General features: G+C 70.8%; 97 protein-coding genes, 2 tRNA genes, 1 pseudogene and 1 riboswitch (2 of these 101 only partly in view). Of the genes and pseudogenes, 40 read left to right on the plus strand and 60 right to left on the minus strand.

Annotation, left to right across the window (positions count from 1 at the left end; translation table 11 throughout):
* On the minus strand, positions 1–71 hold the 5' end (the start) of the coding sequence (locus J3P30_RS03705) for a GerW family sporulation protein (protein WP_210479582.1). The gene continues 298 nt to the left of window position 1, outside the view; the window shows 71 of its 369 coding nt (coding positions 1–71); the start codon lies at positions 69–71; its stop codon lies beyond the left edge, outside the window.
* Between the two features lie 16 nt (positions 72–87).
* Entirely contained in the window at positions 88–990 is a 903-nt protein-coding gene (locus J3P30_RS03710; protein ID WP_210479583.1) for a CPBP family intramembrane glutamic endopeptidase, read from the minus strand.
* Between the two features lie 102 nt (positions 991–1092).
* Between J3P30_RS03710 and J3P30_RS03715 the strand changes: the two genes are divergently transcribed.
* Positions 1093–1752 carry a TetR/AcrR family transcriptional regulator gene (locus tag J3P30_RS03715; RefSeq protein WP_210479584.1) on the plus strand — a complete coding sequence of 220 codons (660 nt, stop codon included), beginning with the start codon at positions 1093–1095 and terminating at the stop codon, positions 1750–1752.
* An 84-nt stretch (positions 1753–1836) separates the two neighbouring features.
* Here J3P30_RS03715 and J3P30_RS03720 read toward each other — a convergent pair whose 3' ends face one another.
* From J3P30_RS03720 to J3P30_RS03730, 3 genes are all read right to left on the minus strand, one after another.
* Positions 1837–2712 (minus strand): SDR family oxidoreductase, encoded by an 876-nt coding sequence (locus tag J3P30_RS03720; protein WP_210479585.1) that lies wholly within the window; start codon positions 2710–2712, stop codon positions 1837–1839.
* A gap of 159 nt (positions 2713–2871) precedes the next feature.
* The gene (locus tag J3P30_RS03725) at positions 2872–3321 is read right to left on the minus strand and encodes a hypothetical protein (protein WP_210479586.1); all 450 of its coding nucleotides are present in this window, start codon (positions 3319–3321) and stop codon (positions 2872–2874) included.
* The gene (locus J3P30_RS03730) at positions 3318–3707 is read right to left on the minus strand and encodes a hypothetical protein (RefSeq protein ID WP_210479587.1); all 390 of its coding nucleotides are present in this window, start codon (positions 3705–3707) and stop codon (positions 3318–3320) included. Before J3P30_RS03730 ends, J3P30_RS03725 begins: the two co-directional genes overlap by 4 nt.
* Positions 3708–4130: 423 nt before the next feature.
* Between J3P30_RS03730 and J3P30_RS03735 the strand changes: the two genes are divergently transcribed.
* The gene (locus J3P30_RS03735; protein ID WP_210479588.1) at positions 4131–4934 is read left to right on the plus strand and encodes a substrate-binding domain-containing protein; all 804 of its coding nucleotides are present in this window, start codon (positions 4131–4133) and stop codon (positions 4932–4934) included.
* A gap of 377 nt (positions 4935–5311) precedes the next feature.
* Here the strand turns inward: J3P30_RS03735 and J3P30_RS03740 are convergent, their stop codons facing one another.
* The 4 genes from J3P30_RS03740 to J3P30_RS03755 all read right to left on the minus strand — a co-directional run bounded on the left by J3P30_RS03740 (position 5312) and on the right by J3P30_RS03755 (position 12963).
* Positions 5312–6754 carry an NAD(P)-dependent oxidoreductase gene (locus tag J3P30_RS03740; RefSeq protein WP_210479589.1) on the minus strand — a complete coding sequence of 481 codons (1443 nt, stop codon included), beginning with the start codon at positions 6752–6754 and terminating at the stop codon, positions 5312–5314.
* A gap of 18 nt (positions 6755–6772) precedes the next feature.
* Positions 6773–9016: a glycoside hydrolase family 3 C-terminal domain-containing protein gene (locus tag J3P30_RS03745; RefSeq protein WP_210479590.1), complete on the minus strand. Its 2244-nt coding sequence runs from the start codon at positions 9014–9016 to the stop codon at positions 6773–6775.
* Entirely contained in the window at positions 9016–11496 is a 2481-nt protein-coding gene (locus J3P30_RS03750; protein WP_210479591.1) for a glycoside hydrolase family 78 protein, read from the minus strand. Before J3P30_RS03750 ends, J3P30_RS03745 begins: the two co-directional genes overlap by 1 nt.
* Before the next feature lie 111 nt (positions 11497–11607).
* The gene (locus J3P30_RS03755) at positions 11608–12963 is read right to left on the minus strand and encodes an MFS transporter (RefSeq protein ID WP_210479592.1); all 1356 of its coding nucleotides are present in this window, start codon (positions 12961–12963) and stop codon (positions 11608–11610) included.
* Positions 12964–13060: 97 nt separating this feature from the next.
* On the opposite strand from J3P30_RS03755, the gene J3P30_RS15510 reads away from it, so the two are divergent.
* Positions 13061–14059 (plus strand): LacI family DNA-binding transcriptional regulator, encoded by a 999-nt coding sequence (locus J3P30_RS15510; RefSeq protein WP_210479593.1) that lies wholly within the window; start codon positions 13061–13063, stop codon positions 14057–14059.
* 377 nt (positions 14060–14436) lie between these two features.
* On the opposite strand, the pseudogene J3P30_RS15685 reads toward J3P30_RS15510, so the two are convergent.
* Positions 14437–15044: pseudogene (locus tag J3P30_RS15685) on the minus strand (recombinase family protein).
* Positions 15045–15132: 88 nt separating this feature from the next.
* Here J3P30_RS15685 and J3P30_RS03770 point away from each other — a divergent pair.
* Positions 15133–15708 (plus strand): hypothetical protein, encoded by a 576-nt coding sequence (locus J3P30_RS03770; protein WP_210479595.1) that lies wholly within the window; start codon positions 15133–15135, stop codon positions 15706–15708.
* 674 nt (positions 15709–16382) lie between these two features.
* On the plus strand, positions 16383–16853 hold the full coding sequence (locus tag J3P30_RS03775) for a hypothetical protein (protein WP_210479596.1): 471 nt from the start codon (positions 16383–16385) through the stop codon (positions 16851–16853).
* A 174-nt stretch (positions 16854–17027) separates the two neighbouring features.
* On the opposite strand, the gene J3P30_RS03780 is transcribed toward J3P30_RS03775, so the two are convergent.
* Positions 17028–17330 carry a hypothetical protein gene (locus J3P30_RS03780; protein WP_210479597.1) on the minus strand — a complete coding sequence of 101 codons (303 nt, stop codon included), beginning with the start codon at positions 17328–17330 and terminating at the stop codon, positions 17028–17030.
* Between the two features lie 102 nt (positions 17331–17432).
* A complete protein-coding gene (locus J3P30_RS03785; protein ID WP_210479598.1) occupies positions 17433–18281 on the minus strand; it encodes a hypothetical protein in 849 nt (282 codons plus the stop codon).
* A gap of 2318 nt (positions 18282–20599) precedes the next feature.
* On the opposite strand from J3P30_RS03785, the gene J3P30_RS03790 reads away from it, so the two are divergent.
* From J3P30_RS03790 to J3P30_RS03800, 3 genes are all read left to right on the plus strand, one after another.
* Positions 20600–21043 (plus strand): GIY-YIG nuclease family protein, encoded by a 444-nt coding sequence (locus J3P30_RS03790; RefSeq protein ID WP_210479599.1) that lies wholly within the window; start codon positions 20600–20602, stop codon positions 21041–21043.
* Positions 21044–21410: 367 nt separating this feature from the next.
* On the plus strand, positions 21411–22154 hold the full coding sequence (locus J3P30_RS03795) for a hypothetical protein (RefSeq protein ID WP_210479600.1): 744 nt from the start codon (positions 21411–21413) through the stop codon (positions 22152–22154).
* A gap of 81 nt (positions 22155–22235) precedes the next feature.
* Positions 22236–23210: a reverse transcriptase family protein gene (locus J3P30_RS03800; RefSeq protein WP_210479601.1), complete on the plus strand. Its 975-nt coding sequence runs from the start codon at positions 22236–22238 to the stop codon at positions 23208–23210.
* Between the two features lie 389 nt (positions 23211–23599).
* Here the strand turns inward: J3P30_RS03800 and J3P30_RS03805 are convergent, their stop codons facing one another.
* The 7 genes from J3P30_RS03805 to J3P30_RS03835 form a co-directional block, all read right to left on the minus strand.
* The gene (locus tag J3P30_RS03805; protein WP_210479602.1) at positions 23600–24832 is read right to left on the minus strand and encodes a hypothetical protein; all 1233 of its coding nucleotides are present in this window, start codon (positions 24830–24832) and stop codon (positions 23600–23602) included.
* Between the two features lie 453 nt (positions 24833–25285).
* The gene (gene mobF, locus J3P30_RS03810; protein ID WP_210481856.1) at positions 25286–28825 is read right to left on the minus strand and encodes a MobF family relaxase; all 3540 of its coding nucleotides are present in this window, start codon (positions 28823–28825) and stop codon (positions 25286–25288) included.
* Between the two features lie 723 nt (positions 28826–29548).
* Positions 29549–30751 carry a site-specific integrase gene (locus J3P30_RS03815; protein WP_210479603.1) on the minus strand — a complete coding sequence of 401 codons (1203 nt, stop codon included), beginning with the start codon at positions 30749–30751 and terminating at the stop codon, positions 29549–29551.
* Positions 30741–31091: an AlpA family transcriptional regulator gene (locus J3P30_RS03820; RefSeq protein WP_210479604.1), complete on the minus strand. Its 351-nt coding sequence runs from the start codon at positions 31089–31091 to the stop codon at positions 30741–30743. The genes J3P30_RS03815 and J3P30_RS03820 overlap by 11 nt, the downstream gene beginning before the upstream one ends.
* Positions 31092–31144: 53 nt before the next feature.
* Positions 31145–31217, minus strand: a tRNA-Thr gene (locus J3P30_RS03825).
* Between the two features lie 168 nt (positions 31218–31385).
* Complete coding sequence (locus J3P30_RS03830) at positions 31386–36083, minus strand: OmpL47-type beta-barrel domain-containing protein (RefSeq protein WP_210479605.1); 4698 nt, start codon at positions 36081–36083, stop codon at positions 31386–31388.
* A 271-nt stretch (positions 36084–36354) separates the two neighbouring features.
* On the minus strand, positions 36355–37272 hold the full coding sequence (locus tag J3P30_RS03835; protein ID WP_307807390.1) for a thioredoxin domain-containing protein: 918 nt from the start codon (positions 37270–37272) through the stop codon (positions 36355–36357).
* A 241-nt stretch (positions 37273–37513) separates the two neighbouring features.
* On the opposite strand from J3P30_RS03835, the gene J3P30_RS03840 reads away from it, so the two are divergent.
* On the plus strand, positions 37514–38614 hold the full coding sequence (locus J3P30_RS03840) for an ABC transporter ATP-binding protein (protein ID WP_210479606.1): 1101 nt from the start codon (positions 37514–37516) through the stop codon (positions 38612–38614).
* 94 nt (positions 38615–38708) lie between these two features.
* Positions 38709–40001: a DUF4032 domain-containing protein gene (locus tag J3P30_RS03845; RefSeq protein WP_210479607.1), complete on the plus strand. Its 1293-nt coding sequence runs from the start codon at positions 38709–38711 to the stop codon at positions 39999–40001.
* A gap of 90 nt (positions 40002–40091) precedes the next feature.
* Here the strand turns inward: J3P30_RS03845 and rlmB are convergent, their stop codons facing one another.
* Genes rlmB through J3P30_RS03865 form a run of 4 tightly spaced genes read right to left on the minus strand, consistent with a single transcriptional unit; the run spans position 40092 to position 44170 of the window.
* Entirely contained in the window at positions 40092–41087 is a 996-nt protein-coding gene (rlmB, locus tag J3P30_RS03850; protein WP_210479608.1) for a 23S rRNA (guanosine(2251)-2'-O)-methyltransferase RlmB, read from the minus strand.
* Positions 41077–42510: a cysteine--tRNA ligase gene (gene cysS / locus J3P30_RS03855; RefSeq protein WP_210479609.1), complete on the minus strand. Its 1434-nt coding sequence runs from the start codon at positions 42508–42510 to the stop codon at positions 41077–41079. Before cysS ends, rlmB begins: the two co-directional genes overlap by 11 nt.
* A 9-nt stretch (positions 42511–42519) precedes the next feature.
* Complete coding sequence (ispD, locus tag J3P30_RS03860) at positions 42520–43677, minus strand: 2-C-methyl-D-erythritol 4-phosphate cytidylyltransferase (RefSeq protein ID WP_210479610.1); 1158 nt, start codon at positions 43675–43677, stop codon at positions 42520–42522.
* Between the two features lie 10 nt (positions 43678–43687).
* Positions 43688–44170: a CarD family transcriptional regulator gene (locus tag J3P30_RS03865; protein WP_210479611.1), complete on the minus strand. Its 483-nt coding sequence runs from the start codon at positions 44168–44170 to the stop codon at positions 43688–43690.
* Positions 44171–44338: 168 nt separating this feature from the next.
* On the opposite strand from J3P30_RS03865, the gene J3P30_RS03870 reads away from it, so the two are divergent.
* Positions 44339–44953: a hypothetical protein gene (locus J3P30_RS03870; RefSeq protein WP_210479612.1), complete on the plus strand. Its 615-nt coding sequence runs from the start codon at positions 44339–44341 to the stop codon at positions 44951–44953.
* A gap of 105 nt (positions 44954–45058) precedes the next feature.
* Here the strand turns inward: J3P30_RS03870 and J3P30_RS03875 are convergent, their stop codons facing one another.
* A complete protein-coding gene (locus J3P30_RS03875) occupies positions 45059–45748 on the minus strand; it encodes a response regulator transcription factor (RefSeq protein ID WP_210479613.1) in 690 nt (229 codons plus the stop codon).
* Positions 45745–46902, minus strand: coding sequence for a cell wall metabolism sensor histidine kinase WalK (locus tag J3P30_RS03880; RefSeq protein WP_210479614.1), 1158 nt, complete (start codon positions 46900–46902; stop codon positions 45745–45747). Before J3P30_RS03880 ends, J3P30_RS03875 begins: the two co-directional genes overlap by 4 nt.
* 155 nt (positions 46903–47057) lie before the next feature.
* Between J3P30_RS03880 and phoU the strand changes: the two genes are divergently transcribed.
* A complete protein-coding gene (phoU, locus tag J3P30_RS03885) occupies positions 47058–47711 on the plus strand; it encodes a phosphate signaling complex protein PhoU (protein ID WP_210479615.1) in 654 nt (217 codons plus the stop codon).
* Between the two features lie 341 nt (positions 47712–48052).
* Here the strand turns inward: phoU and J3P30_RS03890 are convergent, their stop codons facing one another.
* On the minus strand, positions 48053–48808 hold the full coding sequence (locus J3P30_RS03890; RefSeq protein ID WP_210479616.1) for a phosphoglyceromutase: 756 nt from the start codon (positions 48806–48808) through the stop codon (positions 48053–48055).
* Positions 48809–48827: 19 nt separating this feature from the next.
* Here J3P30_RS03890 and J3P30_RS03895 point away from each other — a divergent pair, with 19 nt between their 5' ends.
* Positions 48828–49613: a methyltransferase domain-containing protein gene (locus J3P30_RS03895; RefSeq protein ID WP_210479617.1), complete on the plus strand. Its 786-nt coding sequence runs from the start codon at positions 48828–48830 to the stop codon at positions 49611–49613.
* A 62-nt stretch (positions 49614–49675) separates the two neighbouring features.
* On the opposite strand, the gene J3P30_RS03900 is transcribed toward J3P30_RS03895, so the two are convergent.
* Positions 49676–50791 carry a glycine cleavage T C-terminal barrel domain-containing protein gene (locus J3P30_RS03900; RefSeq protein WP_307807391.1) on the minus strand — a complete coding sequence of 372 codons (1116 nt, stop codon included), beginning with the start codon at positions 50789–50791 and terminating at the stop codon, positions 49676–49678.
* Between the two features lie 59 nt (positions 50792–50850).
* Entirely contained in the window at positions 50851–50988 is a 138-nt protein-coding gene (locus tag J3P30_RS15030; RefSeq protein ID WP_246853476.1) for a hypothetical protein, read from the minus strand.
* A gap of 120 nt (positions 50989–51108) precedes the next feature.
* On the opposite strand from J3P30_RS15030, the gene J3P30_RS03905 reads away from it, so the two are divergent.
* Positions 51109–52554 (plus strand): PLP-dependent aminotransferase family protein, encoded by a 1446-nt coding sequence (locus J3P30_RS03905; protein WP_210479619.1) that lies wholly within the window; start codon positions 51109–51111, stop codon positions 52552–52554.
* A 64-nt stretch (positions 52555–52618) separates the two neighbouring features.
* Here J3P30_RS03905 and J3P30_RS03910 read toward each other — a convergent pair whose 3' ends face one another.
* On the minus strand, positions 52619–53236 hold the full coding sequence (locus tag J3P30_RS03910; RefSeq protein WP_210479620.1) for an FABP family protein: 618 nt from the start codon (positions 53234–53236) through the stop codon (positions 52619–52621).
* Positions 53237–53433: 197 nt separating this feature from the next.
* Positions 53434–53691, minus strand: a complete 258-nt coding sequence (locus J3P30_RS03915; protein ID WP_210479621.1) for a hypothetical protein — start codon at positions 53689–53691, stop codon at positions 53434–53436.
* Between the two features lie 84 nt (positions 53692–53775).
* On the opposite strand from J3P30_RS03915, the gene J3P30_RS03920 reads away from it, so the two are divergent.
* The 7 genes from J3P30_RS03920 (at position 53776) to pstB (ending at position 61925) form a co-directional block, all read left to right on the plus strand.
* On the plus strand, positions 53776–54471 hold the full coding sequence (locus J3P30_RS03920; RefSeq protein ID WP_210479622.1) for a winged helix-turn-helix domain-containing protein: 696 nt from the start codon (positions 53776–53778) through the stop codon (positions 54469–54471).
* Positions 54472–54590: 119 nt separating this feature from the next.
* Positions 54591–56714 (plus strand): RNA degradosome polyphosphate kinase, encoded by a 2124-nt coding sequence (locus tag J3P30_RS03925; protein WP_210481858.1) that lies wholly within the window; start codon positions 54591–54593, stop codon positions 56712–56714.
* Positions 56711–57667 carry an NUDIX hydrolase gene (locus tag J3P30_RS03930; RefSeq protein WP_210479623.1) on the plus strand — a complete coding sequence of 319 codons (957 nt, stop codon included), beginning with the start codon at positions 56711–56713 and terminating at the stop codon, positions 57665–57667. The genes J3P30_RS03925 and J3P30_RS03930 overlap by 4 nt, the downstream gene beginning before the upstream one ends.
* 196 nt (positions 57668–57863) lie before the next feature.
* Positions 57864–58979: a phosphate ABC transporter substrate-binding protein PstS gene (locus J3P30_RS03935; RefSeq protein ID WP_210481859.1), complete on the plus strand. Its 1116-nt coding sequence runs from the start codon at positions 57864–57866 to the stop codon at positions 58977–58979.
* Between the two features lie 131 nt (positions 58980–59110).
* Positions 59111–60052, plus strand: coding sequence for a phosphate ABC transporter permease subunit PstC (gene pstC / locus J3P30_RS03940; protein ID WP_210479624.1), 942 nt, complete (start codon positions 59111–59113; stop codon positions 60050–60052).
* Entirely contained in the window at positions 60052–61125 is a 1074-nt protein-coding gene (gene pstA, locus J3P30_RS03945) for a phosphate ABC transporter permease PstA (protein ID WP_210479625.1), read from the plus strand. The genes pstC and pstA overlap by 1 nt, the downstream gene beginning before the upstream one ends.
* 20 nt (positions 61126–61145) lie before the next feature.
* Entirely contained in the window at positions 61146–61925 is a 780-nt protein-coding gene (pstB, locus tag J3P30_RS03950) for a phosphate ABC transporter ATP-binding protein PstB (protein ID WP_210479626.1), read from the plus strand.
* Between the two features lie 42 nt (positions 61926–61967).
* Here the strand turns inward: pstB and J3P30_RS03955 are convergent, their stop codons facing one another.
* From J3P30_RS03955 to J3P30_RS03965, 3 genes are all read right to left on the minus strand, one after another.
* The gene (locus J3P30_RS03955; RefSeq protein ID WP_210479627.1) at positions 61968–62855 is read right to left on the minus strand and encodes an anti-sigma factor domain-containing protein; all 888 of its coding nucleotides are present in this window, start codon (positions 62853–62855) and stop codon (positions 61968–61970) included.
* Positions 62852–63409, minus strand: coding sequence for an ECF RNA polymerase sigma factor SigK (sigK, locus tag J3P30_RS03960; RefSeq protein WP_307807392.1), 558 nt, complete (start codon positions 63407–63409; stop codon positions 62852–62854). Before sigK ends, J3P30_RS03955 begins: the two co-directional genes overlap by 4 nt.
* A gap of 157 nt (positions 63410–63566) precedes the next feature.
* Positions 63567–64196 (minus strand): DNA-directed RNA polymerase subunit beta, encoded by a 630-nt coding sequence (locus J3P30_RS03965; RefSeq protein ID WP_210479629.1) that lies wholly within the window; start codon positions 64194–64196, stop codon positions 63567–63569.
* Between the two features lie 66 nt (positions 64197–64262).
* Between J3P30_RS03965 and J3P30_RS03970 the strand changes: the two genes are divergently transcribed.
* The 5 genes from J3P30_RS03970 to J3P30_RS03990 all read left to right on the plus strand — a co-directional run bounded on the left by J3P30_RS03970 (position 64263) and on the right by J3P30_RS03990 (position 66879).
* Complete coding sequence (locus J3P30_RS03970) at positions 64263–64430, plus strand: hypothetical protein (RefSeq protein ID WP_210479630.1); 168 nt, start codon at positions 64263–64265, stop codon at positions 64428–64430.
* 30 nt (positions 64431–64460) lie between these two features.
* Positions 64461–64622: a hypothetical protein gene (locus J3P30_RS03975; RefSeq protein WP_210479631.1), complete on the plus strand. Its 162-nt coding sequence runs from the start codon at positions 64461–64463 to the stop codon at positions 64620–64622.
* A gap of 182 nt (positions 64623–64804) precedes the next feature.
* Positions 64805–64880, plus strand: a tRNA-Lys gene (locus tag J3P30_RS03980).
* A gap of 85 nt (positions 64881–64965) precedes the next feature.
* Positions 64966–65457 (plus strand): bifunctional nuclease family protein, encoded by a 492-nt coding sequence (locus tag J3P30_RS03985; protein WP_210479632.1) that lies wholly within the window; start codon positions 64966–64968, stop codon positions 65455–65457.
* A gap of 138 nt (positions 65458–65595) precedes the next feature.
* Positions 65596–66879, plus strand: a complete 1284-nt coding sequence (locus J3P30_RS03990) for an endo-1,4-beta-xylanase (protein WP_210481860.1) — start codon at positions 65596–65598, stop codon at positions 66877–66879.
* Between the two features lie 210 nt (positions 66880–67089).
* On the opposite strand, the gene J3P30_RS03995 is transcribed toward J3P30_RS03990, so the two are convergent.
* Complete coding sequence (locus J3P30_RS03995; protein ID WP_210479633.1) at positions 67090–71604, minus strand: endo-1,4-beta-xylanase; 4515 nt, start codon at positions 71602–71604, stop codon at positions 67090–67092.
* A 219-nt stretch (positions 71605–71823) separates the two neighbouring features.
* Between J3P30_RS03995 and J3P30_RS04000 the strand changes: the two genes are divergently transcribed.
* The 6 genes from J3P30_RS04000 (at position 71824) to J3P30_RS04025 (ending at position 79278) form a co-directional block, all read left to right on the plus strand.
* On the plus strand, positions 71824–73107 hold the full coding sequence (locus tag J3P30_RS04000; protein ID WP_246852700.1) for an ABC transporter substrate-binding protein: 1284 nt from the start codon (positions 71824–71826) through the stop codon (positions 73105–73107).
* A 119-nt stretch (positions 73108–73226) separates the two neighbouring features.
* Complete coding sequence (locus J3P30_RS04005) at positions 73227–74156, plus strand: carbohydrate ABC transporter permease (RefSeq protein ID WP_246852701.1); 930 nt, start codon at positions 73227–73229, stop codon at positions 74154–74156.
* 1 nt (position 74157) lies between these two features.
* On the plus strand, positions 74158–75042 hold the full coding sequence (locus J3P30_RS04010) for a carbohydrate ABC transporter permease (protein ID WP_210479636.1): 885 nt from the start codon (positions 74158–74160) through the stop codon (positions 75040–75042).
* A 10-nt stretch (positions 75043–75052) separates the two neighbouring features.
* Positions 75053–77413 carry a glycoside hydrolase family 3 N-terminal domain-containing protein gene (locus tag J3P30_RS04015; RefSeq protein ID WP_210479637.1) on the plus strand — a complete coding sequence of 787 codons (2361 nt, stop codon included), beginning with the start codon at positions 75053–75055 and terminating at the stop codon, positions 77411–77413.
* 5 nt (positions 77414–77418) lie between these two features.
* Entirely contained in the window at positions 77419–78498 is a 1080-nt protein-coding gene (locus tag J3P30_RS04020; RefSeq protein WP_210479638.1) for a LacI family DNA-binding transcriptional regulator, read from the plus strand.
* Between the two features lie 489 nt (positions 78499–78987).
* Positions 78988–79278 (plus strand): hypothetical protein, encoded by a 291-nt coding sequence (locus tag J3P30_RS04025; protein WP_210479639.1) that lies wholly within the window; start codon positions 78988–78990, stop codon positions 79276–79278.
* 22 nt (positions 79279–79300) lie between these two features.
* Here the strand turns inward: J3P30_RS04025 and J3P30_RS04030 are convergent, their stop codons facing one another.
* Positions 79301–79516, minus strand: coding sequence for a hypothetical protein (locus J3P30_RS04030; protein ID WP_210479640.1), 216 nt, complete (start codon positions 79514–79516; stop codon positions 79301–79303).
* A 186-nt stretch (positions 79517–79702) separates the two neighbouring features.
* Here J3P30_RS04030 and J3P30_RS15345 point away from each other — a divergent pair, with 186 nt between their 5' ends.
* Entirely contained in the window at positions 79703–80206 is a 504-nt protein-coding gene (locus J3P30_RS15345) for a MarR family winged helix-turn-helix transcriptional regulator (RefSeq protein WP_210479641.1), read from the plus strand.
* Here the strand turns inward: J3P30_RS15345 and J3P30_RS04040 are convergent.
* From J3P30_RS04040 to J3P30_RS04055, 4 genes are all read right to left on the minus strand, one after another.
* On the minus strand, positions 80164–80991 hold the full coding sequence (locus J3P30_RS04040) for a hypothetical protein (protein WP_210479642.1): 828 nt from the start codon (positions 80989–80991) through the stop codon (positions 80164–80166). The genes J3P30_RS15345 and J3P30_RS04040 overlap by 43 nt on opposite strands.
* A 153-nt stretch (positions 80992–81144) precedes the next feature.
* A complete protein-coding gene (locus J3P30_RS04045; RefSeq protein WP_210479643.1) occupies positions 81145–82593 on the minus strand; it encodes an NAD-dependent succinate-semialdehyde dehydrogenase in 1449 nt (482 codons plus the stop codon).
* A 108-nt stretch (positions 82594–82701) separates the two neighbouring features.
* Entirely contained in the window at positions 82702–83001 is a 300-nt protein-coding gene (locus tag J3P30_RS04050) for a Dabb family protein (RefSeq protein WP_210479644.1), read from the minus strand.
* Positions 83002–83014: 13 nt separating this feature from the next.
* Complete coding sequence (locus J3P30_RS04055; protein WP_210479645.1) at positions 83015–84466, minus strand: MDR family MFS transporter; 1452 nt, start codon at positions 84464–84466, stop codon at positions 83015–83017.
* 92 nt (positions 84467–84558) lie between these two features.
* Between J3P30_RS04055 and J3P30_RS04060 the strand changes: the two genes are divergently transcribed.
* Positions 84559–85725, plus strand: coding sequence for a MalY/PatB family protein (locus tag J3P30_RS04060; protein ID WP_210479646.1), 1167 nt, complete (start codon positions 84559–84561; stop codon positions 85723–85725).
* A gap of 2 nt (positions 85726–85727) precedes the next feature.
* Here J3P30_RS04060 and J3P30_RS04065 read toward each other — a convergent pair whose 3' ends face one another.
* Both J3P30_RS04065 and J3P30_RS04070 read right to left on the minus strand, forming a co-directional pair.
* Positions 85728–85964: a hypothetical protein gene (locus J3P30_RS04065; RefSeq protein WP_210479647.1), complete on the minus strand. Its 237-nt coding sequence runs from the start codon at positions 85962–85964 to the stop codon at positions 85728–85730.
* 107 nt (positions 85965–86071) lie between these two features.
* A complete protein-coding gene (locus J3P30_RS04070) occupies positions 86072–87001 on the minus strand; it encodes an aldose 1-epimerase family protein (protein WP_210479648.1) in 930 nt (309 codons plus the stop codon).
* A 91-nt stretch (positions 87002–87092) separates the two neighbouring features.
* Here J3P30_RS04070 and galT point away from each other — a divergent pair, with 91 nt between their 5' ends.
* A complete protein-coding gene (gene galT, locus J3P30_RS04075; RefSeq protein WP_210479649.1) occupies positions 87093–88223 on the plus strand; it encodes a galactose-1-phosphate uridylyltransferase in 1131 nt (376 codons plus the stop codon).
* Positions 88220–89380, plus strand: a complete 1161-nt coding sequence (gene galK / locus J3P30_RS04080; RefSeq protein ID WP_210479650.1) for a galactokinase — start codon at positions 88220–88222, stop codon at positions 89378–89380. The genes galT and galK overlap by 4 nt, the downstream gene beginning before the upstream one ends.
* A gap of 49 nt (positions 89381–89429) precedes the next feature.
* On the opposite strand, the gene J3P30_RS04085 is transcribed toward galK, so the two are convergent.
* From J3P30_RS04085 to J3P30_RS04115, 7 genes are all read right to left on the minus strand, one after another.
* Positions 89430–90329, minus strand: a complete 900-nt coding sequence (locus J3P30_RS04085) for a bifunctional methylenetetrahydrofolate dehydrogenase/methenyltetrahydrofolate cyclohydrolase (RefSeq protein ID WP_210479651.1) — start codon at positions 90327–90329, stop codon at positions 89430–89432.
* Entirely contained in the window at positions 90326–91654 is a 1329-nt protein-coding gene (gene glyA, locus J3P30_RS04090) for a serine hydroxymethyltransferase (protein WP_210479652.1), read from the minus strand. Before glyA ends, J3P30_RS04085 begins: the two co-directional genes overlap by 4 nt.
* 27 nt (positions 91655–91681) lie before the next feature.
* A riboswitch (ZMP/ZTP riboswitch) is annotated at positions 91682–91782 on the minus strand.
* A gap of 14 nt (positions 91783–91796) precedes the next feature.
* Complete coding sequence (locus J3P30_RS04095; RefSeq protein ID WP_210479653.1) at positions 91797–94025, minus strand: DUF3488 and transglutaminase-like domain-containing protein; 2229 nt, start codon at positions 94023–94025, stop codon at positions 91797–91799.
* On the minus strand, positions 94022–95287 hold the full coding sequence (locus J3P30_RS04100) for a DUF58 domain-containing protein (protein ID WP_210479654.1): 1266 nt from the start codon (positions 95285–95287) through the stop codon (positions 94022–94024). Before J3P30_RS04100 ends, J3P30_RS04095 begins: the two co-directional genes overlap by 4 nt.
* Positions 95288–95294: 7 nt before the next feature.
* Positions 95295–96260 (minus strand): MoxR family ATPase, encoded by a 966-nt coding sequence (locus J3P30_RS04105; RefSeq protein ID WP_210479655.1) that lies wholly within the window; start codon positions 96258–96260, stop codon positions 95295–95297.
* Complete coding sequence (locus tag J3P30_RS04110) at positions 96257–96763, minus strand: hypothetical protein (RefSeq protein WP_210479656.1); 507 nt, start codon at positions 96761–96763, stop codon at positions 96257–96259. The genes J3P30_RS04105 and J3P30_RS04110 overlap by 4 nt, the downstream gene beginning before the upstream one ends.
* A gap of 23 nt (positions 96764–96786) precedes the next feature.
* Positions 96787–97992, minus strand: coding sequence for an MFS transporter (locus J3P30_RS04115; RefSeq protein ID WP_210479657.1), 1206 nt, complete (start codon positions 97990–97992; stop codon positions 96787–96789).
* Between the two features lie 61 nt (positions 97993–98053).
* Here J3P30_RS04115 and purU point away from each other — a divergent pair, with 61 nt between their 5' ends.
* Positions 98054–98941 (plus strand): formyltetrahydrofolate deformylase, encoded by an 888-nt coding sequence (gene purU / locus J3P30_RS04120; RefSeq protein ID WP_307807393.1) that lies wholly within the window; start codon positions 98054–98056, stop codon positions 98939–98941.
* On the opposite strand, the gene nagA is transcribed toward purU, so the two are convergent.
* Genes nagA through J3P30_RS04135 form a run of 3 tightly spaced genes read right to left on the minus strand, consistent with a single transcriptional unit; the run spans position 98928 to position 101748 of the window.
* A complete protein-coding gene (nagA, locus tag J3P30_RS04125; protein ID WP_210479659.1) occupies positions 98928–100049 on the minus strand; it encodes an N-acetylglucosamine-6-phosphate deacetylase in 1122 nt (373 codons plus the stop codon). The genes purU and nagA overlap by 14 nt on opposite strands.
* Complete coding sequence (locus J3P30_RS04130) at positions 100046–100813, minus strand: glucosamine-6-phosphate deaminase (RefSeq protein WP_210479660.1); 768 nt, start codon at positions 100811–100813, stop codon at positions 100046–100048. Before J3P30_RS04130 ends, nagA begins: the two co-directional genes overlap by 4 nt.
* Positions 100813–101748 carry an ROK family protein gene (locus tag J3P30_RS04135; protein WP_246852702.1) on the minus strand — a complete coding sequence of 312 codons (936 nt, stop codon included), beginning with the start codon at positions 101746–101748 and terminating at the stop codon, positions 100813–100815. Before J3P30_RS04135 ends, J3P30_RS04130 begins: the two co-directional genes overlap by 1 nt.
* A 199-nt stretch (positions 101749–101947) precedes the next feature.
* On the opposite strand from J3P30_RS04135, the gene J3P30_RS04140 reads away from it, so the two are divergent.
* A complete protein-coding gene (locus J3P30_RS04140) occupies positions 101948–102409 on the plus strand; it encodes an Hsp20/alpha crystallin family protein (protein ID WP_210479661.1) in 462 nt (153 codons plus the stop codon).
* Between the two features lie 185 nt (positions 102410–102594).
* Here the strand turns inward: J3P30_RS04140 and J3P30_RS04145 are convergent, their stop codons facing one another.
* Positions 102595–103821: an NADP-dependent isocitrate dehydrogenase gene (locus J3P30_RS04145; protein ID WP_210479662.1), complete on the minus strand. Its 1227-nt coding sequence runs from the start codon at positions 103819–103821 to the stop codon at positions 102595–102597.
* 129 nt (positions 103822–103950) lie between these two features.
* Here J3P30_RS04145 and J3P30_RS04150 point away from each other — a divergent pair, with 129 nt between their 5' ends.
* Together J3P30_RS04150 and J3P30_RS04155 are read left to right on the plus strand one after the other, a co-directional pair.
* Positions 103951–104403: a GNAT family N-acetyltransferase gene (locus tag J3P30_RS04150; protein ID WP_210479663.1), complete on the plus strand. Its 453-nt coding sequence runs from the start codon at positions 103951–103953 to the stop codon at positions 104401–104403.
* On the plus strand, positions 104403–104729 hold the full coding sequence (locus tag J3P30_RS04155; RefSeq protein WP_210479664.1) for an MGMT family protein: 327 nt from the start codon (positions 104403–104405) through the stop codon (positions 104727–104729). The genes J3P30_RS04150 and J3P30_RS04155 overlap by 1 nt, the downstream gene beginning before the upstream one ends.
* A gap of 105 nt (positions 104730–104834) precedes the next feature.
* Here the strand turns inward: J3P30_RS04155 and J3P30_RS04160 are convergent, their stop codons facing one another.
* The 8 genes from J3P30_RS04160 to sucC form a co-directional block, all read right to left on the minus strand.
* Complete coding sequence (locus J3P30_RS04160; protein ID WP_210479666.1) at positions 104835–106643, minus strand: ABC transporter ATP-binding protein; 1809 nt, start codon at positions 106641–106643, stop codon at positions 104835–104837.
* Positions 106640–108487, minus strand: coding sequence for an ABC transporter ATP-binding protein (locus J3P30_RS04165; protein ID WP_210479668.1), 1848 nt, complete (start codon positions 108485–108487; stop codon positions 106640–106642). Before J3P30_RS04165 ends, J3P30_RS04160 begins: the two co-directional genes overlap by 4 nt.
* A gap of 173 nt (positions 108488–108660) precedes the next feature.
* Positions 108661–109899, minus strand: coding sequence for a dimethylargininase (gene ddaH / locus J3P30_RS15515; protein ID WP_307807394.1), 1239 nt, complete (start codon positions 109897–109899; stop codon positions 108661–108663).
* A 35-nt stretch (positions 109900–109934) separates the two neighbouring features.
* Positions 109935–111539: a bifunctional phosphoribosylaminoimidazolecarboxamide formyltransferase/IMP cyclohydrolase gene (gene purH / locus J3P30_RS04175; RefSeq protein WP_210479669.1), complete on the minus strand. Its 1605-nt coding sequence runs from the start codon at positions 111537–111539 to the stop codon at positions 109935–109937.
* The gene (gene purN / locus J3P30_RS04180; RefSeq protein WP_210479670.1) at positions 111536–112126 is read right to left on the minus strand and encodes a phosphoribosylglycinamide formyltransferase; all 591 of its coding nucleotides are present in this window, start codon (positions 112124–112126) and stop codon (positions 111536–111538) included. Before purN ends, purH begins: the two co-directional genes overlap by 4 nt.
* Positions 112127–112135: 9 nt before the next feature.
* Positions 112136–113374 (minus strand): DUF6350 family protein, encoded by a 1239-nt coding sequence (locus J3P30_RS04185; protein ID WP_210479673.1) that lies wholly within the window; start codon positions 113372–113374, stop codon positions 112136–112138.
* A 50-nt stretch (positions 113375–113424) separates the two neighbouring features.
* Entirely contained in the window at positions 113425–114312 is an 888-nt protein-coding gene (sucD, locus tag J3P30_RS04190) for a succinate--CoA ligase subunit alpha (protein WP_210479677.1), read from the minus strand.
* Between the two features lie 20 nt (positions 114313–114332).
* Positions 114333–114657 carry the end of an ADP-forming succinate--CoA ligase subunit beta gene (gene sucC, locus J3P30_RS04195; RefSeq protein WP_210479679.1) on the minus strand. The gene runs 839 nt beyond the window's last position, so only the last 325 of its 1164 coding nucleotides appear in the window; its start codon lies beyond the right edge, outside the window — the gene reads right to left on this strand; its stop codon occupies positions 114333–114335.

The raw sequence follows: 114657 nt of genomic DNA on the forward strand, positions 1-114657 counted from the left end.
GAGAGGTGGAGCTTCTCGGCCAGGGCCTGCAGGAAGGCGGGGTAGTTCGCGGTGGTGCTGTCGGTGCTCATCGGTGGTCCTTTCTGGTCAGTTCCAGCTCATGGCGAGGAAGGAGAAGATGATGACGTCCTGGAGCCAGTGGATGAGCCAGACCCAGCGGGAGCTGTTCGTTTCGACGACGCTCTTGGCCATGACGTAGCCGAGGAACGCGGCCAGGACGACGCCGGAGGCGCCAGGCGGGTTGCCGTAGAAGTGCTCCAGCCCGAACACGGCGGCGGTCATGAGCAGCGCGGGCATCCTGGAGTACAGCCCCGGCAGGAAGGCCAGCGGCACGTTGCGGAACTGGAACTCCTCGTTGAACGTGTTCGTCGCGGCGAGGATCATCACCATCGGCAGTGCCGGAAGCAGGGTGGCGAGCGCGTCGGGGCCGGGCGGCAGCGCGATCAGCATCGCCGTCAGCGTTCCGATGGAGATCAGCACCGCCCAGACCGGACCGAGGACGGACCATCGTGTGCGGCGTCCCAGGGAGATCAGGTCGGGCGCGGCGGGAGCGGCTCCGCCGTGCCAGGTGAGGCGCAGGTCCGAGCGGCTGCGCCTGCCCACGCCGAGGCCGATCAGCAGGAGTGTCGGGATGAACACCAACGCCTGTACCACAGTGCCGCGAGCGACCCAGGGGACGCTGTGCTGCCAGGCGTCCCAGGCGGGAAGACCATGCAGCACGGCAAAGACGAGGTGCCAGCCGGCGGCGATCGCGAGCATCCAGGCCAGGACCGGCGCGAGTGGGCGCAGCCTCGGCACACGCGGCGCCGCGAGCGTCCCTGCACCGAGGACGAGCACCTGGACCAGGGCCGGCCAAAACGTTTCGCCGCCGGTCCATTCGCGCCAGAGGATCAGCGGCAGTGCACTCCCCGAGAGGATCAGCGTCCAGGCGAGGACGCGACCGCGGCGCGTGCCCGTGCTCGCCGGCGGGGTGGCTGTGAGGGTCGCCATAGCTCCTCCTTCTGACGAGGGATGGCGTACACCGTAGCGCCGTAGCTTTCCACCGTAAAGGGCCGGATGTACACTGTACGGGCATCGGCGCGAGGAGGCACTATGCCCGAGCGGGAGAAGCTCACGGAACGACGGATCGCCGAGGAAGCGCTGGGCCTCATCGACGAAGACGGCATCGACGGACTGAGCATGCGCAAGCTCGGCCAGCGCCTCGGCACGACCAGCATGTCCATCTACACCTACTTCACGGACAAGGAAGCGGTGCTCGCCGGGGTCGCCCAGCTCATCCTGTCCGAGGTCGATGCCCCCAGCGACGAAGGTCTGGACTGGCGAGAGGTGGTCCGCAGGATCATGTGGTCCTACCGCGAGGTCTGCCATCGGCACATCAACGCCGCCCCGCTCGCGATCAAGTATCCGCCCACCACGCCGGACGCTCTCGCCTTCGTCGAGGCCGGCTTCCGAGCGCTGCGTCGCGCCGGCTTCGACGACCAGAGCATCGCCCGCTCCTATCGAGCACTCGCCGCCTACTCGTTCGGCACCCTGGCGATCGAGATGAACGGCTACTACGCGACCGCCTCGGCTGCTGCCGCCCCGGGAGCTCGGCGGGAGACCCTCCATGCCGCGACGCTCGACAAGCACCTGCCGACCGTCGCGGAGATCAGACCCAGCCTCGCCGAGCAGCACGACGCCGAGGAGTTCGAGTACGGCCTCGAACTGATCCTGACCGGCTTCGCCGACATCACAGCCGCAGGCGGCAGCTGAACGCCTCGGCGCCTTGCCGGCGGCGTGTTCGCGCGGACCGGGACGCCGAAAGGATTGGTGACTGCTCGAGCATGGCGGTCGCGGCTACTGCTTCTCCGTGGGTGCAGGCGTCAGCATCGCCCGAAGGAAGTCCCGCAGGTGCGTGCGCTCGACGCCGAACTCGCGCGCCACCTCGCTGGTGTCGAGCACCGTCTCGTAGGTCTCCAGCGCGGCGGCCAGAGCAGTCACTACGGGGGGCAGTCCCGGCAGAGGCGTCCCTGGCGCGACGTACTCGACCTCGATCGTCGTCCCGAGGATCCGGCTCGCCTCCGCGACAACCTCCGTCCAGGTCAGTGCCTCCGGCCCGCACAGCGCGAGGGTGCGTCCGGACGCGGCCGCCTCGCCGACGCAGGCGATCGCGAGCGACGCCACATCGGCCGACGCGACGAAGCTGTGCCGGTGATCGCCGCGACCGACCAGCAGGACCGGGCGGCCCTGCTGCAGCGGCAGCCCGACGAGCATCGGCACCCATACGTCCATGAAGAAGTTCGGCTGGATGATCGTGTACGCCATTCCGCTCTCGCGGATCCGACGCTCCGTGAGCGCTTTGGCTCGGACGAACTCCGCCGGGCTGTCCTCGGTTGCGCCGAGCACGGACACGAACACGAAGTGTGCGACACCGGCAGTGCGTGCGGCATCGACCAGCGCGGCGTTGCCGCGGAGGTCAACCGTCTCGGTCGTGTCCTCGCCCCCGCGACCGGCCGAGTTCGCGGTCGTCACGACCGTTCGTGCGTCGTCGCACGCTCGCCGCAACGACGCCGGGTCCTTGAGATCCCCGACGATCGGGCGGGCACCGGCGTCCACCAGCGCGCCGTAGTCGCTGCCCTCGCGCACCAGAATGCCCACCTCTTCGCCGCGCTCCAGCAGGCCGCGGCAGACCCGCCCGCCCAAGGACCCCGTCGCTCCGACTACGAGAATCATCGGTCCCTCCGCTGCTCCCCGCCGCCTTCGCGGCTCCCGTCGATCCCGTCACGGTAGGGCGACGCCGCGCGAGGTCAGGAGAGCAGAAGGTCCCGGCGCAGACCCCCTGCACGACGTCGGCCGTCGCACGACGCAGCAGTCATCGCGTGCGGGGGCGAATCAGGAGCGCGGCCCGTCGGAACCCCGAACCAGGCCGTCGCCGCAGCGCAGGGTGCGGGTGGAGAGCGCCGTGACGACGGCGTCGGCGGAGGCCCAATACCGCGCGTAGTGATCCTCGTCGGAGTTGCGCTGGACACGATGAGCCGCCACGGTCGGCTCGAGGGACTGCCAGTCCGGCAGCCTGAGGAGGGCCCGGTAGAAGTTCTCGGCGCTCGTCGTGGGATCCATCCGATCCTCGAGCGTGCCCCATGCGCCGTTGTCGCGCTGCTGGAAGAGGCCCCGGCTGTCCGGGCCGGCAGCGTCACCGTGGTCGAGCACCCGGAGCCCGGACTCTCCCATGGCCGTCATCACGGCGATGACCCGCGCCTCGCGCGGCGCCCCGAGCGCGATGCCGGCATCGATGATCGCATCGGCATTGTCGAGCTGCTCGCCCGAGTATCCGCCGATCACCGCTCCAGGGTCGACCGGGCGTCCCGCTTCATCCACGCACAGGAGTCCGCCGGACGCCTGCCCCGTGCCGATGCCGACGAGGATCGCCACGAGGACGGCGATACCGGCGGCGAGCGGCGCCCATCGGGGTGGCCGGATGACACCGCTGCGACGGCGACGCGTCCGGCGTGGTCGCCTTCGGGGCGAGCGTCCCGCCCCTCGTGGGCGACCCCGGGTGCCAGGACGCCGGGCGGGAGAGCGAGCGGGCATCGGCGGTCGACGTCCTCCTGCAGTCCTCCGGCGAGGACGCTGCCGCTCGCCCAGTTCATGATCCTTGGCCGGTTCACGAGGAGCTGCACGACGGCATCCGCCGCCCACCTGATGGCGATGGCGTCGCTGCTGCTCATCTACCTCGTCGCCCGGCGCTGGGTCATCTCCGGCCCGATGCGACCACGCGGTGAACACCGACGAGGCCGCGGCAGCCGCGATCGAGGAGGAGCGGCACGATCGGTGTCGCTCCTGCTCGATCCTACGGCGGCGTCATGCGCTCGACCTGCGCCGCCGGCCTCGCCGGCGCGGCAACACCTGAACGGTCAGGCCCAGCGGGCATTGGACTTCCTTTCGAGGGGCGGTTCAGCCCTTGACTGCGCCGGCGGTGAGACCGGACACGATGTGGCGCTGGAGCAGTGCGTACGCGTCAGGATCGGAAGGATCCCGATGAGGATCGCCGCCGCCAGACCGTTGTAGTTGGTCGTGAATCGGCCGGAGAAGTTCAGGATGCCCAGCGGGAGGGTAAGTCCAACCGGGCCGATTCCATCGAAATCATCGCGATGGGTCACCCGAACTTCGGAGTCTGGTCGATCCTCGAGGGGATGACGGCGGCCGTGCGCCGGGCCGGGTTCACGCTGGTGATCGGTCAGCTCGACATCCTCGTGAACGACCCCGATTTCCCGTCGGAGGTCGAGGCCGCCGTCGACCACCTGCTCCGCGCAGGTGTGGACGGCCTGGTCGTGGGAACGCCCTATGCCGGCGGGGAGAAGCTGCTCAGCGACCTCGTCACCGAGGTTCCGGTCGTCGTCATCTCCGAGCATCCCGACACGACCGACAGCTCCGTCCGCGGGAACTCGTACGGCGCCGGCACGCTGGCCATGGAGCATCTCATCGGCCTCGGTCATCGACGGATCCTGCACGTCTCCGGCGACCCGACAACCATCGAACCGGCGCAGCGCGAGGCGAGCTACCGCGACTCGCTGGCCCGGCACGGTCTCTCTCCTCTGCCCGTGAGCGGTCGCGATTGGACCGCGGACGCCGGATTCGAGATCGGCACCTCCGCGGACCCGCGGGACTTCACGGCGGTCTTCGCGGCGAACGATGCGATCGCATCCGGGTTCATGAGTGCGATGCGCGCCCGTGGCCTCGAAGCTCCCCGCAACTACTCCATCGTTGGCATCGACAACATGCCGGAGACCCGTTTCTACGCCCCTCCGCTCACGACCGTCACGTTGGATTTCGTGCAGCTCGGCGAGGTGGCCGTCGACATGGTGCTGCAGCGGATCCGAGAAGGCGGTTCCGTCCCGCAGCGCACCATCACTCCTCACCTCGAGGTGCGAGAGTCGACCGCCCCCGCCGTCTGACGCCCGCCGGGCCTGCGCGCGGGTCTCCGCCGCACGATCGGATGGCAGAACGGCATCCCTGGGGTTCCTGAGCCGACTACGGGACTTGAACCCGTAACCGCCCGGAGGGGATTTGGGCTTTTTGCGGACTAATCCGCGGGCGCTTACGTTTGGGAAAGACCAGGCTGACCTGGTGTTCTCCAGAACCGGTTCCTGCTTGATGTTCGCCAAGCCTAGTCCGCTTCGGGGCACTCTTGGCAGGTCTCGGCCGAGTAAATGGCCAATGAATGGCCATCAAGGAGTCGCGCCTTCCCATTTCTGAGGATGCCTCTCGAGGCGATGGAGCGCCGTCAGCCGACGGCGGTCGATGGGCGACCGCTCGGACCCCGTTGGCCGCCTCAGGCCGGCTCCACCACCTCCAACAGCTCCAGTTGAGCGAGGAAGGGATTGCGCCGGGCCTGCTCGCCGTAGTGCTCGGTGTCCCACACACATGTAGGGCACCAGTGTCCCGCGGTGAGGACGAGTCGCGGGCTGCCGGCGAAGGCGTGGCCAAACACGCACTCCCACTGAAGGGGTGTCGCGACGTCGCCGGGCGTCATGGCGTCCGAGAGGAGCCGTCCCCCACGGAAGGTCGCGGCCTCGATCATGTCGAGCACCGTCCACTCGGACGGGTCCTTGTCCTCGTCGTAGCCGTGGTCGAGGTAGGACGGAGTCCTGTCAGGTCGGGGCGGCCAGAAGGTGGACCAGTCGCCGATCGCTTCCCATTCGGCGCGGGAGCCGAAGTACGCCGCGATCTTCTCCTCGTTCCCGTCCCGGATGAAGCTCATGGTCCCGCGGGGCTTAAGGGTGAGCGGCTTTAGCACCAGGTTCTTGACGACCCAGGCAGGGACCTTGCCGGCGATCTTCAGCCTCGGATTCGCGTCGACCGCGCGCTGCAGCGCCCCCTCGAAGGTGTCCTTTCGGAAGGGAACGAGCTGCTGGAGCCGGTCCGAGTCGGTGTACCACTGGCCGTGGAAGTTGCGGGTCGCGAACCAGTTGCGGTCGTACCACTTCTTCACGTCACGAACGCCGAGCGCGGCGGTCATCCGGGTCTGCAGCTCCCAGTTCGTGAGCCGCCAGTCCTCGCCGCCGCCGATGTTGTAGATCCCGCCCCAGAACTCGGCGGGAACCTCGTCCTCGCACGCGTTCACCAACAGCCGGGCGGCATCCTCGACGGAGACCCATTCCATGACTCCGCCGAACGGCGAGTGCGTCATGATCGGGTCGCGGATTTCAAGGACGCCAGGGTGGAAGATGCCGGTCTGACGGAGCCAGGCCCATCTGGGGAGGCCGGAGTCGACGAGCTCCTTCTCGGCCACAATCTTGCTCTGCCCGTACTCGTCGTATCGGGCGACGCGGAGCGGGTCGCCGACCCGGCCCCAGTGGTGCGGCGGGTTGCGGTCGCCGGTCTCGGCGATCGTGCCGATGCCGATCACCCCGACCGCGGACGGGTCGGGCTGCGACCGTACGGCTCGGATGATGTTCCGCACGCTTCCGACATTCACCCGGTGAGCGAGCTCGGGGTGATCGTCGGCAAAGGGCGACACGACGGCGCCGACATGCAGCACGTAGTCGGCGTCGCGGACGCAGGCCTCGACCGCCGCGTAGTCGGTGAGGTCGCCGAAGCGCACGTCGAGGGTCTCCATCTCCTCGAACTCGCGGATGGCCGCGGTGTCCTTCTTCGAGGGCAGGACGAGGGCGACGACATCGAATCGTTCGGACCGCTCAGCGAGCTCGCGGAGGATGTAGCGGCCCCAGTTGCCCGCGGCCCCGGTGAGGAAGATCTTCTTCTTGCGCCGCATGCTCGCTGTTCCCGTCCGTCAGGCCGTCTGCGCGGCCTTGCTCGCCTCGATGAGCTGCTCGAGCGCCTCGACCGGGATCGCCCCGCCGAGGAAGCCCATGAACTGCTTCATCGGCATGGACTCGACCATGCGCAGCTGTTCCTGCTGCTCCGCGGCCTGCTCCTTCTGCTCCTCCGTCATCGCGGCGGTCATGCCCTGCATGAGGGCGGGACCGGCGATCGGGTGAGCGAACCACTCGCCCACCGTGGAGGCGAAGGAGAGCACGGGCACGATCACGTCGCCGGTCAGGGTCACGGACTGCTCGGCGAGGACGGTTGCGGCGTCCTTCGCGACCTGGATGCGGTACTCGCCGGGTGCGACGATCCAGCCGCCGAGCTCGACGTCCCAGTACGCGAAGCCGCGACGATCCAGCTGGAGAGTCGCCGTGCAGCTCTCGCCCGGCTCGAGCTCGAGCTTGCGGAAGGCGCGGAGCTCCCGTGCGGGTCGCCGCACCGGTCCCGCCTGGGAGGCCACGTAGACCTGGATGACGTGCTTGCCGGCCCGCGTCCCGGTGTTCGTCACGGTCACGGTCACTGTCGCGGTGTCGTCTCCGGTCACCTCGACGGAAAGGTCGCTCGTGACGAACGACGTGTAGCTGAGGCCGTGCCCGAATGGGTAGCGCACCCGGGCATCGACGGTCTCGTAGTGCCGGTAGCCGACCATGACACCCTCGCCGTACCGGACGTGCCCCTGCTCGCCCGGGAAGTTGAGGTAGCTCGGGGTGTCCTGCAGACGCAGCGGGATCGTCTCGGCGAGGTGTCCGGACGGGTTCGCAACGCCGAAGAGGAGGTCGGCGATCGCGCTGCCTCCCGCCTGGCCGAGGAGGAAGCCCTCGAGGATCGCGTCGACCTCGTCGTGCCAGCCCTCGAGCGAGACGACGCCGCCGTTGCTGAGCACGACGACGGTCTTCGGTGCGACCGCCGCGACCGCGCGGATGAGCTCGACCTGCGCGGCCGGGAGATCGAGGGTCACTCGGTCGAAGCCCTCCGACTCCTCCTTCTCCCCCAGCCCCGCGAAGATGACCGTCACATCGGCCGAGCCGGCCACCTGCACCCCGGCGGCGCGCAGCTGGTCGGCGTCGCCGGATCCGTCGATGGCGAAGCCGGGCGCGTACTCGATGCGTTGTCCCCGCTCCTCGGCGAGGGCGCGCATCGCGTCGAGAGCGGCGTCGGTGCGGGTGGCGTTGATGTGCGAGCTTCCGCCGCCCTGGATGCGCGGATTCTCCGCGAACTCGCCGATCACGGCGATGGTCTGCACGCCGTCGAGCGGGAGTACGGCACCGTCGTTCTTCAGCAGCACGGCGCTCTCGGTCGCCAGCGTGCGGGCGAGCTCGTGATGCGCATCGACGTCGGAGGCACCGGCTTCCGCCGGCACGTGGTCGGCGAGCGCGACGACGCGACGGACGGCGTCGTCGACCACGGACTCGGGGAGCTGCCCGGATCGGACGGCCTCGACGATCTCCTGGTCGGTGCGGCCGCCGGTGCCCGGCATCTCGAGGTCGAGACCGGCGGCGAGCGCGGCGACCCGGTCGCTCACGGCTCCCCAGTCGGAGACGACGGCCCCCTCGAACCCCCACTCGCCGCGCAGCAGGTCGGTGAGCAGCCACCGGTTCTCCGACGAGTAGACGTCGTTGATCTTGTTGTAGGAGCACATCACCGTGGCGGGCCGAGCCTCGGTGACCACGCGCTCGAAGGCCGGGAGGTAGATCTCACGCAGCGTCCGCTCGTCGACGTCCGCGCTGACGCGCATCCGATCGCTCTCCTGGTTGTTCGCCGCGAAGTGCTTCACCGACGCGCCGACGCCAGCGCCCTGCTGGCCGCGCACGTGGGCGGCGCCCAGCACGCCGGAGAGCAGCGGGTCCTCCGAGTAGTACTCGAAGTTGCGGCCGCACAGCGGCGAGCGCTTGATGTTGATGCCGGGGCCGAGGAGCACCGTCACGCCGAGGGCGCGGGCCTCGGCGCCCACCGCGGCGCCGACCTTCTCCGCCACCTCGGGGTCCCAGGAGGAGCCGACGGCCACCGCCGGTGGGAAGCAGGTGGCCGGGACACTCGCGTGGATGCCGAGGTGGTCGGCGTCTCCGCTCTGGAGGCGCACGCCATGCGGTCCGTCGGTGAGGGTCATCGCGGGGATGCCGGCCTCGTCGATCGGCTTGGTGACCCAGAAGCTGGCTCCCGACAGGAGCGAGGCCTTCTCCTCGAGGGTGAGCGCGGTCAGGTCGGGCATCAGCGGGCTCCTTCGAGGGCGAGGCGGAACTCGTCCGCGAGGGTCGGGGGCGCCCCCGGGATGTACTGGAGCACGACATTGAGGGACATCGCGGCCGCCTCGGGCGCCTTGCCGTCGAGCGGGATGCCCGGGAAGTGGGACTGGAACACATCGGTGATGGCTCGCCAGACCTGCGGGTCGTCGGCCAGCGTCTTCAACGGGGTGTCCATCGAGTACTCGGGCCGGTCGGGCACCTCGGGCAGCGCGTATCGCCAGGAGTGCGAGCCCGGCGTGGCCTCCTCCACCGCGGCGTCCGGGTGCAGCGGGAGCACGACCTCCGCGGAGGCGCCCTCGGGGATCATGACGTCGAGGAGCATCTCGCCGTCCTCGATCCGCCAGCTGACCTCTGCCCGGCCGTGCACCGTGTCGTGGGCGACGTGCGCGGAGGTGAGGCCGCCGCCGGGCTGCGGTGCGATCCGGATCCGCCGGTAGCCGGGCTCGATCCGCTGCAGTCCACCCACCACGCGGTGCAGCCAGTCGGCGACAGCTCCGAGCGCGTAGTGGTTGAGGGAGGTCATGCCCGTGACGTTGAGGGTGCCGTCGGGCAGGACGGAGTCCCAGCGCTCCCAGATCGTCGTCGCGCCCATGGTCACCGGGTAGAGGAAGGAGGGGCACTCCTTCTCCATCAGCAGCAGGTAGGCCTCGTCGAGGTGTCCCGTGCTGCTGAGCGCGTCGGTCACGAGCGGCGTGCCCGCGAACCCGGTCGAGATCTTGTAGCCCGCCTTGGCGACGAGCTCGGCGAGACGGTCGCCGGCCTTCCTCTTCTGGTCCTCGTCGAGGATGCCGAAGGCGATCGCGAGGGCGTAGGCGGTCGCCGACTCGTTCACGACGCGGCCGGACTCGGTGATGTACTCGCGGCGGAAGGCGCGGCGGACGCGGTCGGCGAGCGCAGCGAAGTGCGCGGCGTCCTCGGTCTTGCCGAGCAGGGCGGCGGTCTCCGCCATCTCCCGCGTCGTCTTGCAGAGGTAGGCAGAGGCGACGAGGTGCCGGTCGGTCTTGCCGCCCGCCGGGTTGTCCGCCGGCGCATCCGGGTCGAGCCAGTCGCCGTACTGGAAGCCGCTGCTCCACAGACCCGTCTCGTCGAGAAGGCCCTCGACCTGGCGGATGAACGCCGCCATCGAGTCGTAGCTGCGGCGGAGGATGTCCAGGTCGCCGTACTCCTGGTACATCACCCAGGGCAGGCTGACGGCCACGTCGCTCCACAGTGCGGTGGGCGAGGACGGCGTCGACAGGATGTCGGGGACCACCCAGGGCACGTATCCCTTCTCCGTCTGCTCGACCGCCAGGTCCTCGAGCCACGAGCCGAGGACGCCGCGGACGTCGTAGAGGAAGGTCGCCGTGGGCGCGAAGGCGTTGATGTCGCCGGTCCAGCCCATGCGCTCGTCGCGCTGCGGGCAGTCGGTCGGGACGCCGACGAAGTTGTCCCGCATCGACCAGACAGCATTCGAGTGCAGCTTCGTGACGAGCGGGTCCGAAGTCTCGAACCAGCCCGTGCGGGTCATCTCGCTGTGCACGACGACCGCGCGGATGCCGTCCGCTGTGAGCTCGCCCGGCCACCCGTCGACCTCGACGTAGCGGAATCCGTGGAAGGTGAAGCGCGGCTCCCAGGTCTCCTCTCCCCCGCCCCGCAGCGTGTACCGGTCCGTCGCCTCGGCCCGCCGGTTGCTCTCGGGCTCGAGCTCTCCCTCGGGAGTGAGTGCCTCCGCGTGCCGGAGGGTGATCGTCTGTCCTGCCTCGCCCGACACCGTGATCCGGAGCCAGCCCGAGATGTTCTGGCCGATGTCGACGATCGTCTTCCCGCTCGGGCTGCTCAGGATCGCGACGGGGGCGAGCTCCTCGATGCGCCGGATCGGCGGAGTGATCCCGACCTGCAGGGCGTCGAGGTTCCACGCGAAGGGCTGGGCGGGCGCCCAGTCGCTGTCGTCGAAGCCGGCGCTGCTCCAGCCCTCGGGCTCGAGGGGCGCGTCGTAGGTCTCGCCGTCGTAGATCCCGTTCGCCTGCACCGCCCCGGTCCTGACCCGGAACTGCGGGTCGGTGCCGATCACCTCGGTCCGGTCGCCGTAGTCGAGCTCGAGCTGGACGAACAGCGCCGGCCGGTCGGTGTAGTGGTTCCGCCGGTCCTCCCAGCTCAGCCGCCCGACGGCCCAGCCCTCGCCGACGATCGCGCCGACCGCGTTCTCGCCGGTGGTGAGCAGGTCGGTCACGTCGTAGGTGCTGACGTTGAGGCGGTGCCGGTAGGAGGTCCAGCCCGGAGCGAGCACCTCGTCGCCGACGCGGACGCCATTGAGGTAGGGCTCGACGATGCCGAGCGCGGTGACGAGGAGGGTCGCACGTCGAAGCCCGTCGGCGACTGCGAAGTCGCGCCGGAAGTACGAGGCAGGGTCACCGGGACCGGCGGGAGAGCCGGCGCTGACGAATGAGGCGTGCCAGGAGGAGGCCATGGCGCAGGTTCCTTTCGTGACGAGCGAGCAGGAATTGGCGGGACGCGCGACTGCTCGCGCCGGGGAGGGGAGGCGGGATCCGGGGGCGCCGGCGAGCGGCGCCCCCAGAGGTCACCGCACCGACTTGATGCGCAGGACGACCAGTCCACCGAGGACGGTGCACCCCGCGGCGACGACGTAGAGCAGGGTGTAGTTCTTCTCCGCGCCCGAGGCGCCGATCGCGAGGAACAGCGGGGCGATGAACGGCCCGAACGCCTGAGGAATGGAGGTGGCGAATCCGGTGATCCCCATGAAGCGTCCTGCGTCGGTGGTCCGCTCCGGAAGCACATCGAGGAGGAGCGCCTGGTCGACCGCCGCAAAGGCGCCGATGCCGACCGAGCAGATCAGGGAGCCGGCGAACAGCAGCGGCACGTCCGGCGCGAGTGCCATCAGCACCGCTCCAGCGCCGAAGATGATGCCGGAGGCGAGGACGAAGGAGCGACGGCGGCGCAGCTTGTCGGAGAGGAATCCGCCTCCGATAGCGCCCGCCGTGGTGGCGAGCACGCCCATGCCGCCGAGGATCGCGATGAGGCCCGCGACCTCCTCGACCTTGATGCCCAGGCGCTGGGCGAAGAAGAACGCGGTGAAGGTCGTGTTCAGGGTGAGGCCGAAGTAGAAGAGGAATCGGCCGAGCCAGTTCCAGGAGAAGTCCGGGTAGCGACGCGGGTTGTAGAGGTACTTCGTCACCAGGGCCTTCGCGGTGAGGGCCTGGTCGAACACGCGGCTGCGGCTGTCGTCCTCGTGCACGAGCAGCACGAACAGGGCGACGAGGATGACGCCGACGACACCCGGCACGAGGAACAGCAGAAGGTTCGACGACGTGAACGAGCCGGCGATGATCACGCCGAACACTGGCGCGATCTGGGTGGCGAAGCCGGTGAGGCCGGCGACCTTGCCGCGCTGCGACTCGGGCAGCCGGTCAGCTGTCGAGATCTGCAGGTTGCTGAGGACCTGGCCCCAGCCGAGCTGAGCCAGGATCCAGCCGAGTCCGACGAGGGCGATGTTCGGGGCGAGGGCCATCACGAACAGCGAGATCACGCCGAGGACCGTGCCGCCGATCATCCACGGGCGGCGACGCCCCAGGCGGGTCCGCGTGCGGTCGCTGAGAGTGCCGAGGAACGGGGACGTCAGCATCACCACGAGCGCCCCGGCGCCGGTGATGTAGCCGAGGTACTCATCGTGCCCGGGCTCGAGCTGCCGGACCCGGATGGCCAGCGAGATCGCGAGCGGCGTGATGAAGGCGACGAACACGCCGAACTGGGCGAGCACCATCAGCCAGATGTAGCGAGCACCCACCTTGGGCAGGTCCGCGCCGCCGAGATGCGCGGCGGCCTCCAGCTCTTCCTCCTGCACCTCCGTCGACGAGCTCGCGATGGGGAAGGCAGTGGGAGGTGGCGTGATCTCGTGGCGCTCGTTGCGCGAACTCATCGGGACTCCGTTGTCGGGGGAATGGACTAGCGCGTGCTAGCAATGTCGGCGATGCTAGCGTGAGGAACTAGCACGCGCAAGCAAGAGGGGGTGCGGAGTGGCGAGCGGCACCTTTTCGCGTCGCGTCACCGCGGCGGACATCGCCAAGTCGCTCGGCGTCTCGCGCGCGACCGTGGGCTTCGTCCTCAACAACACCCCGGGCCAGACGATCTCGGAGGGCACCCGGTCCCGAGTCCTCGCTGAGGCGGAGCGTCTGGGGTACCGGCCTCATACCGCGGCGCAGGCGCTCGCTCGCGGACGCAGCCGGGTCGTCCTCCTCGTTCTGCCGGACTGGCCGATCGAGTACAGCATGGGCCGCAACATCGAGGAGGCGTCCCTCGCCCTCGAGGAAGCCGGCTATTCGCTCGTCACGTACACGCGTCACGACTCCTCTCGGACCCGCCCGCTGTGGGAGACGCTCAACCCCGACGTCGTGATGGGGATGCTTCCCTTCGCCGCGGCGGACGTCGAATCCATGCGCGCGAGCGGTGTGCCCCACATCCTGCCGTCCCCAGACGTGCCGCCCAGCTGGGAGCAAGGCGCGAGCGTCACCGTCGGCCCGTCGCTCCAGGTGCAGCATCTGGTCGAGCTGGGGCACCGCAGGCTGGGCTTCGCGGCGTCTTCTGACCCGCGCCTCTCCAAGCTCGTCGAGGCCCGATCGGCCGCCGTCCGGGCGGAGGCGGCACGAAAGGGGCTTCCCGAGGTCGCCGAATTGGCGGTCGGTATCGGAGATACGTCCGCCGCCGCAGGGGCAGTGGCGACGTGGCGTGCGGACGAGGTCACCGCCGTCGTCGCCTACAACGACGACGTCGCCGCCATGGTCGCCGGCGCCGCCATCCGTTCAGGAGTGTCCGTGCCGTCGGAGCTGGCGATCATCGGCCACGACGACAGCCCGCTCGCAGGCATGTTCGTCCCGAGCCTCACGAGCGTGCACCTCGACGACGCCGGTTTCGGGCGTCAGCTCGCCGCCATCGCGCTGCACGCCGCCGAAGGCCTCCCCCTTCCGGACGCGGATCCGGCTTTCGCCGCACGGGTCGTGCGGCGGGAGAGCACCTGACCGAACGAGACCACAGCGCCTTCGTTTTTCGCCGGCCGGGAGTTTCTGAGCGACTACAGGACTTGAACCCGTAACCGCCCGGACGGGATTTGGCCGATTGGCGGACATATCCACGACCGGTTTGCGTCTCGGAAAGCCTCGCCTGACCCGGTCTTCTTCGGAACCGGTTCCTGTTTCGTGCTCGCCAAGCCTAGCCGGATGTGGGGCCATTTCGGCCCGTCGCGGTCGAATAAATGACCAATAAATGGCCACCGCCGACGTGAGCTGACTGCACTCCACCTGACACACCCGAGCCTGCGAGCACTCGTCCCCTGCACGAGCAGGAACGACTCGCGCCGGCGTAGCTTCGCGCCGATAACGATCGATGTATGGCCCGCTTACGTCTCGCCCGCGCCACCGGCGGCGACGGGTGGTCGATCCGGTGGACCGTCGACACGGATCAGCCGAGGAGACTCGCTATGTCCTGCGGGGACTGTCCCGCTGATCGCAGCGCTTGAGCCTGCTTCGAGCGCTTGGTATCGAGCACCCTCGGGCCCCCGCCCACTCGCCCTTGCGTCTTCGCGGCCGCGAGGCGAGGCGCTTGTCCGCTCGCGGATGAAGCTACGTTCCAGCTCCGCGACAACGGACAGCAGCTTCATCATGATCTGCCCTTGGGTCGTCGAGGAGGCGAGGCCGCCTCGGATCCTGACGACGTTGGTCGAGCGCTCGCCGAGCTGCTCAAGGAGCGTCAACACATTTGCGGCGTTGCGGCCGAGGGCGTACGTCAACACGGTGTCGCCTTCACGGCATCGGCGAGGAGAGCATCGAGCCCGGGCCGTGTGGTCTTTGCTCCGCTCACCCCATGGTCGATGTACCTGTTGCGCTTGAGCACTCCTGCTGCATCGAGGGCGTCGTGTTGCAGTTGCAGGTCCTGGGCTCCGGCGCTCACCCGCAGGTATCCGAATTTGGCCAAAGGAGGGTGGCGATGAAGCAAACCGGCACGCAAGTCACCTTTGGAGGACTGGGGGCGCTCGCCCTACGCAGTCGCCGTCTTGTTCCCCCTAACGCGCACGTTGGCCGCGATGATCTAGAGCATGGCGGACACCAAGATGACGAAGACCGTCGGAGAGCACTGGGTCGCGGCCCAACTCGCTCGGCTCGGTTGGGCGCCTGCCCTGACCCGGGACGGCTTGGAAAGAACGGACATTCTCGCCGTCAACACAATGCTCGATCGGAAGCAGATCGAGGTGCAGGTGAAGACGGTTAACGGGACTGGACCCCGCACATCGTGGCCGCTCGGCGAGAAAGCGCAACAAGTCGAGCTACACGACCGCGAGTGGTTTGTTCTCGTCGCCGTCCCTCACGAGGTCACCGAACCGCCGCGATCGTTCGTGATTCCACGTAACCACGTGGCCGCGGCGGCGTGGATCGCTCACATGCACTGGCTGACAGAGCCCGGGGTACCCGCCGGTCGGCGCAACGCCGGGGTCGGACGTGCCCGCGTGTTCATCGAGGCGTTCCTTCGCTATGAAAACCGCTGGGATCTGCTGCACGAGCCCACCACGGCCGTTCCCGTGCTATTGCCTCCGCGAATGCGGAAGCAAGCTTCTCGCCCGGAAGTTGGCCTCCCCCTTGGGCATCCCTGGACCGGCTCCCTACCTGAGTGGTGATGCCGCCTGGGGTAGACGGGCGGACCCGGACCATTCGGGCGCCATGGCATGCTTCATGGCAATGCGCGCGGTGCAACCGATCGTGAGCCACCCCGTCGCAGGTTCGCAGTAACGATGGTGGCCGTGACGCGCTGGGGCGCGTCATCGTTGTGCGCTTGAGCCCTCGTCTCCGGTCTGTCGCGAACCCCCCACGCCTGTGCCCGTTTCGAACTGGAGCGCAGTCTGCTGGATCACCGCAGGGTGCGGCGGGTCAGGCGCTCGTTCAGCGCCTGAGCGGTCGCCGAGTGCAGCTGATGGCGCACGTCGTGAACTGTGACCACAAAGCACTCGGCCTGGTCGTCACCCGCGAGATCTACTCGAACGTGACCGTCTGGCCAGTTCCGCGGGTGTTGCGGTTCATGCGTCACAGACGCATCAGTAGCTCGCTCACGCCTGATTCGGCTCGCTTTCCCCATGTGGTCAGCCTCAGGGGCGAGACTCCGGATATCAACTACCGTCGTCTTACAGTTGTCCTCACTGCCCGCAGGAGGCACGAGAAGCCGAGACACTCGGCGGGGCACAGGGACGACAACGCGACGAGCGTTAGCGTTCGATGCAACGTCTCGCTGTGGCCGGCACGCGTCAGAGCTAACCAGGGGCGAACGCGATCCCGGCAAGTTGGAGCGGCCCCTTACATGGATTTCTCGACAGCATTCGTGGTCGAGTGGTTGCCCAATCTCGCGAACGCGGCGACCGCGCTGGGCGGCGCGGCAATCGTGCTGGCGCTCGTTCCCTTCATGCAGGCGCGTAAGCAACGGCTACGTGACGCGGAGCAGTGGTACGTCGACCGCTACTGGGCAATACAGGACCGGATCGAGGTTGGCGTCGTCGACGGACGCCTGAGGAAGATGCCCACCGCGAAGGACATGTACGACGAGTTGCGTTTGTGCGAGGACGAACTCGACCAGCGCAAGAGCGGCTTCATCACTGACACAACCTGGGACTTGTGGAGCCCATCAATCGCCGCGGTTGCCGAGGACCCGGACAAGATGGAGTTGCTGCGTCGGGCGGACGAGCTGAGCCTCCTGCGGGCGTATCTGGAGACCGAAGGCAAGGACCCCATCGAGATCGGATGGGTTAGGGCGCAGCTTCGGGGCCTGCACTGATTGCCCAGGCCCCGTGCATCCGGTGCGCGTTGCCGGCCGATCGATAATCGGGGTGCGGACACTTACAAACGATGGGCAGGACGGTGACGTCTCGAAGGGTTCGCGTGTCAAGAACCGCCCTTGCCGGAGCGATGACGATGACCGTAGTCGTTGACTCGATCCCGCGGGTTGACGCTACTGGATCTCCTCGCCCGGCGGGCCGATTTCGATCGCCTGGTCGAGGTCGACCGACATGACGCCGGGCACCGCATTCAGCGCGCCGACCTCCTGCGCCGACCCGGTCACTATGCCCACGCTTCTCAGCACCCGGTCGACACGCATGCCGCGTTCGCGCAGGCGCTCAACGACCTCGTCGATCGCGACTATTTGCTCGTCGAGCCAGACGCTCACCCGGGTCCACGCCATGGCCGTATCCAACTCGCGCTCATCTCGGATGCCCTCCTCAAGACCCTCGAACCGGTGCGGGCCTTCGCGCATAGGATCAGGTCGTTCGCCGATCCTGCCGACACCTGCCCTCTGACCTCGGGACAGCAGGAAATGGGGGCCGGATGAACACACGAAGTCCGGGCGAGGGCTGCGTCAGTACGTTGTCATGCCGGGATGCCCATAGATAGTACGGGTGTCGAATCTCCGCGCATCGATGAGTCGTTGGGAATTACTCACCATCTGGTGAATAGCAGAGTCGGCGAATGTTGAACTGGAGGACGCCTGAGTGCGGTCTATTTCGCGCTCCTCCCGCCGCTCTCTAATGGCGCGAAAGCCCGGGACGACCCGCTCAGCTATTGCCAGCCCCGGTGGAAAATGCCAGAAGACCCTCATGTAATCTTCCCACCAGGACTGTGATCTGTCATAGAGCGCGTTGTCCCAAATGGGTGACGCAGTCACATACTCTTGCTCGCGTAGCTCACTCCATAATTCAGTCAGGACGCCTATGGCGGCGTCCAGGTCCTTGCGCGTGGGCAGGTGCTCCCACGCCGACCACCGATTGTTGCCACGCGTAAGCTCCCGCGCCACTTGGATCGTACGAGCGCAGAAGGTTGCAGCGGCATAGGTCGTCAACGCCAAGTCACCTTTAGCGAGTACCTCCTGACAGTCCTCTATGAACGCCGCGGCGAAGATGTCCGTTTGATGGCGCACAGGATTCTCGAGCATTGCCCGTACCCGTAGCCGCGCCAAGGTCGGATCAGCTCCTGCCCGCCCGGCGGCGATCACATCGTTGCTTGCCTCATACCACTCCCAAAACCGACGACGTTCCTCCTTCTGCGACCACGCGGCGATCACCCGCTGGTGGAAACCCGCGGCACTCGGCCAGGCAAGACCATCGGCCCCGGCGAGGAAGCGCTGCAGGTCCGCCACCTGCGCGAGCTGGCCTCCCGTTAATGGCTGGCCATCAAGGTTGTGGTAGACCTTGTCGACGTACCAAAACATCAGCTCGCCTCCTAACCGAACCCCCGAACCGTTGCGTCAGCACCCACGGCCTTTCCCGCCACTAGATGTAGTCGAAGCACTGCAACATCACCTCTAAGCAGGGAGTCTTCGACTCGTCACGTCCTTCCCCTAGGACCCGTGAAAGGAGAAGCGCTGCTCCTTCTGCGAAAAGCATGACGGACCTGGTAGTAGGCAGATGGGTCTTCCGTCCTACGAAGTGACGAGTTCGACGTCCTTCGATGTCCGCCAGGTCATGACCGGCCGCAGTTGCCGGGGTACGGTGTTCGTCGTCAGCGAGGTGCCCGAGCGGCTGCAGACCAGCAGGGCGGCGTGCGTTGCTCCCAGAGTCGAACCACTCGGCACCGCACCGCCTCGGACGTGAACGACGGCATCGCCACCGTCCTACTTCGCGGTCTTCGGGAGGCGAGGACACGATGCGGAAGGGATCGCGGAGGTGAGACCGACGCGAGCGGCGCTAAAGGCCTCCACGGCCTTCTCGCCAATCGACGTCCAACGTCCCCCTGGCGCGCGTGGCGCTCGGAGCGCACCACGAACGCAAAACGATGCCCAAACGAGCGAACGCAGCTGTACTTGGGCTGAGGTCAGTCGGGTTCGGGCGCCCGATATTGAAGGCGCGCTCGCGCTCGGCTGCCCGCCCCTTCCGGTAGGCGGTGCGGTACCCCTGCATGCACTGGTCGTGTGCGGACTGCGAGTCTCGGAGACGCGAGTGTTCTCGTTCAGTCGGCCGCGGGCCAGCCACTCGGGACGATCTGTCGAATGAAGGGGTCAGTCTGTCCCTGACCGCCGACATGCTCACTCCGGACTCGCTGCGCCAGCGATCAACTCTTCGTGCCTGTTGAGCAGCGTGACGGCTTCGTCTCCCTGGGCCAAAACCACGGCCGCGCTCTCCGCCAGCAGCCGAGCGGACTTCGCCGGAGCGAGAGCGGCTCCCCGTCTAGCAGCACCTCGGTAGCTATGGAGAACGTGATCTCGCCGCCGCCACTGAGGTGCTCCAAAGCGTCCTGTGCATGCGCCGCGCGGTGCGGGCCGGCCTAGGGCCATCTGCGCTCGCCTGTCGGTACTGCCGAGCTCGGGCCGCGAGGTCCTTGGATTCGCCGATGTAGCGCAGCCAGCGCCCCTCCTGGTCCAGACCGAAGTCATACAAGTACAGGCCCGGGTCCCTCGGGAGCGCCGGAAATTTCGGTACGCCCCTGAAGTCAAGCTCAACCTGACCGATGTGTCGCCATCGGAAGCCCACTGAAACCTGCACCGACGGCGTGTGGGACGAGCCGAGCATGCCTTGGGTCCCCCCTCGCCTGCTATGACGGCGCTGACGTGTCGGTGTCCATGTCGCGAGGCTAGAGGCACCAGGGATCTGCGGCGCGCGTCTTCTCTACCGGCGCCCGGACGGGGGCGTCCCAGGGGCCGGCTTGCTCAGGAGCCACCAGAAACGATGGATAGACGCGATTCCAGTGTGGTTCGTCCGGAGCCCGTTAGTGCATCCCTTCATTGGGTAGCAGGATCAGGACGTCCCGGCCAAAGTCACGACGAAGGCCTAGGAAGGCAGCGCTCCATCTGCCCTGTACCGCCCTGTCAGGTTGAGCCAGTCGTCGAACGAGGGCAGGCTCACGCGAGAAGCCAACTGAGGAGAGGCGTCCCGCCATTGGCGAAGCCGGTTGATGACGACGTCGAGGTACTCCCATGCGTATCGATTCCAGCGCTCATCCCGTGTCTCCACGGGCCACTCGCGCAGTTCCGGCTCGCTCTGAAGCATCGCGATGCCTCCGAGCGCCTCCCCTAGGGCCGAGCGAACCTCTCGACTCGAACGACGGAGACCAGGAGGCATCACATACAGCGAGTCATCCAGAGTTTCGTACACGTTGCGATCGAGGTTGCCCACCGTGACTGCGACACCTCATCAGCTGACCCGCGAAGCAGGTCGCGGAGCTGAAGCAATGGCTCGAGGCAGTTGTCGGCGCATTCTCGCCGCCTCGCGGCTGTCTCCGTTCGATCGCGCACCTTCTGCCCCCACCGTCCGCTCACATAGGAGCCGATAGCCGCCGCAGCGACTGTCGAGATGGAAGCGATCCAGTCGAAAGGTCCGAGGGCCACGCCACCATTCTTCCCGCCCGGGTGCTGCCCCACGAACTCTGGCGCTCCTAATGCTGCCGTACTGTGAGGCACTGCCCGGAAGCGCTTCCCTCAGTACAGATCGACTCGATCCCCGTGGTCCAGCGGCTTCCGGTCGAGATGGCTCAAACGCTTGGGATCAAATCCATTCAACCGCGCCGTCCTGCCCTCGACCTAGGCTCGAAGTTGTGCACGCGAACGCCGCAGACCTACTGAACGACGTCTCGTTCCGTCCCGCCGCCGCCATCGACGCCGACGTGCCCCCGTCCCCTGGTGTCTACGCGATCCGGCTTGGGCTCCAATCGAGGTTGCCAGAGCCGTTCCAGTCGCTTCGCGACGGGCGCCACTCGCGCCTCCTCTACATCGGAAAGGCCACATCGCTCGCGAGTCGGATGCTCCGAAATGAGCTCCGCGGCCGCGGCCACGGCACCTTCTTCCGAAGCATCGGGGCTGTGTTGGGCTTCCGGCCACTAGCCGGATCACTGGCGAGCAAGGCGAATAAGTACAACTACAGCTTCGAGAGGAGCGACCGCGACGCCATCGTCGAGTGGATCAACTCGAACCTGGAGGTGAGCTGGAGGACGCTGCCACTTGGTGACGCTCCGGCCCACCGAGACGAAGCTGATTCTTGAGCACGCGCCCCTGCTCAATATCGAGGGCAACCCCTCGGTGCTGCGGAGGCTCGACGAGCTCCACGTTGTGCGCCGCGCAATCGCAGTTGGACAAGCCGGCCCGCTGTAGAGCGCCCAAACCGGACCAGGCCGGCCGTCCCCCCAGGAATGAACGCTGCGACAAAACCATCAGAGAGCGCCGCCTCGGCACGATCGCGACGAGGCAGCGGCCGCGGTGACCTAACGCCAACACGGACCTCCCCGGAGCCGGCTACCGCGTCGCGCTCGCGTTCGAGCAGGCCGCATCGTGCTTCCCCGGGTTGATGCAGGGTGTGGACCCCGCAACGCCCCAGATCTCGGCCTCGCATCCGGACGCGATACTGGAGTCGTGTATACCCGGTCGGGCGGGGCCAAAGAGCCCGCGGTTCTTTTCGACGAAACCGGTCAGCAGACGACCCGGCCAATTGTGGTGGGTGCGGTCATAACCGCTGACGTGGACCGCCTCGAAACCACGGTTCGCGAGCTGTTCGACTACTGGGCGGCCGAGGAGCGCTTCGACGGGATGGAGTCGTACAAGCACTTCCTGGCCCGCGGGTTCCACAACAATCAAATACCCCTCGAACTGCAGAACGCGTTCATCCAGACGCTCCGCGAGATTGATGGCCTGCGAATCTTCGCGGCGGTTTCGGATCGCACTCGCCTTACTTTGACCGACGATGATCGGTGCCTCGTCCTGTACGGCTCGCTGCTGCCGGACGTTATCGCTTACCTTCGGCTGGGAGAGCCGACCTTCTACTTCGAGGAGAACCCCACGCTACAGAAGCACTTCGGTCGGCTGACACAAGATGCGTACGATCGTGCGGCGAGGCGGGCACCAGGTCGATCGTTGCCCAAGCCGGAGGTACGCGTGACACGAAAGGACGAGCTACTGGCGCTTGGCGTGGTCGACTTCGTGATCTCGATCATCGCGAACTGGGTCGCCCTCGAGGACCGGCAAGACGTGAGCAAGCGCGAGGTACGTAACTACCGTGCGATCGAGCGCGACATCGCTGTCATCTACCACTTTGACACCCGTGAGCGCATCTCTCGAAGGCACCGCGCGTTCCCTTCTTCAGCTGTACGCTCGTCCTAGAGAGCGGGGCCAGGTCATGGTGGGCGCGATTCCGCGCACGGTGTATCAATAGTTCATGCTGCGGACAGGTCCCGCTCTCACATGAACATCAGCCGACGCGCGCTCGCCGCCCGACTCCTGGTCAGCAACCGCTACTTGGACGAGGCCGCCTCGAGGGTGACCGTGGGTGACGCGTACATCCTGCTCTCGCTGCACAGGCGCCGGGGTGAGACACCGCGCCAAATCTTCGTCCCCGACGCCGCAACCGCGTTCCTGGTGAAAAAGTTCCATGAGTGGATTACGTCGGTCGGACCGAGACCCCCGGATCACGTTTACGGGTTCGTGCGTGGCCGCTCGCCGCTTGAAAACGCTCGTCAGCATCTTGCGAAGCAGGCCGTCCTGCGTATCGACCTCCGCGACTTCTTCCCGTCGATCTCCGCGCAGAAGGTCCGCGAAGCCCTCCTCTCGGTTGGCCTGGATGCTTCGGCTGCAGAAGTGGCAACACGTATCTTGACGGTCAACGATCAGCTACCGACGGGCTTCGCGAGTAGCCCAGCGCTCTCGAACTTGGTCTTCCGCGATTCGGATATCGCGATCAGCAGTTGGGCGAAGGACCACGGACTCACGTTCACGCGGTACGTCGACGATCTCGTGTTCTCCGGTGAGATCGGCACAGAGGCGGTCAGCGCCGCTGTTGCGATGGTGGAGAAGACGGGGTGGAGGGTCAATACAGACAAGACCCGCCTTATGAAGCGTGGTGGGAAGCAGTACGTCACAGGACTTGCCGTAAGCGATCCCGTGCGCCCGCGAATCCCGCCATCCCGCAAGCGCTCCATGCGGATGAAACTTCACCTCATCGAACGATTCGGCTACGAGCGCTACATGCGTGAGTTTCAGGGCGAGGAGCGGGGCGACACACCAGGCCATCTGCGCGGCACTGCCCGGTACATGGCGGGAATCGAGCAACCATTCGGATCGAACCTGCTCGCCCGTCTGAATGCAGTGCTACCCGAGTACTGGAGTATGGAGGATCGATCCGACCCGGATTGGCTAGAGTGGCTCGGCGACTTCCATTGAGGCCAACGACAGTGTTGGGAATGCCAGGAGCACTCGCTGTTCCGCCTAGACGAACATCCTGACGCGTCTGCCTCTTTGGCGTGCGAGAGTCGTAGCGCTACCGGCCCACCTTTGCGGAACGGTGACGGGCTCAGGGAGGGCGAGACACGGCGGGTCGCGAGAAGCCTTTTTCCTCTCCAGCTGAACGCCTGGGGACTCAGTTCTCGGAGCAGCAAGCGTCGGGTGCTCGCTTCTGCCGATATGCGTCCCGGCCATGTCGTCTCGTGGGTCAAGGCCGGCCACCGTCTCGACGGCCTCTTACCCCCGGTGGCCCATGGTCGCGACGTCGACTTGGCACCGCAGCGCCCGCGGACATGACAGTTAGGTCGGAGGGCACTCAACATCGTCATCTAAAAGGGCAGTTCGTCATCAGACTCCTCGTCGGCGAACTCAACCGCCCGTTCCGCGGCCTGAACGACCGGCGCCGACCAGAGGTCGCGTACTGCGAGCACTGCCTCACGCCCCGTCTTCGACAGGTCACTTATCACGGTTTGAAGCTCGGCCGATGAGGCGGCGCGCGTGCCCGTCCATCCTCGCCTAACCAACTCCACAAATGCATCTCGGGTCAGGTATTTCATATTGTCGTATCCAGCTCGAAATCCGCCCCGTTCCCCCGTGCGCAACACGCCTTCCTCGATGGCGAGCCGAAGGTAGTCTGCGGGAACGTACATTCCTTTCAGTACGCGCGAATCCAACGACCGGCCCGCGTCGCCCCTGACGAACTTCAGCCAATATGGCGTCTGCGTCATGCGCCAGTCAGCGCTGCTGCCGTCGGGACGCTCATTCGAAACCATCAGCTTTAGCTGGCGCCTCAGTTCGTCCTCTCGCGTGTACACCCACTGGTCGAGTTCTCGGCCCGACCGAGCTTTCTCACGATCGAGTCGCTTGTACTGGACGAGCGTGAAGGAGCCGTTTGTCACGTCCCAGTAAATGAGATCGACTCCAAGGGAGACCTCAGCACTCTTCTTGTTCACGGAGAAAACTGCCAAACGATATTTTTCCGCATGGAAGACCGAGGCGCTGGCGGCTATCTCGGCAAGATTGAGCTGGCCATCAAATCGTTCCAAATCCTTGGGAAGGAGGTCTTCTTCGAGGTCCGCACGGTAAGCCGAATTCAGAACGGTACTTAGGAGGTCATTTGCCTCCGCTGGCGGTCTATCGGCCACGAATGCATCGCTAGGGACCGGAACACCCGCAATGCCCGCTGCGAGTGAAATCGCATCTCGCACTTCGGCTCGCTCCTGCGCGAACTCGGCGCTATACCCCGGATCCTCCGCCCGTGCGATTCGAATCAGCCGAAGGGCGTCCGGGTCGTCTTCGGCAAGAAGGTCTAGAACCACCTGGCCCGTGACGTCTCCTAATCGTACCGCCCTGAGCTCCCGCGGCACGCGCAGACCACCCGCGCGTGAATTCCGCAGCTTCACCCGATCCGCTAGATCAGCGAGTTCCACGCCTCGAATACTGACGTACGGGTCCATCCGCGCGCGGACAGTGCCCAACGCCACGCCCGAGACGGTCCGTACCCAGCCGAGGCCGACCACAACGGCAACCCCGTCCTCGTCCACCGAGACAGTGAGGGCCACGCCACGCACCTCGGGCGCAGACCCTCGTCTAAAGACCTCACTTACGGCGGTTAGGGCGAACTCCTCAATCGTTTCCGCTCGATCACTCTGCCAGATCCAAACCCCGGTCAAAGAAGCCACTTGTCCCCCTCGTCGCCTGCAACGCGCGCATGATCGCCTCTCGAAGCTGAGGCTAGGGCTACTTGGACCGCGTGGCGGTTGGTGCCTGCGGCGAGGTTGCGAGTATCAGGCGTTGGGCGCGTTGCCGTCGCGAACAGGGATGGACAGCGGTAGTCGGTCTTGCTCTCGAAAAACGAAGGAATCGCGAGAAGGGCGGTTCCGAGCCGTTTGCTCTCGGATGTCACCAACCGCTCTCGTCAGAACCCGACCCTCCGTGCGTCGTGAAAAGGATCAAGTTGATGCGACGACCGCGACGGGGTCATGCGACCGTGCCGGTTCGCTGAAGTCGCATCGTCACAAGCTCGGTCCGGAATGGCGGCGTGACCGTTGCACGGGGCTGAATCGGCCTGGCGGCGTCCAAGTTCTGAGGTTGCGTGCTCCGTGCAGGGCGGCTGCCGCCTGCGCTGCATCGAATTGCTGAACGGCGGTTTCCGGGTCCGTACCGAGCGGGGTGCTGGCGGTGATGCGGTAGCGGTCGCGGTAGGCGGCGACTGTCGTTACGTCGCGCCGCCAGGCTCGCAGAGCGTGCCGGTCGGGGGGCGGGGTGCTAAGGCTGACGATCCAGAGTTCTCGGGCGGAGAGGGCTGCGTCGACTAGGGCGATCGCTCGGTGTTCGATGAGGTTGCCGAGCTGTGCGAGCGCGTCGCGCATCTCCGAGGTCATCGGGCCGATTGCGGCGGGGATGAGTCCCGCGACGAGCCGGTCCGCCCGTCGCCCGGAGCGAGTGCCCGCCGGGGTTGCGGTCGCGCGGGCGAGTCGGTGATGCAGGACCGCCGCGAGATCCTCACCGTCCTCCATTCCGCGTGCATCGATGAGTCGCGGCAGCAGACGGTCGACGTCGTGGTGGAGGGCTTCGGCACGACGCAGCTCGGCCGTCAGCGGCGCGAACGCCGGCGAGGAGATGACTTGCTTCGCCTGTTCCGGTGTGAGTCCGGATCCGCGGATGGGGGCGGTCCAGCGGTCGTGTTGGGCGGCCGCCGCGATGGTCTCGTACTCGGCGGCGAGCTGCGCGATCGAGGCCCACGCGTCTTGTTCCGCCGCGAGGCTCTGGTGGGCTGAGGTGTTCGCCGTGGAGCGCTGCAGCACGGCGTGGAGGACCGCTCTCGCGGTGACCTGCGACCCGGTTGCCGGGTGCTGTGCCGAGTGGTTGTCGTCGGGTCGGTCGGTGGCGACGTAGGCGGTGTTCGAGGTGCGTCCGCGGGTCATCGCGACGTAGAGGCTCTCGCGGCTGCCGGCGGCCTGGATCAGGGCGTGGCCGGTGTCGGTGGTAAGTCCCTGCGCCCGGTGCGCGGTCACCGCATATCCGAGTTCGAGATGGTTACGGACGTAGTCGGCAGGAAGCACGAGGGCGCCGCCCCAGCGTCTGCCCTCCCTTCTCACCTGGAGCGAGCCGTCGGCCCTGACATTCGTGACGATCCAGCGGGCGCCGTTGCGCACCCAATCCGTTCCGGAACGCAAGCGCCGGTCGTTGCGCCGGGTGAGGACCAGGTCGCCGATCGACGCGGCGGTTCCGTCGTGGAGGGCGACCTCGGCGGTTGCATCGATTGCACCGGCGAGGGCGAGGTCGGCACGGGCCCTGCGATTCAGATCCGCGACGGTGGCGCCGTCCTCCGCAATCAGGATCGACATCAAGCCGTCGGCGAGGTCGCTTCGCCAGGCACCGTAGGCAGCGTCCATCATGTCCTCTGCCGTGCCACCCCGGATGCGCCCCTGTTCCTCATAGACGTCGACGGCCGGGGCATAGCCGCGGCGCAACTCGAGTGACGCCCGCTTCTCCCAGTCCTGAGTGAAGCGCTCGACCCGCTCGAGCTCCGGGACGTCGGCACGATCCTGGACGAGGAGGGCGAACGCGCCGCCGGCCTCGACCGAGGACAGCTGCGCCGGGTCTCCCACGAGGAGCAGCTTGGCGCCGCCGTCCTTGACCTGGTCGGCGATGCGCTGGAGGCCGAGGGTTCCGGCGAGGGAGGCCTCGTCGAGGATCACCAGCTGCCCCGCCGTGAACGTGACGCGGCCAGCCTCGTGGTCGTGCCACCACTTCGCGGTGTTCTCGGCCGGGATCCCGAGCTCGGCCCCGAGCACCTCGGCGGCGGCCGCAGAGGGCGCCAACCCGAGAACAGATCCGATGCCGTGCTCGGCCTCCCAGGCGTGCCGCAGGGCCTGCATGGCGGTGGTCTTGCCCGCGCCCGCCGGACCCACCAGCACGTCCACCACACGGCCGGAGGTGGCGACCGAGCCAAGGGCCGCCACTTGATCGGGACGGACCAGCCGCCCTCGGCTGTCCGTCCGGGACCACTGCAGGCGATTGGTGGCGAGGGTCGGTGCGCTCTTGTCACGGGAGAGGGTGAGGAGCCGGTCCTCCGCCTCGAGTAGCGCCGTCGAGGAGAACAGGACCGAGTGTCGCGGCCGGAACACGCTGGTTCCGTCCGGCCGCTGAAACACCGCAGGAGTCGGCGCGAGTTCGGGTGGAGTGAGCCGGATCGATGCTCGTTCGGCGGCATCGACGATCAGGCCGGTGACAGCCTGCCGATCCTCGGTGGTGGCGAAGCGCCAGCCCATGGTCTGCCGGGCCGCCTCGGCGTAGAGGTTCCAGTGCCGCCAGGTCGACCGCTTCTCCCCCACCTCCTCCACCACACTCCGGCCCAGCCGCCCGACCACCTCCGACGGGACGTCCTCCGCCCGCAGCATCGACGACGGACCGCCCGCGGCGACCCTTCGAGCCCAGGTCGTGGCGTTCTCGCCGAGATGCGTGCCGGCCCGCTGGCGCCAGTCGCGGGTGAGGTCGGCGAGGGAGCGGATCTCCTTGTCGGGCCTGGTGGCCAGGGTCGCCTGCGCCCTCAGCTTCACGATCGTCGCGGGACCCGGCCGACGCCCGAGCGCCGCCCGGTACTCCTCGATCAGACGGTCGGTCTCGACGTCGATGTGCCGCGACCGGTTGGAGAACTCGGCGACCAGGGCCTCCTGCACGCCGCGGATCGCCCAAGACGGATTGCGGTCGACGCCCATCTGGCGCTGCTCCCACCGCACGCCGAGGACGCGCGAGAGCCGGTCGGCGAACAGCGCCTCGTGCAGCTCCGAGAGCGCCACGGTCGCCGCGTGCAACGGGCGGCCGTCCAGGGCGCGCCACTTCCCGTCGAACACTGTGCGGGCCTTGTTGCTGACTACCACGTGGGTGTGCAGGTGCGGGTCCCCGGCGCGGGAGTCGTAGTGGTCGAACGCGGCCGCGATTAGACCGGTCACCTCCACCTGCGCAACCGCCCCATCGCGTCCGGTTGCACCGGCTCGGGTGGCGGCAACCTCACGCTCCATGAACGCAACAACGTCCGCAACCGCCTCATGATGGGCCTGCACGATCGACGACTGCGTCCCAGCGTCCGCCACGGCCCACAGGACCGACGCCGACTTCGGCACCGAGAACGTGAAATCGAACCCGGCGACTGGGCGCCGCGATCCGCGCTCCCCCTCCTCCGCCTCGATCGCCGCCACCGCCGCCGACCGGTCTTCACCCGCCAGCTTGGGGTCGAGCGCTGCGACGCGGTCGGCGACCCGCTCCGAAAGCGGGGCATAGACGGGATACGCCCGACCCAGAGGGTCACCGCTGGCCGGGTCGCGGCCCATTCCAACCATGAGCTGCAGCTGCGACTCCGACACCGGATCCCCCACGGCGATGCGGCCACCGCCGAGGGCAGCGACGCCACCGCCAAGCCACCGCCCCGGCGGAGTGCCCACCTCCGCGTAGTACCGCGTCAACGGCGTGGACAGCGACCGGTCGCCGTCGCCGGCCGCGACGGTGCGCAGCAGGTACTTGTAGCCGTCCCCGGCACTCATCACCCGCATCGACACCGTCACCCGACAGGCACCTCCGGCAGGAAGGTGCGCGACCAAATCCAGGGGGGCGCCTCGGACTGCAAGAGGCGTGGCAGCTCTTCGCTCCTTGAAACGGATATCCATGAGCCGGTCATAGGAGGAGGGCGGTCCGAGTGCGCGTGAAGCGAGCTCGTACGGCCTGTGGCCGCCGGAGTTTCGGATGCGAGGAGTGCGACAGCGCGGTCTGTGCGCCAGCTGCATTGCTGAGCCACCACAGAGGATCCCTCGATGCGCAGAGACCGGTGGGCCCGCGTCGATACGTGACGGTGGGGAGCCAGGGCTGAGGGGACACCAAGTCCCGGCGCACGCTGCCAGCGGTCGGCTCCGCTGCGGGCCTGCCCGGACAGGTCGCGGCACCACCGCGGTGTGCGGGGACGGCGTGCGTACCTACCTGATGGAGGCGAATCTTGGAGACTACGAGCGGAACCCCAAATGGCCCCTGAGACGTGGGATGAGGGCGTTCAGGCTGCAGAAGGCAGGTGCGCCGTCGCGGGGACACGCCAGTGGGGCTGGCCGGGCGATGGCGAGAGTGCGGTGGTGCCAGCGTGGCACCACCGCTCCTTGGCGGCCGGTCGAGATTGCTCCGGGCCCACCCAATGCAGGCCGAAAGGCCAAAAGAGCGGTGGTGCCGCCGCGGCACCACCGCGCAGCCTCGGTTCATCTCGATCCATCGAGACCTCACTCGGAGACACCTCACGGCACATCGGGGTCGTAGTTCGGTGCCAGCTTCTCGAGGATTGCCGCCGTCGCCGGGTTCGCCACGTTCTCCCGCTCGATGTAGTGCTGACGGGTGATCCGGGTCGCCGCGTGACCGAGCATCTCCGCAGCCATCTCGTCATTCGCTTCCCGGCTGATGAGCGTTGCCACTGTCTTACGGAACGAGTGAGGCGTAATCCTTTGGCCGGATAGGCCCGCCAGGTCCAGCACGAGGCGGAAGGTCCGGCGCACGTTGTATGGGGTGAGCGGTGTGCCATGACGCGTGAAGAAAAGCAGGTGCTCGGGGTCGCCGTCGGGCGTCAGAGCGAGTCGCTTGCGGATGACCTCCGCCGCGAACTGCGGGATGGCCACCGTCCGGTTCGATCGGTCCGTCTTGGGCGACTCCTGTCGTAGAACACCCTTGCCCTTGCGCACCACGACCGTGCCGCGGAACTGCACCGTCGGGGGGTTCGCCGTCATGTCGACATCACACCTGCGCAGTGCGAGCGCTTCGCCGATGCGAGCCGAGCTGCCGAGCATCACTTCGATGATGCCGCTCACCTGACCGTCCGGCCTCGGCCCCATCACGCCGGGTGCGGTGCGCCAGGTCGCTGCCGCCTGTCGGATCGCCTGCAGCTCCGCCATCGTCAGCGCCTTGGGCGGGGCCGGCGGCTTGCGTAGTGGCGTGGTGGCAGCCACCGGGTTGTTCCGGATGGCCTCGTGCCGCATGGCGAATTTCATGAGCAGGTTCAGCATCACCTTGGACAGCTTTGCCCGTGCGTAGGACTTCGCGGCCTGCGACTTGAGGAACCGCTCGACCCGGGCGACGGTGATCTCGCGAAGCGTGAAGTGCTCGAAGGCCGGCATGAGCAGGGTGCGCAGCTGACGTTCGTAGGTCTCCTTCGTCCCCTCCGACAGGTTGGGGTCCATCTGGACTTCCTCGAGCCAGAGCCGGGCGAGCGTGGGGACCGGGGTGTCTGCGGTCACGGCCTCGCCGGTGTCGCCGAAGCTGTCCCGGTTGGCGGCCTTGCGCTTGAGAGCGGCGATCGCCGCGGCCTTCGTCGCTCCGGTCGCCGAGAGGCGACGCAGACGACCGTCCGAGTCGCGGATACGGGTGGTGGCCTGCACCTTCCCCGACCCGGCTTTGGCGGTCCGGATCTCGCCGAAGGTGCCGATGTCCGTGCGAGGCCTACCCGACATGGCGGGTTCCTTCGGCGCCCCGCTCTGGCTCGGACATGCGCTCGATCCACGCCTCGATCTCCGAAACGCGGTAGCGCAGTTCGCGTCCGACGTGAACGGCGCGCGGGCCGCGTCCGTCGCAGCGCAGGTCGTAGATCGCCTGGGGCGCCACGCCGAGGTACTCGGCGAGCTCCCGCGTGGACAGCATCTTCTCAAGGCCGGTGGTGATGGTGTCATCTCGCATGCCAACCAGGTGCGCGAGGCGTCCCAAGATCGGCCCAACACGGCCGATGCCCATACTGCGCAGGGCCGCCGCAACGGCGGTCTGCGCGAATAAATGGCCAATAAATGGCCAGCTCATCGAGTCTCCGTCCCTTCACGGTTCGGAGAAGTAGGTCTGACCAGGAGTTTCTGAGCCGACTACGGGACTTGAACCCGTAACCGCCCGATTACAAGTCGGGTGCGCTACCAATTGCGCCAAGTCGGCCTGCGGGCTGGCGCCCGCGCACCCATCCTACGAAGCTCGCGGCCTCCCGATCCGCGACGGGAACGGCAACCGGAACGACGAGGGGCAACCGTGTCCGGTTGCCCTTCGTCGCTGGGGTTGCCGTTGTGACGGGGAAGGGCCCCGCGCTCACGCGCGGGGCCCTTCCGCTCACCGGAGGCCGATGTTGACGAAGTACGTCTGGCCGTCGTCGAGCTTCACGCCCACCCGCCAGTAGTTCCCGCCGGTGCCGGTCTTCCAGTTGTAGAGGTACTGCTGGGCCGCGGAGTCGTAGCGGTAGGTGGTCCCGCTGTCCGCCGAGGCCGTGTACACCGTCTCATCGACCGGCGCGGTCGTCGTCGAGCCCTTGACCGGGGTCAGCCACACCGGGGCCGTCGCCGCCTGGACCACGGTGCCGTCGTCCTTCTTGAGCTGGAACTTCGCGGGCACGGTGCTGCCGGCCTTGAAGATGCTCGTCGAGGCGCCGACCTGGTGGGCGGTGTCGTTGATCGGCTGGAGGAACCCGTCGAACCGGTAGATCACCCGGTAGGTGCCCGTGATCGTCGTCTTGTTCCCGACCTTGTCGGTCGCCGTCGCCGTGTAGGTGAAGGTGCCGACGCCGTTGGCGTTGCCGCCCGAGACGGTGACCGTGCAGGACGCCAGCCCCGAGAAGCTGTCGGTCGCGGTGCAGGTGGCCGCGGGGACCTTGCCCAGGGTGAAGGTGCCGCCCTGGACGTTGACGTCCGCCGTGGTGAGCGTCGGCTTCTCCTGGTCGATGTTGATCCCGGTCACCGTCGCGGTCGCGGTGTTCCCGGCCTTGTCGGTCACCTTCCCGGTCGCCGTGTTGGCGCCGTTGGCGGAGAGGATCACGGGGTCCGGGCAGGTCGCCACGCCGGAGAGCGCGTCGCTGCAGGTGAAGGTCACCGTGACCGGACCGCTGTACCAGCCGCTCGCGGTCTTCGTGCCGCTCGTGATCGCGCCCGTGATGGAGGGGGCGGTCTTGTCGAGCTTCACGGTGACCGAGTCGGTCCCGACGTTGCCCGCGGTGTCCTTCGCCGTTCCCGTCACGACCTTGCCGGCCGTCTCGGTGGAGACGGTCACCGGAGCGGTCGTGCTGGCCACGCCCGAGCCGTGGTCGTCGTCCTTCGCGGAGAAGGTGACGGTCACGTCGGAGTTGTTCCAGTCGTCCGCGTTCGGGGCGGGGTTGAGGACGTGCGTCACGGTCGGGGCGATGTTGTCCCACTTGAGCGCCACGGCGTTCGCCGGCTCCGCGTTGCCCGCGTTGTCGACGGCCCAGTACCTCACCGAGGCCGCGCCGGTGCCGCTGAGCAAGACGCTCACCGTGGCGCTCGCGCCGGCGTGCACCTGCTCGGCACCGCCGTTCACGACGTAGCGGATCTCCCGGACTCCGGACAGGCCCGCCTGGTCGACGGCCGTGAGCACGATGTTCGCGGTCTCGCCCTTGCAGTAGCCGTTCTCGGCGGTGCAGGTGTTGTTGCTCGTCGTGCTCGGCGCCTGGCCGTCGATGTTGATGCCGTCCACGGTCACCCGGGCGCTCGCGTTCCCGGCCACGTCGGTGGCGGGGTCGCTGGTCGCGCTCTGGTTCCCGCCGTTGCCCCTGACGGGGACGCTGGTCGGGCAGGACGCGACGCCGGACAGGCTGTCGGTGCACGCGAAGTCCACCGTCACCTCGCCGGTGTACCAACCGGCGGCGTTCGGCCGGGTCGTGGGCGCTCCGGTGACCACCGGCGCGGTCCGGTCGATCCGGATGCCGGAGACGGAGGCGGGCTCGCTGGTGTTGCCCGCTCTGTCACGGATGGTGACCGGTCCGGCGCCGAGGTTGGCGCCCTCGCCGGTGATCCTGCTGTCCGCCGGCTGGCTGCCGGAGTCGATCCCGGAGAGCGCGTCGTCCCCGACCCACTTGACCGTGACGTCGGTGTTGTACCACCCGGCGCCGTTCGGGTCGGAGGGCACCCCGACGAGGGTCGGCTTCACCATGTCGATGTTGACCGGGCCGTACTCGACCGCGTTGCGGTTGCCCGCCACGTCGACCGCGTCACCGCGGACGGTCTGGTTCGCGCCGCTGTTGGCGAGTGTGGTGTCGCCGGCGCAGCCCGCCACCCCGGCGATGCCGGAGTCCGCGTCCTCGCAGGTGAAGATGACGTCGACCGGGGTGTTGTTCCAGCCCGCGCCGTTCGCCGCCGGGCTCTGCGAGCCGCGGATCGTCGGCGGCGCCACGTCGACCTTCACCGTGAAGGAGCGCTTCGCCTCGGCGTTGCCGGCGTTGTCCACGGTCCAGTACTCGATCGTGTGCGTCCCCGTGCCGAGCTCGGCCTCGAAGCGCTCGCCGTAGGTCTGCTGGGCGCCACCGTCGATGCGGTAGTAGGTGGCGGCAACGCCGGAGCCGGTCTCGACGACCGCGAAGGCCACCGGGATGCCGCTCGTGACGAACCAGCCGCTCGCCGGGGAGATCGGGTCGATCACCGTGGTGACGGGAGCGGTGCGGTCGACCCTCACGTCGACCGGCGCACCGGCCTTCTCGACGAGACCAGCGTTGTCCACGCTCCAGAACTCGACCGTGTACTCGCCGTCCTCGACGAAGGCGATCGGCCCGGTGTACGTCTGCTGCGCTCCGTCGTTGACGGTGTAGTGAGTCGCCGCGACGCCCGAGAGGTTGTCGGATGCGGTCAGGGTCACGCTCGCCCCGGTCGTCGCCCAGCCGGAGTCGCCGACCCCGCTGACGGACCCGGTCGTCGTGGGCGCGGCCCGATCGATCTTGATGCCCGAGACGGTCGTGGTCGCGGCGTTGCCGGCCACGTCGACACAGGTCGCGGTGGAGGACAGGTTCGCGCCCTCACCGGAGACGAGTGTGTCGGAGGGCCCGGCGGCGACACCGGACAGCGCGTCGGTGCAGGTCCAGCTGACCGTCACATCGCCGGTGTGCCATCCGGCCGCGAAGGTCCCCTTCAGGACGGGCGCGGTCCGGTCGATGTCGATCCCGCTGACCGTCGCGCGGCCGGTGTTCCCGGCGGCGTCGGTCGCCTCGCCCGTCGCCGAGCGGTCCGCGCCCTCGGTGAGGACGGTGGGAGCGGACGTGGTGGTCACACCGGAGAGCGCGTCCGTGGCGGAGTAGGTCACCGTCACGTCCTCGTTGTACCAGCCCGCCTCGTTGGGCGTGCCGGTGACGGAGGCGGACACCTGCGGGGCGGTCGTGTCGATGTTGACGGTGGCGCTGTCCGTCGCCGTGTTGCCGGCGCCGTCCGTGGCGGTGCCGCCGACCGTGTGCGAGCCCTCGGCGGACTTCGTGACGGGAGCGGTGCAGCCGGCCACGCCGGAGCCGCCCTGGTCCTCGCAGACGAAGGTGACGGTCACGGCACCGTTCGTCCATGCGCCGTCGCTGTAGCTGCTGGGGGCGAAGGTGTGGCCGATCGTGGGCGCCGTCCTGTCGATCAGGATCGTCGCCGTCCGCGGGGCCTCGGCGTTGCCCGCCTTGTCGACGCTGAAGTAGGTGACGGTGTGCTCGCCCTCGGTGGAGAGGGTGAAGCGGGTGCCGGTCTGAGCGGCTCCACCGTCGATCGTGTACGAGGTGGAGGCGACGCCGGACAGCCCGTCGGTGGGGGTCAGCGAGACGTTCACGCTGCCGTTGACCCAGGTGTTGGACGCGCCGCTGATGCCCGTGGTGGGGGCGGTGCGGTCGATGTTGACCGCCGGGCTGCTCGTCGCGGTGGTGGAGAGGCCGGCTCCGTTGCTGACGGTGGTCGAGCTCGTCAGTCCGGAACCCTCACCGGTGATGAGGGTGTTCGCGGGCGGAGTGGGGATGCCGGACTCCGGGTCGGCGGCGGTCCACTTCACGGCGACGTCGCCCGCGTACCAGCCGTTGCCGTTCGGCTGGGTCGTGGGAGCGCCGGACAGGGTGGGGGCCGTCGTGTCGACGTTCCTGACCTCGACGCTGGTGGTGGTCGTGTTGCCCGCTCGGTCGGTCGCCGTGCCGGTCACCGTGCCGTTCGCCGTGACCGTGATGCTGCTCGACGCCGGGTTGGTGCCGTCGGCGACACAGGAGGCGATCCCGGACGACTGCCCGCCGCCGGAGTTCGAGTCCGCACACGTGAAGGTCACGGTCGTGGGCTGGCCGAAGCCGGCCGTCGTCTGCGTGGCCGTGATGGTGGGTGCCGCCTTGTCGACCCGCACGGTCACCGATCCCGGCGCTCCCAGGTTGCCGAGCCGGTCGGCCTGAGCGAGCGTGGTGAGGTCGGTCACACCGTTGGAGGTCACGGTGTTCGTGCGGAACGGCTGCGTCCCCGCCACGCCGACGCCGCCCCCGAGGTCGGTCGCGGTCCAGGCGACCGTGACGTCCGCGTTGTTCCAGCCCGCCGCGTTCGGCGTGGGGGTGATCGCGGAGGTCACGACAGGCCCGGTGTTGTCGCGGACGTAGAAGGCGGAGCTGTTGGTCGCGGTGGTGGTGCACCTGTCGTTGTTGTTGAACGCCCCGGTGGCCGCGACCGTCACCGCGGTCCCTCCCTCTCCAGCGGGAGCCGTGAGGTTGAAGGTCCACGTCGTCTTGGCGGTCGCGGACACCTGACGGGCGGTGTGGGCACCGGCGACGTCGACGCACTTGGTGCCGGCCGGGGTGGTGACCGTGAGCGTGACCGGGGAGCCGCTCTTCGCGTAGAGGACGCCGCCCACCTCGAGCGTGCCGGTCCCGCCGGTGAACCGGGCGGAAGCGACATCGGCCGCGATCGCCGCGGTGACCGGCGCGTTGAAGGTGCTGAACAGCACCGCGAGGACGGCGAGGACGGCGAGCCAGAGGGGTCGCCGTCTGCCGTTCGGCTCGGCTGCCTTAGCCGAGTTGAAGAACAGTGGGGAGCGCATTCGGGAATCCTTCGGAGGGGATGAGCGGGGACTTCTCCCGAAGGTAAGTGGACGCTTCAGCGGTGGGGAGGCCTGCGCCGTTCAAAGGCCTGAACACCGCCCCGTCAGCCCGTTCAAATACCTGAACACGCGCCGTTCAGGCGCCTCGACGGCAACGGGAACGACAAAGGGCAACCGTTTCCGGTTGCCCTTTGTCGCTGGTGTTGCCGGTCGTTACCGGCGCCGCCGTTCCGTCGCGGCGCTGCCGTCGGCTCAGCCGGCTGGCTCCGCCTCAGGCCGCCGGGGTCGGCGTCGGCGTCGGCGTCGGTGTCGGCGTCGGCGTGGCCGAGGCCTCCGCCGTCTGCTCGAGCACGAAGGCCGCGAACTCCGTGGGGTCGGTCAGCGACCCCTGGTACTGCGCGCCGTTCACAAGGACCGTCGGTGTCCCCGTCACCTTCGGGACGTCGGTGTTCGGCAGAGGTCCGGTCAGCGCGCGGGTGGTGGCGTCGGTCACCCAATTGTTGAAGGAGCCGTCCTCGATGCAGTCCTCGATGCGCCCGGACGACGAGACGCCCGCCTCCTCCGCGAGCTCGACGAGCTCGTCGTTCTCGAGGCCTGCGGTGCCCTCCGCGGGCTGGTTCTCGAAGAGCAGGGAGTTGAACGCGTAGAAGGAGTCCGGCGAGTAGTTGGCGACGCAGGCGGCCGCATTCGCCGCTCGGGTCGAGTACCGGGTCCCCTGCGACTGGCTGTTGAGGATCGAGATCGGGTGGATCTCGACGGTGGCGCTGCCCTCGGTGACCCAGCTCTCGATCTGCTCGCTGTTGGTGCTCTCGAACTGGCCGCAGAACGGGCAGAGGTAGTCCACGTACACCTGGATGTCGACGACCCCGGGCGGGTTCGCCTCGGAGGGCACCGGGTCGGAGCCCGCGGGCAGGGCCGCGGTCGTCACCGCGCGGAGCTCCTGGCCGATCTTGATGCCGTCGCTCGCCATGTTCGCGGGACCGGGGCCCGCGGGCCGGATCGAGGTGAAGATGATGAAGGCGATGATCGCGACCACGGCGATCGCGGCGATGCCGATGCCGCTGCCGAGCAGGACCTTGTTCCGCCGCTCGCGCCGCTTCTGCTCCTCACGGAGCTGGCGGGCCTTCTCCCGTGCGGCGTCACGACGCTCGTTCTTCGAAGGCCTGGCAGATCCTCCGCCGATGGTCACAGCTGAACTCCTAGTGATGGGCGCGCGAGAGCACGCGAGATGCGCTCAGCATCGTAGGGGCTGGGTGCTGGGAATCGTCGCCACGGCGGCTGGACGGCGCGTCAACGCCCGCCAGCCGTTTCCTCACCGCGATGCGTCGAACAGTGCAATACTGAGCCGAGTCGGTTCCGATGGCGGGCCGACATTTCCATCACTACGGATCGTCCGGCACGTACCTGCCGGTGAAGGAGACGACGCCACCATGGCAACTGTCACGTTCGACAATGCAACCCGGCTCTACCCGGGCTCCAACCGCCCCGCGGTCGACGCGCTCAACCTCGACATCGCGGACGGCGAGTTCCTCGTCCTCGTCGGCCCCTCCGGCTGTGGCAAGTCCACGTCGCTGCGCATGCTGGCGGGCCTCGAGGAGGTCAACTCCGGCCGCATCCTCATCGGCGACCGCGACGTCACCGACGTCCCGCCGAAGGACCGTGACATCGCCATGGTCTTCCAGAACTACGCGCTCTACCCGCACATGACCGTCGCGGAGAACATGGGCTTCGCGCTGAAGATCGCGGGCATCGGCAAGGACGAGCGCGCCTCGCGCGTGCTCGAGGCGGCCCGCCTCCTCGACCTGGAGCCCTACCTCAACCGCAAGCCCAAGGCCCTCTCCGGCGGTCAGCGTCAGCGCGTCGCGATGGGCCGCGCGATCGTCCGTCAGCCGCAGGTGTTCCTCATGGACGAGCCGCTGTCGAACCTCGACGCCAAGCTCCGCGTCCAGACCCGCACGCAGATCGCGTCGCTCCAGCGCCGCCTCGGCGTCACCACCGTCTACGTCACGCACGACCAGACGGAGGCCCTGACGATGGGCGACCGCATCGCGGTCCTCAAGGACGGCATCCTGCAGCAGGTCGGCAGCCCGCGCGACCTCTACGAGAAGCCGAACAACGTGTTCGTCGCCGGCTTCATCGGCAGCCCGGCCATGAACCTGTTCCCGGCGGACATCGCCGAGGGCGGCGTCCGGTTCGGCACGGCGGTCGTCGGCGCCGGCCGCGACGAGGTGGGCCGTGCACACGGCAGCCAGGTCACCGTGGGTGTCCGCCCCGAGGACCTCGTCGTCTCGACGGCCCGCGGCGAGGGTCTCCAGGTGGAGGTCGACCTCGTCGAGGAGCTCGGCGCGGACGGCTACCTCTACGGCCACTCGGAGGTGGACGGCAAGCGCACCGACATCGTCGCCCGAGTCGACGGCCGCGTTCACCCGAACGCCGGTGACACGGTGTACCTCATGCCGCAGCCGGGCCACGTGCACATCTTCGACATGGAGACCGGCGAGCGCCTCACCCAGAAGGCGATCGCGCACTAGGACACAGGGATCGAAGGGGCCCGCCGCGACGTCCGCGGCGGGCCCTTTCGCCTGTGATCGACTTTCCACAGCGCACCTCTAGGCTGGACTACCTATGCCAACCCGCGGCTCCCTCAACATCACGGCAGCGATGGTCGACCCCGCGCTGCTCGACCTTCCCTGGCACCTCCCCCTCGAGGAGTGGCCGGACAAGAACATCGCGTCCCTGCCGAAGGGCATCTCCCGGCACCTCGTCCGGTTCGTGAACCTCTCCGGCTACGTCATCGCCGTCAAGGAGACCTCGGAGGACCTCGCGCGCCGGGAGTACGAGATGCTGCGCACGCTGCAGCGCCTCGAGGTCCCCTGCGTCGACCCCGTCGCGGTGATCTCGAACCGCACCGATCTCGACGGGGCGCCGCTCGACGCCGTCCTCGTGACGCGCCACCTGAAGTTCTCCCTGCCGTACCGCGCCCTGTTCTCGCAGGCGCTGCGGCCCGACACGGCCACGCGTCTCGTCGATGCGCTCGCCCTGCTGCTCGTCCGGCTGCACGTCATCGGCTTCTTCTGGGGCGACGTGTCCCTCTCCAACACGCTGTTCCGGCGGGATGCCGGCTCCTTCGCGGCCTACCTCGTGGACGCCGAGACCGGGAAGCTGTACCCGGGCGGCCTCTCCAACGGTCAGCGGGAGAACGACGTGGAGATCGCCCGCGTCAACATCGCCGGCGAGCTCATGGACCTCGAGGCCGGCGGGCGCGTGGAGGAGGACCTCGACCCCGTCGAGGTCAGCGAGCGCATCGTCGCCCAGTACCGCACGCTCTGGAAGGAGCTCACGGGCTGGGAGATGTTCCCGCGGAACGAGCGGTGGCGCATCAACCAGCGGGTCGACCGTCTCAACGAGCTCGGCTTCGACATCGACGAGCTCGCCATCAAGACGGACGAGACCGGCACGCAGGTCCGCATCCAGCCGAAGGTCGTCGACGCGGGCCATCACTCACGGCGTCTGCTGCGCCTCACCGGCATCGACGCCCAGGAGAACCAGGCCCGCCGGCTCCTCAACGACCTCGACTCGTACCGCGCCACCTTCGGCCTGGAGGGCATGGACGAGGAGGCGGTCGCCCACGAGTGGGTCGCCCAGGTCTTCGAGCCCGTGGTCCGGGCCATCCCCCGCGACCTCAAGGGCAAGCTCGAGCCGGCTGAGGTCTTCCACCAGTTGCTCGAGCACCGCTGGTTCATGTCGCAGAAGCAGAACCGGGACGTGCCGCTCGCCGAGGCGGTCGCCGCCTACATCGACGAGGTGCTCCGCCACCGGCGCGACGAGGCGACGATGCTCAATCCGCCGACGGCGTCGATTGCAGTACCGGTGGGCGCCGACGAGGACGACGACGACGACTGGCGCTCGAAGGTCTGACTCGCGCTCGGCGCACCGGGGATCACCCTCGCCGCAGTAGTCGTTCCCACCGCGGCGAGGGCCCTCCTCGAGCGCCGGGGCGACGCCCTGTCAGCCGGCGGCGGCGTCCTCGGCGCGCAGCTTCGCGATCTCGTAGAGAGCGACGCTCGCGGCGATGCCCGCGTTCAGGGACTCCGTGTCGGCTGTGATCGGAATCGACACCACCGCGTCGCAGGTGTCGGTCACGAGCCGCGAGAGCCCCTTGCCCTCGCTGCCGACCACGACGACGAGAGGCCCGGTCGCGAGCTGAAGGCCGGGCAGGAGGGTGTCGCCGCCGGCGTCGAGGCCGACGATGAACAGCCCCCGCTCCTTCAGGGACTTGAGGGTGTTCGTCAGGTTGCTCGCCATCGCGACCGGGATCCGCGCCGCGGCCCCCGCGGACGTCTTCCAGGCCGCCGCGGTGAGACCCACCGACCGGCGCTGCGGCACGATGACGCCCTGCCCGCCGAACGCCGCGATCGAGCGGATGACCGCACCGAGGTTCCGCGGGTCCGTCAGGCCGTCGACGGCGACGAGGAGCGGGATCTCGCCCCGGTCCTCGATCTGGTCCAGCAGCTCCAGCGGGTGCGCGTACTCGTAGGGCGGGATCTTCAGCGCGATGCCCTGGTGCACGGCGTCCTCGCCGGCGAGGCGGTCGAGCTCGGGACGCGTCACCTCGAGGAGCGGGATGTTGCGGTGCCCGGCGAGAGCGATCGCCTCGCGCACGCGGTCGTCCATCTCGATCCGCACCGCGATGTAGAGCGCCGTGGCGGGGATGCGCGCCCGCAGCGCTTCGACGACCGAGTTGCGGCCGCTGATCACCTCGGACTCGTCGCCGGCCTTGGGCCTCCGTGGCGGGCGGGCGGCAGGCGCCTTCTGGTTCCCCGAGCGCGCGGCGGCGCGCTCGGCGGCGGCCTTGCGCTTGCCGGCCGGGTGGTACTCCCGGTCCTCGGCCTTGGGGGTCGGGCCCTTGCCCTCGAGGGCCTTGCGGCCGTGGCCGCCCGTGCCGGCCTTGGGTCCCTTGCGGTTCTTGCGGACGGCTCCGGGCCGTCCCGGCTTATTCGCCATCGATGCTCCACTGTGTGCCGGCAGGGGTGTCCTCGAGGGCGATGCCCGCCTCCGCGAGGTCGTTCCGGATGCGGTCGGCGCGGGCGAAGTCGCGGCCGGACCGCGCCTCCTGCCGCTCCTCGAGAAGGCGCTCGACGAGCGCGCGCAGGGCATCGGCCGCGGGACCGGCGCCGGTCGACGCCCACTGCGGGTCACCGGGATCGATGCCGAGAACGCGCACCATCGCGAGGACCTCCGCGCGGCGCTCCGCAACGACGTCGAGGTTCCGTGCATCGAGGGCGGCGTTGCCCGTCCTGACCGTCTCGTGCAGCACCGCGAACGCGCCGGGGGTCGACAGGTCGTCGTCGAGCGCGTCGGCGAAGGCGGCAGGGACCGTGTCGGCGCGGTCCGACCCGACGCCCGCGCGCTCGAGCGCGAGCGCGGAGCGGTCGAGGAAGGTGCGGATGCGCTCGTAGGCCGCGTCCGCCTCGAGCAGCGCGCCCTGGTGGTAGTCGAGGGTCGAGCGGTAGTGGGTCGCGGCCAGGTAGTAGCGGACGACGACGGGCCGTGCCTCGGCCAGGAAGTCGGCGGCGAAGATCGAGTTGCCGAGCGACTTGGACATCTTCTGCCCGTCGACCGTGACGAGGCCGTTGTGCACCCAGTAGCCGGCGAACGCGTCGCCCGCCGCCGTCGACTGGGCGAGCTCGTTCTCGTGATGCGGGAAGCGGAGATCGAGTCCGCCGCCGTGGATGTCGAAGGCGCGGCCGAGGTAGCGCGCGGACATCGCGGAGCACTCGATGTGCCAGCCGGGACGTCCCGGACCCCACGGCGACGGCCAGGAGGCCGACTCCGGCTCGTCCTCCTTGCGTCCCTTCCACAGCGCGAAGTCGCGCGGGTCGCGCTTGCCGCGCGGGTCCGCGTCCTCGGCGGCGACCATGTCCGCCGACGCCTGCCGGGTGAGCGAGCCGTAGGAGGGCCAGCTCAGGGTGTCGAAGTACACGTCGCCGGACCCGTCGGGGGCGGGGTAGGCGTGGCCGGCGTCGATCAGGCGCTGGATCAGCTCCTGCATCTGCTGCACGCTCGCGGTCGCGCGCGGCTCGTAGGTCGGCGGGAGGATGCCGAGCCGGTTGTAGGCGTTCGTGAACTCGAGCTCGTACCGGTACGCGAGCGCCCACCACTGCTCGCCGTCGGTGTCGCCCGGCTTCGCCGCGAACGCGAGGATCTTGTCGTCGATGTCCGTCACGTTGCGCACGAGCGTGACGCGATAGCCGCGGTAGCCGAGCCAGCGGCGCCAGAGGTCGTACACGAGGGCAGAGCGCAGGTGCCCGATGTGCGGGGACGACTGGACGGTGGGTCCGCACACGTACATCCCGACCTCGCCGGGGACGAGGGGCTCCAGCTCCCGGAGGCGGGCCTCCAGGGAGTCGTACAGTCGGACGGGCACGGATCCAGCTTAGGGATCGCGGCGAGCGCCCGGACGGACGAGCGCCGTCGCGACGGCCGTGACGCCCTCGCCGCGGCCAGCGAAGCCGAGGCCGTCCGTCGTCGTGGCGGCCAGGCTGACGGGTGCGCCGACCACCGCCGTGAGCGCGTCCTGCGCCTCCTCGCGGCGCCCGGCCAGGCGAGGCCGGTTTCCGATCACCTGCACGGCGACGTTGCCGGGCTCCCAGCCCGCCTCGGCGAGCAGGGCGACGGTGGCGCGGAGGAAGACGTCGCCGGTCGCGTTCTCGAAGCGCGGATCGGCCGTGCCGAAGCGGGAGCCCATGTCGCCGAGCCCGGCGGCGGAGAGCAGCGCGTCGCAGATCGCGTGGGCGACCGCATCGCCGTCGCTGTGTCCCGCGAGTCCGGTCTCGCCCGGCCACTCCAGGAGCGCGAGCCGCAGCGGGGCGTCACCGCCGAAGGCGTGCACGTCGATGCCGATCCCGGTCCTCGGGCTGCCGGCGAGGAGCAGCTCGGCCCGGCGCAGGTCGTCCTCGGTCGTGATCTTGAAGGCGAGGGGCGACCCGGGGATGACCCGGACTCCGCGCCCGGACGCGGTGAACACGGCGGCGTCGTCGGTGTGCTCGTCCGAGACCGACGCGTACGCGGCGTCGAGCTCGGCCCGCGGGAACCCCTGCGGGGTCTGCACGGCGGAGAGACGGCTGCGGTCGACGGTCTCGAGGACCCGGGCGTCCGCGTCCACCCGCTTGATGGTGTCGGCGACCGGCAGCCCCGGCACGACCCCGGCTCCGCTGCTCTCGACCGCGGCGACGACCCGCTCGAACTGGCGGGCCGGTGTCAGCGCCCGCGCGGCGTCGTGGACCAGCACGGTCCGGACCGACGGCGCCAGCGCGGCGAGGCCCGCGACCACCGATTCCTGACGGGAGGCGCCGCCGCGGACGACGCGGAGCGACCGGAAGCCGGAGGCGAGTGTGCGGGTCTCGTCCTCGCGCCCCTCTGGAACGACGGCGACGACCTGCGGCTCGGGCTCCATCGCGCGGATGCCGTCGAATGCCCGGGCGAGCATGGATCGGCCCGCCACCGGCACGAATGCCTTGGGCACGCCGAGGCCGAGGCGCGATCCCGCCCCGGCAGCGACGAGCACCACCCCGACCGTGGGGTCCGCGCTCATCGCGGGAGGCTCAGGAGGCGAGGACCTCGTCGAGGACCATGGACGCCTTGTCCTCGTCGGTCTTCTCGGCGAGGGCGAGCTCGGAGATCAGGATCTGGCGAGCCTTCGCGAGCATGCGCTTCTCGCCGGCGGAGAGGCCGCGGTCCTGGTCGCGGCGCCAGAGATCGCGGACGACCTCGGAGACCTTGATCACATCGCCCGAGGCGAGCTTCTCGAGGTTCGCCTTGTAGCGGCGGGACCAGTTGGTCGGCTCCTCGGTGAAGGGGGCGCGCAGCACCTCGAAGACCCGATCCAGGCCCTCCTTGCCGATGACGTCGCGGACGCCCACGAGGTCGACGTTGTCCGCCGGGACCTCGATGGTCAGGTCTCCCTGCGTCACATTCAGCTTGAGGTAGACCTTCTCTTCGCCCTTCACCATCCTCTTCTTGACCTCAGTGATGGTTGCCGCCCCGTGATGGGGGTACACGACAGTCTCGCCGACCTCGAAAAGCATGGGTGATGAGTCCTTTCGACCGGCCAGAAGTCTAGCACAGAGGCCGATTCGGAGCCCCCGGGGTCACCAGGCGGGCGCAGCCCGTGCAGTAGGCTCAGGAACGCTGACCGCGCCCCGAAGCTGCCTGGATGAGGCACCGGTGGACGCGGGAACGCCGGGAGGAAGACAGTGCTCAAGGTTCGCGCGGCGGTGTCCGCCCTGCTCGCGGCCGTGCTGGCCATCGCCGTCGCGGGGTGCTCGTTCACGAACGGGAACATCATCCTTCCCCGCAAGTACGACCCGAGCGACGGTGTCAGCGCCGAAGTGGGCAACCTCGCCGTGCGCAACGCCCTGCTGGTGAGCGAGGCCGGCGAGCGCGCGTCCCTGGTCATCTCCGTCGCGAACCCGACCTCGGAGTCGCAGCCGCTGAGCGTGCAGTTCGAGGGCACGGCGGGCCGCACCACCATCGATCTGACGATCCCGGGGCAGTCGACCGTCACCTACGGCTACGGCGACAGCGACCAGATCGTGCTCGAGGGCATCGACACCATCCCGGGAGCCCTGTTCCCGGTCTACTTCCAGAGCGGCTCGTCGGAGGGATCCGAGGTCCGCGTCCCGGTGCTCGACACGGTCCTCGAGGAGTACCGGACGCTCACGCCGAGTCCGTCCCCCACGCCTTCGCCCACGGCATCCCCGATCCCGGCTCCGACGCCGACCGAGGGAACCATCCCGGACGGCGACAACACCGGCGAGACCGACCCGGGCGACTCCGTCGACTCGGGCGAAGAGGGCACCAGCGAGTAAGCGTCGTGGGGGCGTCGCGATCGATCGGTGGCGCCCCGCCGCGAGTGGAGGCCGCTCGACGGACGGCCGCGTCGGCGGGCGCAGCGGCGGCTTAGCGCCTGCGGCTCAGACCGCTGCGGCGTCCTCGAACCGGTAGCCGAGCCCTCGCACGGTCACGAGCAGCGCCGGCTCGGACGGGTTCTCCTCGATCTTCGCGCGCAGCCGCTTGATGTGCACGTCGAGGGTCTTGGTGTCCCCGAAGTAGTCGGCTCCCCACACCCGGTCGATGAGCTGCCCGCGGGTCAGCACGCGTCCCGCGTTCCGCATCAGCATCTCGAGCAGGTCGAATTCCTTCAGCGGCATGGCCACCGGCGCGCCGTGCACGCTCACCAGGTGGCGCTCGACGTCCATCCGGATCGGGCCCACGTGCAGCACGCTCTGGACCTCCTCCGGCTCTACCTGCCGGCGGAGGACGGCACGGATGCGGGCGAGGAGCTCCCGCGTGGAATACGGCTTCGTGACGTAGTCGTCCGCGCCGAGCTCCAGCCCCACGACGATGTCGACCTCGGAGTCCTTCGCCGTCACCATGATGATCGGCACGGACGAGCGCGCGCGCAGCTCCCGGCAGACCTCGGTCCCGGGCAGGCCCGGGAGCATGAGGTCGAGCAGCACCAGGTCGGCGCCGTCACGGCCGAACTCCGTCAGGGCGGACGGCCCGTCCTCGGCGACCGCCACCTCGTAGCCCTCCCGCTCGAGCAGGAAGGCGAGAGGCTCGCTCAGTGCGGGCTCGTCCTCGACGAGGAGGATGCGGGTCACGCTGACTCCAATCCGAGCGCTGCCGCTCGTGCTTCCGAGGCCGCCGGGATGCGGAGGGTGAAGGTCGACCCGCGCCCCGGCTGCGACCACAGGCGGACCTCGCCGCCGTGGTTCTGTACGACGTGCTTGACGATGGCGAGGCCCAGGCCGGACCCGCCCGTGTTGCGGGATCGAGCCCGGTCGACGCGGTAGAACCGCTCGAAGACGCGGTCGCGGTCCTCCTCGGCGATGCCGATCCCCTGGTCGGTGACGGCGATCTCGACGAGGTCGTCGACGCGCCGCACCCCCACGCCGATGCGGCCGCCGTCGGGCGAGTACTGGATCGCGTTCGCGATGAGGTTGTGCACCGCCATGATGAGGAGCGCCTCGTCGCCGTAGACGGTGGTCCGCTTCTCCCCGCCGCGCCGCACCTCGATCCGGTGGGCGGCGGCCGCGACGGAGTTCTGGTCGATCGCGGACGCGACGACGTGGTCGATGTGGACGAGTTCCGGCGACTTGAGCGCGTCGGCTGCCTGCAGACGGGACAGGTCGATGATCTCCTGCGTGATCCTGCTGAGCCGCTGTGCCTCGGTGGACATCCGGGCGGCGAAGCGCCGGACGCCCTGGGGGTCGTCCGCCGCGCTGTCGAGGGCCTCGGAGAGGAGCGTGATGGCGCCGATCGGCGTCTTCAGCTCGTGGCTGATGTTCGCGACGAAGTCGCGCCGCACCTCCTCCAGGCGCAGCGCCTCCGACCTGTCCTCGACCAGGAGCAGCACGTAGCGGATGCCGAGACGGGCCGCGCGGACGACCACCGGTCGCGCCGCGCTGCCGAACGGACCGCGGGACAGGCTCAGCTCGCGCACGACCGGACCGTCACCGCGCCGGACCTCCTCCACGAGGTCGACGAGCGCCTGGGAGAGCAGCGCCCGCGCGTGCACGAGCCCGAGCGCGGCCGCTCCCGGGGAGTGCTTCACCACCGTGTTGGACGGGTCGACCACGAGGGCGGGCGCGCCCAGGGCGTCCAGCATCCCTTCGACGCCGTCCGGCACGTCCTCGGTCGCGGCCTCCGCCGCTTCGTGTCCGCGGCGCACGGAGAGCACGACCAGGAGCGTCAGACCTGTGCCCGCGGCAAGGCCGAAGAGCATGGCCAGAGGCACCAGCCACGCTGATTGCATGATGCCTAGAATATGAGGACCTTTTCCCCCGCCCGGTGCCTCCTCCGATCAGAGGGGCCGAGTTGGGCGAAGGTTCAGCACAGCGGCACCTGCCGTTAACCTTCCCGCCGGAGACTGGCAGGCCGACGGCGGCGGGCGCCGGGGAGGGAACAGGCATGCGCGAGGTCTTTCAGGAGCAGTTGACCGACGTCCGGGAGCGGCTCGTCACGATCGCGGAACTCGTCGCGGTCTCGATCGAGCGCGCCACGGCCGCGTTCAACGACTCGGACGTGAGCCTCGCCGAGCAGGTGATCGCCGACGACCACCAGATCGACGAGCTGGCGCTCGGCCTCGACGAGCTGGCGATCAACATCCTCGCCCGGCAGCAGCCCGTCGCCCGCGACCTGCGCATCGTCGTGAGTGCGCTGCGGATCAGCGCGAGCCTCGAGCGGATGGGCGACCTCAGCTCGCACATCGCGCAGCTGGCTCGCTACCGCTTCCCGGACAAAGTCGTGCCGAAGAGCCTGCGCAGCACCTTCGCCGAGATGGGCCGGCTCGACGTGAGCCTCGCCCGCAAGGTCGTGGAGCTCCTCCGTACGGAGGACGTCGAGCTGGCGGAGCAGATCCGCACCGAGGACGACAGCGTCGACGAGCTGCACCTCAGCGTCTTCGACAAGGTGCTCGGCGAGACGTGGAAGGGCGCCGCGGTCGACACGGTCGACGCCACCCTCGCGTCCCGCTACCACGAGCGCTTCGCCGACCACGCGGTCTCGATCGCGAAGAAGGTCCAGTACCTCGCGACCGGGGACTGGGTCGTCGCGTCCGTCTGACCCGGTCCCCGGCGCCCTCGTCCATCGAGATGCCACGTGGTGCTGCCATCCGTCTCGGATGAGCGCACCAAGTGGCACTTCGACGTCCGCACGCGCACGGCAGGGTGCAGGGTCGCCCATCGAGATGCCACGTGGTGCTGCCATTCGGCCGGGATGGGAGGACCAAGTGGCACTTCGACGGCGTGTGACGGCGCGCGCGTGACACCGCGGTAGGGACGGTGCGCTGCGTCACGCGAAGTCGCGAAACGGGCACGCCCTCGAGGTGCCAGTCGGTGCTGTCATCGGCGCCGGATGGGAGCACCAGGTGGCATCTCGGCGGGAGGAGTGCCCGCCGCGCGGCGCTACTTCTTGGTGCCCTGGGCGGCGACCGCGGCGACGCCCGCGGCGGCCGCCTCCGGGTCGAGGTACTCGCCGCCGGGAACCGTCGGCCGGAAGTTCTCGTCGAGCTTGTAGACGAGGGGGACGCCGGTCGGCAGATTCAGGTTGGCGATGTCCTCGTCCGAGATGCCGTCGAGGTGCTTCACGAGCGCACGCAGCGAGTTGCCGTGCGCAGCGATGAGGACCGTCCTGCCCGCTCGCAGCTGCGGCTTGATCTCGATCTCCCAGTAGGGCAGGAAGCGGTCGATGACGTCCTTCAGCGCTTCCGTCTTCGGCAGGTCGGAGCCGAGGTCGGCGTAGCGGGGGTCGCCCGCCTGGGAGTACTCGTTGTCGTCCGAGATCTCGGGCGGCGGCACGTCGAACGAGCGGCGCCACGTCTTGAACTGCTCGGGGCCGTACTGCTCGAGGGTCGCCGCCTTGTCCTTGCCCTGCAGGTCGCCGTAGTGGCGCTCGTTGAGGCGCCAGGACCGCTTCGTCTCGAGCCAGAGCAGGTCCGCCTCGGACAGCGCGTAGTTCGCGGTCTGGATCGCGCGGCTGAGCAGGGACGTGTAGAGGATGTTCGGCACGATGCCGGACTCGCGGAGCAGCTCGCCTGCGCGGATCGCCTCCTTCACGCCCGTCTCCGACAGGCGGACGTCCACCCAGCCGGTGAACAGACCCTTCTCGTTCCACTCGCTGGAGCCGTGACGGAGCAGGACGAGCGTGTAGGGCGCTGGCATGTCCCCTACCTTATTAGCCATGCCGGAGGGCCGAGTGACCCGGGGCACGACCGGCACCAACCGGCTGCGCCGGGTCGACCGGTGGCTGGCCGCGCATCCGGCGTTCCTCCGGGCGGAGGCGCCCCTCGTCGTCGACCTCGGCTACGGGGCGGCGCCGTGGACCGCCGCCGAGCTCTTCGACCGGCTGCGGAGGGTGCGTCCGGACACGCGGGTCGTGGGCATCGAGATCGACCCGGAGCGCGTCGCGGCCGCCGAGCCCCATGCCCGCCCCGGGCTCGAGTTCCGGCTGGGCGGATTCGAGCTTCCGCTGCCGGACGCCCGCTCTCCCGACATCGTGCGCGCGCTCAACGTGCTCCGGCAGTACGAGGAGCACGAGGTGCCGGCGATCTGGCACCGGATGGCCGGCCGCCTCTCCCCCGCCGGTCTGCTGGTCGACGGCACGAGCAACGAGGTGGGGCGAGTCGCGAGCTGGGTGGGGGTGACGGCGGCGGGACCCGAGACGTTCACCGTCTCCTTGCGGCTCGCGGGGCTCGAGCGTCCGAGCGTCGTGGCGGAGCGCCTTCCCAAAGCGCTCATCCACCGCAACGTGCCGGGTGAGCGGATCCACGCCCTGCTCGCGGACCTCGACCGGTTCTGGCTCCACAGTGCCGGCTACGCCGAGTTCGGGCCGGTGCAGCACTGGCAGGAGACGGTCGCCCGCCTCGCGGCCGCCGGCTGGAGCGTCCTGACACCGCCGCGGCGCGTGCGGCTGGGCGAGCTCACCGTGCCCTGGACGGAGGTGGAGCCGCAGGGGTTCGCGTGGTGACCCGTCACGTCGCCGCGCCGCCGAGCCGTCGCCGATCGGCAGCACGAGGCGGATCGTGAGGATCAGCGGCGGGCGGCGGACCCGAGCCTCGGCAGCTTCGGCAGGTCGCCCAGCGCGGCGCCCGCGTCGGCCGGGACGATGACCTCCTGCGTCGCGGCCACGGCTTCCCCGTCGACCGAGACGACGAGCGGGGCCGCTGCGTCCAGGCCGCGCTTCACGACGGCGAGCGCGATCGGACCGAGCTCGTGGTGGACGGCGGGCGAGGTCACGGCGCCGACCTCCTTCCCGGTCGCGCGATCGAGGACGGGCGCCCCGGACACCACCGGCACGTTCTCCGACCCGTCCAGGTGCAGGAGCACCAGCCGCCGGGGCGGCCGGCCGAGGTTGTGCACCTTCGCGACCGTCTCCTGTCCGCGGTAGCACCCCTTGGAGAGGTGCACGGCGCTGCGGAGCCAGTCCAGCTCGTGGGGGATGGTGCGCTCGTCGGTGTCGGCCCCGAGGCGCGGGCGCCAGGCCGCCACGCGGAGCGCCTCGACCGCGAGCGCACCCGCGAGCCGGACCTCGCCGCGGCGGGCGAGGTCGGCGAGCGCGGCGACGTCGTCGCGGCGGACGACCGTCTCCGTCCACGTCCACTCGGAGGCGGGATGCGCGGCCGGCGAGGCGTACTGCACGCCGCCCGGAGCGCCTGTCCGCCAGGGATCGGCCCACGTCACCAGGGCGGGCACCGGGACCGTCGAGCCCTCGAGCCCGCCGAGCACCGCGGTCGTCTCCGTGACGTCGACGACCTCGACGCGGAGGAGGAAGCGCATGCGGGTCAGGAAGGCGGCGAGGGACGGCGCCTCCTCCCGCTGCACGAGCAGCCAGGCGGTGTCCCCGTCGTCGACGATCCGCAGGTCGTGCTCGACGTGCCCGTGCGGGTCGAGCAGGAGGGACTCCGCGGACTCCCCCGGCTGGAGGCCGGTGAGGCGCTGACTCGTGAGCGAGTCGAGCCAGGACAGCCGGTCGGGACCCGTGACGGTGACCACGCCGCGACCGACCTCGGCGATCGCCACTCCGGACGCCAGCGCGCGCTGCTCGGCGAGCGGGCTGCCGTAGTGCGCGGGGACGCCCGCATCGGGTCCGGCGGAGTCGACGGCCCCAGGCACGCCGAGGAGCGGGGAGATCGTCTCGGATTCCACCCTCGCTCGCCGCCTTCCGCGCTCCGGCCGGTTCCGCGGCCGCCTCCAGCCTAGGTCGCTCAGAGCAGCGGGAGGCGGGTGTCGTAGTCCAGGCGCGTGCGCACCGGACCGTAGCCGTCGCGCCGCACCAGCCGCACCGCGGCCGCGACGGACGCCGCAGCGCCGGCCGCCAGGATCGCGATCAGAAGGATGACCATACCAATCCCCTCCTCTCGGACCCTCGATCTCGGCTGATCGGTGCCCATCGGCTCCGACGAGACCGATCCAATCGCCGACCAGCCCGACCATCAAGAGTCCAATCCACATATGCTGGACCGATGACGACGGGACGACCGGGTCGCCGCACCCTCAGCGGGCACGCGCTCGCGCGCCTCCTGGGCGAGTGGGAGGCGACCGGCGGTGCGGCCTACGAGGCGCTCGCGGAGCGCATCCGGGTCCTCCTGATCGACGGACGGATCCCGGCGCAGACCTGGCTGCCCGCCGAACGGGACCTCGCCGAGGTGCTGGGCCGCAGCAGGACGACGGTCATCTCGGCCTACCGGCTGCTCCGCGAGAGCGGCTACCTGACGAGCACGCGGGGAGCCGGCAGCATGGCGACCCTGCCCTCCGCGGCAGGCGCCGCGCCGACCCTCGCCGACGGTGGGCTCGTGGACTTCGGCAAGGCGACGCCGCCCATGTGGCCGGGCCTTCCCGACATCTATCGCGACGTCGCGGGATCCCTCAGTGCCGAGGGGATGGGGAGCGGCCTCGACCTCATCGGGCGGGAGGCGCTGCGCGTCCTGATCGCGGCCCGCTACGAGGAGCAGGGCCTGCCGACCCGGCCGTCCCAGATCATGGTGACCCTCGGTGCCCAGCACGCCATCGCCCTCTGCGCCCGCTCGCTCCTCACGCGCGGGGACCGCGTCGTCGTCGAGTCCCCCACCTACCCGCACGCGTCCGAGGCGCTGCGCGACGCGGGCGGCGGACGCCTGATCGCGGTCGGCGTGACCGAGGCGGGATGGGACGTGCCGGGCTTCGAGGCGGCGCTCGAGAACGCCCGTCCGGCCCTCGCCTACCTCATGCCCGACTTCCACAACCCGACCGGAGCGAGCATGGACGGCGCCACCCGCGAGGCGGTCGCACGCGCCGCGGCGGGCGCCGGGACCCTCCTGCTCATCGACGAGACCACGCGGGACCTCGGCATCGACTCCCCGGCCCAGCACCCCCCGCTCGCCGCGGCCGCGCCCGTCGACGCGCTCACGGTCACCGTCGGCTCCCTGGGGAAGACCGTCTGGGGCGGACTCCGCCTCGGCTGGATCCGAGCCGACGAGCAGGTCGTCTCCCGGCTCGCGACGACCCGCGCCTCCTCCGACCTCGGCACGCCCGCGGTCGAGCAGCTGGTGGCGACCGAGCTCCTCCCCCGGCTCCCCGAGGTGATCGCAGATCGCGTCGAGCAGCTGCGGACCCGCCGCGACCTCCTCGGCAGCCTGCTGCCGGAGGCCTTCCCCGAGTGGCGAGTGCCGATGCCGGCGGGAGGCCTGAGCTTCTGGGTCGGCCTCGGCACGCCGATGAGCTCGGCGCTGTCCCTCGCGGCGCGCGCCCGCGACCTGCTGCTGACCGCAGGACCGCGATTCGGCATCGACGGCGCCTACGAGCGGAACGTGCGGATCCCGTTCACCGCCGGGCCGGACGAGCTGCGCTCGGGAGTCGCTCTGCTTCAGGACGCCTGGCGGTCCCTGCCGCGCATGGCGGAGCCGGTCTCACCGGCGGCCCCGGTCGTCTAGCAGCGAGCTCCGGCCGCCGCCGCGCCCCCGCCCCGCCGAGCGCTCCGAAGACACCGGAGCGCCGTCAGTCGGCTCGACTGAGCCGTCCGGATGCGTGGCTGCGCAGCCCCTGGCCGAGCGCGGCGATGTCCCAGGCCCAGAGGAGGTCGCCCTCGACGAGACCGTAGATGCGGGTGGCTGCGGAGTACTCCTTCGCGCCCTCCGTCCGCATCACCGCGTCCGTCGCGAGGTCGATCCGCCCGGAGCGGACCTGACCGAGGTAGAGCTCGTTGACGCCCGTGGGATGCACGAGCGAGACCTGGATGTCGAAGCCGTCCGAGTTGTTGCGGAGGGTCTCCACCGACTCCGCCGTGTTGTAGGGGCGGGGGCCGACGCCGGGCAGCATGCCGGGCCCGGGATCCCCTTCGAGGAAGCCCCGGGAGAGACGCCAGTAGCCGGTCTCGGCCATGAGCGGAGCGGTGCCGACGGGGTCCGCCTCGTCGGCACCCGTCGGCATCCACGTGTGCGACGAGTAGTTGAGGTAGGGCTGGCCGTCATGGCTGAAGCTGACCCGCTGGCCGAACTCCTGGCGGATCTGCCGGTCTCCGACGGCGTACTCCACGACGCCCGTGCCCTCCCAGACTCCGATGAGCCAGGACAGGGGCACGAGCTCGGCGGGCAGACCGGTCGGCAGGTTGATCATCGGGAACCTCCTCCGCGCGTTCTCAGCGAGCTGCGCGGTGCTGCGGAGTGCGGACTAACGCTGGCCCCTGAACAGGCTGTAGAGCACCACCAGGGAGACCCAGCCGATGGCGAGCGACGCGAGCGCGAGCAGTCCGAGGTAGAACAGTTCGAGCGCCAGCAGCATGGCTGCAAGTCTACCCTCCGCCTCCCGCAGGATCAGGGCACGGCGAGCGCGGCGAGCGAGGCGACCAGCAGCACGGCGAAGGCGCCGACCGCCGACGCGGTGACCCGGCGAACGAAGCCCTTCCGGTCCCCGGTCACCAGCTGGATGCAGAGGGTCAGCACGACCGCGCCGGCGAGCGCCAGGGACAGCAGCCCGGGTCGCGACCCCGGCTCGGCGAGCGCGACGATCGCGGCGCCGGCGACCGCGGCCAGCACCCAGACGGGCACCGCGGCGGCCCAGGAAGCTCTCACCTCAAGGATTCTGCCGCAGACCGCGAGGGGGTTGCCGCGGATGCCACCGTCTACTATTGGGGACCTACCTATCGGGGAGGGTGCGTGGCGCAGCTGCTGATACTGACCCCTGCCGTCGATCAGGAGGTCCTGCCCGCGCTCGGCCTGCTGAGCCACAAGGTGCGGCAGATCCCGGCGGAGCCCGCCCAGCTGATCAGCGCCCCGCCGAGCGACGTGATCCTCCTCGACGCCCGCACCGATCTGGCGAGCGCCAAGTCGCTGTGCAAGATCCTCCAGACCACGGGCCTCGCCGTCCCCCTCGTCCTCGTGCTGACCGAGGGCGGCCTCACCGCCGTCTCCGCGGACTGGGGCGCGAACGACGTGATCCTCGAGACCGCCGGTCCCGCAGAGGTCGACGCGCGCATCCGCCTCGTCGTCGGACGGATGGCGCAGGAGCAGTCCGCCTCCAAGATCCAGGCCTCCGGGGTCGTCATCGACGAGGCGAGCTACTCCGCGAAGGTGCACGGCAGGCCGCTCGACCTCACCTTCAAGGAGTTCGAGCTGCTGCGCTTCTTCGCCACCCACCCCTCCCGCGTGTTCACGCGCGAGCAGCTGCTCAGCGAGGTGTGGGGCTACGACTACTTCGGCGGCACCCGGACGGTCGACGTGCACGTCCGTCGCCTCCGCGCCAAGCTCGGCGACCTCGAGTCGCTCATCGGCACGGTCCGCAACGTCGGCTACCGCTTCAACGTCTACGAGGACGACGAGCAGCCGAACCTCTCCCCCGCCGCGCGGGGCTGACGCACCGGATCGGCGGGCGTCAAGGGAGGGCGTCCCGTTGCCCTCCGGCAGGTTCCGGGGTGCACAATGATGCGGTGGAGAGCGACACCGTCCTCGGCGATCCGGCCCTCGCTGCGGCGATGCTCGACGAGTACGACGAGCCGACGCCCACCTTCGACGAGTCCCTGCCCTCGGACCGGTACCTGGACCGCGAGCTCAGCTGGCTCGCGTTCAACCAGCGCGTGCTGGAGCTCGCCGAGGATCCCAACCTCCCGCTGCTGGAGCGCGTGAACTTCCTCGCGATCTTCGCGAGCAACCTCGACGAGTTCTTCATGGTCCGGGTCGCCGGCCTCAAGCGCCGGATCGCGACCGGCATCGCCGTGCCGACGAACATCGGCCGCGCTCCGCACGATGTCCTGACCGACATCAGCCGGGTGGCGCACGAGCTCCAGGCCCGGCACGCCGCCGCGTACCGGAACCTCGTCAAGCCGGCCCTCGACGACGCCGACATCCACATCGAGAGCTGGAGCGACCTGGGCGTCGCCGACCGGGAGCGCGTCCGCGAGCAGTTCGTGCAGCGGATCTTCCCCGTCCTGATGCCGCTCGCCGTCGACCCCGGGCACCCGTTCCCGTACATCTCCGGGCTCTCGCTCAACCTCTCGGTGCGGGTGCGCAACCCCAAGACGGAGAAGGTGCAGTTCGCCCGCGTCAAGGTCCCGTCGATGCTGCCGCGCTTCGTCCCGCTGCCGGACGACGGCTCCGGGCTCACGCGCTTCATCCCGCTCGAGGACCTCATCTCGAACCACCTCGAGGACCTGTTCCCCGGCATGGAGATCCTCGAGCACCACGAGTTCCGGCTCACGCGCAACGAGGACGTCGAGATCGACGAGGACGAGTCGGAGAACCTCATCCAGGCGCTCGAGAAGGAGCTCCTCCGCCGGCGCTTCGGCCCGCCGATCCGCCTCGAGATCAGCGACGACATGGACCCGGTCACGCTCGAGCTGCTCATCCGCGAGCTCGACATCACCGAGCAGGAGGTCTACCGCCTCCCCGCCCCGCTGGACCTCTCGGGCCTGTTCGAGCTGACCAAGCTCGACCGTCCCGCCCTCAAGTACCCGCCGCACCTGCCGACGACCGCCGTCCAGCTGCTGCCCTCCGAGGGCTCCAGCACCCCGGACGTCTTCGCGGCCGTCTCCAAGGCGGACGTCCTCGTCCACCACCCGTACGAGTCGTTCGCGACGAGCGTGCAGGCCTTCCTCGACGAGGCGGCGTCGGACCCCCACGTGCTCGCAATCAAGCAGACGCTGTACCGGACCTCCGGCGACAGCCCCATCGTCGAATCGCTCATCGCCGCGGCCGAGGCCGGCAAGCAGGTGCTCGCGATCGTCGAGATCAAGGCGCGGTTCGACGAGGAGAACAACATCTCCTGGGCCCGGAAGCTCGAGAAGGCCGGGGTGCACGTCGTCTACGGCATCGTCGGGCTGAAGACCCACGCGAAGCTCTCCCTCGTCATCCGCGAGGAGAAGAACGGGCAGCTGCGGCACTACACGCACATCGGCACGGGCAACTACAACCCGAAGACGAGCCGCATCTACGAGGACTTCGGGCTCCTGACCGCGGACGACCAGGTCGGCAAGGAGGTCACCCGCCTCTTCAACGAGCTGTCGGGCTACGCGATCGAGAAGAAGTTCAGCCGCCTCCTCGTCGCGCCGCGCTACCTGCGCAAGGGCCTCATCAAGCGCATCGACAGCGAGACCTCGAACGCGAGGGCGGGCAAGCAGGCGCGGATTCAGATCAAGGTCAACTCGATGGTGGACGAGGCCGTGATCGACGCGCTCTACCGTGCGAGCAACGCCGGTGTGCCGGTCGACATCTGGGTCCGCGGCATCTGCGCGATCCGTCCCGGCGTCCCGGGCCTGAGCGAGAACATCCGGGTCCGATCCATCCTCGGCCGCTACCTCGAGCACTCGCGCATCTTCGCGTTCGCGAACGGCGGCGAGCCCGAGGTGTGGATCGGCAGCGCCGACATGATGCACCGCAACCTGGACCGGCGGATCGAGGTCCTCGTCCGGCTCACGGACCGCCGCCACCAGCGGGACATGGCGAAGCTGTTCGATCTCGCGATGTCCGACCGCACCTCGTCCTGGCACCTGGACGCGGACGGCACGTGGGTCAGGCACGCCCTCTCCAAGACCGGGACGCCCCTGTCGGATCTGCAGGACGTCGTGATGCGCGAGGTGACCGCCCGGAGACGCAGCCGGTGAGCCTCGTCGACGCCGGTCCGGTTCTGGCGGCCGGCGCCGTCTGCTGGCGCGAGGGCAGGTCCGGGATCGACGTGCTCCTGATCTTCCGGCCCCGCCACAAGGACGTCAGCCTGCCGAAGGGCAAGGTGGACGACCGCGAGACCCTCCCGGTCGCCGCCGTTCGCGAGATCCGGGAGGAGACCGGGTACTCCGTCACCCTCGGGCCGCCGCTCGGCTCCACCGAGTACCTGCTGCCGGGCGGCCGGGACAAGGTCGTGCGGTACTGGGCCGCCGAGGTGCGCCGCGGCCAGCTCCGGCGGGGACGCTTCCGGCCGAACGACGAGGTCGACAGGATCGAGTGGGTCCCCCTCGGCAGAGCCCGGAAGCGGCTGACCTACCCCCGCGACGTCGAGGTCCTCGACCGCTTCGCGGAGCTCGTGCACCGGCACCACCACCGCACGTTCTCCGTCATCGCGCTGCGCCACGCCAAGGCGGAGCAGGACTCGGGCGAGGGCGACGCCGCCCGCCCGCTCACCTCGCGCGGGAAGCAGCAGGCCGAGGCGCTCGTCCCGCTCCTGCGGGCGTTCAACCCGAAGGCCATCCTGTCGAGTCCTGCCAAGCGGTGCGTCGACACGGTGCGGCCGCTCGCGCGGATGCTGGACCTCGAGATCAAGCGCGCCCCCGCCCTCAGCCAGGAGCTGTGGGAGGGCGGCACGGATGCGCCGCCCCGGGAGGAGCTCGAACGGCTCCTCCGCAAGCGGATCGCGAAGCGCACCCCCACCGTCGTGTGCAGCCACTCGCCGGTGATGCCGGAGATCCTCGACGCCGTCGTGCGGCGCACCCACGGCGAGCGCGACGGTCGGCTCGTGCGCGCCGCGATCCTGAGCACCGCCGAGTTCACGGTGCTGCACCTCTCGTCGGACGACCCGGAGAGCGGGCTCGTGGCCATGGAGAGCCACGCCCCCCTCGTCTGAGCGGCCGTCGAATACCGAGGAGCCGTTCACCTTCCGTTCACCGGGACGCACGACTCTCGTCATCCGGGAGCCCTACCGTCCTGAAGGAACCCGACGCCGTCGCCTTCGCGCGCGGTCCACAGCGCATCGATCGCGCACGTTCCGAACGGCCCCGGGCCTCGGCCAGGGTTCGACTCCTGCACACAATCCGAAGGGAATCCCTTTGATCTCGAAGCGTTCCGCCGGCCTCGCCGGCCTCGCTCTCGTGGGCGCGCTCGCGCTCACCTCCTGCGCCGCGAACGAGGGCGCCGCCGACCCGGGCAGCACCACGGGCACCGGCTCCGAGGGCGGCAGCCTCTCCGGCGACCTCGTCGGCGCCGGCGCCTCCTCGCAGGGCTCGGCTCAGGAGGCCTGGATCGCCGCTTTCCAGGGCGCGAACCCCGACGTCACCGTGACCTACGACCCCAGCGGCTCCGGCGCGGGCCGCGAGGCCTTCCTCGAGGGCGGCGTGAACTTCGCCGGCTCCGACCGCGCGTTCGACGACGAGGAGATCGCCGCCGGCGGCTGGGCCGCCTGCGCGCCCGACACGGACATCGTCGAGCTCCCCCTCTACATCTCCCCCATCGCCGTGATCTTCAACCTCGAGGGCGTCGACACGCTCAACCTCGACGCGGCGACCATCGCGGGCATCTTCGCCGGCACGATCGCCAACTGGAACGACCCGGCGATCGCGGCGCTCAACGAGGGCGTCACCCTGCCGGACCTCGCCATCACGCCGGTCCACCGCTCGGACGACTCGGGCACCACCGAGAACTTCACGGACTACCTGGCGTCCGCTGCGCCGGAGGTCTGGACCTACGAGCCCGACGGCGTCTGGCCGATCGAGAGCGGCGAGGCCGCTCAGGGCACCACCGGCGTGGTCGACGCGGTGAGCGGCGGCAACGGGACCATCGGCTACGCCGACGCGTCGCGCGCCGGTGACCTCGGCACCGTCGCGGTGCAGGTCGGCGAGGAGTTCGTCTCCTACTCGCCGGAGGCCGCGGCCGCGATCGTCGACGCGTCGCCGCGCGTCGAGGGCCGGTCCGAGGGCGACATCGCCATCGAGATCGAGCGCACCACGCAGGAGGCGGGCGTCTACCCGATCGTCCTCGTCAGCTACCTCATCGGCTGCCAGGAGTACCAGGACGCCGAGGTCGGAGCGCTCGTGAAGGGCTACTTCAGCTACATCGCGAGCGAGGAGGGCCAGCAGGAGGCCGCCTCGTCGGCCGGCTCTGCGCCGATCTCCGAGACGCTGCGCGGCGACATCGAGGCCGCGATCGAGCTGATCAAGTAAATCCACTCTCACCTCTGCCCCACCCGGCGCGCGACGCGTCCGGGTGGGGCAGACTGAGCGAGGGGCTCGGAGCCTTCCCGTTCCGAGCCGCTCGCTGAGTCTTCATCCACTACCGGAGGGCAATCGAGCACATGGCGAGTGCCGCCGTTCCCATTCGGGCCAAGCAGCGCCCGGGCGACCGCGTCTTCTCGGGCTCCGCTCTCGCGGCCGGCTCGACCATCCTGATCCTGCTGGCCGCCGTCGCCATCTTCCTCATCGCGCAGGGCATCCCCGGCGTTCTCGCGCAGCCGGGCGACACCGTCATCCTCGGCGAGAAGAACTTCTGGGACTACGTCGCCCCGCTCGCGTTCGGCACACTCTGGGCCGCGGCGCTCGCGCTCCTCATGGCGACCCCGCTCGCGATCGGCATCGCGCTGTTCATCTCGCACTACGCCCCGCGGCGCCTTGCCCAGACGCTGGGCTACATCATCGACCTCCTGGCCGCGGTGCCCTCGGTCGTGTTCGGGCTCTGGGGCGGCCTCGTGCTCGCCCCGCTCGTGCGTCCCGCCTACGCGTGGCTCGCGGAGAACGCGTCCTGGTTCCCGCTGTTCGCCGGGCAGGCCTCGGCCACCGGCCGCACGATCCTGACCGCCGCCATCGTGCTCGCGGTCATGATCCTGCCGATCATGACCGCGATCTGCCGCGAGGTGTTCCTGCAGACGCCGCGCCTGCACGAGGAGGCCGCGCTCGCCCTCGGCTCCACCCGGTGGGAGATGATCCGGATGGCCGTGCTCCCCTTCGGGCGCGCGGGGATCGTGTCCGCCGCGATGCTGGGTCTCGGGCGTGCGCTCGGCGAGACGATGGCCGTCGCGATGGTCCTGTCGCCGGCCGCGGTCATCTCCTTCATCGTGATCGGCTCGACGAACCCGAACACGATCGCGGCGAACATCGCGCTGAGCTTCCCGGAGGCGTTCGGCACCGGGGTCAACGTGCTCATCGCCACGGGCCTGGTTCTGTTCGTCGTCACCTTCGCCGTGAACGCGGTCGCGCGGTACGTCGTGAACCGCCGCAAGGAATTCTCGGGAGCGAACTGATGGCCGTCTCGACCACCGCCGGGAACTCCCTCACCCACGGCCGCCTGCCCCGGATGGCCCCGTGGGCCATTCTCGTCGCGTGCTGGCTCGTCGTCGCCGGCGTGTACGCCATCTTCGCGATGAGCGGCACCGTCCGGGACTTCAGCCTCGTCGGCACCCTCTTCTTCGGCACCGTCCTCTACGTCGCGATCATCTACGTCGTGTCCCTCTCGGTGGAGGGACGCCGCCAGGCGGTCGACCGGCTCGTCACGGCGCTCGTCTTCGCGGCGTTCATCGTCGCGCTGCTGCCCCTGGTGTCGCTCCTCTCGACCGTCGTCGCGAACGGCGCGGCCCGCTTCGACCTCGACTTCTTCACGATGTCCCAGCGCAACATCGTGGGCGCGGGCGGCGGCGCGCTCCACGCGATCGTCGGCACGCTCGAGATCACCGCCGTGGCCGCGCTGATCTCGGTGCCGATCGGTCTCATGACCGCGATCTACCTCGTCGAGTACGGCCGCGGTCAGATCGCGCGCTGGATCACCTTCCTGGTCGACGTCATGACGGGCATCCCCTCGATCGTCGCCGGTCTGTTCGCCTACGCGGTGTTCGCGCTCATCTTCGGCCCCGGCGTCCGCATGGGGTTCGCCGGCTCCGTCGCGCTCTCCGTCCTCATGATCCCCGTCGTGGTCCGCGCCTGCGAGGAGATGCTGAAGCTCGTGCCGAACGAGCTGCGCGAGGCGGCCTACGCGCTCGGCGTGCCCAAGTGGCTGACGATCGTGAAGGTCGTCCTTCCCACGTCCGCGGCCGGCATCACGACCGGCGTCATGCTCGCCATCGCGCGCGTCATCGGCGAGACGGCGCCGCTGCTGCTCGTCGCCGGCTTCACGCAGAGCATGAACTACGACCTCTTCGACGGCCGGATGCAGAGCCTCCCGGTCTTCGTGTTCACCTCCTACGCCAACCAGGGCACCGACGGCGACGCCTACATCGCCCGAGCCTGGACCGGCGCGCTGGTGCTCATCCTCATCGTGATGGCGCTCAACCTGCTCGCCCGGCTCATCGCCCGATTCTTCGCGCCCAAGACGGGCCGCTGACACATACAGAGAAGGAATCCGTGTCCAAGCGCATCCAGGTCAAGGACCTCAACGTCTACTACGGCAAGTTCATGGCCGTCGAAGGCGTCAACCTCTCGATCGAGCCCCGCTCCGTCACCGCGTTCATCGGCCCGTCCGGCTGCGGCAAGTCGACGTTCCTCCGCACCCTCAACCGGATGCACGAGGTGATCCCGGGCGCGCGCGTCGAGGGCGAGGTGCTCATCGACGGCAACAACCTCTACGCCCCCGGCGTCGACCCGGTGCTCGTCCGCCGTCAGGTCGGCATGGTGTTCCAGCGCCCGAACCCCTTCCCGACCATGTCGATCCGGGACAACGTGCTCGCGGGCGTCAAGCTCAACAATCGCCGCCTGCCGAAGTCGGAGGCCGACGACCTGGTCGAGCGCGCCCTCCGCGGCGCGAACCTCTGGAACGAGGTGAAGGACCGGCTCGGCGTCCCCGGGTCCGGTCTCTCCGGCGGTCAGCAGCAGCGGCTCTGCATCGCCCGCGCGATCGCGGTGCAGCCCGAGGTGATCCTCATGGACGAGCCCTGCTCGGCCCTCGACCCGATCTCGACCCTCGCGATCGAGGACCTCATCGAGGAGCTCAAGCAGGACTACACGATCGTGATCGTGACACACAACATGCAGCAGGCGAGCCGCGTCTCGGACCGGACCGCGTTCTTCAACATCGCGGGCACCGGCAAGCCGGGCAAGCTCATCGAGTACGACGACACGTCGCTGATCTTCTCCCGCCCCAAGGTCAAGGCGACCGAGGACTACGTCTCCGGTCGCTTCGGCTAGGACACGGCCGGGATCCGGCGGCGGGTCGTCAAGGCGCCGGAGTCAGGCGCCCTCGGTGAGGACCATGGGCTCCGTGGTCGGCTCGGCCGATCCACCCTCGGGCTCGATGGTCATCGCGACCGGCTCGCCGTCGTAGTCGCCCTCGAGCATCCGGTAGTTCGGGCCGGCGTCCGGGTCCACGATCCCGGCGCTCTCCGGGCCGGACTCCTCGACGTACCACGCCTGGAACGTGCTGCCCTCCGGGAGCTCCGCGTCGTGCAGCACGACGGCGGACATGCCGAGCTCCTCCGAGCCGACGAACGAGATGCTGCCGCCGTCCGGGAGGGGCGTGTTCGTGCGAACGGCGTCGGGCGCCGCGTTGAGGGCGGCGAAGCGGTCCGCGGTCCGCTCCTGGGACACGGCGGTGAGCAGGCCGCCCGCGAGCGCTCCCCCGGCGAACAGGACGACGGCGGCCGCGGCCCCGGCCAGGGCACGCAGTGCCTTCGCGGTCGGGCGCCCGCGGGAGGGGCGGCGCGCGACGTGCTGGCCCCCGGCGAGCCGGGGCTCGGAGTCGGCGACCTCGGAGGCCGCCGCCGCGGCGACGAGGGGCTCGGCGGCGGCCGGCCCGGTGACCGCAGGCCCGGCGTCGGGCAGGACATCCGCTCCGGCCGGCTCCGCTGCGGCCGGCTCCGCTCCGGCGACCGGGGCCGGCTCGGCTCGCTGCGGCTCCGCATCGATGGCCGCCAGGATCGACGCCTTCAGCGCCGGGGACGGTGCGACGGGCGGCACCGCGAGCGCGAGCACCGCGGCGGCCTCGGCGAACCCGTCGACCTCGGCCCGCAGCTGGGCGGAGTCGCGGACGGCGGCCTCGAACTCCGCCGCGTCCTCCGGGGAAAGGGCGCCCAGCGCGTAGGCCCCCGAACTCGACGCGCGGTCGTAGCAGTCGCTCATCCCGCCACTCCCATCTCGTCCCTCAGTCTGATCATCCCGTCCCGCAGCCGTGTCTTGACCGTGCCGAGGGGGATGCTCAGGTGCTCCGCTATCTCCGTGTGTGTGAGTCCTTCGTAGTACGCGAGGGTGATCGCCTGCCGCTGCAGCTCGGTCAGGCGAGCCATCGCCCGGCGGACGCGCTCGTTCTCGAGGCGGATCTCCGCCTGCTCCGACACGTCGTCGATGTCGGGGCTGTAGTCCCGCACGCCGATGCGGAGGTCCCGGTCCCGCCCCGCCTGGGAGGAGCGGATCCGGTCGATGGCCCGGCGGTGCGCCATGGTCAGGATCCACGTCGTCGCTGAACCTCTATTCGGTTCGAAGCGCCCGGCGGATTGCCAGATCTCCAGAAAAACCTCCTGGGCGACCTCCTCGGACTGCGCGGGGTCGATCAGGATGCGCCGGATGAGCCCCAGGACGCGCGCCGCGGTGGCGTCGTACAGGTCGGCGAAGGCTGCCCGGTCGCCTGTCGCGACGCGGGTGAGCAGCGCCTCGGTGTCGCGGACCGCGTCCGTCACGGGGGGAGCCTCGTCCTGCACCCTCCCAGCATGGCGGAGAACGGCGGCGACGAGGGCCTCCCAGGCGGGAAGCGCCGGACCGCAGTTAACGCCTCTCGGCGCGAGGCCGCTCGAAGCGGCGAATTTTGGAGCCCGGGGTTACTGCGGCCCGGCCGTCCTAGTCTAGGCCACCCTCGTGCCACAGCTTGGAGGAGGCGCTCAGGTCCGCCGCGAAGGTGGACAGGCGCGCGGCCCGCGTCGTGAGATCCGTCGCGCGCAGGGGCTCGGCGACGTCCGCGTCGTCGGCGAGGCTCGTGCAGCCGGCTGCGACGACCCGGCAGAAGGCGGCGGCGCGATCGAGCGCGACGGCGAGGTCGCCGGTGAACACGCCCCGGAGGATCAGGTCGGCGAGCGCGAGGACCTCGTCGGGCCCTGCCGGCTCGGCCGCGCCCGCCACCACCGGGTCGATCGTGCGCGCCACGCCCAGGCCCCGCTGGTAGAAGAGGCTGATGCCGCGCGGATCGCTCCGGATCATCGCGCGCAGCAGGTAGATCCGCCAGAGCGCGCCGGGAAGGCTGCGTGGGGTCGCGCGGGACCAGAGCTCGGCGACCGCGTCGATCCCGTGCTCGTCGGTGAACGACACCAGCCGGTCGACGACCTCCGGGTCGCGCTCCTCGCGCACCCGGTTGACGAGGGCGGCGGCGCTCTCGTGCGCGAGCCGCGACACGGCCGCGGGATCCTGGCCGCCCTGGATCGCGTCGAACTGGTACCCGGCGAACTTGACCGGCTTCGAGTGCCTCTCCGTCACCGGACCAGGGTACGCGCGGGCCCGGCGGCGCTCCCCGGGCGGGGGCGCGGGAGTACGCTGAGCCCCATGTGGCTCATGGTCGCGCTGCTCGCCGCCTGGGTGGTGCTCGCGCTGCTCGGCCTGGTGATCGACGCGATCCAGTGGCTGCTCTGGCTCGCGATCGTCCTGATCGTGGTCACCCTGGTGTTCGGCGCGCTGATGCGCTTCATCCGCGGCGAGTCCCGCCGGTCCTGAGGGGGCCGGCGGAGAAGGAGGTCATCCGACGTGAACACGCTCCTCATCCTGCTCGCGATCCTCGCGGTGATCCTGCTCATCGTCGGCGGGATCGTCGAGGCGGTGCAGTTCCTCCTGTGGGTCGGCCTCGTCCTGCTGATCCTCGCGGCGATCGCGTTCCTGCTGCGCGTCATCACCGGCCGCCGCGTCTAGCGGCGGGGCGGCGGCGGACGTGGCGTCAGCCCCCCGGGGCCGCCGAGCGCACCCCGCCCCACCGAGTGCGCCCCGAAGCACCGAGTGCACCCCGTGCACGAGGCGCGTTCGGTGTTCCGGGGCGCACTCGGTGGCATCGACTGCGCCACCCGGGGATCGGGGGCGGGGCTACATTGGAGCGCGGGCCTCTAGCTCAGTTGGCAGAGCAGCGGACTTTTAATCCGCGGGTCGTCGGTTCGAGCCCGACGGGGCCCACCAGGAAGCGCCCCCGATTCCCGGGTTCCGCCGAACCTGCGGGCCTACCATGTCAGCGTCCCGCAACGTCTGCTCGGGAGGTCGCATCATGGTCCAGGTCCGTGTCGCAGGACTCGCGGTGGGCGCCGGCGCACCGGTCATCCTGCTCAAGTCGATCTTCGAGGAGCCCGGCGTCGGTCGGATCCTGCCCATCTGGATCGGGTCGCAGGAGGCGACGTCGATCTTCGTCGCCGTCGAGGGAGCCGAGACGCCCCGGCCGCTCTCCCACGACCTCATGAAGACCCTCCTCGAGGTGGTCGGCGCCGAGGTGGAGCGCGTCGAGGTCACCAAGATCGAGGACGGCACCTTCTACGCCGAGATCACGCTGCGGACGCGCGAAGGGCGGCGCATCATCGACTCGCGGCCCTCCGACGCCATCGCGCTCGCCGCCCGGGTCGATGCGCCGATCTGGGTCGCCGATCAGGTCTTCGATGAGGCGGGGATCCCGGACGAGACCGGGCAGGAGTCGCGCGAGGAGGAGAAGCTCGCCGAGTTCAAGCAGTTCCTCGACCAGGTCAATCCGGAGGACTTCCAGGGCTGAGGGTCCGAAACATTTCGGGTTGCTCGTGAACACTTTTCCTTCGGGCTAAACTCCGCAGGGTCGGCCTCGCCGGCCACCTGTAACCGCACTCGAGGAGGAGAGCCCGTGGCTGCCCCTGTCCCCCCTGCTGACCCGACCATGCGTCACCGCATCGCCGACGCGACCGTGACCGTCCTCGGTCCCGACGGCCGCCCGCTCGCCGACACGGAGGTCGTCGTCGAGCAGACGCGGCACGCGTTCGGCTTCGGCAACATCGGCTTCGACTTCATCCCGCTCGCGAACGGCGAGACGGACGAGGACGCCGTCGCCAAGGAGGTCGAGACCTTCGGCGGCGCCTCCCTCGACCAGCTCGAGCACCTCTCCGGGCTCTGGCTCGAGCTCTTCAACCAGGCGACCCTGCCGTTCTACTGGGGCCGCTTCGAGCCCGTCCGCGGCAAGCCCGACACGGTGCGCATCCGCAACACCGCCCAGTGGTTCGCCGACCGCGGCGTGATGGTCAAGGGCCACCCGCTCGTGTGGCACACCGTCACGGCGCCCTGGCTGCTCGACCTGTCGCTCGACGAGATCGAGCAGGTGCAGCGTGAGCGCATCCGCCGGGACGTCCGCGACTTCGCCGGGCTGATCGACACCTGGGACGCCATCAACGAGGTCGTCATCATGCCGGTGTTCAAGAACGGCGACAACGGCATCACCAACCTCGCCTACGACCGCGGCCGCATCCACATGATCCGGCTCGCGTTCGAGGAGGCCCGCGCCACCAACCCGAACGCCACGCTCCTGCTCAACGACTTCGACCTGTCGTCCGCCTACGAGTGCCTCATCGAGGGCGTGCTGGAGGCGGGAATCCAGATCGACGCGCTCGGACTGCAGACGCACATGCACCAGGGCTACCGCGGCGAGGAGCAGGTCCTCGAGATCGTCGACCGCTTCGCACGCTACGGCCTGCCCATCCACATGACCGAGACCACGCTCGTGTCCGGGCACGTCATGCCGCCCGAGATCGACGACCTGAACGACTACCAGATCCCCGAGTGGCCCACCACGCCCGAGGGCGAGGAGCGCCAGGCCGACGAGATCACCCGGCACTACAGGTCCCTCGTCTCCCACCCGTCCGTGCAGGTCATCAACTACTGGGGCCTATCGGACAACGGGATGTGGCTGGGCGCACCCGGCGGGCTCGTGCGGGCGGACGGCTCCGTCAAGCCGTCCTACGAGGCGCTGCGCGGCCTCATCAAGGGCGAGTGGTGGCTGGACGCGACCCCGATGCGGACGGACGCGGAGGGCCGGGTGCGCGTCAGCGGCTTCCTCGGCGACTACCGCGTCAGCGCGGGAGGCGACCAGGCCGCCTTCACGCTGAGCTCGAGCGGGGAGACCACCGCGCAGGCGACGCTCGGAGCCGACCTGCAGGGCGCTCGCCAGTAGCTCCAGAGGAAGGCCGGTCCCGCTCGCCGGGGCCGGCCTTCTGTGTGCCCCGCGGCGGCCTGAGGAGGCTGAACCGCCGTGGACGGCTGGGCCGCCCTGCCGTCGGCGCGATCCAGCGCGCCCCGCAAAGGACGCTCGGGCCGGGCATGCCGAGGCGCGGCGCCCCGGGAGGGGACGCCGCGCCTCGGTCCTGGCCCTACGCCGGCCGGGTCAGCTGCGGCCTCCTCGCGGCGCAGGCTGCACCTGCACCGACGCGTCGGCCGTGGCGCTCAGCTCACCGGACTCGGCGACGAGGGTGTACTTCCCCGTCCTGGTGTCCGTCGGCACGGTGACGGCGCCCGTGAAGGACCCGTCCGACCCCATGGTGACGGCGCCGAGGGGCACGGTCACGACGGACCGGCCCACCTTCGCCTCGAGCGAGAGCTCGACCGAGCTGCCGGGGAGGAATCCGGTGACCTCGACCGCGAGGGAGCCGCCGGCCGCGACCTTGCCGCCCTCGGTCGCGACCTTCGGGTCGGGCACGAACGCCGGCTCGACGAGCTGCACGACGCCCCAGCGAGCGGTGCTCTGGTAGCCCAGCCCGGTCGGGTCCGCCCACGTCTTCACCGCGGTGCGGGCGCCCGCCGTCGCGTCGTTCACCTGGAAGTCCAGGCCGTGGAAGGTGCCCACGCCGCCCTCGTCGAGCAGGCTGATCGCCGCCTCCACGATGTAGCCGCCGTCGGTCACGCTCGTGGCGCTCTGCAGGCGGCCCTCCTGGAAGGCCTCGTCACCGGTGCCGAACGAGACCGCGTTCAGGTAGCTGATCCGGATCTGCGTGTCGTCGTAGCGGTACGGGCCGTTCTTGACGTTGCCTGCGTCGAGGAAGATCTCGACCGAGTCCTGGATCCAGGGGTCGGATCCGGACGCGTCGAGCGTCGGGTCCGCCACCTCGGCGAGGACGTACAGCGTTCCGTCGCGCCAGAGCGTGCGAACCGTCGCCTCGGCGCCGTTCGGGTCGCCCGCCACCAACTTGCTCGTGACGACGGAGTTCGCACCGGCCCAGGCCTCGTCGACCTCGCCGTCGATGGCCGGAGCAGCCGGCGCCTCCACGACCTCGGTGTACGACAGCGGCTCCACGAGCGTGAGGGTGCCCGTCGTGCCCTCCCCGGCCCAGCCGGAGGTCACGGCGCCGTCGGTGGCCCGGACGTCGAACGCGACGAGGTCGCCCTCGGCGGCCGCCGCGAGCGGCAGGTGGGCGACGACCGCCCAGCCGCCGTCGACCTCCGCCGTCACGGCGTCGACGTCGCCCTCGCCGTTCCTGCCCACGGTGGAGGTGGTGTCCCCCACCGTGAACCAGACGGCGTCGGTCGCCTCGGGCGTGGCGTCCATCACTCGGACGTAGGCGGTGAGGCGGTCGGCGCTCCAGCGCAGCTGGAACCCGGCGACGTCCTCCACCGCGTGCAGCGGGAGCTGCGACCACTCGAGGGCGTCGACCGCGCCGTCACCCAGCGCGACGTCGCCCGCGAAGACGACCGCCGTCCGGAGCGGGGCGGGCAGCTCGGCGTCCGCCGCGCCGTAGTAGGCGGGCTTGGCCTGCAGCTGGTCGTCGAACAGCAGCGGGGCGCCGGAGGAGTTCCGCCAGCTCCGGCCGTCCGTGAGGCCCCACACCGTCACCGAGAACAGCTCCCCGGTGTGCTCGCGGAAGATCCGGAACGCGTCGCGGTAGTAGTAGCCCTGGTCGACCAGCAGCGCCTCGGTGACGGGCGTCCCCGTCGTGACGTCGAGCTCGCTCACCACCTGGGTGACGGGCAGGTCCGAGAAGGCGACGATCGCGTCCTCGAGCGCCTGCACCGGCATGGCGAGGCTCACGTGGAACTGGTGACCCACCGCGTCGACCGGGACGCCGCGCGCCAGCAGCCGCTCGACGAGGGCGTGCATGCGCTGCTGCTTGCCGATCTGCTCGGTGTTGTAGTCGTTGATCGTCAGGGTGATCGGCCGGCTTTCGCCCTCGACCGCGTACTGGCCGTTGAAGGCCTCGTCCGCGTACTGGAACGCCAGGTCGATGTACTCCTCGCCGAGGATGCGGTACCACTCGCTGCGGCGCAGCCCGTCCGCCTCCTCGCGGCCGTCGGAGACGACCTCGTTGACGACGTCGAACGCGACGAGCGGGTTGGTCTCGCTGCCGAAGAGGCCGTAGCCGCCTCCGGTGCTGAGCGCCTCCGCGACCGCGAAGATGTGCGTCCGCAGGCGGTCGCGCAGGACCTGCTGGTCCGTCTCGCTCGTCGTGAGCGGCTGTCCCGCGCCGTTCTGGAAGAACCAGGCCGGCGTCTGGCTGTGCCAGACGAGCGTGTGCCCGTAGACCCGCAGGTCGTTCGCCTGGGCGAAGTCCATGAGCGCCTGCGCCTCGGGGTGGATGCCGAAGGCCCCCTCCGCGTCGTACCAGGCCTCCGGCTTCATGTGGTTCTCCGCCGTGATCTGGTCGAAGTGCCGCAGCAGCAGCTCGGACGCGCTGCCGGTGGTCTCCCGGCGGTCGATCGCCACGCCGATCGGGAAGTCGACCGTGTCCTGCAGCGGCGTCAGGGGCTGGACGCCCCGGTCCTCCTGCGGCTGGATGACCACGTCGTCGAGGAGGAAGCTCCCCGCGCCGCCGTCCGTGTAGGAGGTCTCGAAGTACACGAACGCAGTGTCGGCGGCCGGCATCTGGTACGTCGCGGTGACCTGCCTCCACTCGCCGGAGGTGACGTCCGCGAACTGGCCGACGGTGTCGAACGACGTCGATCCGCCGCTCGTGCGCTGCATGCTGAGCCAGATGTCGTCGGAGCCGGCGCCCGCCGCCATCTTCACCCAGGCGGTGATCTCGTAGGTCACGCCGGGCTGCATGAGTCCGGTGACATCGTGGCCGATGCCGTCGCCCTGAGACGTCCGGTTGCTCACGAGCGCCGCCTGCGCGCCGCCGTGCTTCTCCTCGGTCGTGAGGGTGACCGTGGGGTCGCCCTGCGCGTCTCCGCGCGGCACCCAGCCGTCGAGCCCGTCCTCGAAGTCGCTGCTCAGGACAGGACCGGCAGCGGGGATGCCGCCGCCGGGAAGCGTGAACGTCCAGCCCTCCGCCAGCCGCTCCGACACGACGGTCTCGACCGCCGCCACGGTGCCCGCGCGGTCACCGCCGCCGTCGTGCACGAGCACGAGCTGACCCGGCTTCATGGCCGCGCGGAGGTTCGCGGTGAGCGTCGCCTCGTCCTGCGTCTCCCAGTCGTTGATCACGTTGACGACGGCGAGCGGCTGCATTCCGAGGGCGACCGCGACCTCCGGGGTGCTGCCCCAGCTGCCGTTCGGCGCGCGGAAGTACGGCACCTGCGCGTCCGGGTCGCCGAGCGCGTCGCGGATGATCTCGAGGTTCGCCTTGAGGTCGGCCTCGATCGCCGCGTGCGTCCAGCTGCCCATGTCGGCGTACGAGGTGGTGTGGTTGCAGAGGGTGTGCCCCTCGGCCACGATCCGGCGCAGGATGTCCGCGCCGCCCTCGGCCTGGATGTTCTGCCCGATGACGCAGAAGACCGCGGGCAGGTCGTTCGCCGCGAGGAAGTCGAGGATCTCCTCGGTCTCGCCGGGGTTCGGCCCGTCGTCGAACGTCAGGGCGGACACGTTGCCGCTGCCGCGCGCGGAGGCGACGGGCGTCTCGACGGGGTTCACCGCACCGCCCGGCACGAAGTCCGGGTCGGGCGTCGGCTCCCAGGGCTCCTCGCCGCCGGTGGCCGCCGTGATCAGGATGTCGTCCACGAGGACGGTGTAGGGGCCGGCCTGGTCGGAGGTGCCGATGTACACCTGCGACTGGGCCGGGTCGATCGGGTTGCCGCCGTTGTCGACCTCGGGAAGCGTGAAGGTCCCGGTCACCGTCGTCCAGCCGCTGCCGTCGATCGTGGCGTTGCCGACCCAGTTGTACGCCGGCTTCACGACGAAGCGCACCTGCGTGCTGCCCGCCGCTCCTTCGGGCAGGCGCGCCCGCATCGAGAAGGTGTACTCGACGCCGGCCTCGAGGAGCCCGACCGGAGACTGGATGCCCTCGTAGTCCGCCGCGCGCGTGATGGACAGCGCCTTGCCGCCGTCCGCATCCACGTAGGCGAGGGCCGGGTTGCCGCTCGGGGTCCACGTCCCGGTCGTGCTGTCGTCGAAGTCCACCGCCGTGATGGTCTGCTCGGCGGGCGGAGCCGCCGGCCCCGTGATGAGGATGTCGTCGACGAGGTAGCCGTAGGGCGCGGCGAGGTCGTCCGTGCCGATGTAGACCTGGGTGGACGCCCCGGCCGGCACGGTGTACGTGCCCGTCACGGTGCTCCACGCGTCGGCGGTCATGGACGCGCCGCCGATCCAGTCGTAGGTCGTGTTCCCGGCCGCGTGGCGGGTCTCGGCGACGAAGCGGACGCCGGCGGGACCGGTGACGCCCTCCGCGAGCCGGACCCGCATCGAGAACGTGTACTCCACCTCGGACTGCAGGAGGCCCGCCGGGGACTTGATGCCGTCCCAGTTGTTGGCGCGGCCCTGCACGAGGAGCGCCTTGCCGCCGTCGGCGTCCACCACGGAGAGAGCGGGCCCTCCGTTCTGGACCCAGGGCGCCCAGCTCCCGTCCTCGAAGTCGGTGCTCAGCACCGTCGCCGCTTCCTCCGCGGCTGCGGCCCCCATGGGCACCGCGCCCCCGGCCAGCGCCAGGGCCAGAAGCCCCGTCCCCCATGCCCTGATACGCCGTCGTATCGCCATGTTTCGCTCCTTCGCGAGAAAAGTTACCCCCATAGGGGTGGCGCTCACGCTAGGACGAGTGCCCGCCGCATGTCCAGTTCGCCCGGAGAAGCGTGCGCCGGATGGCGCAACCGGCTTGACCTCGATCCCCGCCTTACGTAGCATCCAGGCACCTGAACAATTTTCGGTACCGATGCCGAAACTTTCGAGAGGCGTTCAATGAAGAACAGACGCAGCATCATGCGTACTGCAGCAGTCACACTCGCAGCGGGAACCCTCGCCCTGACCGGCTGTGCCGGCGGCGGCGGCGGCGGAGGCGGCGGAGAGGGCGGCGGCGACGTCACGCTCACCTGGTGGCACAACGGCACCCAGGGAGTCCTGAAGGAGTACTGGCAGAGCGTTGCCGACGCCTTCGAGGAGGAGAACCCGGGCGTCAAGGTCGAGATCCAGGTCACGCAGAACGAGGAGCTCCAGCGGACCAAGATCCCGAACGCGCTCCGCTCCAACAACCCGCCGGACCTGTTCCAGCAGTGGGGTGGCGGCGAGATGGCGGCCCAGGTCGAGGCCGGCCGTCTGCTCGACATCTCCGACGACGTGGAGGAGGAGCTCGACTCCATCGGCGGCAAGGCCGCCGGCTGGCAGTTCGAGGGCCAGACCTACGGCCTGCCCTACAGCATGGGCATCGAGGGCTTCTGGTACAACAAGGCGATGTTCGAGCAGGCCGGCATCACGACTCCGCCGGCCACGATGGACGAGCTGAACGACGCGGTGTCCAAGCTCAAGGCCGCCGGCATCACGCCGATCGCGGTCGGCGCCGCTGACAAGTGGCCGGCCGCGCACTACTGGTACAACTTCGCGCTCCGCAGCTGCTCGCAGGAGACCCTGGAGCAGGCGTCCGCCGAGTTCGACTTCAGCGACCCGTGCTTCGAGGAGGCCGGTGAGCACCTGCAGTCCTTCATCGAGACGGAGCCGTTCCAGGAGGGCTTCCTGGCCACGTCCGCACAGCAGGGCGCGGGCAGCTCGGCCGGCATGCTCGCCAACGGGCAGGCGGCCATGGAGCTCATGGGCCACTGGAACCCGGGCGTCATGGCCGGGCTCACGGAAAGCGGCGAGGGCCTCGGCGAGAACCTCGGCTGGTTCAACTTCCCGGGCGTCGAGGGCGGCGAGGGTGACCCGAAGGCGGCCCTGGGCGGCGGCGACGGGTTCTCCTGCTCGTGGCAGGCTCCGCCGGAGTGCGTCGACCTCCTCAAGTTCGTCGTGAACGTGGAGAACCAGCGGGCCTTCGCGGAGACCCAGACCGGTCTCCCCGTCGCCGAGGGCTCCGAGGACGCGGTCACCGACCCGACCATGCAGACGCTGCTCGAGGGCCGCGACAGCGCCCCCTACGTGCAGCTGTGGCTCGACACCACCTTCGGCCCGACCGTCGGTGGCGCCATGAACGACGCGATCGCGAACATGTTCGCGGGCCAGGCACAGCCGGGCGACATCGTGAAGGCCATGACGGACGCGGCAGCGACCCTCTAAGGAACAACGGAACAATGAGCATCTCGGACCGGTCCACCACTGAGGTGGGCCGGGACCGGGGCTCGATTCCCGCCGGCCGCGCGGACTCCGCGCGGCCGGCGGCGTCTCAGCCCGGTCCCATGAACGAAACCCGCCGCGCCCACCAGCGCCGCAACGCCCGCCGGCTCAACCTCTTCATCGCGCTCTTCGCTGCGCCGGCCCTCATCGTCTACCTGACCTTCGTGCTGCTCCCGGTGCTGCTGGCAGCCTTCTACAGCTTCTGGAAGTGGAACGGCCTCGGACCCCTCACCGAGTTCGTGGGGATCGAGAACTACGCCCGCGCGCTCAGCGACCCCGTGTTCCTCGGCGCGGTCGGCCACAACCTCTTCTTCGTCATCGCATCGCTCCTCGTCCAGGGGCCGATCGCGATCGGGGCGGCACTGCTGCTCAACCGGCCGTTGCGAGGACGCACCGTGCTGCGAGTCGCGATCTTCATCCCGTACGTCCTGAGCGAGGTCATCGCCGGTGTCGCCTGGCGCCTGCTCCTGCAGCCGAACGGCCCGTTCGACAGCTTCCTCGCCGCAGTGGGGCTGGGGGGCCTGAAGCAGCTCTGGCTCGCGGACACGAACCTCGTCCTGTGGACCGTGTTCGCGGTCGTGAGCTGGAAGTACCTCGGCTTCGCGATCATCCTCTTCCTGGCCGGCCTTCAGGGCGTGCCCGAGGAGCTGTCCGAGGCGGCGCAGATCGACGGCGCCTCCTGGTGGCAGACGCAGCGCCACATCACCATCCCGCTGCTCGGACCGACCATCCGCATCTGGGCGTTCCTGTCGATCATCGGCTCGCTCCAGCTGTTCGACATGGTCTGGATCATGACGGGCGGCGGACCGGCGAACGCGACCTCCACGATGGCGACCTACATGATCCAGTTCGGCTTCCAGCGCTCCCAGTTCGGGTTCGGCAGCGCCGTCGCGGTGATCCTCTTCGTCGTCTCGTTCATCTTCGCGCTGATCTACCAGCGCTTCGTGCTGAGCCGCGACATCGGCGGCACAATGTCCAGAAGGGTGGGCTGACATGACCACTGTCGACCTCGCCACCGATCTCTCCAAGACCCCTCCCTCGCACCACGAGGCGGGCCGCCGGTTCGACTGGAGCTCGCCGTTCGTCTACGTGATCGCGCTCATCGTGGTGGGCATCTCGGTCGTGCCGGTGCTCTACGTGATCCTCGGGGGGTTCCGCTCCAACGCGCAGCTCAACGCCGACCCCGCGGGGCTCCCGAGCCCCTGGATCCTGAACAACTACGGGTCCGTGCTCACGGCGGGCACGTTCTGGCAGCAGGTCGCCAACAGCACGCTCACCGCGCTCGCGACGACCGCCGGCGTGGTGATCATCGGCGTCATGGCCGCCTTCGTGATCGCCCGCTACAACTTCAAGGGCCGGGACGCGCTGTACACGCTCTTCACGGTCGGGCTGCTCTTCCCGCTCACGGTCGCGATCCTGCCGCTGTACCTCATGCTGCAGAACCTCGGCCTGCTCGGGTCGCTGCTCGGTGTGATCATCCCGCAGGTCGCGTTCGCGCTGCCCACGACGATCGTCATCCTCGTGCCCTTCCTCCGGGCGATCCCGGAGGAGCTCGAGGACGCGGCGGTCATCGACGGAACCGGCCGGTTCGGGTTCTTCGCCCGGATCCTGCTGCCGCTCTCGGGACCCGGACTCGTGACGGTCGGCGTCCTCGCGTTCGTCGGCAGCTGGAACGCCTACCTGCTCCCGCTGCTCGTGCTCGGCGACCCGAACGCGTTCACCCTCCCGCTCGGCGTCCAGGCGTACTCCACGCAGTACTCGCAGGACACCGCCGCGGTGCTCGCGTTCACCTCGCTCGCGATGCTGCCCGCGCTGATCTTCTTCACGCTGGCCGAGCGCCGGATCGTCGGCGGCCTCACCGGCGCCGTCAAGGGCTGAAAGGTTCCGAATGAACTCCCCTGTGTCCACCCTGCCTCTCTGGCGGGACACCACGGCATCCACCGAGGAGCGGGTCGAGGCCCTCGTCTCGGCGATGACCCTCGAGGAGAAGATCGCCCAGCTCTACGGAGTGTGGGTGGGCGCCTCGAACGAGGGCGCCGAGGTCGCTCCGCACCAGCACGACATGGAGAGCGTCGTCGACCTCGACGAGCTGCTCCCCGACGGGCTGGGGCAGCTGACGCGCCCGTTCGGCACGCGTCCCGTCGACCCCGCGGTCGGCGCGCTGTCGCTGATGCGGAGCCAGGAGCGCATCGCGCGGAGCAACCGCTGGGGCATCCCGGCGGTCGCCCACGACGAGTGCCTCGCGGGCTTCGCCGCCTGGGGCGCCACCGCCTATCCGGTTCCGCCCTCGTGGGGCGCGACCTTCAACCCGGAGCTCATCGAGAGCATGGCCCGCCGCATCGGCGAGGACATGCGGTCCGTGGGTGTCCACCAGGGTCTCTCCCCCGTCCTGGACGTGGTGCGGGACGCCCGCTGGGGCCGGGTCGAGGAGACCATCGGCGAGGATCCGTACCTCGTCGCCACGGTGGGCACCGCGTACGTCCGCGGGCTCGAGTCGTCCGGCCTCGTCGCGACGCTCAAGCACTTCGTGGGCTACTCGGCCTCCAGGGCCGGGCGCAACCTCGCGCCCGTGTCGATCGGTCACCGTGAGCGCAACGACGTGCTGCTGCCGCCGTTCGAGATGGCCCTCCGCGAGGGAGGCGCGCGCTCCGTGATGAACGCGTACACCGACATGGACGGCATCCCGACGGCCGGCGACGTGGAGCTGCTCACCGGCCTCCTCCGCGACACCTGGGGCTTCGAGGGGACGGTGGTCGCGGACTACTTCGCGGTCGCCTTCCTCAAGAACCTGCACGGGACCGCGGGCGACCTGGGCGAGGCGGCCGGCCAGGCGCTGGCCGCGGGCATCGACGTGGAGCTCCCGACGGTGAACGCGTACGGGGCGCCCCTGCGCGAGGCGATCCGCGAGGGCCGCGTCGACGAGGCGCTCGTCGACCGCGCCCTGCGGCGAGTGCTCCGCCAGAAGGTGGAGCTCGGCCTGCTCGACCCGGACTGGTCCGCCCGGCCCGCCGCGCTCTCCGACGAGGAGGACCAGGAGGCCGTCCGCGGATCGATCGACCTGGACAGCGCGGAGAACCGTGCGCTCGCGCGCGAGATCGCGGAGCAGGCGGTCATCCTGCTCACGAACGACGGCACGCTGCCCCTGCGCCGCCCGGCCAGGATCGCGGTGGTCGGCCCGAACGCGGACAACCCGTTCGCGGTGCTCGGCTGCTACTCCTTCCCGGCGCACATCGGGGTCCACCACCCCGACTTCGCGATCGGGATCGAGCTGCCCACGCTGCTGGAGGCGCTGCGCGAGGAGTTCCCGGACAGCGAGATCGAGTTCGTGCAGGGCACGACGATCGACGGCGGCGAGACGGACGGGATCGCCGAGGCGGTCGCGCTCGCGCAGAGCGCCGACGTCGTCGTGGTCGCCCTCGGCGACCGGGCGGGGCTGTTCGGCCGCGGCACGAGCGGCGAGGGCTGCGACGCCGCGACGCTCGCGCTGCCCGGCGCCCAGCAGGACCTGCTCGACGCCGTGGTCGGATCGGGCACGCCGACCGTCGTCACCCTGCTCTCGGGGCGCCCCTACGCGCTCGGCCGCGCCGTCACGGACGCGTCCGCCATCGTGCAGACGTTCTTCCCCGGCGAGGAGGGCACCCGCGCCATCGCGTCCGTGCTGAGCGGTGCGGTCAACCCGAGCGGGCGCCTGCCGCTCTCGGTGCCGTCGTCGCCCGGCTCGCAGCCGTCCACCTACCTGGCGGCTCCGCTCGCCCGCTCCAGCTCGGTCTCGAACATCGACCCCACCCCCGCGTTCCCCTTCGGGCACGGGATCGGCTACACGACGTTCGAGTGGACGGGGTCGGAGAGCAGCGGCGAGGAGATCCCCATCGACGGCGAGGCGCGGGTCTCGGTCCGCGTCGCCAACCGGGGCGACCGGGCCGGCGCCGAGGTCGTGCAGCTCTACCTGCACGACCCGGTCGCGTCAGTCGTACGTCCGGTGCAGCGCCTGATCGGCTTCACCCGGGTGGAGCTCGAGGCGGGGCAGGAGGCGGAGATCTCCGTCACCGTGCCGGCCGACCTCGCGGCCTTCACGTCCCGCTCGGGAGAGCGGATCGTGGAGCCCGGCGAGCTCGTCCTCGGCCTCGGCCGGTCGAGCGGGGACATCGTCCTCAGCACGTCGGTGACCCTCGTCGGGGACGTCCGCGTCGTGGACCATACCCGCGAGCTGCACCCGCGGTTCACCGTGTCGCCCTCCTCGGAAGGCTGACACCCGTGCGCGCACCGCGGGCTCGCGCCGGCGGCGCCCGCGGTGCAGGCGACGGGGAGGGCACCTCCCCCGCCTCCGGCGAGCGCGTCACGCTGAGTGACGTGGCGGCGGAGGCGGGGGTCTCCCTCGCCACCATCTCCAAGGTGCTCAACGGCCGCCCGGATGTCGCGCCCGAGACCCGGGCGCGCATCGAGCAGCTCGTCGAGCGCCACGGCTACCTCCGCCGCGGCGCCGGTCCGCGTCGCTCCACCCTCCTCGAGGTCGTGTTCCACGCGCTCGAGAGCGCCTGGGCGCTCGAGATCGTCCGCGGCGCCGAGAGTGCAGCGCGGGAGCGAGGGCTGAGCCTCGTCCTCACCGAGAGCGGCAGCCGGCACTCCCCCGACTCGGGCTGGATCGACGGCGTCCTGAAGCGGCGTCCTGCGGGGGTCGTGCTCGTCTTCTCGGACCTCGATCCGGTCCACGGCGCCCGCCTCCGGTCCTCCGGCATCCCGTTCGCGATCATCGATCCGGCCGGGGATCCCTCGCCCGACGTGCCCTCCGTGGGGTCGACCAACTGGTCCGGCGGGCTCGCCGCCACCCGCCATCTCATCGACCTCGGACACCGTCGGATCGCGGCGATCACCGGTCCGGAGGACATGATGTGCTCGCGAGCGCGCCTGGACGGCTATCGCACGGCGATGCTCGCCGCGGGCCTGACCATCGACGAGGACCACGTCGAGTTCGGGGACTTCCAGGTGGACGGCGGCCGAGCGGCCGCGCTGCGCATGCTGGCGTCCGAGAACCCCCCGACCGCGATCTTCGCGGGCAGCGACCTCCAGGCCCTCGGGGTGTTCGAGGCGGCGCGGCTCCTGGGGCTCACGGTTCCCGGGGACGTCTCGGTCGTCGGCTACGACGACCTCCCGCTCGCTGAGTGGACGAGTCCCCGCCTCACCACCATCCGCCAGCCGCTGCGCGATATGGCGGAGACGGCGGTGCGCCTCGTGCTCGAGCCGCGGCAGGAGGGCCCGCCGGCCCGGCTCGACCTCGCCACCCATCTCGTCGTCCGCGACAGCACGGCAACGCCCCGCCGCTCACGCGTCCCGTAGCGGGCGAGCCGATCGGCACGTACACCGGCGCGGGCGGGGACCACACGCGCGTCCCGGAGCTCTAACGGAGGATGCGCAGCAGCACCGATCGATCGACCGGAACTGGGGCGCGCCGAAGTCGGATCCGAGCGGTTGGTGACCCGCCGGCTCCGGTAACATCGACCGGCGGATTCGCGCGGGGTGGTGCCGCATCCGCTCGGCAGGGGGGGCCTCGGCTTTCGGGTGGCTCGAGGCCCTCCTGTTCCGCACACCGCAGATGCCCCCTGGGCCCACGATTCCGCGTGGACCCAGGGGGCATCAGGATCTCGGGTGATGTCCGGGTGGCTCTCCGGTCCAGCGGGCCGGCTCGTCCATGGGACCACGCGAGGCAGCCCCCGGCCAAGGCCTTGCGCAGGGCGTTCCGGGTGACGTAGGGGCGCGCCTGCCGGGCCGCACGCCTCGTGTCAAGGCGTTCGGAGCTGCGGGCCCCGGCACCTAGGGTGGTGACCCGTGATGCGCCTCGTCTACGCCGGCCGGACCTTCCTCGCCGGACAGGACGTCGTCACGCTCCTCCTGGAGTACTCGGCCGCTCTCGCGCGTGCCCGTACCGCCGACAACGTGCAGCTGCGCACGGTGGACCCGGACGGCACCGTCGAGGAGATCTCCCTCGTCATCGGCGCAGGCATCCCGATCCTCGGCGAGACGTCGCACGCGGTCGGGCCCGGTCCCGCGAACGGCGGAGCGATCGAGTACATGCGCGGGGAGCTCGAACGCCTCCACAGCGTCGACCCGGCGGGCTGACCGGCGGCCCTTCCGATGCCGCTCAGGCGAGGAGCATGAAGTCCTCATGCTCGGCGCAGGCGCCGACGGCGTCCTCCAGACGGTCGAACGGACCGAGGCGCGGGAACTCCGGGCTGCTGGGGTAGGTGAGGTAGCCGTCCGCCCCCCGACGGACGACTCCCACCACCTGTCCCGAGCGTGCGACGAGGAAGTCCCCATCCTCCGTCCTCGTCACGAGCACGCGCGTGTCCCGCTCCATGTCCCCCGCATCCGTTCCGTCCGGCCCCCGCCGGCCCTGCGCCGAGTGCATTCCCCCTCCGGCGCTCGGAAAAGCGTACGTGGGGAACGCGCGGCGGTCAACTCGCTTGAGTGTCGAGATTCTCGTCGTTACCGACAGTTCCGGCGTAGAGTGGGGGCGGCCGAGCCGAAGGCGAGAGGGACTCCCGTGAGCGACCAGAGGGCCGGCTCCGCCGGCATCGCACCCGACGAAGGGCTCTACCGCGAGGCCGCGGCCGCCGTGAGCCTCCTCGTGAGGAACGTCGACGCCTTCCGCCACCGCGTGGCGCAGGATGCCGGCGTCGGCATCACCGAGCTTCGGGCACTCAACCGCATCTCGCTGGCGGGGAGGATGAGCCCCAAGCAGCTGGCCGACTCCCTCGACCTCACCACGGGCACCGTGACGGCGCTGCTCGACCGGATGGAGCGGGCCGAGCTCGTGACGCGCGCCGCCCATCCGACCGACCGGCGGATGCTGCAGATCCAGCTCACGGAGCGCGGGACGGACCGGCTGAACCGGGCGCTCCGGTCCTTCGACGCGACGGTGGCGGCCGCCGCGGAGCCGCTCCCCGAGGAGACCGTGCGCGCGGCGACCGAATTCATGGGACGGGTGGCCGCGGAGATCGCGCGCTACTCGACCGAGTGGAGGCGCTCGCCCGAGGGGACCCGCTGACCACCCCTTCCGAGGGAAGCGCGGAGGCCACCGGCGCGCTGCAATCGACCGTCCTCCTGGTGGCCCTGCTCAACCTCGCCTACTTCGGCGTCGAGTTCGCGGTCGCGCGGGTCATCGGATCGGTCTCGCTGCTCGCCGACAGCGTCGACTTCCTCGAGGACACGAGCATCAACCTGCTCATCTTCGTCGCCGCCCGCTGGTCGCTCCGGGCCCGCGGCGCGGTCGGCTCGCTCCTGGCGGTGGCGATCCTGGTTCCGACGGCTGCGACCGTCTGGACGGCCGTCGCGAAGATCCTGGACCCGCAGCCGCCCGAGGTCGCCCCGCTGACGCTCACGGCGTTCGGAGCGCTCGTCGTGAATCTCGCCTGCGCACTCCTCCTGGCCCGCCACCGCTTTCTCCGGCGGCAGCCTCCCGAAAGCGGCCTGGCTGTCGGCGCGCAACGACGCGATCGCCAATCTGGCGATCCTCGCCGCCGGCCTCGTCACGCTCGCCGCGGCGTCCGGATGGCCGGACATCGTGGTGGGCCTCGCCATCGGCGTGCTGAACGCCGGGGCGGCCTGGGAGGTGTGGCGCGCGGCGCGCCGAGAGCGCCTCGCGGCCGCCCAGGCTTGACGCGTCAGCTCCTCAGGAGCGCCGTCGCCTGCGCATCGGGCGAGTCCACCCGGGTGCGGCTCGGCCACCAGACCGGTCGCCCAGCAGGAACACGAGCGCCGGGACCTGGTGGTCAGGAAGAAGCTGTAGTCCATGCCGAGCGCGACGAGGAACAGGAACGCGAACAGCGTCACGCTCGTGTCGAGCGCCGGGAACCCGAGTGCGCGGCGTGGCGGAGGTCCTGTCCGACATGGCGCCGGACGAGACGGCGGCGGTCGAGCGGATCCTCGCCCGGCTCGTCGCGGTCCACCGGGAGGTGCTGGAGGACGAGGGCGCGGGCTCCTGAGTCAGGGAGCCGTCGCGATGTACTTCTCCTCGAGGAACTCGAGGATGCCCTCGGAGCTCCCCTCGCGCCCGAGGCCGCTCTGCTTCATGCCGCCGAACGGGGCGGCGGGGTCGCTGACAACCCCGCGGTTGACGGCGACCATGCCGGCGTCGATGCGCTGCGCGACGGAGAACGCCTGTCCCGTCTCGCCGAACACGTACGCGATGAGCCCGAAGATGGTGTCGTTCGCCATGCGGACCGCCTCGTCCACATCGTCGAACGGCACGAGCGGCGAGACCGGCCCGAACACCTCCGTCCGCGTGATGGCGCTGCCGTGCTCGACGTCGAGCAGCACGGTGGGCTCGTAGAAGGCGCCGTCCGGGAGCTTCCGGCCGCCCAGGGCGAGCCGGGCGCCCTCGGTGACGGCCTCGTCCACGAGATCGGCCACCTTGTCCCGCTCCTTCACCGAGACGAGAGCGCCGAGCTTGTTCGCGCGGTCGATCCCGGGACCGACGGAGTAGCCGCGGAGCGCGTCCGTGAGCTTGCCCGCGAACTCGTCGTAGACGGATCGGTGCACGTAGAAGCGGTTGGCGGCCGTGCATGCCGCTCCGCCGTTGCGCATCTTCGCGACGACCGCTCCCTGCACCGCGAGATCGACGTCGGCGCCGGGAAGCACGAGGAAGGGCGCGTTGCCGCCGAGCTCCATCGACGTGCTGATGACCGTCTCCGCCGCCTGGCGCAGCAGGATCCTGCCCACCTCGGTCGAGCCCGTGAAGGAGAGCTTCCGGACGGCCGGATGCGCCATCATGCGCTCCACCGCGGGACCCACCCGCTCGGGCGTCACCAGGTTCACCACGCCGGCGGGGACTCCCGCGCGCGTGAGGACCTCGACCACGTACGCGGCGGTGAGCGGCGTCTCGGACGCGGGCTTCAGCACGACGGTGCATCCCGCCGCGAGCGCCGGTGCGAGCTTCCGGGTGGCCATCGCGGCCGGGAAGTTCCACGGGGTGATGAGCAGGGAGACGCCGATCGGCTGGTGGGTGACCACGATGCGCTTGTCGCCGTTCGGGGAGAGCCGGAACTCCCCCGGGATGCGGACGGCCTCCTCCGCGAACCAGCGGAAGAACTCCTTCGCGTAGTCCGCCTCCGCCAGAGCATCGGCGAAGGCCTTGCCGTTCTCCCGGACCATGATCTCGGCGAGGTGCTCGCGCTCCTCGGTGAGGATGTCGAACGCTCGCCGCAGGATCTCGGAGCGCTGCCGGGGAGCGGTCGCCGACCACTCGGGGAGCGCCGCCTCTGCGGCATCGACCGCGGCGACGCAATCCTCCTCGGTCGCGACGGCGAAGTCGGCGATGACCGTGCCGTCGGAGGGGTCCAGCACCGGGAAGGTGCGCTCCCCGCTCCCCCCGCGCCACCGGCCGCCGATGAAGAGGTCGGACCGGTATCCGGTCGCCGTCTGCTCCAAGGTCATGACCGCCGCCTTCCGCTCCGCGCCCGGCCCGCGCGGATCGGCGGCGGAACGACCGCCGTCGGCACCGCATCGCCGGGAACCCCCCGATTCTACGGTCGGATCAGGGCGTCAGGCGGGCGCGTCGACACATGCCCGCGCCTGCACGACGCTGTGCACGAACGCGGCGGCCTCCACGTGCGCCGGGTGCTTCTGGTACACGGCGAGCGCATCCTCGTCGTCGTGCTCCGAGACGAGCACGAGGTCCCAGTTGCCCTCCGTGGACCCGACGTCCGGGGCGACGATGAGCGAGCGCAGACCCGGCACCACCCCCACCAGCGCTTCGAGGCGCTCGCGGATCCCCTCGGCATCCCTCTCCCGCTGGGAGGGATCGGAGGACGACAGCTTCCAGAGGACGACGTGGCGGATCACGACTCCTTCTCTATCACGGAGCTTCGGCGGCGGGCACGGCCGTGGCCGGCGTGGGGGCTCGGTGGCCCGGCATGAACGCCACCGCGACGGTGAGCGCCACCGCCACCGCCGTCATGCCGAGGAAGACGAGGTGGAGCGAGGCGCTCAGCTCGGCGGCCGACGGCGTGCCGCCTCCGGTCGTGCCCGCGTTGACGATCGCACCGAACACCGCGACCCCGACCGCGGATCCGATCGACCGGGCGAAGAGGTTGGTGGAGGTGACCACGCCACGCTCGTTCCACTCGACGCTCGACTGGGCCGCCACCAGGGTGGGTGCGGTGACCCAGCCCATGCCGATGCCGATCAGCAGGCAGTAGAGCGCCACCTGCCAGAGCTCCGAGCCGGTCCCGAGGGTGATGGTGAGCGCGGTGCCGAGGAGGACGAACGCGGAGCCGACGAGCGCGGTCGCGCGGAACCCCCAGCGGAGATAGAGCGCGCCGGCCAGGGTCGCCGAGATGGGCCAGCCGATGGTCAGCGCGGCGAGCGCGAAGCCCGCGAGGACGGCCGTGGCGCCGAGCACGACCTGCCCGTAGGTCGGGACGTACGAGGAGAGCCCCAGGACGATCGCGCCGGCGAGGAGGGAGCCCACGCTGCTCGCGAGGAGCACCCGGCGCCGCAGCACCCACAGCGGCAGGATCGGGTGCTCGACCCGGCGCTCGACGAGGACGAACACGACGAGGAGCACCGCGGCCCCGGCGAAGATGGCGAGCGACGGCGCGGACGCCCACTCCCAGGCGACCCCGCCCTCGAGGAGGCCGAGGATCAGGAGCGCCGTTCCAGCGGCGAGCAGAGCGGCGCCGACGTAGTCGATCCGCTGCCCGGATCGCACGGCGGTCTCCCGGAAGCCGCGCACGAGGAGCGCGGCGGCGATGAGGCAGAGCGGGATGTTGAGGAAGAAGATCCAGCGCCAGGAGAGGACGTCCGAGAAGAGCCCGCCGAGGGCCGGGCCGAGCACGGAGGAGATCCCCCAGACGCTCGCGAGGTACCCCTGCGCCTTCGCCCGTTCGCGCACGGTGTAGATGTCGCCGGCGATCGTGATGCTCATCGGCATCACCGCGCCGGCGCCGAGCCCCTGGACCGCACGGAACACGATCAGCGCGGGCATGCTCCAGGCGATGCCGCAGAGGATCGATCCCACCAGGAACATCGCGATGCCGGCGAGCATGAGGGGCTTCCGGCCGAGGATGTCGGCGAGGCGGCCGTAGACCGGGGTCGAGGCCGCCTGCGCGAGCAGGTAGATCGAGAACAGCCAGGGGAACTGGCTGAACCCCCCGAGGTCGCGGACGATCGCGGGGATCGCCGTCGCGATGATCGTTGAGTCGAGGGCCACGAGCGAGGTGCTGAGCATGAGCGACAGCAGGATCGGCCCCCGCTCCGAGCGGAGCCCGACGCCGGCGCGGGCGACGACCTCGTTCTCCGCCGTCATCACCGCCGCCTCATGAAGGGGGACAAGGGGGCCGGATCCGCTCCTATTCCCGGTCCGAGCGCGGATAGGGTTCGGAAGGAGGGAGGGACGGCGTGGACGCGGGGGGCTTCGACGACATCACGGCCGAGCGGCTGCGCGAGCTCGGCGGGCTCAAGTGGACCGCGTTCCCGGGCGCGATCGGCGCCTTCGTCGCCGAGTCCGACTACGGCGTGGCGCCGCCGATCGCCCGGGCGCTCCATGACGCCGTCGATCGTGGGCTCTTCGGCTACCGCCCCGCCTGGCTCGGGCGCGAGCTCGCCGAGGCCACCGCCGAATGGCAGCGCAGCGCGTACGGATGGGAGGTTCCGCCCGAGCGGATCCACCCTCTCGGGGACGTGGTCGCGGGCCTCGACGCGGCCATCTCCTTCTTCTCCGAGCCGGGGACCCCCGTCATCCTGCCCACACCGGCCTACATGCCCTTCCTCACCGTGCCGGGCACTCTCGGACGGGCGACCATCGAGGTGCCGCTCCTCGAGCACGACGGCCGCTACCGGCTGGACCTCGACGGGATCGACCGGGCCTTCCAGGCGGGCGCTGGGCTGCTCATCCTGTGCAACCCGTACAACCCGGTGGGCCGGGTCTTCACGAGGCCCGAGCTCCTCGCGCTGAGCGAGGTCGTCGCGCGCAACGGCGGCCGGGTCTTCTCCGACGAGATCCACGCGCCGTTCGTGTACCCGGGAGCTCAGCACACCCCCTACGCCTCCGTGTCCTCCGAGGCCGCTCGGCACACCGTCACCGCGACCTCCGCCTCGAAGGCGTGGAACCTGCCCGGCCTGAAGTGCGCCCAGCTCATCCTCACCAACGAGGCGGACGAGGAGCGGTGGCAGCGAGACGGGTTCCTGCACGAGCACGGGGCGAGCAACCTCGGCGTCGTGGCCAACATCGCGGCGTACCGCGAGGGCGGGGACTGGCTCGCCTCCGCCATCCGCTACACCGACGAGAACCGGCATGCGCTCACCCGCATGATCTCCCATTCCCTGCCGGGCATGCGGTACCGCGAGCCGGAGGGGACGTACATCGCCTGGCTCGACGCCCGCGCTCTCGAGCTCGAGGACCCGGCGACGTTCTTCCGCGAGAGCGCCGGGGTGGCGCTGACCGACGGCCTCGCGTGCGGTTCGCCGGGAGCGGGCTTCCTCCGCCTCGTCTTCGCGACGCCCCGCCCGATCCTGGAGGACGCGATCGAGCGGATGGCGACCGCGGTGCGGTCGCGGGCCGCCTGACGCTACTCGCCGCGCTCGACGAGGAGGGCCCGCGCCTCACGCAGCGAGCCGACCCGGTGCCGGTCCGCCGGGCGCTCCAGCAGGAGCACCTCGTAGGCCGGGCCGACCCGCTCGACGAAACCGAGCAGTCCGGAGGCGTCCCCGTCATCGACGGTCTTGTTGACCAGGCGCCACTGGCCCTCAGCCACGTACTGCGCCCCCACCTCGGACAGCCGGCCAGGGTATGCCACCTTCAGCATGTCCAGCCTCCTCGCTCCGCCGTGATGGGCGTACAGAACTGTACGGACGACCCCCGACAAACCCCCAGGGGATTGACAAAACCGCGGAACTGAGCAGTGGCAACGATCTATGCCGCGGCAGGCAGATACCGCACTCCCCAGCGCGCGAGCCACGTCTCGCCGGGCTCCAGCCACCGCAGCCCCTCACCCGTCTGCAGGGCGTTCGCCGGCGCGGTCATCGGCTCGAGGGCGACGGCGAGCTCGGTGCCGGACAGCCCCGTGAAGGCCGGCTGCGTGAACACCTGGACGTAGGCGAAATCCTCGTCCCCCCACACCTCGGTCGCCGAGCCATCGGGCGCGGTGAGCACGTGCCGGTAGGCGCCGTCCATGAGCTCCAGGTCGGTGAACGCCGAGTTGAGGGAGGCGCCCCTCAGAGGCACGCCCCCGCGCAGGTCGTTCTCGGTGCCCTCCACCGGCTCCCGTCCCGTCGGGATGAAGCGGTCGTCGACCGGGAACCAGCTCGAGGCGCGAACCGTCACGGTGAGCTCCTCGGAGGGGATGTCGCCGACCCGGAAGTACGGGTGGGCGCCGAGGGCGACCGGAGCGGGATCGGCGCCGGCGTTCACGATGCCGTGGGTCACCTGGATCCCCGACGGCGTCAGCTCGTACCGCACCGACGTCTCGAGCAGGAACGGGTAGCCGTGCTGCGGGAAGACCGTCGCGCTGAGGGTCACCGCCGCGTCGGAGCGGTCCGTCGCGCGGTAGCCGGTGTTGCGCAGGAGGCCGTGGGTGGCGTTGCCGGTCGACGGCTCGGTGACGTCGAGCCGCTGCTCCTTGCCGTTCAGCGTCCATCTGGCGTCCCGCACGCGGTTCGGCCAGGGCACGAGCACGATGCCGGCGCCGTAGGGCGGCGTCAGGTCGTCCGGGTACTCGTGCACGAGCGGGACTCCGCCCACGCGAAGCGCGCGGAGAGAGGCGGCCAGCTCCGTCACCGTCGCGGTCACCGTCCCGGCCTCGCCCTCGAGCACGAGCGTGAACTGTTCTCCGGTGGGCAGCATGTCCCGACTCTAGTGACGCGGCTGCCGCCGCGGACCGGGAACACGACAGTGCCCGTCCGGCGGCGGGGCGACCGATAGTGTTGGGCCTGCCATGGAGCAGCTGTCGTCGGGGATCGTCGCACGCCGGAGCCGTCTCGCCGACGGCCGGGAGCTCATCTACTACGACGACGCGGACACCTCGCTGCCGCCCGAGCGGGCGGTCGACGCCCGCACCCTCGACCCCCGCCCCGCCACGGCCACGATGCGGCAGGACGTGCTCACCGGCGACTGGGTCTCCGTCGCCGCGGCGCGCCAGAACCGGGCCTTCCTGCCTCCGGCGGAGCTGGACCCCCTGTCGCCGCAGTCCCCGACGAACCCGTCGGAGGTGCCGAGCAACTACGACGTCGTCGTCTTCGAGAACCGGTCCCCGTCGTTCGGCCCCCTGCTCGAGGACGAGAACGCGCCCCGAGGTCTCGAGGACCTGTCCGACATCGGCCTGGGTCGCACCCGCACGTCGGTCGGCCGCACGGAGGTCGTCTGCTTCAGCCCCGAGCACCTCGGCTCGTTCGGAAGCCTGACCACGAGCCGGGCGCGGACCGTCATCGAGGCGTGGGCGCACCGCACCGCCGAGCTGTCGGCCCTGCCGGCCGTCCAGCAGGTCTTCCCCTTCGAGAACCGCGGCGAGGCGATCGGCGTCACGCTGCACCACCCCCACGGGCAGATCTACGCCTACCCCTACATCCCTCCTCGCACTCAGGCGCTGATCCGCTCCGTCGAGAAGGTGGGACCGGACCTGTTCGCCCGGATCCTCGAGTTCGAGCAGGCGGGCGAGCGGGTGGTGCTCTCCGGGAAGCACTGGACCGCGTTCGTGCCCTTCGCGGCCCGGTGGCCGATCGAGGTGCACATGCTGCCGCACCGGCATGTGCCGGACTTCGCCGCCACGAACGAGGCCGAGCGGAGCGAGCTGGCCGACCTCTACCTCCGGCTGCTCAAGGGCATCGACGCGCTCTACCCGACGCCCACCCCGTACATCGCCGCGTGGCACCAGGCTCCCGCGCACGCGTACCGGGACGAGATCCGGCTGTCGCTGCAGCTGACGTCCCCGCGGCGGGCAGCGGACCGGCTGAAGTACCTGGCGGGCTCCGAGGCGGCGATGGGCGGCTGGATCGGGGACATCCCCCCGGAGCGGCAGGCCGCCTCCCTCCGCGAAGCGCTGCTCAGGGAAGGACTGGGAGAAGCATGATCGATCTGCGCACCGAGACGCTGCAGGCGTTCGCCGCGGTCTACGGCACCGAGGCCGCGTCGCTGTGGTCGGCGCCGGGCCGGGTCAACCTCATCGGCGAGCACACCGACTACAACGACGGATACGTCTTCCCGTTCGCCATCGACCGGCGGACCTTCGCCGCCCTGGCCGCTCGCACCGACGGGGTGGCCCGGGTGGCCTCGTCCTTCGCCGCCGAGGCCGCGGAGATCCCGCTCGCCGACCTCGCTCCCGAGCGGCTGTCGGGCTGGTCCGCCTACCCCTTGGGCGTCGCCTGGGCGCTGCGCGAGGTGACCGCGGGCCGCGCCGAGGAGATCGGCTTCGACCTGTTCATCCACTCGGACGTGCCCGTCGGCGCGGGTCTGTCGTCCTCGGCGGCCATCGAGTCCGCGGTCGCGGTCGCCCTCGACGACCTCTGGGACGCCGGCCTCGACCGCCGGACCCTCGCACGTGTCGGGCAGCTCGCCGAGAACAGGGCGGTCGGCGCCCCCACGGGGATCATGGACCAGTCGGCCTCCCTCCTCGGCGAGCAGGACGCCGGGGTCTTCCTCGACTGCCGCACGCTGGACGCCGAGGTGATCCCCCTCGGGTTCGAGGCCGCCGACCTCGTCCTGCTGGTCATGGACACGCACGTGTCGCACTCGCACGCCACCGGCGGCTACTCCGCCCGCCGCGCCTCGTGCGAGGCGGGCGCCCAGGCGCTCGGAGTCGAGGCGCTGCGCGACGTGACCCTCGCGGACCTGCCGCGCGCCCGCGATCTCCTGGACGACGAGACCTTCCGCCGGGTCCGGCACGTCGTGACCGAGAACGAGCGCGTGCTCGACGCGGTGCGGACGCTCCGGGAGCGGGGGCCCCTCGCGATCGGGGACCTCCTGGACGCGTCGCACCGATCGATGCGCGACGACTTCGAGATCTCGACCCCGGAGCTGGACCTCGCCGTCGAGACCGCGCTCAACGCGGGTGCCCTGGGCGCGCGCATGACGGGTGGCGGGTTCGGCGGGGCCGCGATCGCGCTCACGCCGAGCGACCACGTGTCCCGGGTGAGCCACGCGGTGGACACGGCGTTCGCGGAGCACGGCTACGCGTCGCCGACGATCTTCCCGGTGCGCGCCTCCGCGGGAGCACACCGGGAGGCTTGAGCTCCCCCTCGCCCGGCTGCCCTGAGCGGGCGTCCGAGGGCGAGCCGCGTCAGGCGGCGCGCATCGTCCCCCGGAGCGCCCGCTCCGCCGTCTCCACGACGTTCGCGACCAGCATGGCGCGGGTCATGGGACCGACGCCGCCGGGATTCGGCGAGAGCCAGCCCGCGACCTCCTCGACGCCCGGCGCGATGTCGCCCGTGAGCTTCGCCTTGCCCGTCTCGTGGTCGATCACCCGCGTGACTCCGACGTCGAGGACGGCGGCGCCCGGCCGGATCCACTCCGGCTGCACGAGGTGCGGGACGCCGACCGCCGCGACCACGACGTCCGCCCTGCGCACCTCGGCCGCGAGGTCGGGCGTCCGGGAGTGCGTGAGCGTCACCGTCGCGTCGAGGCCCTTCCGGGTGAGGAGGAGACCCAGCGGCCGTCCGACGGTCAGGCCGCGGCCGATGACCACCACGTGCTTCCCGGGCAGCTCGACGCCGTGCCGGTGCAGCAGCTCGACGATGCCGTTCGGCGTGCACGGAAGCGGCGAGGTGAGCTCGCCCTGCACGCCGAGGACGAGGCGCCCGAGATTGGTCGGATGCAGGCCGTCGGCGTCCTTGCGCGGGTCGATGAGCTCGAGCGCGGCGTTCTCGTCCATGCCGTTCGGAAGCGGCAGCTGGACGATGTAGCCCGTCACGGCGGGGTCGGCGTTGAGGGCCGCAATGGCCTCGTGCACCTGCGCCTCGGTCGCGTCCGCGGGCAGGTCGGCGCGGATCGACCGGACGCCCACCTCGGCGCAGTCGCGGTGCTTCCCGGCGACGTACGCCCGGGATCCGGGGTCGTCGCCGACGAGCAGCGTCCCGAGACCCGGCGTCACGCCGTGCCGCTTGAGCACGTCCACCCTCTCGCGCAGCTCCGCCTTGATCGCGGCTGCCGTGGCCGTGCCGTCGAGCCGGACCGCGGTCATCGCGCCACCGACGAGGGGAGCTCGTCCACGGGCAGCGGCTGGCCGCTCGGCGTCAGCCCGGCGTACAGCGGGAAGCGGCCGGCGAGGTCGTGGACGCGCGTCCGGAGCGACTCGAGGTCCGCGCCGCCGATCAGGGCCAGGGCGATGATGTCGGCCACCTCCTCGAACTCGGCGTCCCCGAAGCCGCGAGTGGCGAGGGCCGGCGTCCCGATGCGGACGCCGGAGGTCACCATGGGCGGACGCGGGTCGAACGGGACCGCGTTGCGGTTGACGGTGATCCCCGCCTGGTGGAGCGCATCCTCCGCCTGCTTGCCGTCGAGCTGGGCCTCGCGCAGGTCGACGAGCACGAGGTGCACGTCGGTGCCGCCGGTGAGGACGTCGATGCCGGCGTCCTTCGCGTCCTGCGCGGTCAGCCGCTCGGCGAGCAGCTGGGCTCCCCGCACGGTGCGCTCCTGCCGGTCGCGGAACTCCTGCTCGCCCGCGAGCTTGAACGCCGTCGCCTTGGCGGCGATGACGTGCATGAGCGGGCCGCCCTGCTGGCCGGGGAAGACCGCGGAGTTGAGCTTCTTGTACAGGTCCTCCTCGTTGCTGAGGAGGAAGCCCGAGCGCGGACCGCCGATGGTCTTGTGCACGGTCGAGGAGACCACGTGCGCGTGCGGCACGGGGTTCGGGTGCAGGCCCGCGGCGACGAGTCCGGCGAAGTGCGCCATGTCGACCCAGAGCCGCGCGCCGACCTCGTCGGCGATGGAGCGGAAGGCGGCGAAGTCGAGCTGCCGCGGGTAGGCCGACCAGCCCGCGATGATGACCGCGGGGCGGTGCTCGAGCGCCTTCTGGCGGACCACGTCCATGTCGATGCGGAACGTCTGCGGGTCCACCCCGTAGGCGACCGCCTGGTAGAGCCGGCCGGAGAAGTTGAGCTTCATGCCGTGCGTCAGGTGGCCGCCGTGGGCGAGCTCGAGGCCGAGGATGGTGTCGCCCGGGGTGGCGATGGCGTGCAGCACGGCCGCATTGGCGCTCGCGCCCGAGTGGGGCTGGACGTTGGCGTAGCCGGCACCGAACAGCGCCTTCGCCCGCGCGATGGCGAGCTCCTCGGCGACGTCCACGAACTCGCAGCCGCCGTAGTAGCGGCGTCCCGGGTAGCCCTCCGCGTACTTGTTGGTGAGCACGGATCCCTGCGCCTCGAGCACGGCGCGGGGCACGAAGTTCTCGCTCGCGATCATCTCGAGCGTGGACTGCTGGCGGTCGAGCTCGCGCGCGAGGACGTCGGCGATCTCGGGATCGACCGCGGCGAGCGGGGCGAGGAAGGAGGACTCGGGCTCAGGCATGGGGCTCCTTGACTGACGAATGGGTGGAGTCGTGGCCCAGGCGTACGGCCCCGTCCGTGTCAGTCGTTCCCCGGTGGTGATCCACCTTGAGGAGCCGAGGCTCCCTTCCGCCAGTCGCGACCGGGCCAGTGTAGCAAGCCCGTCAGCGCGCCGAGCCGACCACCCGCCTCGCCAGCCGCGGCACCCCCTCGAAGCCCTGAAGCAGCGACCGGGGAGCGAGCGCCGCCCTCAGCCGTGCCCCGCGGCTCGCGCTTCCGCGCATCCGCTGCAGGAGCCGCCGCACGGGCGCCTCGTCCATCGCCCCCGATGAGGAGCCGGGGCGCGCGTACCGCTCCCGCTCCACCGTCCGCAGCAGGGCGGCGAGCTCCTGGTGCTCCGGCGTCCCGCCGCCGATGACGGCGCCGAGCCGGTCCGCGAGTGCACGCGGGGTGAGCGCTCCGCCGGGGACGAGCCCGAGGTCGAGGGCCGTGTCGCGCACCTCGTCCCACGCCGGGCCCACGCGTTCCCTGCCGAGGGCGCCGAGCCGCCGTCGCCGGATGAGCGCGCGGACGCCCGCGGGCGCCAGCAGTACGAGGGCCGCTCCGGTGCCGAGCGCCACGCCGCCGATCGGCGGCCCGCCGCCCGCGCCCGTCGCGCCCGCGGTGACGTCCTGGTCGGGGCGGTTCTGCGCGCCGGACGAGGTGGGCGTCGGGGTCGGCGCGGCGGACGGGGTGTCCGAGGCCTCGGCGTCGCCCTCGCGGTACTGCGGCACGTCGCCGCGCCCGGGGGTCGGCTCGAAGCGGGTCCAGCCGACGCCCTCGAAGTAGAGCTCGGGCCAGGCGTGCAGGTCGTGCGAGGTGACCTCGTACACGCCGGGCTCGGTGAGGCGGCGCTCACCGGGCTGGTAGCCGACCGCGATGCGCGACGGGATCCCGAGCTCGCGCGCCATCACGGTCATCGCGGAGGCGAAGTGCGTGCAGTAGCCGCGCTTCTCCTCCAGGAACGCCGCCAGGACGTCCATGCTGTCGCCGTCGCCGTCGGCGCGCTGCGGCGTGTTCTCGTCGTAGGTGAACTCGGGGCTCCGCAGGTAGTCCTGCAGGGCGACCGCCTGGTCGTAGGCCGTGCCCGCCTCGGCTGTCACCGACCGCGCGGTGTCGCCGATCTCGTCCGGCATGTCGAAGGGCAGCTGCAGGAAGCGGGCGAAGTCGGTGGTGCGAGCGGCCGGGGCGCTGCGCAGCTGCTCGACCGTCGGGTCCACGACAAGGCTCTCCACGGTGTACTCGTCCACCGGCCGGGTGCGGCCGACGGCCTGCACGGTGAGGGCGGAGCCCTCCCAGGCCCACGCTCCTTCGAGGCCGGCGACCGACGTCGCGGGGTACGGCAGGGGCAGCCACGTGCGCTGCTGGTAGGCGTCGCGGATGATCGTCGTCGCCTCCTCGCGCTCGACGTCGTCCGTGAGGCCCTCCGGCTCCGGGAACGTGCGGACCTGACGGCTCGCGGCATCCCCGTCCGAGGTCGTCGGGGCCCACTCGTCCCCGGTGAGGTCGTCGATCGTCACCACGCGCAGGTATACGGGGGACGACGACGACGACTCGTAGTTGAGCACCGCGACGTCGGCTCCGCGCCGCAGGGTCTCGCCGAGGCGGACGAGCGGGTCGGCGCCGGGGGCGAAGACGGGGCGGAGCTGGCCCGCCGCCGCGGGAGCGGGAGGCACGAGCGTCGGGACCATGGACTGCACGACGAGCGCGGTGACCACGGCGCCGGCGCCGAGCAGCGCGGCGCTCGAGGCGGGTGGCCGGGACTGGTCGCGGCGCCGGTCCAGCCAGACGAGCAGGAGGAACGCGGCGACCGTCACCGTCACTCCGGCGAGGTCGTCGCCGACCCCGACGGCCCGGGCGGGCACGATGGCGAGCAGGAGGAGAGGCAGGCCCGCGAGCCACGGCATCCGCAGCTCGGCGACGAGGGAGTCGACGAGGACGGCGAGCAGGGCGACCCCGACCGCGACCATGAGGTGCAGGCCGGGCGTGGGCGTCGCCGGCGGCGAGTCCAGGTAGATCTGCCGGGCGGCGGCGCGGATGAGCTCGAGGAGGGCCGTGACGGTCCGGCCGGTCGGGATCACGCCCCACATGAGGCTCTCGGGGACCCAGATCAGCGGCACGAGCAGCACGGCGACCGCCGACCCGCCGAGGGGCGCGAGGACCCGGAGCGGCCGGATCGCGCGCATGCCGGCGGCCGTGGCGACGGCGAAGCCGCCGACGAGGACGGAGGCCCACCACCAGGTGTCCCCCTGGATGAGCGTGCGCAGCGACCCGGCGGCGACGAGCACCGCGAGGAGCGACGCCGCGCTGATGCCCCACGTGGAGCGGCGGATGCCGGGACCGGACGTGCTCATGACCGTCCTCCCCGGGGCGAGGTCCGCGCCCACACGCCCGCGACGTCGTCACCGGGCCACGACGACGCGGACCGCCAGCCCGCGAACCACACCTCTTCCGGCGGCTCCCGGTCGGGATCGCCGACGAGCACGAGCGCCGCGCTGCTCGCGCGCGCCTTCTGGGGCGCGAGCTCCCGCAGCTCCTGATCGGTCACCGCCGAGCCGAGCACGGCGTACACGGGAGCGGGATCGCCGGCGAGCAGGACGCCGAGCCGGTGCAGGTAGTCGCTGGAGCGGGCGGTGCGGCGGCGCACGGTGGCGAGGTCGAGGAGGGCCTCGCGGGCCGTGCGGTTGACGTCGAGCGTGCCCTCGGGGGCGGGAGCCGTCTCCATGAGCATGACACCGACGCCCGTGTCCGTCAGGTGGACGAGGAGCGACGCGGCGAACTCGACGGCCCACTCGAATGCGGCGGACGACGAGTAGCTGTCCCGCCGGGTGTCGAGCAGGATCACCGCCCGGGCCTCGTCCTGGCTCTGCTCCTGGCGCACCATCAGCTCCCCGCGGTGGGCGGTGGCACGCCAGTGCACGTGGCGGAGCGCGTCGCCCGCCCGGTACTCGCGGGCGATGACGTCGTCGTGCCCGTGCCCCGTCTTCCACGCGGGGACGGAGGAGTCGGCGATGCTCGTGCGGCCCGCCACGGCGCCCTCGAGCGGGGTGATCCGCGGCAGCACGGTGAGGGTCTCCGCCTGCCCGACGCGCGCCTCGTGCAGCGTGAGACCGAACGGGTCGGTGCGCTCGACGAGGAGCGGCCCGATCCGTGCGACCCCCCGCTCGCGGGGCTCGACGTGGTAGTCGAGGCGGACGCTGGCGTTGCGGTCGCCGCGGGCGCCGAGCGCGGGGAGGACCTGGTACGGAGGCGGGTCGAAGCCGCGCGGCGCGAGGTCGCGCCAGAGCTGACGCGAGGCGCGGATCCACGCGTTGTTGGTCACCCGAATCTGCACCGTGACCGGCTGGCCGACGGACACGACGTCGGGACTCAGGCGACGAGCGGCGGACAGCGACGCCACCCGGGCGCGGACGGCGAGAGCACAGCCGAGCAGCAGGGCGCCGAGGATGAGGCCCACATAGAAGAGGTCCCGCCAGCCCACCGAGAACGCGACGATCACCGCGACGGCGGACGCGCCGAGGACGGCCCACCCGCGCGGGGTGAGCCGGGGCAGCCCGACGTCGAGCGCCAGCCGGCCCCACCTGCGCCGGGGGAGCGCCTCCGTCGCGGCCGTCATGGGGAGCTCACGCCCGCGGGACCGGAGTCGCCGCGACGACGGCCCGGACGATGTCGGCTGCGGCTTCGGACTCGCTGCCCCCGCTCCGGCCGAGGGCCTGGCGGGTCGGGAGCAGGCGGTGCGCGAGCACCGGCACAGCGAGCACCGCGAGGTCGTCGGGGAGCACGAAGTCCCGCCCCTCGAGCAGCGCCCGCGCCTTCGCGACGCGCGCCAGCTGGAGGGTCGCCCGCGGGCTGGCCCCGAGCCGGAGATCGGGGTGGGTGCGCGTCGCGGTGATGAGCGCGAGCAGGTACTGCTCGACGGCCGGGGACAGGTAGATGGTGCGAGCGCTGGCGATCATCGCCTCCAGCTCCTCCAGCGACACGACGGGGCGCACGTCGTCGAGGGGGCTGCGGGTCTCGCGTGAGCGCAGCATGGCGAGCTCGGCCTGCGGGTCGGGGTAGCCCATCGACACCGAGGCGGTGAACCGGTCGCGCTGCGCCTCGGGCAGCGCGTACGTCCCGTCCATCTCGACGGGGTTCTGGGTCGCGACGACCATGAAGGGGCGCGGCAGCTGCCAGCCGCGGCCGTCGACCGTGACCTGCCCCTCCTCCATGCACTCGAGGAGCGCCGACTGAGTCTTCGGGGATGCGCGGTTGATCTCGTCGCCGATGACGAGGTTCGCGAACACCGAGCCCGGCTTGAACTCGAACTGTCCCGACGCCTGGTCGAAGACGGACACCCCGGTCACGTCGGAGGGCAGGAGGTCGGGGGTGAACTGGATCCGGCTCACGGTCCCGCCCACCGAACGGGCCAGGGTCTTCGCGAGCATGGTCTTGCCGACGCCGGGCACGTCCTCGATGAGGAGGTGTCCCTCCGCGATGAGGACGGTGAGGGCGATCGCGCTGACGTCCGGCTTGCCGTCGATCACGGTCTCCACGGAGCGGAGAACCCGCGCGGCGGCCTCCTGGACGTCGACGTCGACCGCGGTCATCTGGGGCCTCTCTCGGAGCGGAGGATCTGGACGAAGAGGGTGGCGACCGCCGTCGCGATGCCGAGCACGACGAGGTACGGCGCGACGGAGACGGCGAGCTGGGTCGCGAGGACCTGCTCGACGCTGCGCCCGTCGGCGAAGCGGATGGCCCCGCCCTCGGTCGACACCGACCAGTCGGCGCCGTAGCCCGCCGCCCCGAAGGCGAAGTGGAGGAACACTCCCGCGACGACGAGCGCGGCGCTGACGAGCCAGAGGATCCCTGTGCGCGGGCGGGGAGCCGGGGCGTCCGCCGCCGTCCCCTGCACCTCCATGAGCGGCTCCGCACCGGGTGCGGCCTCGGGGCGCGGCTCCGCTCGCGGTGCGGCTGCGGGAGCCGCTGCGGAGGCGACCTTCCGCGCCTGCACCGTCCGCTCGGGGGCCGCGGCGTAGCCCCGCTGGAAGAGAGGGTCGTACCGCGGATCGAGGGAGGGCGAGGTGCGGTCGGCCGGGGGAACCGTTGCCATGCTTCCTCACAGGGTTGGGTGGCCTAGAGGATAACCGACCCGGCTGACGCTTTCCTTCGGCTGGACAGGACGGTTGCGAGCACCACCGCGAGGGCCGACGACATGATGAGGGCGGCCGCCCAGGGCAGGAGGCCGATGCCCCCGACCGGGAGCAGGAGGGCCCCCACGAGGGCGCCTCCGCCGATGCCGAGGTTGAACGCGGTCGTCATGAGCGCGGACGCCAGATCCCTCAGCCGGGGCGAGGCGAGGTGCATGTTCCTGGTCTGCATGAGCGGTGCCACCGACCCCATGGCGACGCCCCATGCGACGAGGGCGGCCACCACGAGCCAGGGCACGCCGGGAACCGCGGCGAGCACGAGCGTGCATCCGATGCTGATGGCGACCGCGACGCCCACGGCGGCGACCGGATGACGGCTGCCGACGATGCCGGCGAGGACGAGGCCGACGGCGCCCGCGCCGCCGTAGAGGAAGAGGAGAGGCCCCACGGTCTCCGCCCCGAACGCGGCGGCATCCGTGATGTACGGGGCGATGTACGTGTAGAAGGTGTTCTGCCCGACCATCAGCAGCACGACCGTGATGGACGTGACGAGCACCGCGGGGAGCGTGGGGTCCCGGCGGGTGGGCAGCGGGATCTCGCCCGTGCGCACGGGGACCGCGTGGTCGACCGGCGGGAGCAGGCGGAGCACCAGCAGGGCGAGCACGACCATCGCGCCGGCGATGACGCCGAACGCGGGGCGCCAGCCGACCGCGTGGCCGAGGGCGGTGCCGACGGGGACGCCGAGCACGAAGGCCGCGGAGACGCCGGCGTTGGAGATCGCGATCGCCCGGGCGAGCTGGTGCTTCGGCACGAGGTAGGCGGCGTAGGAGCCGACCACCGCCCAGAACAGACCGTGTGCGAGGCCGCCGAGGATGCGCGCGCCGATCAGGATCTCGTAGGTGGGCGCGATCGCGGCGAGGAGCGTGGCGAGGGCGTTCACGAGGAGCACCCAGAACACGAGGGTCTTCCTCGAGATGCCCCTGGTCAGCACCGCGAGCGGCGCGGCGGCGAGCACCACGGTCGCCGCGAAGACGGTCATCAGGATGCCGGCCTGCCCGACGGTCACGCCGAGGTCCCGCGCCATCTCGGGCAGGAGCCCGGTCGGCAGGAACTCGCCCGTGACGGAGACGAAGATCGCACCGGCGAGGGTGACCAGCCCGAGCGTCGGGAAGCGCGCGTCGGGGGCCTTCATGTCCCACCCATGGTACCGGACGGCCGGAGCGGGTCCGGCCGCGCGGGTACGCTGGGGAGCCGTGCCTGCCAGCGACCCTCTCGTCCGCGACCAGCCCGGCGACCCGGGCCACTGGGTCCTCTCCCTCGCCTGCCGCGACGAGCCGGGGATCGTGCACGCCGTGAGCGGGGCGATCGTGGCCGCGGGCGGCAACATCACCGAGTCGCAGCAGTTCTCGAGCTCGGACACCGGCCGCTTCTTCATGCGCCTGGAGGTCAGGACCGGCGCGTCCCGCGAGGAGTTCCTCGCCCTGCTGGAGCCGGTCATCGCCCGCTTCGCGATGTCGTGGCAGCTGGACCGCGCCGGACGGGACAAGCGCACCCTCGTGCTCGTCTCCAAGGCGGCCCACTGCCTGAACGACCTCCTGTTCCGCCGGCGCTCCGGTCAGCTGCCGGTCGAGATCCCGCTCGTGCTCGGCAACCATCCCGTGCTGCGCGAGCTCGCCGAGTTCTACGGCGTCCCCTTCGAGTCGCGCTCGATCACGGACGCCGACTCCAAGGCGGAGTTCGAGCGGCGCATCCTCGAGGTGGTGGACGAGTTCGACATCGAGCTCGTCGTCCTCGCGCGGTACATGCAGATCCTCTCCCCGGAGCTGTGCGAGAAGCTCGCCGGCCGGGCGATCAACATCCACCACTCGTTCCTGCCCGGCTTCAAGGGCGCGAACCCGTACCGGCAGGCGCACGCGCGAGGCGTGAAGCTCATCGGCGCCACGGCCCACTTCGTCACGAGCGACCTCGACGAGGGGCCGATCATCGAGCAGAACGTCGTCCGGGTCGACCACACGCTGTCTCCGGAGCAGCTCGTCGCCATCGGCCAGGACGAGGAGTGCCGGACGCTGCGGCAGGCGGTGACGTGGTTCGCTCAGGACCGGGTGCTGCTCGACGGAGCGCGCACGATCATCTTCCGCTGATCACCCGCGCCACCCGCCACTCCTCGTCGAGGAGCACGAGGTCCGCGGCGGCGCCGGGACGGAGGCTCCCCCGGTGAGCGAGCCCGAGCGCGGCGGCAGGGGCGGAGGTCGCGGCGGCGACGGCCACGGCCGGCTCCAGGCCGAGCTCGAGGACCGCGCGGCGCACCGCGGCGTCCTGGGTGAGCGTCGAGCCGGCGAGCGTCCCGGTCCCGACGACGACCGCCCTGCCCCCGTCCACGGTCACGTCGAGCGACCCCAGGCGGTAGCTTCCGTCCCCCGCGGCGGCCGCCGCCATGGCGTCCGTGACGAGTGCCACGCGACCCGGCGCGAGCTCGAACAGCATCCGGGCCGCTGCCGCGGACACGTGGATGCCGTCGAGGATGAGCTCGAGGGTGACCCGGTCGTCGTCGGCGGCGGCGAGGACGGGTCCGGGCTCCCGCGCGGCGATGCCCGGCATCGCGTTGAAGGTGTGCGTCAGCACGCGAGCGCCCCTCTCGAAGGCCTCGCGCGTGAGGCGGTAGTCCGCCTCGGTGTGCCCCACCGCCACGACGACGCCGGCGGCGGAGAGGCGGGAGATCGCGTCGAGCGCTCCGGGCAGCTCCGGGGCGATCGTGACCATCCGCAGGACTCCGCCGCCGGCCTCGAGGAGTCGGTCGACGTGCTCCGCGGTGGGCGGCACGAGCGCCTCGGGATCGTGCGCCCCGCGCCGGGCCGGGGAGAGGAACGGCCCCTCGACGTGGACGCCGAGGATCTCCGGATGCCCTGCCGCGAGCGCTCCGATCCGGCGCAGCTGCTCGGCGAGCACGGGCATCGACGCCGAGGCGAGGCTGACGAGCGAGGCCGCGGTGCCGTGCCGACGGTGGGCTGCGAGGCCCGCGAGGACGTCGCCGCCGTCGTAGCCGAACCCGCCTCCGCCGTGCGCGTGCAGGTCGAGGAACCCGGGGACGAGGGTGAGCCCCGTCGCGTCCACCTCCTCGTTCCCGGCACCCCTCGGCCACGTCGACCCGGTGCCGACGTCCTCGATCCGCCCCTCCGAGCAGAGCACCCAGGCGTCGTCGCGGACGCCCTCCGCGTCGACCGCCAGGGCGCCGTGGACCAGGAGCCTCACAGCGGCTGCCAGCTCGGCTTGTTCGCGTACGCGTAGCGGTAGTAGTCGGCATACTCGAGGCGGGACGCGGCCCGGTCGTCGACGAGCACGGTCACCCGCGGGTGCAGCTGGATCACGGATCCGGGCACGCGGGCCGACACCGGTCCCTCCACCGCGGCGGCGAGCGCGTCGGCCTTGCCCTCGCCGAAAGCCAGCAGCAGCAGGTGACGGGCGCGCAGGATCGTGCCGAGGCCCTGGGTGATGCAGTGGATGGGCACCTCCTCCAGCGAGCGGAAGAAGCGGGCGTTGTCGCGCCGGGTCTGCTCGGTCAGCGTCTTGATCCGCGTGAGCGAGGCGAGCGACGAGCCGGGCTCGTTGAAGCCGATGTGCCCGTCGGTGCCGATGCCGAGGATCTGCAGGTCCACCCCGCCCGCGTCCCGGAGGTCCCGTTCGTACGCCTCCCCCGCCTCCTCGAGCGGCCCCTCGCCCGGCACGTGCACGCGAGCCGGATCGAGGCCGAGCGGCTCGGTGACCTCCCGCGCGATCACCGAGTGGTAGCTCTGGGGCGCGTCGAGCGGAAGGCCGACGTATTCGTCGAGGGCGAACGCGCTCACGCGGGACAGGTCGAGGGACCGTGCCGCGAGGGCCCGGTACACCGGGAGCGGCGTCGATCCGGTGGCCACCCCGAGCACGGCGTCCGGCTTCCACGCGACGAGCGCGGCGACGGCCTCCGCCCCCAGAGCGCCCGCCTGCTCCTCGTCCGCGACGATGATCACCTCGGCCATCAGGCCGCCTCCTCCGCCGCCAGGAGAGCGGCCCCGATCGCGGCGACCGGCAGGTCCGGCTCGAGGACGGCGAGCCGGTCGCCCAGGTCGAGCGAGGCGAGGAAGGGCGAGCTGGCGGCCGCCTCGCCGAGCTCGCGCCGCACGTCCGTCAGGAGCAGGTCCCCCTGCACCGCCACTCCGCCGGCGAGGACGACGAGCTCGACGTCGAGCGTCTCGACGAGCACCCGGACCGCCGTCGCCAGCCCGCGCACGGCGTCCCGCCACACCCGAATCGCGCCGGGCTGTCCCGCGAGCACGGCGTCGGCGAGGCCGGAGGCCGGACGTCCCCACCGGCGGGCGATCCCGGAGCCGGAGGCGACCGTCTCCAGGCAGCCGCGCTGCCCGCACGGGCACTGCTCGCCAGCGGGGTCGAGAGCGAGGTGACCGACCTCGCCGGCGCTGCCGCGAGCGCCTCGCCACGGTCGCCCGGCGAGGACGAGGCCGGCGGCGAGTCCGGTGCCCACGTTGAGGCAGGCGAGCGATGTGAGCTCGGGCCGGCGTGCGGCGATCGTCCGGAACGCTCCCCAGGCCGCGGCCGTCGCGTCGTTCTCGACCCGTGCCGCGAGGCCCAGGCGTCCCGTGAGCTCTCGCCCGAGGGCGAGGTCCCGCACGCCGAGGTTGACCGCGTTCGCGACCCGGCCGGTGCGCGCGTCGACGGAGCCAGGGATCCCGATGCCCAGGGTGAGGGCGCCACTCGGCGGATCGGCGAGGGCCCCGATCATTGTGGACACCGCCTCCTCGGCGGAGGCGAGCACCCCGTCGGCACCCGGGCGGGTGGGCACCCGGAGGCGCCCCACGACCGCGCCGGCGGCGTCGAGGACGACCGCCTCGGTCTTCGTCCCGCCGATGTCGAGCCCGAGCCGGATCCCGGGGGCGTCCTCGCCGTCCGGTGCCATCGGCCCTCCCGCCGTCGCCGCGTACCGGCCAGCGTACCGGCGCCGCCGACGCTCACGGAGAACCGAGGATCGTTCGTTTTCGGCGAACGCGAGCTCTGGCACTCGCCGGGCCGGAGTGCTAATCTGACGGTAGTTGAGCCGCGACGGCTCAACTCTCTCGAACTCCGCCGCACACGCGGCCCGACCGAAAGGACATTCGATGGCGATGAACTTCGACCCGTTCCGCGAACTCGACCGCCTCGCCGGCTCGATGTTCGAGGCACGGGGCCCGCGGCTGATGCCGATGGACCTCTACCGCGACGGCGACCACTACGTCCTGAGCGCCGACCTGCCGGGCGTCGACCCCGGCTCGGTCGACATCGACGTGGACGGCCAGCTGCTCACCATCCGCGCGCAGCGGACCCTCACGAGCGGCGAGGGAGTGAAGTGGCTCACTCGCGAGCGCCAGAGCGGCTCGTTCCTGCGCCAGCTCAACCTCGGGCAGGGCATCGACACCGAGCGGATCTCGGCCTCCTACGAGAACGGCGTCCTCAGCGTGACCATCCCGGTCAGCGAGCGGATGAAGCCGCGCAAGATCGAGGTCCAGGGCGGCGCCCAGCAGAACACCATGACCATCGGAACCGGCAGCGAAGAGGGCAGCGGCACCCAGTCCGCGTCCTGATCTCGGAACGCCGAAGCGCCCGTCCCCTCCGGGGGATCGGGCGCTTCGCCGTTTCTTCCGGTTCTCCCTCTGTCGCTCAGCAGGAAGGATGCGCATTTAGCAGGTGGAACCGGCGGCTTCCTGCCTGCTGAAGCGCTGGGTCTCCTGCTGAGCGAAAGGTCGAGGCCTGCCCGGGAAGCGGGAGGTCAGCCGCCGAGGCGGGCCTTGAGGTTGGCGTCGAGCGTGTCGAGGAACTCGTCCGTCGTCTGCCACGCCTGGTCCGGGCCGACGAGCAGGGCGAGGTCCTTCGTCATCGCGCCGGACTCGACGGTCGAGATCACGACCTCCTCGAGGGTGTTCGCGAAGTCGATGAGCTCCTGGTTGCCGTCCAGCTTGCCGCGGTGCGCGAGGCCCCGCGTCCAGGCGTAGATCGAGGCGATCGGGTTCGTCGACGTGGGCTTGCCCTGCTGGTACTGGCGGTAGTGGCGCGTCACGGTGCCGTGGGCGGCCTCGGCCTCGACGATCCTGCCGTCGGGCGTGGTGAGCACGCTCGTCATGAGGCCGAGCGAGCCGAAGCCCTGCGCGACGGTGTCGCTCTGGACGTCGCCGTCGTAGTTCTTGCACGCCCAGACGTAGCCGCCCTCCCACTTCAGCGATGCGGCGACCATGTCGTCGATGAGGCGGTGCTCGTAGGTGAGGCCGGCGGCGTCGAACTTCTCCTTGAACTCGGTGTCGAACACCTCCTGGAAGATGTCCTTGAACCGGCCGTCGTAGGCCTTGAGGATCGTGTTCTTCGTCGACAGGTAGACCGGGTAGTTGCGGGCGAGGCCGTAGTTGAGGCTCGCGCGCGCGAAGTCGCGGATCGAGTCGTCGAGGTTGTACATCGCCATCGCGACACCGCCGCCCGGCGCCTGGAACACCTCGAACGACTGCGCCTCGCCGCCGTCCTGCGGCTGGAAGCTGACGGTCAGTGTGCCCGGGCCGTCGAACTTGAAGTCCGTTGCGCGGTACTGGTCGCCGAACGCGTGGCGGCCGACGATGATCGGCTTGTTCCAGCCGGGCACGAGCCGCGGGATGTTCGAGATGATGATCGGCTCGCGGAAGATGACGCCGCCGAGGATGTTGCGGATGGTGCCGTTCGGGCTCCTCCACATCTTCTTGAGGCCGAACTCCTCGACGCGCGCCTCGTCCGGGGTGATGGTGGCGCACTTGACGCCCACGCCGTGCTTCTGGATGGCCTTGGCAGCGTCGATCGTGATCTGGTCGTCGGTCTCGTCGCGCTTCTCGATGCCGAGGTCGTAGTACTCGAGATTCACGTCGAGATACGGGTGGATCAGGCTGTCCTTGATCTTCTGCCAGATGATCCGTGTCATCTCGTCGCCGTCGAGCTCGACGACGGTTCCCTCGACCTTGATCTTCTCGCCTGCTGCCACTGTGCACGCTCCTCGGCTCGTCGTCCCGCCCGGCGCGGGGCCGCGGTCCAGCTTACCCACCGCCCCGGATGTCTCGACGTCGAGATATCTCGCCCTGCGCCGCCGCTGGCGTGCCACTAACCTGTGCGCATGGGCCCGCTCGTCCTCGAGGAACTCAACGCGCGCAACATCTCCGCCGCGAACTCGCTCACCCTGAAGCAGGGCCAGGAGCGGTTCGTGGCGCCGCTGTCCTACTCGATGGCCGAGCCGTTCGTGAACCAGGCGACCATGTGGCCTCGCGTGGTGCGCGAGGACGGCAGGGTCGTCGGCTTCATCATGGGCAACTTCGATCCCGCCGCCGAGCGCGAGGAGTTCCGCTGCGCCATCTGGCGCATCCACGTCGCGGCCGAGGCGCAGGGCCACGGCATCGGACGCTTCGCCGTCGAGGAGCTCGCCGAGGAGGCGCGGCGCCGCGGCTGCGAGCGCGTGACCGTCATCTACGAGCCGGGCGAGCTCGGCCCCGAGCAGTTCTTCCTCCGCCTGGGCTTCACACCCATCGGCGAGACGGACTACGGCGAGGTCGTCGCGGCACTCGGCCTCTGATGCCGGTCTTCGCTCGCGACGGCGAGTACACCGACCAGGTGCTCGACGTCGTCGCTCAGATCCCGCCGGGCCGGGTCATGACCTACGGCGACGTGGCCTGGACCTTCGGGCGCCCCGGGGCCCGCGCCGTCGGCATGGTGATGCGGCTGCACGGCTCCTCGGTCCCCTGGTGGCGGGTGATCCGGGCGGGCGGGCATCCCCCGACGTGCCACGAGCAGGCGGCGCGCGAGCATTACGAAGCGGAGGGCACCCCGCTGGTGCCGGCCCCGACGGCCGCCGGCTACCGGGTCGACCTCACGGCCGCCCGCTGGCTCCCCGACGGCTGAGGCGCGCTCGCGCGCACCGAGCACCCCTGAACACCGAGCGCACCTCGTGCACGGGGCGCGCTCGGCGATCCGGGGCGCGGTCGGCGGTCGGAGGAGCGCTCGCCGTCACACCAGCGAGTCGCGCCACGCCGCGTGCAGCGAGGCGAAGCGCCCCTCCCCCGCGATGAGGTCCGCGGGGGTCCCGTCCTCGACGATGCGGCCGCGCTCCATCACGAGAACGCGGTCCGCGATCGCGACCGTCGAGAGGCGGTGCGCGATGATGACGGCGGTCCGGTCGGCCAGCAGGGTCTGCAGGGCGTCCTGGACCGCGCGCTCGCTCGGGATGTCGAGCGAGGCGGTCGCCTCGTCGAGGATGAGGACCGACGGGTCGGCGAGGAACGCGCGGGCGAACGACAGCAGCTGCCGCTGGCCCGCCGACACGCGTCCGCCGCGCTTGTTCACGTCGGTGTCGTACCCGTGCGGGAGCCGGCTGATGAACTCGTGGGCGCCCACGGCCTGCGAGGCACGCACGATCTCCTCGCGAGTCGCCTCCGGCCGCCCGAGCGCGATGTTCTCCGCCACCGTGCCGGAAAAGAGGTACGCCTCCTGCGTCACCATGACGATCGCCCGGCGGAGGTCCTTCGGGTGCAGCTCCCGCAGGTCGACGCCGTCCAGCAGGACGGCGCCCGCCGTCGGGTCGTAGAACCGCGACAGCAGCTTCGCGAGGGTCGACTTGCCGGCACCGGTGGAGCCGACGAGCGCGATCGTCTGACCGGCCGGGATCTCGAGGTCGAAGCGCGGGAGCACGACCTTCCCGTTGCGGTAGCCGAACTCCACCCCCTGGAACCGCACCGCTCCCCGGGCGGCGCGCAGGGCGACTGGCGCGGCGGGGTCGGCGACCGTCGGCCGCTCCTCGAGCACCCCGGAGATCTTCTCGAGCGCCGCGGAGGCGGACTGGTAGCCGTTGTAGAACATGGCCACCTCCTCCATCGGATCGAAGAAGCGGCGGACGTACAGCAGCACCGCGAGGAGCACGCCGATGGCGAGCTCGCCGCCGGCGACGCGCATGCCGCCCACCAGCAGCACCGCCGCGACGGTGAGGTTGCCGATGAGCACGAGGCCCGGGTCGAAGGTGCCGAACAGGCGGAACACGCGCGCGTTGGCGGCGCGGTGGTCCTCGACGAGCCGGCCGAACGTCTCCCGGTTGCGCTCCTCCTTGCGGAAGGCCTTCACCGCGCGGATGCCGGTCATGGTCTCGACGAACTGCACGATCACGCGGGCGGACGTCACGCGTGTGGCGCGGAAGAGGCGCTGCGAGCGGACCTGGAACCAGCGCACGAGCCCGGCGAGCGGCAGGATCGCGACCGCGAGGACGAGCCCGCTGGGCGCGTCCAGCAGCACGAGCGCCACGGCGGTGAACGCCATGTAGAACCCGCCCGAGATGAGGTTGCCGATGCCCTCGTCGAGCAGCTCCCGGATCGAGTCGAGGTCGCTCGTCTGCCTCGAGATGATCCGGCCGGACGTGTACGACTCGTGGAAGTCGAGGCTCAGCCGCTGGGTGTGCGTGAAGACGCGCCGGCGCAGGTCGAACAGGACGTCCTGGCTGATCTTCGCCTGCAGGATGCGGAACCACCCGATCAGCACGGCGCCGAGCAGGCTCGACAGCAGGAATCCGGCGCCCGCGAGCACGAGCGGCACGGGATCGCCGTCCGCGAGCGCGGGAACGCCCTGGTCGACGCCGAACGCGATCAGCGCGGGGCCGACCACCTGGGCCGCCGTCGCCGTGACGACCACGACGAACGTGAGCCAGAGCCGGCCGTGCATCGGCCGGAGCAGCTCGAGCAGCAGCCGCCGCGACCGGCGGCGGATCTCCCGGCTCTCCGCGCGGGACAGGTCCTCGCGCTCCTCGCCGGTGACTCCCGACACGCTGCTCATGCGCTCACCTCCGCCCTCCGGCTCGTCTCGTCCCGGTCGCCGTCCCGCTCGCCGCTCTCGGCATCCCGGGCGTCCTCGTCGTCCAGCTCGTCGTCGTCCTCGAGGCTCGAGATGACGAAGCGGTAGTGCTCGTTGGTGGCGAGCAGCTCCGAGTGCCGGCCCACCGCCGTGATCCGGCCGTCCTCGAGGACCGCGACGCGGTCGGCGAGCATGACCGTCGAGGGCCGGTGCGCGACGACGAGCGCGGTGGTGCTCGCGAGCACGCGGCGCAGCGCCGCCTCCACGAGCTCCTCCGTCTCGACGTCGAGGGCCGAGAGCGGGTCGTCGAGGATCAGGACCGAGGGCTTCGCCGCGACCGCGCGCGCGAGGGCGAGGCGCTGCCGCTGACCGCCGGAGAGGCTCAGCCCCTCCTCGCCGATCACCGTCTCGACCCCGTCCGGCAGCTCGTACGCGAAGTGCGCCTGGGCCACCTCGAGGGCCTCGGCGAGCGTCTCCTCGCTGCGGTCCTCGCTGCCGAGGAGAACGTTCTCACGGACGGTGTCGGAGAACAGGGTGGCGTCCTCGAACGCCATCGCGATGTGCCGCCGCAGCTCGGCCAGCCGGAGCCGCCGCACGTCGACCCCGTCCAGGACGACCGCTCCCCCGGTCACCTCGTAGAGGCGCGAGGGCAGCGCGGTGAGCGTCGACTTCCCCGAGCCGGTGAGGCCGACGAGCGCGACGGTCTCCCCGGGCTCGAGCACGAGGTCGACGCCGTCCAGCAGGTCAGGCGTGCCGGCCGCGGCGTCCGGGTACCGGAAGCGCGTGCCGCGGAACTCCAGGCGCCCGCGCGGGTCCGCGATGTTCTCGGGATCCTCGGGGTCGCTGATCGTGACCGGCTCCGAGAGCACCTCGAAGTAGCGGTCCGTGGCGTTGCGGGCGTCGAGCGTGAACGCGAGCAGGAAGCCGATCGACTCGATCGGGAACCGCAGCACGGTCGCCGTCGCGAAGAAGGCGACGAGCTCGCCGGGGGTAAGTGCACCCTGGGCCGCGAGGACGGCGCCGACGACGAGGCAGACCGCGAGCGTCCCGTCCGGGATCAGCGTGAGCCAGCGCCAGATGAACGCGATCGCCCGCGCCTTCTCCATCTCGGTGCCGTAGAGCTCCTCCGCCTGCCGCTCGAACTTCCGGAGCGCGTGGGGGCCACGGCCGAACGCCTTCAGCACGCGGATGCCGTGCACCGACTCCTCGACGGCGGTCGCGAGGTCGCCCGCCTGGTCCTGGCTGCGGCGCGCGGCCCTGCTATACCGCTTCTCGAAGCGCATGGCCACGATCCAGATCGGCAGCGCGCTCGCGAGGAACACCGCGCCGAGGAGCGGGTTGATGCCGAACAGCAGGACGGCGCCGACGATCACCGTGACGCCGTTGACGACGAGCAGCACGACGCCGAACGCCAGCCAGCGGCGGATCAGATTGAGGTCGCTGACCGCGCGCGAGAGCAGCTGCCCGCTCGGCCACCGGTCGTGGAACGCCACGGGCAGGGCCTGCAGCTTCGCGTACAGCGCGTTCCGCATCGACGCCTCGACCCGCGTGTTCGGCGTGAGCACCAGCCATCGCCGCACCAGGATCGCGACCGCCTCGAAGACGCCGAGCCCCACGATGACGAGCACCGCGGGCAGCACCGCGCTGCTGTCGCCCTCCTGCAGGGCCGAGTCGACGAGCACCTGCAGGACCTGCGGGATGGCGAGCGCCACGAGGCCCGCGAGCAGGCCGGCGACGATGCCGCCGATCAGGCGCGGGAGGGCAGGGCGGACGAACGGGAGCAGGCGCGCGAGAGCGCGCCCCGTGGACAGCCTTTCGGCGGACATCGAGATCCTTGGTGGCCCGTCAGGGCCGATCGGAGTGGTGGAAGAGGGGGAAGGCGCCGCGGTCTATCGCGTGGAGCGACGAGCGAGGGCGGGGGTCGCGCTCAGGATGGTGTCCATCTCGTCCTCCGGTTCCACTCCATGCCCGCCCTCGGAGGGCGGACGAGCCTCCCACGCTAGCCGCGTGCGACGCTCTCCTGCAAGGGTCGGATGCGGACGGACAGGCAGGTGACGCTGCCCTCCAGCTTGTGGAACTCGGACAGCTCGACGGGCAGGACGCGGTAGCCCAGCGAGCGCACCAGCTCGGCGGATCGCGGCGCGGCGGCTGACATGAGGACGGTCTCGGGATCGAGGACCACGACCTGCGCGCCCTCCGGCTCGGGCACCTCGAGATAGCGCCCGAAGATGCGGGGGTCGTCGAGGGCCTCGCCATGGCCGAGGACGGTCCCGTCGGGCAGCGCGGTGACGGCGGTCTTGAGGTGCAGGGCGCGGGTCATCGGCACCCCGACGACCGTGACCCCCCGCGGCGCGAGGAGGGCGCGCAGCTGCCGGATGCCCTCCGCGTTGGTGCGGCCTCCGCGGCCGACGTAGACCGTGTCGCCCACCACGAGGACGTCGCCGCCGTCGAGGGTCCCGGGCTCCTCGATGCGGGCCATCGGCACGCGGAGATCGCGCAGGGTCTCCTCCGTCCCGTCGACCTCGTCGCGCCGGTGCTCGGCGCCTGGCCGGGTGAGCACGGCGAGCCCTGCGATCACGACCACGGTGTCCTCGACGAAGACCGAGTCGGCCATCGCATCTGCAGCGGGGACCTCGACGACGTCCCATCCCTCGGAGCGGAAGGTGTCGACGTAGGCGGCCCACTGCGCGTCCGCCCGCTCGGGGTCCACCTCCGCGCGCTCCTGGAAGGTCACCGCGCCCTCGGCGAGGTTCGCGGCGGGCAGCCGCACGAGCGCCGTCCGGCCCGAGCGGAGCACCGCCGGCGGGATCGCCGCGACCGAGCGGTACACGGCGGGGGCCACGGTGAGCGCCGCGATCAGGGTCACCGCGAGGAAGACCAGGTTCACGTCGGCGAGGCTCGCGAACACCCCGGAGAGGAGCGCCCCGGAGAGCGCGGCGCCGGAGAGGAGCGCGCCGATCGTCGTGCCGAGCAGCGCCCCGGCGAGCGCCGCCACCACGGCGGTCACCGCGGTCCACCGGAACCGCTCGAAGGCCCCCAGCACGCCGCCGACCGCCAGCACCAGGAAGGCGATCAGCACCCCGAAGCCGAAGAACCCGTTCGCGGCCGGGATCGACGCGGGGTTGAACCCGTTCCCGACGAAGACCAGGAGGACGGTCGCGAGGTGGGCGGCGAGCGCGGCGACCGCGGCGCTCAGCAGCGCCGGGAACAGCCGCCGGCGGGGAGGGGTCGAAGGCACCCGACCACCCTAACGAAGGCGCCCTGAGCCCCCGGTCAGTGGTAGAAGTGCCGCTCGCCGGTGAAGTACATCGGGACGCCCGCGCGCTTGGCCGCGTCGATGACCTCCTCGTCGCGCACCGACCCGCCGGGCTGGACGACGGCCCGGACCCCGGCGTCGAGCAGCACCTGGAGGCCGTCCGAGAACGGGAAGAACGCGTCGGACGCCGCGACCGACCCCCGGGCACGCTTGCCGGCGCGCGAGACGGCGAGGTGGCAGGAGTCGACGCGGTTGACCTGCCCCATGCCCACGCCGACGGATGCGCCGCCGTCGGCGAGCAGGATCGCGTTCGACTTCACGGCACGGCACGCGCGCCACGCGAACTCGAGGTCGGCCCGCGTCGCGTCGTCGACCTCCTCGCCGGACACGAGACGCCAGCCGGACGAGTCGTGCTGGGCGGATCCCCGCTCCGCGTCGAAGCTGTCGGCGGTCTGGAGGAGGACGCCGCCGCTGATCTGCCGGAACTCCCAGCCCTCCCGCCGGTAGTCGGCGGGGAGACGGAGGATGCGCAGGTTCTTCTTCCGGGAGAGCACCGCGAGGGCGTCGCTCTCGAAGTCGGGGGCGACGAGCACCTCGGTGAACACGTCGGCCACCTGCTCGGCCATGCGCAGCGTGACGGTCCGGTTCGCGGCGATGACGCCGCCGAACGCCGACACGGGATCGCACTCGTGCGCGCGGATGTGGGCGGAGGCGATCGGGTCCACGGTCTTCGCCGACGCCACGGCCACCCCGCATGGGTTGGCGTGCTTGATGATGGCGACCGCGGGCCGCTCGAAGTCGTACGCGGCGCGGACGGCGGCGTCGGCATCGACGTAGTTGTTGTAGCTCATCTCCTTGCCGGCGAGCTGCTCGGCCTGGGCGATCCCGCGCCCCTCGGCGAAGGTGTAGAGGGAGGCCTGCTGGTGCGAGTTCTCGCCGTAGCGCAGCGGCGCCGCGAGCGTCGCCTCGACGCGGAGCACGCGGTCGCGCTCGCCCGTCTCCTTGGCCAGCCAGTCGGCGACCTGCCGGTCGTAGGACGCCGTGTGGCCGAACGCGGCGGCGGCGAGGGCGCGGCGCTGCTCGAGCGTCGTCCCGCCCTCGGCGAGGGCGCGCCGGATCCCGTCGTACCCGTCCGGCGACACGACGACCGCGACGTTCGCGTGGTTCTTGGCGGCGGCGCGGACCATCGCCGGCCCGCCGATGTCGATCTGCTCGATGACCTCCGCGGCGGGGGCACCCGACGCACGCGTCTCCGCGAACGGGTAGAGGTTGACCACCGCGAGCTCGAATGCCCGGATGCCGAGGTCGTCGAGCTGGCGCTCGTGGTCCTCGAGCCGCAGGTCCGCGAGCAGGCCGCCGTGGACCGCGGGGTGCAGGGTCTTCACCCGCCCGTCGAGCGACTCGGGGAACCCGGTCACCGACGCGACCTCCGTCACGGGGACGCCCGCCTCCTGGAGGAGCGCGGCGGTCGAGCCGGTGGAGACGAGCTCCACGCCCGCGGCGGCGAGCGCCTGACCGAGCTCGACGAGCCCGGTCTTGTCGCTCACTGAGAGGATCGCCCGCCGGATCGGGATCCGGTCGCGCTCGCGGTAGAGGCTGGGGTCGATGCGGGGGCCACTCATCGGGCGTACTCCTCGAGTCGGACGGATCCCTCGGCGATGCCGCGGAGCACCTCCGAGAGCAGGCGGCGCTCGACCACCTTGATGCGCTCGTGGAGGGTGTCCTCGGTGTCGCCGGGAAGGACGGGGACGCGCTCCTGCGCCAGGATCGGGCCGGTGTCGACGCCCTCGTCGACCACGATGACACTCGCCCCGGTCTCCGCCACGCCCGCGGCCATGGCGTCGCGGACGGCGTGGGCCCCGGGGAACTCCGGCAGGTAGGCGGGGTGCGTGTTCAGCAGCCGGGGGGACAGCTCGCGCACGACCTCCGCCGGCAGGAGGCGCATGAATCCGCTGAGGACGACGAGGCCCGGTCGCCAGCACCGGATCTGCCGGAGCAGCTCTCGGCCCCACTCCTCGCGGCTGTCGAACGAGGAGAGCGGCACGGTGAAGGACGGGACCCCGTGCTGCTCGGCGAACAGCAGCCCGTCCGCCTCGCGGTCGGCGCCGACCGCGACGACGCGTACGGGGAAGTCGGCGTGCTCCGCCTCGGCGAGCAGCGCGGCGAGGTTCGTCCCGCCGCCCGAGATGAGGACGACGACGGACAGCACCCCGAAATCCTACCGGCGAAGCTCCTCCGAGAGGGACGCGGTGCCGCTTCCCACCGAGGCCGACCGACGGCCGGCCGTGAGGAGGCCGAGGGCGACCGCGACCGCGACCTCGAGCGCGACGACCACGCCGACGAGGAGCGGGTCCGGGCCGACCGAGGCGAGCCGCCCGGGACCGGCCGCTCCGGATGCCGCCCAGCAGAGCAGCCCCAGCACGACCCCGCCGGCGACGCCCGCGGCGCCGGCCGCGGCGAGGAGCTCCGGCACCGCCGGCGGCAGCAGCAGCGTCCGGTCCAGCCGCGGCCGCAGCAGGGCGCCGCAGAGGAACGCCACCGCGAGCGGCACGGCGAGGCCGAGGAACCCGAACGCGAGGTCCCCCGCGGGCAGCGCGCCGAGCACAGGGAGTCCGGGGACCGGCCCCAGCGCCGTCCCGAGCGGCGAGACCGAGGACCCGGCGCCCAGCGAGAACCCCGGTCCGGTGAGCCAGGCGGCCGCCCAGATCACGAGGTCGGGCAGCAGCGCGAGCTGGCCCAGCGTGAGCACCGCGCCGCCGAGGACGTCGCCCTGCAGCGCCTCGTACAGCGAGACGACCGTGGCGTAGCCGAGGACCAGGAGCACCGCGACGGCCACGGACGCGGCCGCGAGGAGGCCCGCGATCGCCGCGACCCCGGCCCGTGCGCCCTCGCCGAGGAGGACGGCCCAGCCGGGCGCGATCGGCAGGCGCAGGAGCGGGTTGCGCAGCGGCACCCCGCGCCGCCGATGCCAGCCGACGGCGAGCCCGGCGACGAAGACGGCGAGCGGCAGCACGACGCCCTGCCAGCGTGAGGGCTGCGCGGCCGGCGTCCCGGCCGTCAGCGCGAGCACCAGCGAGAGGAGGCCGAACACCGCGATCGCGGTGACCGCGGCGAGCCGCCGGTGGTCGGTCTCGAAGAGCCGGCCGCCCGCGCGCACGGCGAGGAGGGCGGTGAGGAGCGCGATGCCGAGGGCACCGATCGTCACGTGGAAGGGCTCGGCGGCTCCCGGAAGCCCGAGGGCCGCGGCGACGACGGGATCCAGCGTGAACCGGATGTCGACGCCGTGGCCGAGCAGCCAGGTGTCGGCGGCGGCGCGGTAGAAGACGGCCCAGTCGATGCCGAGCTCGTACTGGATCGCCCACAGGGCGGTGAGCGGGACGAGGAGGACCCCGAACCCGATTCCCGCGACGAGGAGGGACTCGAGGGCGGCCAGGAGCGCGGTGAGCGGGCGGTTCATGCGTTCCGGAGCCTAGCCCGAGGTTCCGGGCCGGGCTCCGCGAAACCCCGTCAGACCGTCGCGAAGACCTCGCGCATCAGCGCGGCGGTCTCGCTCGGGGTCTTGCCGACCCGCACTCCGGCGGCCTCGAGCGCCTCCTTCTTGGCCTGCGCGGTGCCCGAGGAGCCGGAGACGATCGCGCCGGCGTGGCCCATCGTCTTGCCCTCGGGAGCGGTGAAGCCCGCGACGTAGGCGACGACGGGCTTCGTCACGTTCGCCTGGATGAACTCGGCCGCGCGCTCCTCGGCGTCGCCGCCGATCTCGCCGATCATGACGATCGCGCGGGTCTCCGGGTCGGCCTCGAAGGCCGCCAGGGCGTCGATGTGCGTGGTCCCGATGATGGGGTCGCCTCCGATCCCGATCGCGGTCGAGATGCCGATGTCGCGGAGCTCGTACATCATCTGGTAGGTCAGCGTCCCGGACTTGGACACGAGCCCGATCGCGCCCGCGCCCGTGATCGTCGCCGGGATGATGCCGGCGTTCGACTTGCCGGGGCTGATGATGCCCGGGCAGTTCGGGCCGATGATGCGCGTGCGCCCGCCCTTGGCCTTCGCGTACGCCCAGAACTCGGCCGAGTCCTTCACCGGGATGCCCTCGGTGATGACGACGACGAGCGGGATCCCCGCATCGATCGCCTCGAGGACGGCCGACTTGGCGAAGGCGGGCGGGACGAAGATGACGGAGACGTTCGCGCCGGTCGACGCCATCGCCTCCGCGACGCTGCCGAAGATCGGGAGCGTCCTGCCCTCGATCTCCACCTCGGTGCCGGCCTTGCGCGGGTTGACCCCGCCGACGATGTCCGAGCCGGAGGCGATCATGCGCCCGGCGTGCTTGGTGCCCTCGGACCCGGTGAGGCCCTGGACGATGATCTTGGAGTTCTCGTCGAGAAGAATCGACATGTCCCTGCTTCCTCCGGGCCTCAGGCGTTCGCCAGCTCGGCCGCCCTGTCGGCGGCATCGTCCATCGTGTCGACCACGGTCACGTGGGGGTGGTTCGCCTCCGCGAGGATCCGCCGCCCCTCCTCGACGTTGTTGCCGTCGAGCCGCACGACGAGCGGCTTGCTCTCCTCGTCGCCGAGCCGCTCGAGGGCGCCGACGATGCCGTTGGCCACGGCGTCGCAGGCGGTGATGCCGCCGAACACGTTGACGAAGATGCTGCGCACCTGCGGGTCGCTGAGGATCACGTGCAGCCCCGCCGCCATCACCTCGGCGGACGCGCCGCCGCCGATGTCGAGGAAGTTGGCG

The organism is Naasia sp. SYSU D00948 (assembly GCF_017916515.1).
GTDB lineage: Bacteria > Actinomycetota > Actinomycetes > Actinomycetales > Microbacteriaceae > Naasia.

What these genes read in the sequence shown, in the direction of transcription:
- J3P30_RS03710 (WP_210479583.1), bottom strand. Translation starts at nt 990, where the DNA reads ATGGCGACCCTCACAGCCACCCCGCCGGCGAGCACGGGCACGCGCCGC.
- J3P30_RS03715 (WP_210479584.1), top strand. Translation starts at nt 1,093, where the DNA reads ATGCCCGAGCGGGAGAAGCTCACGGAACGACGGATCGCCGAGGAAGCG.
- J3P30_RS03720 (WP_210479585.1), bottom strand. Translation starts at nt 2,712, where the DNA reads ATGATTCTCGTAGTCGGAGCGACGGGGTCCTTGGGCGGGCGGGTCTGC.
- J3P30_RS03730 (WP_210479587.1), bottom strand. Translation starts at nt 3,707, where the DNA reads ATGAGCAGCAGCGACGCCATCGCCATCAGGTGGGCGGCGGATGCCGTC.
- J3P30_RS03735 (WP_210479588.1), top strand. Translation starts at nt 4,131, where the DNA reads ATGGGTCACCCGAACTTCGGAGTCTGGTCGATCCTCGAGGGGATGACG.
- J3P30_RS03740 (WP_210479589.1), bottom strand. Translation starts at nt 6,754, where the DNA reads ATGCGGCGCAAGAAGAAGATCTTCCTCACCGGGGCCGCGGGCAACTGG.
- J3P30_RS03745 (WP_210479590.1), bottom strand. Translation starts at nt 9,016, where the DNA reads ATGCCCGACCTGACCGCGCTCACCCTCGAGGAGAAGGCCTCGCTCCTG.
- J3P30_RS03750 (WP_210479591.1), bottom strand. Translation starts at nt 11,496, where the DNA reads ATGGCCTCCTCCTGGCACGCCTCATTCGTCAGCGCCGGCTCTCCCGCC.
- J3P30_RS03755 (WP_210479592.1), bottom strand. Translation starts at nt 12,963, where the DNA reads ATGAGTTCGCGCAACGAGCGCCACGAGATCACGCCACCTCCCACTGCC.
- J3P30_RS03770 (WP_210479595.1), top strand. Translation starts at nt 15,133, where the DNA reads ATGGCGGACACCAAGATGACGAAGACCGTCGGAGAGCACTGGGTCGCG.
- J3P30_RS03775 (WP_210479596.1), top strand. Translation starts at nt 16,383, where the DNA reads ATGGATTTCTCGACAGCATTCGTGGTCGAGTGGTTGCCCAATCTCGCG.
- J3P30_RS03780 (WP_210479597.1), bottom strand. Translation starts at nt 17,330, where the DNA reads ATGCGCGAAGGCCCGCACCGGTTCGAGGGTCTTGAGGAGGGCATCCGA.
- J3P30_RS03785 (WP_210479598.1), bottom strand. Translation starts at nt 18,281, where the DNA reads ATGTTTTGGTACGTCGACAAGGTCTACCACAACCTTGATGGCCAGCCA.
- J3P30_RS03800 (WP_210479601.1), top strand. Translation starts at nt 22,236, where the DNA reads ATGAACATCAGCCGACGCGCGCTCGCCGCCCGACTCCTGGTCAGCAAC.
- mobF (WP_210481856.1), bottom strand. Translation starts at nt 28,825, where the DNA reads ATGCGGGTGATGAGTGCCGGGGACGGCTACAAGTACCTGCTGCGCACC.
- J3P30_RS03815 (WP_210479603.1), bottom strand. Translation starts at nt 30,751, where the DNA reads ATGTCGGGTAGGCCTCGCACGGACATCGGCACCTTCGGCGAGATCCGG.
- J3P30_RS03820 (WP_210479604.1), bottom strand. Translation starts at nt 31,091, where the DNA reads ATGAGCTGGCCATTTATTGGCCATTTATTCGCGCAGACCGCCGTTGCG.
- J3P30_RS03830 (WP_210479605.1), bottom strand. Translation starts at nt 36,083, where the DNA reads ATGCGCTCCCCACTGTTCTTCAACTCGGCTAAGGCAGCCGAGCCGAAC.
- J3P30_RS03840 (WP_210479606.1), top strand. Translation starts at nt 37,514, where the DNA reads ATGGCAACTGTCACGTTCGACAATGCAACCCGGCTCTACCCGGGCTCC.
- J3P30_RS03845 (WP_210479607.1), top strand. Translation starts at nt 38,709, where the DNA reads ATGCCAACCCGCGGCTCCCTCAACATCACGGCAGCGATGGTCGACCCC.
- rlmB (WP_210479608.1), bottom strand. Translation starts at nt 41,087, where the DNA reads ATGGCGAATAAGCCGGGACGGCCCGGAGCCGTCCGCAAGAACCGCAAG.
- ispD (WP_210479610.1), bottom strand. Translation starts at nt 43,677, where the DNA reads ATGAGCGCGGACCCCACGGTCGGGGTGGTGCTCGTCGCTGCCGGGGCG.
- J3P30_RS03865 (WP_210479611.1), bottom strand. Translation starts at nt 44,170, where the DNA reads ATGCTTTTCGAGGTCGGCGAGACTGTCGTGTACCCCCATCACGGGGCG.
- J3P30_RS03880 (WP_210479614.1), bottom strand. Translation starts at nt 46,902, where the DNA reads ATGCAATCAGCGTGGCTGGTGCCTCTGGCCATGCTCTTCGGCCTTGCC.
- phoU (WP_210479615.1), top strand. Translation starts at nt 47,058, where the DNA reads ATGCGCGAGGTCTTTCAGGAGCAGTTGACCGACGTCCGGGAGCGGCTC.
- J3P30_RS03890 (WP_210479616.1), bottom strand. Translation starts at nt 48,808, where the DNA reads ATGCCAGCGCCCTACACGCTCGTCCTGCTCCGTCACGGCTCCAGCGAG.
- J3P30_RS03895 (WP_210479617.1), top strand. Translation starts at nt 48,828, where the DNA reads ATGCCGGAGGGCCGAGTGACCCGGGGCACGACCGGCACCAACCGGCTG.
- J3P30_RS15030 (WP_246853476.1), bottom strand. Translation starts at nt 50,988, where the DNA reads ATGGTCATCCTTCTGATCGCGATCCTGGCGGCCGGCGCTGCGGCGTCC.
- J3P30_RS03905 (WP_210479619.1), top strand. Translation starts at nt 51,109, where the DNA reads ATGACGACGGGACGACCGGGTCGCCGCACCCTCAGCGGGCACGCGCTC.
- J3P30_RS03910 (WP_210479620.1), bottom strand. Translation starts at nt 53,236, where the DNA reads ATGATCAACCTGCCGACCGGTCTGCCCGCCGAGCTCGTGCCCCTGTCC.
- J3P30_RS03925 (WP_210481858.1), top strand. Translation starts at nt 54,591, where the DNA reads ATGCTCGACGAGTACGACGAGCCGACGCCCACCTTCGACGAGTCCCTG.
- pstC (WP_210479624.1), top strand. Translation starts at nt 59,111, where the DNA reads ATGGCGAGTGCCGCCGTTCCCATTCGGGCCAAGCAGCGCCCGGGCGAC.
- pstA (WP_210479625.1), top strand. Translation starts at nt 60,052, where the DNA reads ATGGCCGTCTCGACCACCGCCGGGAACTCCCTCACCCACGGCCGCCTG.
- J3P30_RS03955 (WP_210479627.1), bottom strand. Translation starts at nt 62,855, where the DNA reads ATGAGCGACTGCTACGACCGCGCGTCGAGTTCGGGGGCCTACGCGCTG.
- J3P30_RS03970 (WP_210479630.1), top strand. Translation starts at nt 64,263, where the DNA reads ATGTGGCTCATGGTCGCGCTGCTCGCCGCCTGGGTGGTGCTCGCGCTG.
- J3P30_RS03985 (WP_210479632.1), top strand. Translation starts at nt 64,966, where the DNA reads ATGGTCCAGGTCCGTGTCGCAGGACTCGCGGTGGGCGCCGGCGCACCG.
- J3P30_RS03990 (WP_210481860.1), top strand. Translation starts at nt 65,596, where the DNA reads ATGCGTCACCGCATCGCCGACGCGACCGTGACCGTCCTCGGTCCCGAC.
- J3P30_RS03995 (WP_210479633.1), bottom strand. Translation starts at nt 71,604, where the DNA reads ATGGCGATACGACGGCGTATCAGGGCATGGGGGACGGGGCTTCTGGCC.
- J3P30_RS04000 (WP_246852700.1), top strand. Translation starts at nt 71,824, where the DNA reads ATGCGTACTGCAGCAGTCACACTCGCAGCGGGAACCCTCGCCCTGACC.
- J3P30_RS04005 (WP_246852701.1), top strand. Translation starts at nt 73,227, where the DNA reads ATGAACGAAACCCGCCGCGCCCACCAGCGCCGCAACGCCCGCCGGCTC.
- J3P30_RS04010 (WP_210479636.1), top strand. Translation starts at nt 74,158, where the DNA reads ATGACCACTGTCGACCTCGCCACCGATCTCTCCAAGACCCCTCCCTCG.
- J3P30_RS04015 (WP_210479637.1), top strand. Translation starts at nt 75,053, where the DNA reads ATGAACTCCCCTGTGTCCACCCTGCCTCTCTGGCGGGACACCACGGCA.
- J3P30_RS04030 (WP_210479640.1), bottom strand. Translation starts at nt 79,516, where the DNA reads ATGGAGCGGGACACGCGCGTGCTCGTGACGAGGACGGAGGATGGGGAC.
- J3P30_RS04045 (WP_210479643.1), bottom strand. Translation starts at nt 82,593, where the DNA reads ATGACCTTGGAGCAGACGGCGACCGGATACCGGTCCGACCTCTTCATC.
- J3P30_RS04055 (WP_210479645.1), bottom strand. Translation starts at nt 84,466, where the DNA reads ATGACGGCGGAGAACGAGGTCGTCGCCCGCGCCGGCGTCGGGCTCCGC.
- J3P30_RS04065 (WP_210479647.1), bottom strand. Translation starts at nt 85,964, where the DNA reads ATGCTGAAGGTGGCATACCCTGGCCGGCTGTCCGAGGTGGGGGCGCAG.
- J3P30_RS04070 (WP_210479648.1), bottom strand. Translation starts at nt 87,001, where the DNA reads ATGCTGCCCACCGGAGAACAGTTCACGCTCGTGCTCGAGGGCGAGGCC.
- galT (WP_210479649.1), top strand. Translation starts at nt 87,093, where the DNA reads ATGGAGCAGCTGTCGTCGGGGATCGTCGCACGCCGGAGCCGTCTCGCC.
- galK (WP_210479650.1), top strand. Translation starts at nt 88,220, where the DNA reads ATGATCGATCTGCGCACCGAGACGCTGCAGGCGTTCGCCGCGGTCTAC.
- J3P30_RS04085 (WP_210479651.1), bottom strand. Translation starts at nt 90,329, where the DNA reads ATGACCGCGGTCCGGCTCGACGGCACGGCCACGGCAGCCGCGATCAAG.
- glyA (WP_210479652.1), bottom strand. Translation starts at nt 91,654, where the DNA reads ATGCCTGAGCCCGAGTCCTCCTTCCTCGCCCCGCTCGCCGCGGTCGAT.
- J3P30_RS04095 (WP_210479653.1), bottom strand. Translation starts at nt 94,025, where the DNA reads ATGAGCACGTCCGGTCCCGGCATCCGCCGCTCCACGTGGGGCATCAGC.
- J3P30_RS04100 (WP_210479654.1), bottom strand. Translation starts at nt 95,287, where the DNA reads ATGACGGCCGCGACGGAGGCGCTCCCCCGGCGCAGGTGGGGCCGGCTG.
- J3P30_RS04105 (WP_210479655.1), bottom strand. Translation starts at nt 96,260, where the DNA reads ATGACCGCGGTCGACGTCGACGTCCAGGAGGCCGCCGCGCGGGTTCTC.
- J3P30_RS04110 (WP_210479656.1), bottom strand. Translation starts at nt 96,763, where the DNA reads ATGGCAACGGTTCCCCCGGCCGACCGCACCTCGCCCTCCCTCGATCCG.
- J3P30_RS04115 (WP_210479657.1), bottom strand. Translation starts at nt 97,992, where the DNA reads ATGAAGGCCCCCGACGCGCGCTTCCCGACGCTCGGGCTGGTCACCCTC.
- J3P30_RS04130 (WP_210479660.1), bottom strand. Translation starts at nt 100,813, where the DNA reads ATGGCCGAGGTGATCATCGTCGCGGACGAGGAGCAGGCGGGCGCTCTG.
- J3P30_RS04135 (WP_246852702.1), bottom strand. Translation starts at nt 101,748, where the DNA reads ATGGCACCGGACGGCGAGGACGCCCCCGGGATCCGGCTCGGGCTCGAC.
- J3P30_RS04140 (WP_210479661.1), top strand. Translation starts at nt 101,948, where the DNA reads ATGGCGATGAACTTCGACCCGTTCCGCGAACTCGACCGCCTCGCCGGC.
- J3P30_RS04150 (WP_210479663.1), top strand. Translation starts at nt 103,951, where the DNA reads ATGGGCCCGCTCGTCCTCGAGGAACTCAACGCGCGCAACATCTCCGCC.
- J3P30_RS04155 (WP_210479664.1), top strand. Translation starts at nt 104,403, where the DNA reads ATGCCGGTCTTCGCTCGCGACGGCGAGTACACCGACCAGGTGCTCGAC.
- J3P30_RS04160 (WP_210479666.1), bottom strand. Translation starts at nt 106,643, where the DNA reads ATGAGCAGCGTGTCGGGAGTCACCGGCGAGGAGCGCGAGGACCTGTCC.
- J3P30_RS04165 (WP_210479668.1), bottom strand. Translation starts at nt 108,487, where the DNA reads ATGTCCGCCGAAAGGCTGTCCACGGGGCGCGCTCTCGCGCGCCTGCTC.
- purH (WP_210479669.1), bottom strand. Translation starts at nt 111,539, where the DNA reads ATGAGTGGCCCCCGCATCGACCCCAGCCTCTACCGCGAGCGCGACCGG.
- J3P30_RS04185 (WP_210479673.1), bottom strand. Translation starts at nt 113,374, where the DNA reads ATGAACCGCCCGCTCACCGCGCTCCTGGCCGCCCTCGAGTCCCTCCTC.
- sucD (WP_210479677.1), bottom strand. Translation starts at nt 114,312, where the DNA reads ATGTCGATTCTTCTCGACGAGAACTCCAAGATCATCGTCCAGGGCCTC.